This window comes from Flavobacterium sp. MDT1-60 (assembly GCF_014844035.1).
Classification (GTDB): Bacteria; Bacteroidota; Bacteroidia; order Flavobacteriales; family Flavobacteriaceae; genus Flavobacterium.
This window is the reverse complement of sequence record NZ_CP062159.1, coordinates 3,113,898-3,229,240: the sequence shown is the minus strand read 5'-3', so window position 1 is coordinate 3,229,240 and position 115,343 is coordinate 3,113,898. Positions and strand designations below refer to the sequence as shown.

The following is a 115,343-nucleotide window of genomic DNA, read 5'->3' as shown; positions in this document are numbered from 1 at the left end:
CACACCAAATTCGTTTAAAAATTGCAGGAGCTGAATTAAATGTTTCTGCAGAAGATATTGATTACTCAAACAAAGCAGAAGAAAGATTGACTTGTGATTATCAGGGAGATGATCTTCAAATTGGTTTCAACTCCCGTTTTTTAACTGAAATGTTGACTAACTTGCAATCAGACATGATTATGTTAGAGATGTCATTGCCTAACAGAGCCGGGATCCTTACACCAGTAGATGGTTTAGAAGAAGGAGAAACTGTTACAATGTTGGTAATGCCTGTAATGTTAAATAGTTAACATCAAAACTTCTTTTTGTTACAGGGATTTTTTTTAGTTTCGAATTAAAGACATATCATTGTAAAAAAAAATATCGCTATTAACCAACCATTTTTTATACCTAGGAACCGCAATTCTTTTTAAAAGATTTGCGGTTTTTTATTTGGAACTGTTTTGTTTCAGGTTTCAAGTTCACTTTGAAATTTAACTACAGAGCGCGCAAAGTTCTTTTTGGACATAGATTGAACTCAAAAACACAGAGTTCACAAAGCTTTGTGGACTCTGTGTTTTTAAAAATCCTGAGAATAGAAAAAACTTTGCGCGCTCTGTGGTTAAACTCTACACAAGCCATTCAACTTGAAACCTGAAACTTGAAACCTAAAACAAATTTTTCTTTAACTTTGTACTTATGAAAATAGAAATTTGGTCGGACATCATGTGTCCGTTTTGTTATATCGGAAAAAGGCAATTGGAATCGGCTTTGGCAGAATTTCCAAATGATAAATTTGAAATTGAATGGAAAAGCTTTCAGCTTGATCCAACTATTGAACCACAATCAGGAAAAGACGTTTATACGTTTTTAGCCGAACGAAAAGGCATTTCAGTTGAACAATCTATAGAAATGCATAAAGGTGTCACAGAACGCGCAAAAAACGTTGGTTTGGATTATTATTTTGAAAAAGCTATTATTTCGAATTCACTAACAGCACATCGTATAATTCATTTGGCGAAAACTAAAAAACTGGGTGATGAAATGGAAGAGATTTTCTTTAAAGCTTATTTTACTGAAGGAAAAGATTTAAACGATGCTGAAACTTTAATTGAATTGGCTGTTAAAGCTGGTTTAGATTCAAATGAAGTTAAGGAAATCGTAGAAAATGAAAACCTTTATCTAAGCGATGTAAAAGGCGATATTAAAGAAGCTCAGGAAATTGGCGTGCAAGGTGTTCCGTTTTTTGTTTTTGATCGAAAATATGCTGTTTCCGGTGCTCAGCCGGTCGAGGCTTTTGTGAATACGATTCGAGAGGTGCAGAAGTAATTTTAGAATATAGAGAATAGAAAATAGAATAAAGAGAATGGATTTTGTATTTGTGGATAATTTGCGGAAGTTCTTCATTTTTAGAAATGACAAACTAAACGCAGAAATTATAATTCTTAGACTTAGCGCAGAGTGAAAACTGTTCAAAAATCAAAATCTATATTCTATTTTCTATTCTCTATATTCTATTCTCTTTATTCTATTTTCTATTCTCTTTATTCTATATTCTAAAATCTAAAATCCTAGATAACTCCCATTTTCTGCATCAAAAATGTAGCGCTTTTATTTTTGCAAATCCCATTACGGAGTTTGTAATCAAAGTGGAGTTCGTTGTTTTTGATTTCGACTTCAAAACATTGATTCGTTAGGATATCAGGATAATCATTTGTTGTGAGACAAACTTCAATATCATGAGTTGCTATTGCCCCTATTGCATTTTTAGCAATGATTTTTTTAACCACCTCAATAGTACCGTTGCGTTTATCATCAGAATTGGTTCCTCTTAAAATTTCATCTAATAAAACAAAAGCCGGCTTTTCTTCTAAAGCATCCATGATTTGTTTTAAACGCTTAATTTCGGCAAAAAAGTAGGATTCACTATCCGCTAATGAATCAGATAAACGCATTGAAACTAAAACTGGAAGTGGATGAATGTTAGCTTTTGAAGCACAAACAACTGAACCGATTCCGCCAAGAACCATATTCACACCCAAACTTCTTAGAAAAGTACTTTTTCCGGACATATTAGAACCCGTTAAAATCACAAACGATTCCGGATAAAAATGGGTATCATTCCCTACTCTGGTTATCGGATTTAAAAGAGGATGCTCCAAATCTGAAAATCCAATTTTATATTCTGAATTAATTTCAGGAAAAACAAAATCAGGGTTATTATAAGCCAAATTTGCCAGACTGTTTAAAGTCTCAAATTCACCAATGATAGTAACCCATCTCTCTAGTTCTTCAGAATAGTTTTCCTTCCATTTTAAAAGTGCTCTTAAAACATGCAGATTGAACAAAAAGGTTCCGTTAAACACAATTGCAGTTACCAAGTTGCTTATAGTATCCATTCTTGAGAACAATTCTGATAATTGTTTCAAATGCACACTGGCAGTTGCATTTTTAAAAATTAGCTGTTGCTGCAAATCAATCAGTTTTTTTGATTGAAAAGATTCTTTTTCAATTTTTTCAACTAATAAGCTGTATTGTTTTATGATTTTATCAACGTTATCAGCTTTTGCAATTTCTGATTGAATTCGTTTGAATGACTTTCCTAAAACCATCAAATTAGCAATAAAAACATACGTCAAATAAGATAATAAAATGATTTTTGAAGTAATAAAATAAGCCGTTAAAACTCCAAAAAACAAAATTGGAAGCGCCAATGAGAATACAACTAAAGCTTTAGGTAAAGTATTATTTTTAAATGAATTCCAATATAATATAGAATCATACGACGCTTTTGAATCATTACTGATTGTAGCCAACGCTAAAAAATCGTGTCGCCAGTCAATTTTTGTTTTAAGTTCATTTACCGCTTCCTGATTTTTAAAAATTACTTCATTAGGAAGCTGAGTCAATAATTGGTTGGCTAATGTCTTTTTCCCAATATAAGTGGCAGTTCTATTCAGATTTTGAAACAGGGAATGTTCTCCAAAAATATCTAAATCGTATGCATAAGGATGATGAAAATCGTTGAATTCAATTCCGTTTTCAAAAGGAAGTTTTTCTCTTTTTAGAAAAGCAATTTCATTTTTATTGATTTGTAAAAGCGCTGTGGTTAATTGTTTTTGGAAAGACAATCTGGAATGCACCCGCATTAAAAAAATAAAACCAACAAAAGACAGAAAAGCAAGTCCTACATAAAGAGTTTCACTGGTTTTGATGTAATAAAACAACATAAACAAACAGAGAAAAGCACTTAATAAACGTAGTAAACTTATGCTATTATATCTTTTATTGATTTTACTAAAAAGTTCAGAATAATGCTCAACTTTATTTTGATATGCTTCCATTTTTTAAATTTAATGAAGGACAAATATAAGCTTTACACTTCCAAAATTATAATTTATAATAATAGATCGATTTTATTGATTTTCGTGCATTACCAAAACAGGAACAGAAACTTCTTTTGCAATTTTTTTTGTAAATCCGGAATCAAAAATACCTTCAAAAAAAGATCGTTTGTGTGTAATCGTTGTCAAAATATCAATGTCTTTGTAAAGAATAAAATCAAGAATAGTTTCTTTTACATCATCACTTGGTAGTACTAAAAACTCCACATTGTCATTTGCAAACTCTCTTTCCCATTCTTTAAAAATAGTATCTGGCACATCTGAATTCGAAGTTTTAACATATAAACTTTTAACTTTTGCATTGGTTTTTCTGGCAATCTCCAAAACTTTTCTAAGTTCTATTTTATCTTTTTCGCGATAACGAGTAGTAAAACCAATGATTTTTATTTTGTTAAATTTTGCGGTAACAGGAATACATAAAACAGGAACTTTAACCTCAGAAATAACCGAATTTGTATTGGATCCTGTAAAAAACTTGGTCCAGTCCGAAACACCGGTTGTTCCCATAATTACAAAATCTATTTTATCTTCTTCAACGGCATTTTTCAAATTATAGATTAGATCGCCATCCATCAATCGATGTTTGATTACAATAGCTTCTAAATTTCTTTCAATGGCTATTGTTCTCAATTTTGGAATTTCATCTTTGAACATTTCAAACTTCGCCAATTCTATTGAGCTGTAAATAGAAGCGTAATTTTCAGGGAAAAACTGGCTGTCATAAACCGGAATCTCGAAAGTATGTAACAAAATAAGTTCGGCATCGACAATCTTTGCAAATTCTAAAGCATGAACAAAGGCATTTGTAGCGGCTTCAGAAAAATCTGTGGGAAATAATATCTTTTTCATTTTATTTAGAATTAGAGTGTTGTTCTCTCAAATTTAATCATTCTAAAAACAAAACAACCTGATAATTATCAGTAATTTAACATTTAATATTTCTTTAAAATATTACTTTTAAAAAGACAGGAACGAGATATGCAACTCTACTTGGTCTACGAAACTTTATCCCTTTTTTTATACCTTTGCAGCATGATAAATCAAGATTCTATAGTTGCATTAGCCACTCCATCCGGAGCCGGAGCTATTGCTATCATTCGTATTTCAGGTTCCGAGGCTATCACTATCGGGAATTCGGTTTTTAAATCCATCAAAAATAAAGACTTAACCAAACAAAAAACACATACTTTGCATTTGGGTCATATTGTAGATGATTCAAAAACATTGGATGAAGTATTAGTTTCTGTTTTCAAAGGACCAAATTCATACACCGGTGAAGATACGATTGAAATTTCATGTCACGGGTCCACTTATATTCAGCAACAAATCATTCAATTATTATTGAGAAAAGGTTGTAGAATGGCTGATGCTGGAGAATTTACATTGAGAGCTTTCTTAAATGGAAAGCTTGATTTATCACAGGCAGAAGCAGTTGCAGATTTAATTTCATCTGATAACGAAGCTTCGCATCAAATTGCAATGCAACAAATGCGTGGTGGTTTTAGTAATGAAATTGCCAAATTACGCGAAGAACTTTTGAATTTCGCTTCACTAATTGAATTAGAACTAGACTTTGCAGAAGAAGATGTTGAATTTGCAGACCGAACTCAATTTCATGAATTATTAAACCGAATCGAATTTGTCCTGAAACGTTTAATTGATTCATTTGCTGTCGGAAACGTGATTAAAAATGGTATTCCAGTTGCGATTGTTGGAGAACCAAATGTGGGGAAATCGACCTTGTTAAATGCTCTTTTAAACGAAGAACGCGCCATTGTTTCTGACATTGCCGGAACAACCCGAGATACTATCGAAGATGAATTGGTAATTGGCGGAATTGGTTTTAGATTTATTGATACTGCGGGAATCCGCGAAACAAAAGATGTCGTAGAAAGCATTGGAATCAAAAAAACATTCGAAAAAATCGAACAAGCACAAGTGGTTATTTTTTTATTTGATAGTTCAGAGTTTAAAGTTTCAGGCTTGAAATTAAAAGTGGAGCTTGAAAAAATCAAAAATCAATTCCCTTTAAAACCATTAGTTGTTATAGGAAATAAATCTGATAAGCTATCAGAAATTGAAATTGTAAACTTAAAATCTGACATTCCTGAAATCTTAATGCTTTCTGCAAAAGAAAACATTGGTGTTGATGAATTAAAAAATCAATTACTTTCTTTTGTTAATACCGGAGCTCTACGAAATAATGAAACAATTGTAACGAATACAAGACATTATGATTCCTTATTGAAAGCTTTGGATGAGATACAAAAAGTAAAATTCGGTCTTGAAACGAATCTTTCCAGCGACTTGATTGCACTGGATATTCGTGAAGCATTGTACCAATTTGGGCTTATTACCGGTCAAGTTAGCAATGACGAATTGTTAGGGAATATTTTTGCTAATTTCTGTATCGGGAAGTAGATTTCACAAAACATCACAAAATAAAACAAAGAATCCCAGTTAAAATGTTATAAAACAGCATCTTAACTGGTATTCTTCTTTCTGTTTATATAGTTTTATTTGCAGATAGTTTGTTCCTTTTTGTACCATTATTGTACCACGAAAATATTTTTCCGCATATGGATTTTTTTTTGGCCAAATCATGACACAATGAGACACACATAGACACAATGGGACACTTAAAGCCACATTCTATGAGTACGAACATCAAGATTAAAAGAATTTGCGAATTCTGTCAAAACGAATTCATCGCAAAAACAACCAAGACCCAATACTGCTCGCTAAAATGCAGCAGCAGGGCCTACAAAGCAAGGACAAGGCAGTCCAAGATCGATCAGAGCAATAAACAGACTGAGATTGCCAAAAATCCAATCCTTGAAGCGGTAAGGGTAAAAGATTTCCTGAGCATTAAACAGGCAGGTCTTCTTTTTGGAATAAGCAGAAGCACAATTTACAGACTAGTTAGCAGAGGACATCTGGACATTGGAAAGTTTGGCAAACGGACAGTTATCCGAAGATGTGATCTTGATTCCTTTTTTGCACTACCTGCAGAGGATTTGCTTTTAAAACCAAAACAACAATTTCCAGGCTTTGAGAATTGCTATACAATAACGGAGATTCAACAGAAATTCAATATTTCTTCTGGTGCACTCTACTTCTTGATTCAGCGCCATGGCATTGTTAAGTATGCGATTGGAAAATTTACCTATGTCGCCAAACAGGATATTGATATAATTTTTAATGCAGTGTAAAGATGAAAAATATAAATGTAACGCTTAGAAAAAGAACGCTGCCAAGTGGAAAGATTACGTTATATCTTGATTTTTTCCTCGCAGTGTACAATCCTAAAACTCGCGAATTTTCTCGAAGAGAATATTTAGGCTTATATCTGGTTTCAAAACCAAAAAGTAATATAGACAAAGAAATGAATTTAGAGAATTTTTGCAAAGCGGAAATTATTTGTGCAAATAGGCTTAATGAACTCAATAAGCAGCAAATATATACCCCATTTGAGCAGGAGCGGCTTCGTTTGATTGAGATTGGTAAAATGTCATTTCTAAAGTATTTAAAACTAACAGCAGAAAGTAAAATTGGTATTAACAGTGAAATATGGAAATCGGCAATTACTCACTTTGAAATGTTTCTTAAGAATGAGGATATATTGATGCGGGAAATTGATGTCACAGTTATTGAAGATTTTAGGGAATATATCTTAAAGGCAAAAAGTTTAAGAAAAAATAAAAAGCTCTTGGCTCAAAACACTGCCCTGTCCTATTTCAACAAGATCAAAGCAACTCTTAAAAAAGCTTACAAGAAAGGATTCTTGCAAACTGATGTTAATGCTGCGGTTGAAAGCATAAAAGAACAGGAGTCTCAAAGAAATTTCTTAACTATGGAAGAAGCTTCAAGGTTGTTTAGGACACCTTGCAAAAACGAGATTGTCAAACGCGTCAGCATGTTTTCCATGTTGACCGGAATACGATACTCAGACATTTCTAAACTTACATGGGAAGAAGTGCAATACAGTAAAAATGAAGGATATTATATAAGGTTTAAGCAGCAGAAAACTGATCGGCCCTTGACCCTACCGATTTCTGAGGAAGCGGTAGAATTCTTAGGTCCGGAAAGAATGAAGCATGGGAAGATCTTTCATAATTTAAAAAAATGGGATTTTGACCGTTTGATACCTTTATGGGTCAGGGATGCATCAATTGAGAAACACATCACTTTTCACTGCTTTCGACATACGTATGCAACATTACAAATGGCCGCTGGTACAGATATCTTTACTGTCTCTAAGATGCTGGGGTGTTAACAGTTCTATTAATGTATTTTGATAAAATCAGTAATTGCCAGAAACTAAAAGCCAAAATAGCGCTAAAGACAGTTGCTATTAAAAATACTGATAATTCATAATCCGGACAAAACTGCTTCTGATGATTGCGGCAGTTTTCGCACTCCAGGCAGGAATCTACCATTACACCAACTCCCACAATTTCATGACCGGGAACCATCGGGAAAAGACCCGGAAACTAGTCATTTTTTATAGAGTGAAGATCCGAGTGGCATACCCCCGCAGTATAAAATATCGATCAGTACATCATTCTGAGTAAGATCTCTTCGTTGAAATTCCCATGGAGCCAAATTAGATGCAGCATTCTGGGCTGCATAACCTTTTGATTGTATCATATTTTTATATTTAATTATCTGATTACAAAGACCCTGATGAGCCGGAATTAAAAGGTATCCATTTTGAGCTTATTTGTGTCCAAAATGAATACCTATGCAGGATTGCTTATGCTAAACTTTAATGTTCCGGATTAGGCTGAATTTTGTGCACAGCCGTATCATTTAAAAAGGCAAAAACAAATCCGAAAAGAAGCGGAACGGCTAATTCCAGTAATGAAAGAGGTTCCAGTTTTGGGTGAATTCCGAAAAACACAATAAGTCCTAAAAACCAGGCAGGAATACTGCTCAAGCTTTTTATTTTAGAAAGATAGGCAAGCGAACCTATGAAAATAAAGATCGATACCGGCAGGCCAAATGCTCCTAAATATCCACCTAAAAACATTCCGGTAAACTGAATCATAGCTCCCATCAATAGTCCTAAGATGATTTGAATAAACGCAGAGGCCGAATTTTTGATGTTTCTTCCAAAAATGTAATAGCTTACCCAGGCAATAAACATTACCCATGTCGGCCACCCGGCCGCAAATGATATCGAAACAGCTGCTGCTCCGAATAGGCCGAAAAGAACGGCAGTTTGAAAAGTTTTCATAATATATGTTTTAAAGATTAAATTTTTAAAGCGGTCTGAAGCTTTGTCATTTGCAGACCGCTTTCGTTTATTAGTTTGTAGCTCCTCCGTTTACCAAAAGGTGCTGTCCGTTTACAAAAGAGGATAAATCGCTTGCGAAGAACTCAGCTGCATTGGCAACGTCATCAACATGAGCCAGTCTGCCCATTGGACAGCTGTCCAATAATTGCTTTCTAAGTTCCGGATAGCTGTCTGCTTCCGCGAAAATTCCGGAATGGTCTACCGCAAAAGGGATAATGGAGTTAACCGTAACCCCGCGGTGCCCAATTTCTTTAGATAAAATGTCAACAAGATATCTTGGTGTTGTTTTGCTTCCGCCGTAAACTGCCATTCCCGGTACAGGAAATGAAGTTGTGCTTGAAGCTATGTAAATGATACGCCCATTATCTGTAATATTTTTAGCTGCCTGCTGCATCGTGAAATAAGTACCTTTGGTGTTGATGGAGAAAACTTTGTCAAACTGCTCTTCCGTAAAATCCACTACCGGTGTTTCTACTAGTTCAATTCCGGCATTTGCCACTACAATGTCAATTTTTCCAAAAGCGGCTTTTGCCTCTGTAAACAGTCTCTCCAAATCAGCCACTTTGCTGATATCTGCCTGAACGGCTATTACTCTTGATCCTAATTTTTTAATGTTCTCCACTACTTCATCCGCCGATGCTTTGTCTCGTGAATAATTGATTATGATATCTGCTCCAAGTGCTGCATAACGCTCTGCAATTGCTTTTCCTAATCCTCTTGCTGATCCTGTGATCAATGCTACTTTATTGTGTAAATTGTTCATGATTATTATATTTTAAATGGTTGTTAAATGCTTTTATATTATTGTTATTTTAAGAATTAAGCCATCCCGCCATTTACTCCAATGTTTTGGGCTGTAATCCATTTTGCATCATCACTTGCCAAAAATGCAACAGTCTGAGCAATATCTTCCGGTTCTCCCAGACGGTTGAAAGCTGAAAGTGAGGCTAGTCTGTCAATAACTTCCTGAGGCTTGCCTGTTGTAAACAATGCTGTGTTTGTAGGCCCTGGAGAAATAGAATTGATATTGATGCCTCTGGCTCCAACTTCTTTTGCCATTACTCTGGTCAGCTGCTCCACTGCCGCTTTTGTAGCTACATAAGTACCGTAACTTGGAAGCATGATTCTGTTTACAGATGTAGAGAAATTAATAATACTTCCGTTGTCTGCCAACCGTGTTGCAGCTTCTCTAAGGGTGTTGAAAGTTCCTCTCACGTTGATATCAAATTGTCTTGTAAAATCCTCATCGGTTGTATCCTTGATCAGTTTGGTGATCATAATTCCTGCATTGTTTACCAAAACATCAATTTTGCCGTAGTGCGCTATCGCCTGATCGAACATCGCTTTTACTTCGTCTGATTTGCTCACATCTGCCTGAATGGCGATAGCATCTCCGCCTGCGTTTTTGATTGTCGCTACTGTCTCTTCTGCTGACTGAAGTCCGCCTGCATAATTAACGATTACTTTTGCGCCTCTTTCGGCTAAATTTTTAGCTACTGCTGCACCGATTCCTCTTGAAGCTCCTGTTACTAAAACTACTTTGTTGTTTAAATTTTTCATGATTTTAATTTTTAAATGTTATTATTTGTTGTTATTATTTGTTGTTATTATTTGTTGTTCTAATTTGTTGATACAAAGATTGTTGTTATTAATTTTTTAAAAATGCAAATTTTAAAGCATTACTTATACATTTTAAAGGCTGCCTTAAAAAGTACATTTTTGTGATTCATTTTTCTATTATTAATTGTTTTATACAAATGACAAAAAGACATTATTTTATGGTCATTTCTGGGCATGAAAATACTGATCGTAGTATTATACGATCTTGTTGGACACACATTATAAGTTTAAATTGAATTAAGCGGAGTATGTAAATACAGCGCTTGTCGAATTGGATATACTGTTCGCTATCTCATCAAATGATTTGCTGCGGCGTTCAATTGCTGACTGGTCAAAAGACAGGTATGAAAAACAGATACTTCCCAGTTCGTCATAAATCTGGCACAGTTCTTTTTTATTGTCCCAAGAAGGGGAGCTGCTTTTATTGGTTTTAAAAGCTGCTTGTGTATAAGCATCGGTTAGTAAAACATAACAAGGCTGCGCAATGTCATTTTTTAGTAATCGATGTGCTTCTATAACGGTGCTGCCATAAAGTTTATGAAATCCCATAAGGTCATATCCTGTGAGCTCCCCATAATGTACTACTAGTTTCAGTGATAGCATTTTGGCCTGCGGAAAATCTTTTGAGACATCTTCTACTGCTTGTTCAAAAGCGCGCAGCATCTTATCAAACTGGTTTAGTATTTTATTCACTGCAAATGGTTTCCCAAAGTGATAAAAAAGGATGGCGTCGCCCTCAATTTCTGCAATCTTAAACTGCATCTCATTGTGTTCAATAATGGAAGAAAGTAATTTTGATACTACTTTTTGACCCGCAAGCATATCGGTTTCTTTTACAAAACGTGTAAATCCGCTGATGTCCGGCATGAAAATAATGCCCTTGTTTGTGTTTTTCATAATCGTAGTATTAAAATCTTTCTTTATTAATTCGTCTCAGCCATTGCCGTTTTAGTAATCTGCCTGCCCAATATCCAGCCTTGTGATTTTCCCTTCTTTGTTAATCTGGAATTTGAAGTAGGTTTGAAAGTTTCCCCACAGGTCACTATGGAATTTCCCATAGATATCAAATGAATTATTTTCTACTTTGTCAATGGAGGTAAATCGTTCATGTCCTATTGCTTTTGTAAAAAAACTTATAAAATTCTTTTTATTCCCGTCATCATACAGTACTGCATTGTCGGCAAATAAGGAGAACCACGCGTTCTGGTCAGCATTTTGCAAAGCCTCGATTGCTTTTTTTGCAGTTTGGTTTGTTATTTTCTCAGTATTCACTTTTTCTGTTTTATTTACAGATTGTCCGCATGCAGCACAGGCGAAAAACAATCCAATTACTATTGTTTTCATGGTACTTTATTTATTAATTTGTAGCTCCCCCGTTTACCAAAAGATGCTGGCCATTTACAAAAGAAGAAAGATCACTTGCAAAAAATTCCGCCACATTTGCTACATCTTCAACCTCGGCCAATCGTCTCATCGGGCAGCTGTCTAATAATTGTTTTCTCAGTTCAGGATAGCTGTCTGCTTCCGCGAAAATTCCGGAATGGTCTACCGCAAAAGGGATAATGGAGTTTACCGTAACCCCGCGGTGCCCAATTTCTTTAGATAAAATGTCAACCAAATATCTTGGGGTAATTTTACTTCCTCCGTAAACAGCCATTCCAGGAACCGGGAAGGAAGTAGTACTCGAAGCGATGTAAATAATTCTACCATTGTCTTCGATGTGTTTGGCTGCCTGCTGCATCGTGAAATAGGTACCTTTTGTATTGATCGAAAATACTTTATCGAACTGCTCTTCTGTAAAATCGGTAACGGGCACCTCTACCATTTCGATTCCGGCATTGGCTACCACAATATCAATTTTTCCAAATGCCGCTTTTGCTTCTGCAAAAAGTCTTTCAAGGTCAGCTACTTTGCTCACGTCTGCCTGAACTGCAATGGCTTTTACGCCCATAGCTAAAATATTGCTTAACACTTCTTCTGCTGATGCTTTGTCTTTAGAATAATTAATTACGATGTTGGCGCCCATTGCTGCATATCGCTCTGCAATTGCTTTTCCTAATCCTCTAGCTGACCCTGTAATTACCGCTGTTTTGTTGTTTAATTTTTTCATGATTTTTTAAATTTTAAATGATTATAAATCGTTCTTTCAATTTGATAGGACAAAGATATAGCGGCACTGGGCCTTGCATGTTGCGAGTATTAAAGCATTACATGCAAATTTTAAATATTTAGAATCTGCATGTTTATTTTGAGGGAAAAAGTAGAGAAAAGCCATAAAAAAGCCTGCAAATCAGTATTTGCAGGCTTTGAATTTTAGTTCGAATGGGCAAGATGCTCCTTTCGGTAGAGTACGGGAGAAGTACTGGTATGTTTTTTAAAGTAATTACTGAAATGTGCAGCTTCTGAGAAACCCAGTAAATAGGCAATTTCTTTTATGGAATGCTGTGAGTTCTGCAGTAGTGACTTTGCTTCGGATATTGTTTTGTCCGCAATCCACGTTGCAATAGGCTTGCCTGTCTTGGTTTTGATAACGGTACTTAAATAATTGGGGTGCAGATTCTGCGCATCGGCATAATCCTGCACCCTGAAGACAGTCTGTACTTTTGAGCTGCTCAGGTCACGGTAATGCTGTTCCAGCATGCGTTTAAAATCTTTTACGATTTGTGAAGATCTGTTTCCTTCATAAATCGGATTATAGTCTTCCCAGAAATATTCCTTTATTTTGATCAGCAGCACAATAAACAGGTTTCCGATAATTCTGTATTTATAGGGCGATGTGCCTAAATACTCTTTGTGGATCATCAGATATAATTGTTCTATCTCATTATAAAAATCAACATTTAGTACCTTGGGCTGTACCGTTTCGGTTAATAGAAATGAAAACTCATTAAATACATCCTGATGTACGTTTTCCTTGAGGAATGTCTCATCAAAACAAATAAGGTAAATTTCTTCGATGGCATTCCATTCAAAGGTCCTGTAATTACTTGGATTGGTAAAATAAATAGAACCGGGCTGGGCGGCAAATGTTTGATCGTCAATAGTGTATTGTCCTGAACCTTCCTTGACAAATAGAAAAGAAAAATAGTTAGGCCGGTATGCAGGGGATTTATACGGCAGTTCAAAGCCTACATCTTTTAAATCAACAACAGCAATACCTGCCTTAGGATCAAGCATATCTACTGACAGGCCCAGTTTCAGATATAAGTCATATAATGACATGGAGATTGTATTTTTCTCACTCATCTATTGTTGTTTTGGTTTGTTACAAATCTACTAAAATAGGAATAGTGATGAGCATTTTATTTCTATAGATGTTAATACAGGCTATTTATTTTTTTAAAGAAATGGTGTCTCAATGCTTATAACTTCGTTGAAAGATCCGGATCCAATCCAGGAATTAGAAGAAGGGAACAGGGTATCGAGAGTAGTGTCTCACACACCGTTACGTTACTACAGCGGGTTTGGGACTAAATTAAGCCCATTATTCTGATTTGCCAAATCATCCCAAATACAAAACCATCTTTTCATTAAGCTAATTGCCCAAAACCCGATAGTGCGGATTTGTAATCCGTATCCGCACAGTTACTCAAAAATTATAAAGCATAAAAAAGAGGCTGTCCTTTTTCGGACAGCCTCTTTAAAATTTTATGGAGTCACCAGAATTATAGTTGAACACTTAATTCCTATTTTGATATTTATTGGTACTTAAAACAACCTTGAAAATAGAATTAACTATTTATATTTTTTTTGCGTTACGCCCTATTATCTCAAGATGGTCCCATTTGTTCTTTTTGTAGCTATTTGCTATAAATAGATTAATATTAAAGTTGAATTTTTAATTCATTTGTTAAAGAATTAATGCTTTCCCCTAGATTTTTTACGGATTTATCAAAACCAAATTGTACTCCTCTATTGAAAACATCGATTATACTATCCAGATCTTTTTCACTTGCGTTTTCATCAGAAATAATTTTATCATCTCTTAATGCGATAAATCCAGCTCCGATTGCAGTATGTAAAATAAAATCTAAATTTACCCAAGGCTGATAGTATTTGTCGTCTATTTCTCTAACTTTTTCCGGGTCATCAGGTTTCCATATATTTAATTTATAAGCCAGATTTGGATTTACTGGTTCAAGAGCTTCGATTAAAAAATCTCTGGCAAATGCCGGACTATATTTTTCAGATAGAATTTCTTCTGCCAAAGCTCCAATACTGTTTAAATCTGCAATTGAAATATTTTCTCTTTCTTCAATTGGATGATTCAAACTTGCTTCTATGAGTTGTGAATCTTTTAAGAGATAGTACCACACATATTTTCTCAAACAAAAAATTAGTTTCCTTCTGGTGATCCAAAGCGCAATATTCATGAAATATTGTCTAATAACATTAAAATCAGCTGTGGTTAAACCGGACTGTATACCGGGTCTGTCATCTCCGTTAAAAGTAGAACCAACCCCATTTAGATTAACATTTACAAAATGGTGCCAGGTTGAATCGACCACGATACGGCCAACATTTGCCAAGCGGCCATCCCATACAGCAATCGAAGAAAAGGAATGAGGAATAGTTAGCGCTTTTGCTCCGCCTCCGACAGTGCTGCCTCCTAAAACAAAAGATGTTGCAATATTTTGAGTAGAAACAGTGACCCCATTAGCCGTAAATGATGTTTCAGGTTTGCATTCACCTTCATGTGGGTGATCTGGCATAATATCAATCAATCCAGATGGTCTAACACTTTTTTTTATGGATAACAGAGGATGCGGAAGACCTGTACCAAATATTCTTACAGAAATATTTTGAGGGATATTGTCTGATTGGTTATCAAAATATAAAGAAGTTGCATCACCTGCTTTTGGTCGGTTTGTATCGTTTCTCCGTGGCTGGGTCATACCCACTTCATTTGCGCCAAAATCAGCCCAATGTCTCATATCTTTCACTCTTGGTATATTACTACACATACTTGAACCTAAAGTGCCATGATCACCTGTAGCAAACAATCCCCCTCCATTATTCATATAATCTTCAACCTTTGCTAATTCATCAGAGGGTAAGCCTGCTCCGGAATTGATACCAAATAACCACACCTGGTCAAAATTATTAAGCGTTACACTTGAAGCAAAATTAAAACCTGGAATAGTTGCTACAACCAATGTATTAGGATTTGAAAAAGGGGTAGAACTTCTGTGGCCAAGTGTTATCTGGTAATTATACCAGGTAGATCTTTGCAATTCATTAAAAGTGGTTAAAAATTCTGATAATCCAAATTCTCCCGTACCAAAATTCAACCCCCCATCTGTTACAATTAAAACTTTTACATTACAGCGTTTCCAAAGCCATCGTACAGGAAAAAAAGGCCTCAGGTCTCCCGGGCGAATTATATCTATTTTTCTGAGTAATTTCAAGCGCTCTTCCCGGTCAAGAAGATGCATGTTTTTGAATTGTTCTTCTAAAGTTTCCATTTTATTAAAAATAAAATTGTGTCTACTCTTTGTTGGATTTTCGACTTACTCCGAATTGAATTCTGGCCATGAATTGAAAAACTAAATTAAAAGTTTAGAGCCTTTGAAACAAGGGGGAATTCCCCCTAATTATTGGAGGTTTTTTACGGGATTTACTTAACGCAGGCTGCATTTAAACCCTTTTGTAAGTCGTGGATGTTTTAATGCTTCCGCTATTTGGTTATCTGGTGATCTACTTTTGTTAATTCAACATTTTGATTGATATCTGCTAAAGACCTGATACCGCGGATTTGCAATTCGTACCCAAAACGGCAAGTCAAAAATATAAGACATAAAAAAACTCCTTAATTTCTTAAGGAGTTTCTTAGTGGGCGATAAGGAATTCGAACCCTAATATTTTTTAAATTTTATTTAAAGTATATCAAGAAAACAATTGTGACTTGCAGCAAATTTTATAACAAAATTCTAGTTTTAAATTTTCTTTATACTTTTCTTTTTTGTTTTGATTTTCTAGTTTAATTACGTTAAATAAAACAATGCTTTTTGAAGTATATCTAGTTGCATTTTAGGTATGTTTGAATTTACATTTTTTTTACGTGATAATTTTGGAATTAAACTTGAAGATTTTTTAAAATACAATTTCAAGTCTTCAAAAAGTTCTGCCTTATTTTTTGAGGCATCTATTAAAATTAAGTCTTTAATTTCTTCTATCAATGATAGACTATTGTAAAGATGTTTACTAAATAAGCAAACCATAAAATTTGTACTTATCCTATCTAATTCAAAAAATTCTACCAGCTCTGAATAGTCATATACTACAAATACAGAATAATCGAAATTATCCGGTTTGTCTTCATTTTTTAGTAAAAAAGAGTCTTCAGAAAATTCAAATTCATCTTTAAACTTTCTTTTAAACATTTTTAAAAAATCCTTTTATTATCCCGAACTAAAACTCTTTTTTTAATCATCTTTAAGAATTAGTATTTGTCTTTCTTATAATAATTTATACCCTAATTATACATTGACAGGACATTTCCTTGGAAAGAAATACTTAAACCAAGGAAAGAATTAGTATCAAATTCAATTATAAATTTTGACAAACTTTTGGGTGCAAATAGGTAGTTTTGATATCAATCTTGGCAAAATCAAATAAAGTCAATACTATTTCACTTCACAAAAGGCATAACTTACTTAGGTTCGTTTTTGTGAAAGCATTCGGGGAAAAATTAAAATAAAAAAATGATTCTAACCAACATTAAGATTTGAAGTTCCTGTCGAACTCAAATGCTTAATTTTTTTAATTTTATCATTCAATTTCAACAGCCGATCCAATTGTTTTTGTTGAATTGTGTATTTCGTATAATATTTATACCATTCTTTTCCAATAAAAAAGGTTGTCACAGAAACTCCTGTAAGTAAACCAACAAAGTAATTAGTAATGTCCATAATTTCTATTTTTTAGTTAAAAAGCATTTTTATCTCCTTTCAAGGTTACAATAACTGTTAATAAGCAAATTTTAATATCAGTGATTAAACTCCAGCGCTGTACATATTCGATGTCTGTAGTAACGCGGCGTTTCATATCGGATATTCTTTTGGTTTCCCCTCTAAGTCCCGATACCTGAGCCAGACCGGTAATTCCAGGTTTGACAAAATGACGAACCATAAAATTATTAATATGTCCATTGTAGTCTGATGTATGTTTAATCATATGTGGACGTGGTCCCACAATACTCATTTTTCCCATCAGGACATTAAAAAATTGAGGCATCTCATCTAAACTCGTGCGCCGGAGAAATTTCCCAATTGATGTGATTCGGGAATCTTCTCTTTTCGCTTGTTCGCTTTCATCACCCACATTTACATACATGCTTCGAAATTTATAACACCAAAAATGTTCATTTTTTTTACCCGTTCGCATTTGTTTAAATAAAACAGGTCCTTTGCTTTGTCTCTTAATAAGAATGGCTAGCAAAGGATAAAGCCAAGACAAAATGAAAATAATGACCAGCATACTGAAAACAATATCAAATATTCTCTTAATTAATCGATTGTAGGCATTTTGTAACGGCTCAAAACGTGGTTTGATAACATGGAAATTATTTAAATGGCTGGAATTAAAATGTTTTTTTGAAATGGATGAAAAATCAGGAACAAATTTCAAACGCATACAATGTTTGTCTCCAAGCTCAAAGAAATAATTCAAATCTGAGATAAAATCAGGTTTGGACACAATGAATAATTCATTGATATTATCTTTAGATGCATTATCAATAGCTTCGGAAAGTGCTTCACTAAAATCTTCATTATTTGTATATTCCACAGAAGAATTTTCGTTGAGAATACCCACAAAATGAATAAAAAAAGAATTGCTCTCTAAATGAGATGCCAATTCGATACTTGTTTTATTAAACCCCCATATAGCAACTGTGTAACGCTTGAAAACCCATCCTTTAATTTGTCCTATAACTACAGTAAATAAAATTCTGGATAGCAAAAAATAGAACAGTAAAAAACTTATTTGAAATAAATTTGCCCTGCTGCTAAAAAAGTACAATACATTATCCTGAAAAATAAATATGTAACTATGCCACAGAATTCTTTGTGTAAAGAAAGCACGCCAGCTATTGCGAAAAAAGATTTCTAAACTGAAAAGAACATTTACTTTATATAATTGAAAATAAGTAACCGCGAATAACCAACTTAAAATTGTAATTGGAATCATCTTATCCAGAAATAAGGCATTCCACCCAATCTTCTCTTCACTTGCAAAATTCAAAAACAGTATGGTACCAAATACCATAGCGATCATGTCTGCAATAGCACAGCAAATTATAAACGTAAATTTATGTCTGTTTCGCATTTCTGATTTTTTTTAAATAAATTATAACCTACTGCCCCTATGATACTTCCTATAATTCCGTAAAAAACATCCATCAAATCCGGACTCCTTTTATGAATTACATATTGCCCGCCCTCAGCGATGCAAACAATTATTGCCCCAATACATATATTTTGTATGAAATTGGATTTTTTGCCAGTATTTAATTCATTTGAATTCTTGTAATTTGTATAGGCTTCCAGTAAAAAACCGACAGCTATAAAAGGAATAGCAGTACGCAAATTGTAATAATGATTACTCCAATTCAAAAGCCAGTTTGGTAAATAGGTTTCGCTTCTAAGGCTGGGATCAGGCAACCAGGAAAAATAAAAAACGACACCAATAATTAGAAACAGTATCAACAGAAGTATTTTATGAAACATTTTTTATCATTTAATATCAATAAATAGTTTTTTTGTTTGAGATCGATTTGTAGAGCCAGGCTATTATTAAGCTTCTTTTATAGTAAGACCTCTTTTATACCAGGGTCGCTTTACTTTTACTTCCTGATACTGATAACCATAGTTTAGTCCATAGCCATACGCGGTTTTCATATTTACTCCGTTTATAAGAATTCCAACATTTTTTAACTGCTCTTTCTTAATAAAATTATTTATGTGAACTAAATTACTTTTATCTGTAAAATCATATTTTACTACAAATACGGTAACATCAGCCAAATAACTAAAATTAAGTGTGTCGGATACTATTTGAACGGGTGCGGAATCAAGTATTATAAAATCATAAAGCTTTTTCGCCTCTTCAATTAAGGATTCAAAGTTAGAATTAGTTATTAATTGTGAAGGATTAGGAGGAGCCTCTCCTGTGAATAAAATATCAAGATTTTTAGAAAACATAATATCTTTTTGCAAGAATCCTTTCCAGTCATCACTTTTATTAGACAGGAAATTTGTAAGCCCTAATTTGTTTTTATCCACTTTAAAATAATCGTGCAATTGAGGATTTCTTAAATCAACACCAATTAGCAATACTTTTTTATTAAGATTACTAACTGTTATAGCATTATGAAATGCGCTAAAGGATTTTCCTTCTCCCTGAATAGAAGAAGTAAACAATATTACTCTTCCTTTCTCTTCCTCTTTTCTGGGTAGTAAATAAGATATATTTGAAACCACGGTACGCGTCGCTTCTGCTATCATAGAACGGGAAGTAGCTGTGTTGTCTAATTTTTCACTATTATCTACTTTAGGAATGTATCCTAAAATAGGAACATTTGCCATTATTTTCTGAATATCGTCTTCGTTATGTATTTTGGTATCCAGGATTAAACGAAGGTATATGAATCCAAAAGGAAAGAGTAAACCAAACATAAAAGCACCAAGCAAAAATGATTTTGGTTGCGGAAAAATTGCCGAATAATTCGTTTCCGGCGCATTTAAAGTATATAAATTTGATTCTAAAATCGCACCATTCAAAACAGCTTCTTCCTTCTTTTGTAATAATACCATATAGGTTTCTTCTTTCATACTAAGATCACTATTGATATTGCCCAATACTTTATCTTGCGTAGGAATATTTTTAACTTTTGATTCAGCAATGCTTTCTTCCGATTTATTAACTCTGTTGTTTTGATTCAAAAAGTTTAAATAACCTTCTAAAGTATTTAATATCTGCTGTTTTTGACTACTTAATTGGGTCATTAAAGTAATATAGGCGGGATTGTTTTTTTGTGCTCTTTCTAAGATTACTTCACTCTCAAGAAGTCTTGCATTATAATTTAAAAGCATTTGATTGACTGTCGGTGATTCTAAATTATAATCTGTACCTAAAGTTTGGGTAGTACCAGATCTTTTAATATCGTTAATAGCATAACTAGTAAGCATAATTTGCTTTTCATTAAGCATAGAGCTTTCTTTTTTTTGACTTCTATCGGTTGTTCTTTCGATAGTGTAATTGTCCATCACCCCTATATCATTATTTTGCAAATATTTTTCTTTTACACTTTCAATAGAATCTTTTTCTTTAGTGAAACTTTTTATTCTTTGATTTAAGTAAGAAACTGTATTTGTAAATAATTTTTGCTTGTTGATAACAATATTTTTATCCAGCAAAACGATAATTTCATTTAATATTTTTCTTGAAAGTATAGGGCTTGAACCAGTATGATTTAATTCTATTGTTCCTTTTGACTTTTCATCAGATAAAACGATAAGTGATGATTTTAAATTTTTTAAAGCAATAGCTGTAGGTTCAAGACTTACTTTATATTCATTCTCAAAATAATAATTTGGATTCTTCTTCGCTTTTGCAGATAATTGAATTTTAAATGGTAAACCTTTGATAACTTGGTCTCCATCATATCCCTTAATATCATATTTTTTTTCGGTATCAGGATCAGTAATAGTAAATCCTTCTCTATTTACTTTAATTTCATAAGAAATTTGTGGTAACGAATCATTAGAAACCGTAAGTTTTAAAATGAAAGGAACTTCATTTACATTATTATTTTGTATTGTATATACTTTTTCAAAATAACTGATATTTAAATTGACATTTTTTACTACATCCATCAAAAATTCATTGGAGGTAATTAGCCGGATTTCTTCCTCTAAATTATCTTCATCATTTTTTTGATTCGTAGTGATGGTAATTATTTTTGTTGTGTCTTCTTGCTTTTTATCTATAAAAATCGAAGCTGAAGTTTGGTATGTTGGTGGTACTATTTTGATAAAAATAAAAGCGGCGCCTACACATAAAATTAAGCTTAGCAAAAACCAAGGCCAATACTGTAAATACTTTAAAAATTCTTTTTTAAAATCCATAATTATTTAATTAATTAAAAATGGTCGTACTATTAATAAGCATAACATAAATTGAATGCTGAAGGATGTAAAAAATTCTCTTTTTAAATCAGTATTAATCTGTCAGCAAAAGAATAACTGTTAAAATAGAGGCAGATATAGCCAGCAATTGTATCGGGTCTTTGATTAATCCTCCACTATTTACTTTTAGTTTATTAGGTGTTACAACAATAACATCATTTTGTCTGATTCGAAAATTTGGATTAGACATCCATGCTGCAGTAGTCAAATCAATGTGATAAACCAAACGCTTTCCGTCTTGTTCTCTAATAAGATTAATGTCTTTTCGAATGGCTGAATAGGTTAGATCTTTTGCCATTCCTATTGCATCGAGTAAGCTAATCGATTCTTCGCTAAAAAATATTACACCCGGGGCATTTACTTCTCCCAAAATGGTAAATTTATTATTGAGTACACGAACCTGCACTGTAGGATTTACTAAATAGCCTTCATTTACAAGACGCTCTTTTATTTTCAACTCCGCACCGGCTGGTGTTAAACCACCCACTTTAATTTCATTCAAAATAGGCATAGTTATATTCCCTTGAGGAGTAACCAAATAGCCAGATAATTTCATCATTTCTACTGATGTTTGTGAAGTCGAAGTCGTATTTATATTAAAAGGTGCAGCAACCAGGGGATTAAGATCACCAACATCAACTTTTAAGATATCATTCGGTTGTATTTTACTCGATGTATAATTTAAACTCGAATTGGCATACCTATCTAAATCTTGTAAATACAACATTTTTTTTTTGGTCGTACAAGACTGAAGCATCAATAAAAGCAATATAATCGGAAGGGAAATTTTCTTCATTTTAATTGTAATATATATTAATATTTATGTTATTTCAGATTTTAATCAATCAAAATAAAAACTATATAGTGCTGAAAATATCCTTATTTAGGATGTTTACTCAAACTAAAAAAGTTTTTATTTTTTGATTGTAATTACTCGTTTTCTTTAATCTGACTGTTTGGTAAAGTCTTCTCTTGACTCACTTTCTCACTGATGATTTAGACTATCAAAAAACAAAGTGAATAGATTAATTTTATCTTTTATAAATGAAGCATGTATTGTCTTAGAGCAAGGGTTTTTTTAAGAAAGACAGCTAGAATTGCTGCTAAACCATGAAATTTATAAATCTTATAGTCTTCATATAAAACTTCAAACGCAGATTTAAAACTGGTACTCATACCTCCCATTCTCATTCTAACGATATACGAATCGATATAACTCATCTTAATTTTATATTTATACAAGTAGCGAAGTAAGAATTCAGTATCGGATGCTATTTTAAAATCAAGATTATAAGCACCATTATTATCTATTATTGTTTTCTTTAGGTAAACAGTAGGATGCAAAGGCAACCAACCCTCCTTAATTTTTTTGAGACTAAAAACACCTCCAATTCGATCGCGAATTAGGCGTTCATCTTTATCATTCGAAACATAAACACCATCACCATAAACGCCATCAATGCTTGGATCGGCATTAAAACGGGCTACAATTCTTCTAACAGCCTTTTTATCGTAAAATTCATCATCAGAATGCATCAAACCAATAACATCTCCTGTTGCCAATTTGAGCCCTTTGTTTATTGCATCATACATTCCTTTATCAGGTTCTGAGATAAATTTGCATATTTTGTCTCCATAAGATTCAATAATTTCTTTTGTACCATCTGTAGAATTGCCATCAATGATAATGTATTCAATATCATGATAATTTTGTTCCAATACACTTTTGATAGCTTTTTCGATAGTAGCTTTTCTATTGAAACACACGGTTATAATAGTTATTCTCATAATAATAAATTTTAAGATTAATACTAACTGAATTTTTAGCATAAAAAACTGATTACCCAATAAAAAACTGAGGAAAAAAAGTAGAAATAAATTGTATTACTTTGTAAAAAAGGTTGCTTATGGTTTTAGCAATAGCTTCTCAAAATAGCTGATGGTAGTAATCAGGCCTTCGCGCAATTGTATTTTAGGCTCCCATCCTTCAAGCTTGTTATTTGCTAAAGAAATGTCTGGCTGCCTCTGTTTGGGATCATCTTGCGGCAAATCGAGATGAATGATTTTCGATTTGGAACCTATTAATTCAATAATTGCCTGTGCAAGTTCGAGCATAGTAAATTCATTAGGATTTCCTAAATTTACCGGACCCAAAAATGAGGGTTCAGATCCCATCATACGGATCATGCCTTCTACTAAATCATCAACATATTGAAATGAACGGGTTTGCAAACCATCTCCAAAAATGGTAATATCTTTTCCCTGCAAAGCCTGTACGATAAAATTCGAAACCACTCTCCCATCTGCCGGATTCATATTAGGCCCATAAGTATTAAATATCCTGATGATTTTAATGGCAACTCTGTTTTGATTGTGATAATCCATAAATAAAGTTTCGGCACATCGCTTTCCTTCGTCATAACAGGAACGAATACCTATTGGGTTTACATGCCCCCAGTAGCTTTCGGTTTGAGGATGCACCAACGGATCGCCATATACTTCGCTGGTACTAGCTTGCAATACTTTAGCATTAACACGTTTTGCCAGCCCTAAAACATTAATGGCTCCCATTACAGACGTTTTAATTGTTTTTATCGGATTGTATTGGTAATGAACAGGAGATGCAGGACAAGCCAGATTGTAAATCTCGTCAACTTCAGCATAATAAGACTCTGTTATATCGTGTCTTACCATTTCAAAGTAAGGGTTATCCAACAGCTCAATTATATTAGATTTGGTTCCCGTAAAGTAATTGTCCAGACAAATCACTTCATTTCCTTCATTCAATAATCTTTTACACAAATGTGAACCTACAAATCCAGCTCCGCCAGTTATCAATATTCTTTTCATTTTAATTCGATGTTATTTTTGAATGAATTAATTTTAGTTTGAACCTGAAAAAAGTAATGTGACTTAAAACGTGCCAGATAAAATCCTTCCTTACCATCTAAAAAACCCAATTTTAAAAAATAGGCACCTAAAAAATAGACCGCGGGAAGTAATCCAGTATTAATAAGGCTATATTTAATTTTTTGATTGAAAGATAAAAGGGCATTTTTCGTTTGCTTTAACTGAAGATATCTTTGAGCTTCCCAAGTAGAATAAGCATTGTGTTTAGAAATATAATGTTCTAAATTTTTAAAATCTTTATGAACAACTTTCGATTTAATAACTCCAACCTTACCCTCGATAATAGGATGTTCATGTACTTCCATATCCAAATGGCTCCACAAATCTTCATCGATTTTTTCATAGGCGCCTTTTGATTTCTTAAAAAGAGCCGACTTTTGAAATCCATACCCATATTTAAGTTTCCTTCCCATAAAATAGTTTTCAAAACGTATTGTGAAACCATTATAGTAGGGATCGTGGATTTTGATGCCGACTTCAGTTATAAATTCATCAGAAACAAATTCATCAGCGTCCAAAAATAAAATCCATTCGTGGCGAAGGTCTGCATTTTGTAGTGCCCAATTGCGTTTTTTTGGAAATTTACCATTCCATTGAAATTGCAATACTTCAGCTCCCATTGCCTTTGCAATAATCGGAGTATCATCAGTACTGCAGGAATCCACTACAATTATTTGATCAAAACGCTTTAATTTATCCAAGCAAGAGGGTAAATTCAAAGCTTCGTTTTTTACAGAAACGATTACAGAAATTGGAATTTTATTCAAAGCTTCTAGGTTTTATAAGTTTGGCAGGATTTCCTCCTACTATAGTATTTTTCTCGACATTTTTAGTCACTAAACTTCCTGCGCCTATAATAGCATTTTCTCCTACTATTATACCAGGCATTATGATGGCTCTTACCCCAATAAAAACATTTTTATGTATTATTATTTTATTAGTAATCAAATTCATAGCAGATTCATTAAATGCATGAGTACCTGTACACAGATATACTTCCTGCCCTACTGTGGCGTGCTCAAATATTTCTATAACTCCCAACGTATATGCATTAGCCCGATCGCCGAGACACGCGTGATCGTGCAAGATCAGATTCCACGGAATTTGAATTCTTGCCCGTTGATGTACAAATGGTTTTCCATAAATTTTACAACCGAATAATTTGAGCCAAAATAACCTCCATGCATTAGCGGGTTTTGGAGTCCAAATACAAAACAATAACCAAACATATTCCCATACTATCATTTTAATACGCTGCGATACAGACCATGGCGAATCGTATGGTGAATTTTGAGAGTGCTGCTGTTTCATTCTTAATTTTATTTGATTTTCATAGACTCAAATTCATTTAAGAATTCTGTTGCTAATTTTTCATTAGAATGTGTCTCATTTACCATCAAGCCTGCTGTTGCTAAGTCATTGATTAGTTTTGGATTGTTTATTAAATCTTTAAGGTATTGATTCAAAATTTCGACTCTTCTTTCTACACGATGGTCGAAACACAAACCATTTTTATTATGGATTAAAAAATCTTTGAAACAGTCTAAATTTGAAACTATTGTAGCACATCCCCAACTCATTGCCTCTAATGGCGAAACGCCAAAAGTCTCACCTTGTTCTGCTATAGAGGGATAAACAAATACAGAGGCTTTTGAATATATTACATTTAATTTATCGATATCGAAAATAGGTTCCAAAAATCTCACATTGCTATTTTGGGCCAACTGTTTTAGTTCATTCAGATAAGATTCTCCCCCTCCTCCTGTTTCTGTAGAATAAGGACCTACAATAAGTAACTGCCAATCTTTTGCATCAAGAGAGACAAAAGATTTTATTAAAATATCTAAACCTTTTTCAGGGTGAATCCGACCTGTATATAAAATTATTTTTTGCTTTTTTGAAAAATCGATAGTGTTTGTATTTCGAAAAGGCAGCGTATTAGGTATCATAACGACCTTGTCAAAGTATTTGATCTTAATTTCATCTTTTATTGCTTTTGCTACAGGACTGGAATTAGCTCTTAAGCGTGCATTTTTTGTGTAAAATTTCATTTGGCCTTTTGGCATTCTTGCCACATCTATCATACACTTTTTCTTTTGTTCCAATGATAAAATAATAGGCAGCCAAAAGGTATTCGAAATAATAATATCTGTATTAGCTGCTATTTTTCGAACAGCTTTTAAAGTATAAAATAAATCTAAAATCTTTAAGACAATACCAGAAGATGGTACTTTATAACCTTTGACCCTGATATGATCAATCCCGCCTTCATTTTCAATATTTGAAAATCCTTCGTATGATTTTGATATATAATTTACTTCGTGTCCCCGATTAACAAATTCTTTTGCTAAACTATACCACATTTTTTCAACAGCTCCACCCATTAGTGGAGGTATAGGAAAAAAAGCGCCCTGAACTATTGTTATTTTCATCACTTAAATAGTCTTATATAATTCCAACATTTTCTTTCCCATTAACTTTATGTCGTATTTGTCTTTCACCAGTTCCCGGCCTTGTCTGCCCATAACTTCTAATAACATGGTTGGTGCGTTGAAAGCTTTATATAATGCATTTTCTAAATTCGTAACTGATAAATCAATCCACCAGCCACATTTATGCGTTTCTAAATCTTCCCAGGGTGTTCCTTGAGTTGTTATTACCGGAACTGCTACTGCCAGAGCTTCGGCAACTACAATTCCAAAATTCTCGCTATGCGTCGGCAGCACCATAACATCAGCAGACCGCAAAAAGTCCCACTTTTCTTCGCCATATTTTGCTCCTACAAAACGTACGTTTTCTAAATCCTCAACACTCTGAATTAAGCTTGCCATATAATTTTCCTCACCAGTACCTGCAATTTCAAGAGTCCAATCCTCTGTATAACTATTTCTCCAGGCGTCTAAGAGGATCTCAATACCTTTTTTAGGATGAATTCGGGACATAAATATCATTTTTTTTGTTCCGTAATATTCCTTAACCACTTTTATGTCATTTAAATAAATTCCGTTTGGAATAATATGTATTGGATTTTTATAACCTAAAGCTTTAATATTTGCTGCCTCCATTTGAGCAGTTGCATGAAGACATATTGATTGTTTTAGGGCTCTCTTTTGATATAAAAACAATGCTATTTTTTTTTTGAATGAATTATGAGCCAGGATCCAGGGTTCCAGCATGCCATGAGGTGAGACAACGACTTTAATTCCCTGTTTTTGAGCCACGTTTTGAAAACCCCAATTTTGAGGAGTCCAAATTCCATTAATATGTACAATATCCGGTTTTTCACTTTTAAGAAAAGAGTGAAACTCATTCATCAAGGAAAACCATCGCAATAAACTGTTGTTGAAAAACTTTATTGGAACATCTTCGATGTCTATAGGGTCCTTAGAAATACCTGTAGCAATGCTAAATGAGGCATCATTTTTTAATGCTGTGCTCAGCAACCGTATATATTCTGTAGTTCCACCGCCACTTTTATCAATACTAGCTATATAATGAATTATTTTCATGCTTAGATCATTTATGTTAGTAATGTTAGTAGTTTGAGTATTTAAAAGACAAAACCTTCTTCTCTATTAAAATATTTATAATCTTTTGACAGCTCTTTGATTTCTTTAGCTGGATTTCCACCATATAATCTGTAAGGAACTGTAAAAGCTTTATTTAATAATGCGTTTGCTCCAAGTACAGAACTGGCTGGTAAAGCCGCGCCGCCCAAAATAGTTGAGGCAGTTCCAACAAAACAATAATCTCCTATAGTTATGGGATGACTGTCCTGAATATTTAATTCGATATTAATGGAATGGGTAAGCAATTGACTTGAATAACCCGCAATTGTAACAAAATTGCCTATCTGAATTATGTTAGTACAATCGATATGATGTTTTTTTGTAATAGCTGAATGGTCTCCAATTATTAAATTTGATTTACGGTCTGGCTGATGTGAAAAATGTTTAGAATCAGTGTTAGTAGGAAATCCCGTGATCCAATTACCTCTGGCAATGCTGGAGTGTTTTCCTATTATTATTAAATGTAGATGTACTGCCACATTAAAATTTCCAATATTAGAATTCGAATCCATAATCAGTTTTTTAGGATAAATCCATGAAAATCCAATTCTGGCCGATGGATGAATTTCATATTTAAAAAACTGAACCAATACAAATCGTTTTAAAGGCCAAGGCAATAAAACGGTTATTATTTTTAGTAGCAACATGATTAGTTTTCTATTAATTCAACATATTGACGAATTGTATTGCTGAAATCAAATCGTTTTGCATTTTCATATCCAAGTTTTATAGTCTCATTTCTAAATTTTGTATCCTTAAATTTTAAAAACTGATTTGCAAAAGAACTTGCATCGTTCGGATCAGCATATAATGCGGCATTTCCGCCTACTTCATCCATCATAGGGGCTTTATTACTCGTAATAACAGGCGTTCCACAAGCCTGAGCTTCAATTATTGGCCATCCAAAACCTTCAGAATAAGATGGAAAAATCATGGCCTGACACCTGGAATAAAGTGCTATAATTTCTTTATCACCAGGATTCTGTATTTGCAAAATTCTATCCGAAACATTTAATTTTTGAATTAACTCAAGCAGTTCCGCATTTAGTCTTTCTCCTGCCAAAACCAATAACCCATCCCATTTTTTTTGCAGTTCATAAATCATATAGATTAATAATTTTCTGTTTTTGCGCTCTAAATCAGAACCTACATGCAAAATAATGGCCTTATCTTTTAATTGCTGAAACTTGTTCAATACTTCCTGGATCTGATCTTCTGGCAAAGGCGCAAATTTTTCGGATAAAGCATTATGAATAATTATCCAATTTTTGTTGCTATTGCTCTTTGTATCAATCTCTATTAATTGATTTAGTGTAAATTCAGATACTGCTGCCAGTTTTTTAGCTCCGGATAAGGCATTTAAAATTATCTTTTGCAATACTTTACCTGATTTTGTAGCATGACAATAAGTATCACCAAATCCAAGGCCCGCTCTTATTGCTAAAACATCATGGCATGTAATAATTGTTTTCTTTTTAGGTAAAAAATAAAGATAAAAAGCATTTGAATGATCGCAAATATGATAGCTAACCGATCTAAACAAGATAAAATTTATACTTCTCGTACCTAAAAGCTGAATAGGGAATAAAAAGAACTTGTCGATATATCCTAACCATTTCATTAAGCCTTGCTTATTTAAACTTAATTTTCTGAATATTTCGCGTGGACGAATCACTTTAACCTGAAGCTTAGATTTTGTGTATCCCTCTGCCATTAAAACTTCAAAAATTTGCATACTAAATTGCTTGTCAGGCGAATAATTACCAATTAAAACTATTTTTCTAATCATAAACTATTTTTTTGCGGCGAAGTTTCTGCCTTTTTTAAACTAGCCATAACTAAACCCGCCATAATAACTGCATAACCTAAAATACTGGGTTGAGCCCATTGTCCTTGAAATATTGCTATACAGGCAGCTCCGCAAAGGATAAATGGGAGGAGTTTTTCTTCTTTAGGTAATTTTAAAGATTGAACAGCAATATTAATTGCTAAAACGATACGCAAAGCAATAAGTCCACCTCCAAAAATAATCCCCTGTTCACCACCTATACGACTAAATTCTGTTTCTCCAACCAGAAAGGCAATTTTACCCGTTAACATTTGAGCACCAGCATTTGTACCCATACCTAAATTTCCTGCAAACAGTGGCTGATCAAATAATTCAAGGATAGGTCCGGTGAATTCATTTATAGCCCTTAAAAAAATTGAATCTGTCAGACCTCCGCCAGTTACTTTATTAACGGTATCAACACGATCCATAAATACTTCAGTACCTAAGCTGAATATTGTAGAATATTTTTGCAAAACGATTATTACTAAATAAAAAACAATACCGCTAATGATTAATTTAACTAACATTTTACCTGTAGTTACTGATGCGATTATAGCAAATAAACCTACAATAGCAACAGCTACTACTGCACCACGGCTTATAGTAAGAGGCAAAGCAATAACTAAGGCAATGGTGCTGGTGTAAAGTAAAATTTTGGAACAATAATCCTTAGACAGCCAAAAATAAAAAACGAAGACAGAGACCGCTGTATAGAAAATAGATAAACCTGAAATAAACGAAAATGTTCCTGGTGGCCTGCTGTAACCCATTGCACCAGAAAATCCTGCGCTTCCTTCTCCTCCAACACCAATATTTATAAATGCGGTCTGAGGACTTATAAATTGAAAATAAACAATGGCTGTCATCAAAATGTTCATTACTAAAAGAAATCGTCCCATTTTTAGCACATCTTCTTTTGTAAAAGCTTGTCCAATTATAAAAATAAGTGGAAAATGAAGCAGCATAATCCTTGCTCCATAAATACCTACGAAAAGATTTTCATGTCCAAAGGTTAGTGTAATTACTAACCCAAACAAGGTAAATATCGATCCAAAAACAATATACGGATTCATAAATTTCACATTCTGATATAAAGCCCTGCCTATAATAAAAATAGCAACAGGATCACGTACAATCAGTAAGGGTGTAGCCAGTCCGGGTAAAACCCATTTACGTAAAGCACCTTCAAAAATCCAAAGTAAAAAATACAACCAAATAGCTATTTTTAAAAAATTATATCTTGGTTCTACTACTTGTTCTATCGTAATATCCATTTATTTTATTTATTTTAAATCTTTAACGAAGAAAGTGCATCAGCCATTTCTTGTCCATAAACAGACCATGGCCTAGCTTTAGCTTTATTTTGAGCTGCAAGTCCGAATTGTTCCAATATTTGCGGTTTTTCAAGTATTTTAATAAGTACTTCTTTCAATGCCGATGAAGAACCGGCTGGAACAATCCATCCATCTTCGCCATCCCGAATCAAATCCGGTCCTGCTGTACGATCTGTTGTAATGACTGGTACGCCTTGCGACATTGCTTCTGTAATTACCAAACCAAAACCTTCAAAAAGAGAAGGAAAAACAAATACATCATGTTCCTCCATACAAGCTAATATTTCTTCATGAGGTAAAGATGGAATCCATGCGTGTTTTTCTAAAGCTTGATTCAATGCAGTGCAATTAGCTACTGATTTATGACCTACAATAGTCAACTCTACTTCATTTTGCATTCCTTCAACTGCTTCAAATAAATAAGAGAGTCCTTTTCGTTGTGACAGACCGCCTATAAATAAAATTTTAAGCTTTCGATTTTCAAGCGGCTGATATTTTTTTTTTTGTCTAACTTCCGGAAAACCATACGGAATTACTTTGATCTCCGGTAAGTCTCCAGAATACTCTTTTAATGTTTTTTTGGTAAAACTACTTGCTACAAAGAGAACATCTGCCAATGCTAATTCCTGATCTTTTTTATGGAGTTTATCTGCTGAGTCATTAAATCCTGTAAGTGTACTTGACCAATCGGGATTGATATCAAATTCTTTCTGCAGTAATAAACGAGCGCTTTTCCAATAACCAATAGGTAAGTCGTAAATGCAGCACAGTCCTAATTGTTTTGCTTTTTTAAAGGTAGATAATGCTCCATCTTCATAGGCATAGACTCCTGATAGTCCTCTCTTTTTTGCTTTAGCTAAATTATTAGAAACCCATTTGTCATGCTTTTCATATACTTTGTCAATGCAAAAAATACCATTTTCATGTGCTATTAAACTATCGAAATTTAATTTTGAAGTTAATAAACGTCCAAACTCAAAAAAAGAGTTTGATCTTGTGTAAGGCTGCCATGTTTTATCTAAACTTCTCCTTTTTAAATCTTTTAATTTTGGGTTACTGCTTAATTTGTATAATAATTGACCCGGAAATATTGCTATTGATGTAAATAATTTAAAAACTAGTTTATTTTGTAATAATCCAGTCATAAGATTTTTTGAATTCGCATTTAATGTTGGATGGGAAACCAGTAACTTCATAATACGAAAATTGAATTAATAAACTGGCTGGCCATATTTTGCGTATCAGAAACTTCAATATCTATCGGAATTATATTCAAATTATTTTTTTCATATCTAATAATTTGAGGGATAACATATTGTCCCTTTATTGGGGTCCATTCGCGGGAAACACAAATCGTATTAAGCTGATGCTCTCGATACGCCGCATAAACTCCACTTTTTTCGCTCTGATAATAGGGTGTTGTAGATATTCCAAAATCACTATCCCGAAGTACTTGTGATATTACATTTTCAGATTGTATGCCTAAAACCTCATAACTTATTTTATAATTATCCAATATAGAGATATAACTTGTAAGTTCCGGGCCGTTTTTACCAATAAAAACAAATTTTATTGGTTTGTCAAACTTGTTGGAAGTGCTCATTAAATCAACGATAAAATCTTCAAAAGGAGCTCCATTATGAATTGTTCCAAATAAAACAAACTGCGCAAATTCTATCGGTTTTTTTTTTACTGCTGTCAGAGGTATATTACCACAGATTGGCAAAATTTCTGCATTAATATTATGAGATTGAAGAAAGAATTGATATAATTTATTTTGAGTATTTACATAATGTGTTTTAGTATTATGAATTATCTTTTTAGCTATCAATTGTTGCAATCGACCAATACATTTGTGTTTAATAGAAGATTCCACATCAATCCCTAACCATAATTCATGAAACATAATATGCCATTTATGATTTCCCTTTATTTTTTTTAAGTAAGAAGGCAGCCAGAAAGGCAATCCTTTTGGGTTGAAACTATGAGGAACATATTGTAAGGAAATCCAATCGGGTTCAAAAGTTTTCAAAACACTTTGCAACCAAATTAAGCGTTGATTATTGGGAGTTGAAATGGGTATTCTATGTACCAGTACTTCTGTTCCTTCTGTCATTTGAGTTTCACTAATAAATGAAATGGACTGATGATCACATAAAGATAAAATTTGAGCTTCATGACCAGATCTTATAAGTTTTCCGCATAAGCGACGAGTGTAATCGCCAACACCATCATTACCAATTTCGGCTGAGCCGCAAATAAAGAGAATTTCCATATTATGTTTGTCTGATAAATTAAACTTTCTAAAAGCTGTCTAAGAACTTACTGGTATTACTAACTATTTTTTTTTCTCTTGAATATGCTGAAATTGGAGTAATACTATTTTGTCAATGCAAATAACTTGTGAATCAACCCTATTTAATGGCTTAATTGATTATCATTATTTTTTACAAGAAAAATATTATAGGTACAAAACAAAATTGTTTGCAACAATGAAACTATTCCTAATGCTATATTAAAAAACAAAACACCTTTTAAATTACTTAAATCCAGTAGTCTGGCAAAAAAAACAATCGAGAACAAATTAATCAAAATTGAGACTATTGGCGACATAGCCCAACCTCTTGAAGTATATAAGTTAAAGACTACTCCTCCTAATAATCCAATGCAGCTACTAATTATACTTAATAATAGTTCAAACTGTAAACTTTTATAAGTGTCTCCAAGTAACCATAGAATTGGAGTGGGAAATAAATAAACTATAAAAATAATAACACTTACTAAAACAAGTAAAAGTCCCATTATTTGCAGGAAACGGTTAAACAATAGATATTTATTTGAGACCAATTTAGCAAAGTGAGGAATAATTAATGTTGCAATTATTACATTAAAAATGGACAACATAACACTCACTTTACTTAAAGCTCCTAATTGGGCCAAAGAATGTGTATTACCAAAAATAGAAACTAACCAAATTGTAATTTGCCCTGAAAAACAATAATAAATAGAGGTTGGTAATATACGTTTAACTAAACTTAATATTTCCTTTCTAACTTCTTCATCAGGCTTTTGATCTTTGTCAGCCATGGTATAAACTATTTTCCTTAATCCAACATTTCCCCATATACGGGGGATACCTGCAGTTAGTACAGCTACAAAAGCCCAGGGAAAAATAAACATAGTCAGACCCGACAAAAATAATCTTGCAACTCCTACTTCTATTTGATTTCGTTGTAATGGTACAATGGTCTGATTCAATTTAGGAATAATCTCCAATAAAGAATCTGATAAAGTCGCGTAAAAGGCCGGAATTAATGCTGTTGCTATAAGTAATGCCATAATCCAACTAGCCCCATTATGCCGTAAAAGATAAAATAGAATAGGTACAGAGACTAACAAACTTGCAATTGCAAATTTTCTTCTTAAATCTAAGCCTGTTGCTAAAACGGCGCCCATTTTTTTTTTATTTTTCCATACTTTTCCCCCTTGAGTCATTACTCCCGGAACGATACCTCCGTCAGCAAGTACTGCCATCATCCCCAACATTGTGTTAGCCAGGGTGTAAAAAGCATATTCCTGAACAGTTAACAAACGGATTATTAAAATACCCGAAGCAAATCCTAAAGTCTGTATAATAATTTGAGCACTTCCGGTAATCGAAAGCAATTTTCCCCAGTTTATGACTGTATCATACTTAGGATGCTGTTTGAACTTTATCAAAATATTTTTCAAGGAACGGAAATAAAATGGTTATAAAACAGTTTTTTTATACAATGGACAAGCTTAGCCTTTTCCAATTCCCTTAATCTGAAAACCAATTGTTTTTAATTTTTCTACATCCAGAATATTACGGCCATCAAATACAAAAGCGGGCTTGTACATTCTGGTATAAATAGTTGCCCAATCGTAAGTTTTAAATTCATCCCATTCAGTCAACACTGCAACCGCATGAGCTTGATCGAGAGCATCCATTACCGTTTTGTAAACAAAAATTTGTTTTATTTTTGATTCAATTTTCTGTTCTGTGAGTCCCTTTAATTCCAATAAATAACGCATATCGGCTTTAATTTTTTCTTCAGAAACTTTGGGGTCATATATGTGAATTTCTGCGCCATCTTCAATGAGATGTTCTGCTACATAAATAGCAGCTGACTCTCTGGTATCATTGGTGTTTTTTTTAAATGCCCAACCTAAAAAAGTTATTTTCTTTCCACTCACTGTATTAAAAAGAGTGTTGATAATATTCTTTGCAAAACGATATTTCTGATAATCGTTCAGGATAATAATCTGCTCCCAATAATTAGCCACTTCAGGCAAATTAAAATAGCGGCATAAATAGACTAAGTTTAGAATATCTTTTTGAAAACAAGATCCCCCAAATCCTACTGAAGCTTTAAGAAACTTTGATCCAATTCGAGTATCAGTTCCTATGGCATTGGCAACTTCATCGACATCTGCTTCAGTTACTTCACATAAAGCAGATAATGCATTAATCGAGGAAATTCTTTGCGCTAAAAATGCATTGGCTGTTAATTTTGATAATTCTGAAGACCATACATTGGTGGTTAAAATTTGTTTTGGTGACAACCAGTGTGTGTAAATATCAACCAAAGACTGAATTGCCTTTAGACCACTCTCTGTTTGTTTTCCTCCAATTAAAACCCTGTCGGCATTAAGTAAATCATCAATAGCTGTTCCTTCCGCTAAAAACTCCGGATTTGAAAGCACTTCAAATTTGACACCGTTGCCTGTACGATCTAAAATAGTCTTCAATGTTTCAGCTGTCCGGACTGGAAGAGTTGATTTTTCGACTATTATTTTATCCGTTTTGGCTATTCGGGCTATTTGTCTGGCACAAAGCTCAACAAATTTTAAATCTGCCGCCATCCCTTTGCCTTCTCCATACGTTTTCGTGGGAGTATTTACTGCTATAAAAATTATATCTGCAGTTTCAATGGCACTGTCTACTTCGGTTGAAAAAAACAAGTTACGACCTCTTGCCTCACGAACTACTTCTGCAAGTCCAGGTTCATAAACAGGTAACTTATCCAAATCTTCGTCATTCCATGCCAGAATGCGAGCTTCGTTTAAGTCTACAACAGTTACTTTAATTTCCGGACATTTTAATGCGATAACAGACATTGTTGGACCACCAACATAACCGGCACCTAAACAGCAAATATTTTTGATTTTCATTTAATATCTTTTATGGGGCATAAAAAATTACGTTATACTACTTTTTCTATTGGCTACTCGAAATAATTTAAGATACTATAACCATATTCCTTTAAATGCTGTTCTTTAGCCATCAGTTTTAAATCAGATTCCATCATTTCTTTTACCAATGCAGCTAAGTCGTATTGGCATTCCCAACCTAGTTTAGTTTTGGCTTTTGTGGCATCTCCTATTAGTAAATCTACTTCTGTAGGTCTAAAATAATTTGGATCGACAGCCAATACTTCTGTACCAATTACAATCTGATAATCCGGGTTGCCGCAATATTTTACAAAGCCTTTTTCTTCTATACCTTCACCTTTAAATTCTAATTCAATACCCACTTCGGCAAAACTCATACGAACAAATTCACGAACTGTAGTAGTTATTCCTGTTGCAATTACCCAATCTTCAGGTTCTTCAGCTTGTAAAATCATCCACATCATTCGCACATAATCTTTAGCATGACCCCAATCGCGTTTGGCATCCAGATTTCCTAAGTATAATTTTTCCTGCAATCCCAAAACTATTCTTGAGGTCGCTCTTGTAATTTTACGCGTTACAAAAGTTTCTCCGCGAATAGGTGATTCATGATTAAACAAGATTCCGTTACAGGCATACATTCCGTAAGCTTCTCTATAATTTACTGTAATCCAATAGGCGTACATTTTTGCTACGGCATAAGGCGAACGCGGATAAAAAGATGTTTTTTCGGTTTGAGGTACTTCCTGCACTTTACCATACAACTCTGAAGTAGATGCCTGATAAATTCGTGTCTTTTTTTCCAACCCCAGCAAACGAATTGCATCTAAAAGGCGCAAGGTTCCTAATCCATCTGCATTTCCTGTATATTCCGGAGTTTCAAATGAAACTGCTACATGACTCATGGCTGCCAGATTATAAATCTCATCAGGCTGAATTTGTTGAATTAAACGAGTCAAATTTGTGCTATCAGTCATATCACCATAATGTAAAATGAAATTCCTGTTTTCTATATATGGATCTTGATATAAATGATCAATACGATCTGTATTAAATAAAGAAGTACGTCTTTTTAAACCGTGTACTATATAGCCTTTTTCTAGTAAAAACTCACTTAAATAGGCTCCGTCCTGTCCTGTAACACCCGTAATAAAAGCTATTTTTTTTAATGGATTCATAATGTTAAGTATAAAGCACAAAGGCATTGTGTTGCAAAGTCGCAAATTTTTAAAATCGTAACGATAAAGTTTTTTAGTGGAGATAAATTAAAAGAAACTATTAATAGATCTTTTCTTTGTAATTTTCAATGTTTTCCAAAAACCAATTGTAGGTCTTTTGTATTCCTTGTTCCAGATTGACCTGATGTTTCCAACCGATCTTATGCATTTTAGAAACATCCAGCAATTTTCTTGGTGTCCCATCCGGTTTTTTGTCGTCCCAAATAATCTGTCCGGTATAGCCTACAATTTTTTGTATTGTGGCAGCTAATTCTTTAATAGTAATATCTTCTCCGCTTCCCACATTATACAAATGCCCTGGAAGTTCATTTTCTAAAGCAAAAACTACTGCTTCTGCCATATCATCTACAAAAAGAAATTCCCGCATTGGTTTACCTGTTCCCCAAAGTATAACTGAAGCGTTATTATTTTCTTTACCTTCATGAAATTTACGAATCATCGCCGGCAAAACGTGAGAACTGTTCAAATCAAAATTGTCATGAGTGCCGTATAAATTTGTTGGCATTAAACTCACAAAATCTTTTTTGAATTGCTTGCGTATAGCCTGGCATAATTTTACACCAGTAATTTTTGCTAAAGCATACCACTCGTTTGTAGTTTCTAACGAACCTGTTAACAAATACTCTTCTTTTAAAGGCTGTAATGCTAATTTTGGATAAATACACGAACTACCTAAAAAGATAAACTTGTTTACACCCAACTTATGAGCTTCACCAATAAGGTTATTTTGAATTTGCATGTTTTCCATCAAAAATTGATACGGAAAATCATTATTCGCCATAATTCCTCCTACTTTTGCCGCAGCATCTATAATAACATCAGGTTTTATTTTTCGAAGAAAGTCCCGGACATCTTCTTGTTCTCTTAAATCCAATTCTATGCTTGAAGCTCCTATAAGATTATGGTAACCTTTTGCATGTAAGGTTCTCCAAATGGCACTTCCGACCATTCCGTGGTGTCCCGCAATATATATTGCAGCATTTTTGTTGATCATTTTAGGCTCGTTTATAAAAAAATTAAAATGAATTATAATAATGGCGAAGCAATAGATTCTAAATGTTGGTAAACTTGTTTTACCTCTTGAGAATTTTCTTTTTGCAGAACCATTAAGGCATCTGCGGTGTAAATTAAAATACAATTTTTAACACCAATAAAAGTAGTATGTAGGGAAGTTCCTATGGCAATATTCCTGTTTTCGTCAATTGGATGCCCTTTTTGCACTAGATAATCATAAACCGATTCGAACGAACCGAGATCAGACCATTCAAAATGAGCCGGAACTACTTTAATGTCTTTGCTTCGTTCCATAACTGCATAATCAATACTTATGGAAGGAATGTTTAGAGACAATTCATAATTCAGAAAGCCGTTTTGATTTACTTCCCAAACTGCTTTTGAGGCCCAATAAACTTCAGGTTCCTGCTTTTCAAGTTCTGTTAAAAACTTTTCTGCTTTAAAACAAAAAAGTCCGCTGTTCCAGAAATAATTTCCGTTTTCAAGATAAACTGCTGCCGTTTCGAAATCTGGTTTTTCATGAAATGCAATTACATTTTCATTCTCGAATTCAATATAACCATAACCCGTTTCCGGTTTAGTAGGTTTTATACCAAACGTAACCAGATAATCCTGATTAGCCAATACAATTGCTTTTTGCAAAGCAATGTCATATAACTCGCTACCTTCTATAATATGATCTGATGGTGTAATCAGTAAAATATCTTCCGGTTTTGATGCAAATGCAGCAAATGCAATTGCTGCGGCCGTATTGCGAGGTACAGCTTCCACAATATGAGTAAAAGACTTAATGAGTTTAGACATAATAGCATTACTCATTTTGTAATTTTCTATATTGCCAACCACTATCGTTTTATTGGAAGTAATTTGATTACGGTTCACTGTTTTTTCAAAAAGTGACTCTCCGTCAAAAAGCTCCAGATATTGCTTAGGAAGTGTTTTTCTGGATAGAGGCCATAATCTGCTGCCAATCCCGCCTGTTAGAATTACATGAGTAAAAGTGCTAATTGCCATTACTGTTTGTTAAAATTTCTTTTTGATACACTTCATGGCGCAAATTGGTACTTGAAAAACGATGATCTCTTATATTAAAGTACAACTCAATTCCTTTTTCTTCACAATAACTTCTGCCAGTAAAATCTCTCTCTTTATATTCATCTCCTAAAATGCGTACATTAATAGTAAAGGCCTTCAAAATATCTTCTAAATCCTGTTCGGTGGCATAAGGAACAATTTCGTCAACAAACTTACATGCTTTTAATTGTATGTAACGTTCGACAACAGTTTGGGTTGGTTTATTTTTTGTTGGGCGATCCAAGGTTGGATCAGTCTGTAAGCCAACAATTAAATAATCGCAATGTAGTTTTGCTTCTTCAAGCATTTTAACGTGCCCTGCATGTAACAAATCAAAAGCACTAAAAGTTATTCCAATTTTCATCTGCTTAATGTTTTTTAAGTTAAAAGTAAGTTTGCTAATATGGATATTATCTTCGAAATACATCATTAACCATTTTACTGGTTTTTAATGCTATTTTTTTAAGAATTGAAAAGGGGTTCCCCGTGAATAGCTACAATTTAACTATCCAAAAAAGAAAAAAAGATGGTGAAAAAAAATTAAAATTATTGTTCCTAATAAGTATAAAAAGATTTCAAATTCAGATTTATGAAAAAAGAAATTAAAATCAATTTTATTGGCATTACCAACAATGTTAATTTATGTTAAAATTATAATAATATCCTAGAGTAAAAACTACATTTTGGTTGCTAAATGTCCTAACTAAGGAAAAAATGATATCAAATATATAAACTCTTAACATTCTTGGAATTAAATTCACAATGTAATTAATACTAGAAACAGGTACCCTGATTCTTAATAAAAAAAGCTATAAACCCTCTTGTTTATTTAGATTTTGGAGGATATTTCTTTGTAGCGAAAAATTAAAGTAAAGCTATTATTCTTAAAAAAATTAGTGAAGTAAATATAAAAGAGTAAATCACAATTTAAATCATAATGTATTTTGAAACAATAAATAATTAGGACTATGAAATGGTATGTAGTATACACTAAACCCAAATGGGAAAAAAGAGCCGCAGAACAATTAACTAAGTTTAATATAAATTGTTATTGCCCATTGATAAAAAAAACCACACAAAGATCTGATAGAAAAATAAAGGTCGAATCCCCATTATTTGATCATTATATATTTGTACAATTGGCAGAAAAAGATAGAAACTTGGTTTTTAATTCACCTGGTGTAGTAAGGTATTTATTTTGGCTAGGCAAACATGCTGTTGTAAAAGATCAGGAAATTGAGACTATAAAAGAATGGCTTAAAAGTGGAGATACTGCGAAAGAAATATCGGTTATGCAGTATCAAATTGGAGATAAAATACATTTGAATTCCGGTCCATTTTGTGATCATAATGCTGTTGTCAAGGACATCACAAAAACGCATTATGTATTAATTCTGGAATCTTTGGGATATGTTTTAAAAGTAAAAAAGTAAAATGTAAATAATAACATTAAATAAAAAATAGAGTTCTTTTTAATACTGAACTCTTTTTTTTGTGAAAAACAAAAATGATTGTTGTCTAAAATTAAGTCTCTAATTTGAAAATTTCGCTTTTTTTGATTCCTAAAATCTTGACTAACTTATCCAGTTTTGATAATTTGAGATCGACCATTCCTTTCTCAATACTCTCATATTTTTTCAAACTCATTTCCATTTGAATAGCTATATATTCAGAAGTATGATTATTTTCTATCCGATACTTTTTGATTTTTAAATAGTAATTTTCCATAATTTTATTATTTAATTTATTCTATTTATATCTCGTTATAAAGCTTTTTACGCTACATTTTTCAGAATACTTTATTTTGCCATTTCGTTAAAAAAAATTGAAACATCAAATTTAAATATGAACTCAATTGAAACATCTAAAACTTTTGAAATTTCAATTAATTTAGAAACAGTTAAATCGACATCTCCTCTTTCAATTTTACCATAGCCACTAGGGCTCATTTTTAATTCAGCCGCGACAAACTCTCTGGTTAAGTTTTTTAATTCTCTTATTTTTCTGATATTTTCATACACACTATATTTCATAAAAACAAAAAATTTAAATAATTCTTATCTTGAATTACTATTGCACTTAAAAATAATCTGCCCTTCTTTTAACATTATTAAAAAATTATCTTTTTACCCATAATGTTAAATTATCAACAACATTTAAGACCAAACAATCACTTTTATTTCATCTATTTTGAATTTCGCTCAAAAATATACAAACTTTCGATTTTTTAATAATAAATCAGTCCAACGGATTTTAAAATCGATAAAATACAATTTGTTGCCTTTTATACTCTATTTGAGCGTATTAAAAGTTTAAATTTATACGATAAAAGCCACATATTCTGCATGTTATACAATCTAATCTATGTTATTAAGAGGGTAAAAAAAGGAAAAGTCCTGCAAAATGAACTTTATTTGAAGATGGTGCACGAATAGTTTGGAAATTAGATTTTATAAACTAAGAAAGTAATCAAAGTTTTTTCGAAATCATCAGTTTTTTTTTATCAATAATTATCCGAATATAGAAGAAACCAGATAAACGTCTAAAGACTATATACTTCTATATAGGCATTTAAAATAAAAAAAACTGATGATACTAAATAAGTAGATCAGTGATGATAGAGTGGATATATTTAAAATTACAATGTTTATCGCGTTACTAACAGCTGAGGATAAGGATTAGATGCTGTATTTATAATTACCGTTATTGTACCTTCTTTTACATTTACTAACAACTTGCTAAGTGTGGGGCTTGATACAAAATTACTATTCATAAATACTCCAGAATATTTGCTGTTCCAATCTCCATCTATTACTAAAGAAGCTACAGTACCCGATACAGTAGAGTTTACTATATAAGCATTTACAGGATTGTATATAACAGATGAAAATAAAGTTGTTCCATCTGAAAAATTACATCCTTCAATATATGAATTGATTGATTTAATAGTTGAAACTGTAGTACTATTACTGTAAAAATTAGAATTATATAAAGAGATATCTCCACTACTTATAACTTGCTTTCCTGTAAAGCCGGTAAAATCGCAATTGGCAGCTATTGGATAATTATTTCCACCTAAGCTAAGGGCGGTTTGTCCTCCACTAAATTTACAATCTACCCAGGCATTTAAATTGTCTGCCCTTGTTGCTAACATAGAAACCGCTGTATTACAATTTATAAACTGACTTCTGTAAAACATTGTTTTATCAACAAAGCTGGAATGATCAGAATCTCCGTTTACAAGAGGGTCCTGAAAAAATCCTTTATTACAATTTACAAAAGAAATATTATCAAAGAAATTATTATCAAAGCCCATCATTTTCTCTAACTGAAAGCCATAATTTTGATCTCTAAACACTACATATTTTAACCATACAAAACTCATGTGTTGTGTACCAAAGTTTTGTGATGAATAAACACCTGTATTACCGCCTTGCAGTGTTAAATGTGCCAATACAAAATTGTCATCCTGACCACCCGTAAGCGTTATTAAAGGAAAATCATCTTTCAAACCTACTATGGAGGTTTTTCCTGTACCTTTCCCCATAATTCCATGTGCTCTGTCAAGAGGAACTTTTAAAGTAGAACTAATATAAAAGACACCTTCTGGAAGTTCTGCAACTCCATTTGTATTTATTAAGTTCTGAATATAAGTTGTACTATCTGGTTTACCTACTCTGTCAGATCTCCAATTTGCACCTGTTGGATCCGGTAATGTCTCCCATGTTGGTCGGCTCCAGGGCGTATATTGATTTCCTAAAATAGAAGCGCTAAGATTTGAAACTATTGCTGTATTAGTTATAGCAGTGGTTTGTTCAACATTATTATATTTTAGAGAATTGGTATTATCTAAATTTCCCCAGAGATCATATCCGGTAACTGTTCCGCTTCCTCTTTTATATCCCCCTAAAGCAGCTATCATTATCATGTTAGTTCTGGGTGATATTACATCAAATTCTGTAAAAAGTTTTTTATTAAGTATAGATACATTAGCAGCATCGATGTCATAAGCTCCAGTTCGAACCGCAGAATATGAGTTACCACCTCCTAAATCTGTCATTTTAACATTGCCCATGTTACTAGCCTTAAACATAGCCTTGGTTCCATCTCCAGTAAGATTCCAGCCTTCTGCATCAATACCAACAAAAGTAGCCGATACTAAATTATCTAGTTCGCTCGTATCTCCGTGAGGTGTTAGAAAATTAGTATGCAAATTCACGTTACCATAACTAGGAGTTGCGGTATTTCCTTTCATAGTCAAAACCGTCGTTAAGCCTCCTGATTGGTGTTTTATAAATTTATTATTTCTAAAATAACCAGACTGACTACAATCAATTAAAATATTACCACCATAATTTATAAAGGTATTATTTGTAAACGTTGCATTTGTCGCCTTTAAGGTTGCCCACTTTATGGATTTAAAAGTACAATTAGAAATTACTCCTCCTGCCTGAAGCGTTATCGTTTTATCTTGAGGGAGTAAGTTTTCTAAAACCACTCCTGTACTTCCTGCTGTTATGGTAATATTAGATACTTTGGTTAATGATGGATATCCATATAGTCTCTGATTACTTTTCATAACAATATCTACTCCTGAATAATCTCCTTTTTCTAATCGTACAGAACCATGCAAATCTAAAGCAGCCTGAAGACTCGCTTTTTGCGCAATTGGTAGCAAATAAGCCTCAAAATATTTAATTTCTTCTAATTGATTATTGACTCCTACTGGTATTTCTGGAGCTTTTACCGGAGCATCTTCAATAGCATAATGATAGTTTTGTGAAAAAACTATAGTTGAAAAGAGTAAAAAAAATATTAAATGTTTCATTGTCCAGATATAATATAGGAATTTGCGCCTGTTTTTCTAAGAAAACCAAACCTTACGTTTCCAGCAACACTGGTAAATTTTGCACTACCATTTGCATTGTAGTTAATTGATACACCCGAAGGGGCTTGTATTGTCAGCACAGCACCGTTATGAGCTTCTAAATTAATAGTTTCACCCACTAGCATACTACTAAAATCAACGGTTAATGTTAATGTGGCCGATGCTGTACATTCTATTGTATTATTTACATCTGTAACAGCAATGTTTCTTGAAGAGGTAAACGAAATGACTGTAGCTTTAGTGATTGGAACAGTTATGCCTCCTATTAATCTGTCAGCTGTTTTTGCATGTAAAGCATAAGGCACACTCAAAAGCTGTGTAACTCCCGTAATGTTGTAATTAGCCCCACCATTTACATCAACTTGCGTTTCTATAAAATAAGGACCTTTATCCCAGGCTATCTGACTAAAATTACCTATCGAAGCCGTTCCAGTTCCAATTTCAAGAGAAACTAAACCATTGTTATTTGTAGTAGGAGAATGAGTTTCCAGATATACACTTGTTCCGTTAACAGTACCTTGATGTATAATAACTTTAAGGCTAATTCTCGAATTCATGATCAGATTATTATCTTGTGAGCGAATAATTGCCTGATAACTCATTTTTTCTGGTGATTGAGCAAATGCCGTAAACGTAAAGGTCACAAATAAAAGTATCGTAAGTACAATTTTCATTATCTTATTTTTTTAATATTTTAAAAGATTTATAAAGTTTGTTATCCACATATACCGTAAGTATATAAAGGGATGAACTAAAATTATTTAAGCTAACCTGGGTTTCAGTTTGAGTAATTATATTTTGTTTCAAAAGCCTGCCTTGTAAGTCATAAAGACGATAGGATCGATTTGCACTTTCCAGCTCATCTCCTTTCATACTTAGATTAACAAAATCTGCCGTTGGATTTGGGAAAACGAATATTTCTGTTGTAGGTTTTTCAATTTCTGGTGTACCCAGATTTTCATCTTTTTCCTGGTGTTGTATACCCTGTTCTACATTATAAACTGTCTGTAATCCAATATAAGTATAGAATACCTGACCAATTGAATATGTTACTGAACCAGAACTTCCTGTTGCATTGCTACCAGATGTAATTATGGTTTCCATAATATCTTGTGTATTTTGGCTATTCCCTTTAAAAGGAAAAAACAACAGCATAATTATGAGCAGATTAATAATTTTTAAATTTAGATACTTCAAAGTTTTATAGGCTTATTATTTTAATGCAAAAATATTTATTTACAAAATAAAATCGATATAACTAATTTTATTTCCGATAAACGGCATTAAATGTAGTATTTTAATGACTATTTACCTACATTGAAAAAATACTTTATGCAGTTCCTGCCTCTTTCCTAAAAAAAATTAATGAGCCAAAGCAGACTTATATAACAACGATTATCTATTCATGAAATTATATTTGTTACTACTTTTTTTTAATTATTAGCATGCCTGTTTTCTTTAAAATCTGTACAATTTTATTAAATATTAGCCTTCTATAAAGCATATAAGTAGCTAAATACGAATGACTTAACAGAAATAAAAATTAAATATTTTATTTCTGTTGGAATAAACATTGTCCTGTTAAAGGGTAAATTGGTCTCAGCAAGGAATTATTGCCTTTTAAAACAAAAACCAGAAAGATAAATAGGTAGGATATTTACATATAAAAATCTTGCAATTGCAAAAAAGGAAAATTGGCAAACAAAATTGATTTCGTAACTAACTTATCAGCTTTAGTGAAATTTGCCACATCTAATTTAAAATATGTCATTCATCGATAATAATAGCTTTATACAGAGAATACAGGTATTAGTAAAAAAAATACTTTTTTTTTATAAATCACTGATTTACAGTCATATATTATTTAGTTTGTTTCAAAATTATTAGATAAAAAAGAATATAATTCTCATATCTATTTATTAGGTAAACAAACAATACAATAAAAAAAACACTCAATTCTAAGTAATAAATTATAAATATCATGACATTAAACTCATCATATTATTTTGCTCAACTTTAATTTTAATAGCATTAAAATGAAAAGACCTAACAAAAATAATTTAGACAACAAGATAAGTTGGACTAAAATGACGTATCCCACAAGTACGCTCCATGACCTTTTTGCAGAGCAAGCTGCAATTTTCCCTAATTCAATAGCTCTTGAATTTGAATATGAAAAACTTACTTATGAAGAATTGTCAAAAAAGACAAATCAAATGGCTAATTATTTTCTGTCTCAAGGTTTATCTTCTGACCAAATAGTTGCTATTTCTATGGAGCGAAGTCCTAAATTAATTATTGCTCTTTTTGCCATTTTACAATGCGGTGCATCATATTTACCATTAGATCCAAAATTTCCAATTGCACGTTTAGAGTTTATGCTCGAAGATTCTGAGGCAAGTTTTTTGCTAACCACAAAATCACTTGTAGCTTCATTGCCAATTTATTCAAAAACAATATTGGTCGAAGACGCATTGTCTACACTTGACAAATATCCTATTTCACCTGTTTCAGTTACTGTTTCTCACGAAGCTGTTGCTTATATGATGTATACTTCCGGGTCTACCGGAAAGCCCAAAGGAGTTACTGTAACTCATAAAAATTTAGTAAACTTCTTAGTCAGTATGGCGATTGAGCCAGGTATAGATGTTGAGGACAAATTACTGTCAATTACGACAATTTCCTTTGATATTGCAGGTCTCGAATTATTTCTACCATTAATTAAGGGTGCTACGGTAGTTTTTGCTGATTACGAGACTACTCGTGATGGACAGCTTTTACTTCAGCTTTTGCAAAAAAAAGAAATTACTATACTGCAGGCTACACCAACTACCTGGCAATTGCTGCTTGATTCTGGTTGGGAAACCCCGCTGAGGTTAAAAGCCCTTTGTGGCGGTGAAGCTATGCCTTTAAATCTGGCACGTCAGCTAACTGCAAGATGTGATTCCCTTTGGAATATGTATGGCCCAACAGAAACTACAATATGGTCAGCTATAAAACAAATTCATGCCGAAGATGAATTAATTACAATTGGAAAACCTATTGCAAACACACAAATTTACTTATTAGATGAGCAAGGGCAAGCCGTTGCTCCCGGAACAATTGGAGAAATAGTTATTGGTGGAGATGGTGTTGCTCAAGGTTATTGGAAACGTCCAGAACTTACAGCTGAAAAATTTATTCCAGATTCATTTTCGACAGAACCGAATTCTATTCTTTATCGCACTGGAGACTTGGGAAAATTATTGCCAAATGGAGAATTTCAATGTTTGGGACGTATAGATCATCAAGTAAAAATTAGAGGTCATCGTATTGAATTAGGTGAAATTGAAACCGCCTTAAATAGTTTTCCGGGAATAAAACAGTCAGCAGTCATAGTGAGCAATTATTATGGAAATGAAGATAAACTTGTGGCTTATTTTAAATCTGGTGAACCACTACAAGATGAAAAAATAATTCATGAGGCACTTTCAAAAATTTTACCCGAAATATTATTACCATCAAAATATATTTGGGTAGAGGATTTTCCAATAACGCCAAATGGAAAAATTGATAAAAAGAATTTACCAATTCCTGAATATACCAGACCTGACTCTGCTCCTCTATTCAATAAACCCAATACACAATTAGAAAAAGATATTGCAAAGATCTGGAGTGAGGAATTAAAAATACCAAGCATAGGTATAGATGATGATTTTTTTGATATTGGGGGAAGTTCAGTATTGGCACAAAAAATTACTTCGGTATTGAGACAACGTTTATCGATCGAAATACCTGTTTCAAAAGTCTATATCTTCCCTACAATTAGAGAGCTTTCTACATTTTTAGGAGAGGATAAGAATGAAGAAAAAAATAAGGGAGATTTGTTTGCATTTAAAGAGACTAAAAACAAAAACGTTTCTGCAGATATTGCCGTAATTGGTATGGCTGCAAGATTCCCTGGTTCTGACTCAATGGAGGAATTATGGGAGAACTTAAAAAATGGAAAAGAAACAATATCTTATTTTACAAAAGACGAATTAGATATTAGTTTACCTGAAAGTCTTCGTAAAGACCCTCTTTATATAGGTGCACGAGGAATTTTGCCTTCTGCCAAAACATTTGATGCCAATTTCTTTGGATTAAACCCACAACTTGCGGCCGCTATGGATCCGCAAATAAGAGTGTTTTTAGAAATTTCATTTGAAGCATTAGAGCAATCAGGACATCTCCCTAAACATTACAAAGGAAGTATTGGAGTATATTCCGGCAGTGAAATTAATACTTACTACGAAAACAATATATTTTTAAACAAAGAGCTAAAAAGTTCAATAGGCGAACTTCAGATCTATACTGTAAATGGAAAAGATTTTATTGCACCCCGAACTTCGTATCATTTAAATTTAAAAGGCCCTTCTGTTAGTGTACATTCAGCCTGCTCTACTTCGTTATTAGCAGTTGCTGAGGCGGTAAAAGCAATAAGAACCGGAATGTGTGACATCGCTCTCGCGGGAGGTTCAAGCGTAACTTCACCCATCAATAGCGGTCACCTTTATGATGATGGATTTATTAAAAGCCCAGATGGTTCTACCAGATCTTTTGACGCTTCTGGAAAAGGCACCGTTTTTAGTGATGGTGCCGGAGTCGTTTTACTTAAAAGATTGGACGAAGCTGAAAAAGACGGAGATATTATTTACGGAGTAATTAAAGGCGTTGGTGTAAATAACGACGGAGGAGACAAAGGCAGTTTTATGGCGCCTAGCCCTAAAGGTCAGGCTGGAGCAATAATAAATGCATTTAATGACGCTCAAATATCGCCTTCAACCATTACTTATATGGAAGCACATGGTACTGCGACTCCCATTGGTGATCCAATAGAAATAGAAGGACTTAAAATTGCTTATGGCAAACAAGAAAAAAATGGTTATTGTGCTTTGGGATCCATAAAAAGTAATATGGGGCATACCACTGCAGCCGCAGGCGCCGCAGGTCTAATAAAAACATTATTAGCAATGCGTCACAAGCAAATACCTCCAATGGTTAATTTCAATAAACCAAATCCAAATATAGAATTAGATAATAGCCCTTTTTACATCAATAACAAATTGATTGACTGGAAAGCAGATGGCAAAAGAAGAGCCGGTGTAAGCTCATTTGGTATAGGAAGCACCAATGTACATGTTATTGTCGAAGAATATGAGATGAAACCTTTACCACCTTCAACTACACGACCACTTCAAATACTCATGTGGTCTGCTAAAAGTCAAAACAGTTTGTTGAGTTATGAAAATGAATTGGGCAACTTTATTGACAAATCAAAAAACAAAGATTTAGCAGATATAGCTTATTCATTGAACGTAACTCGGGAAGACTTTAACCACAGAAGCTTTTTAATAGCTAATACTGCAAGTGATGCTGCTGAAAAATTAATTTCTCTCAAAACAAAAAGTATTAAATCTGCACTACTAAAAAGTGTACCTGGCGAAATGGGATTCTTATTCCCTGGACAAGGAGCACAGTTTTTGCAAATGGGTAAAACATTTTACGATAACGAAGAAGTATATCGCAATGCGATAGATAAATGCGCTGAACTATTGATGGAAGATTTAAATTTAGATATTCGTCATATAATCTATCCTGAAATTAACTCAGGTGAAGCAGAAGAACTTTTGAAAGATACTCGCTTAACGCAACCTGCTTTATTCGTTACCGAATATGCATTGTCTCAATTATGGATGAGTTGGGGAATAAAACCAACTTTTCTTTGTGGTCATAGCATTGGTGAATTTGCTGCAGCCCATTTGGCCGGAATCATGAATTTAAAAGACGCATTGCACATCGTTGCTGTGAGAGGGAAATTAATAAGCGAACTGCCTGGCGGATCTATGCTGGCTGTGCGCGTACCTATTGAGAAATTAAACGAACTGCTTCCAGATACTCTTTCGGTTGCAGCAATAAATTCAAATCAGTTTTGTGTGGTTTCAGGCACAAAAGAAGATATTGCAAATTTTAATAATAAACTTGATTCACAAGATATTCCCAACAAAATACTCCTTACCAGCCATGCCTTTCACTCTTTTATGATGGATCCAATTTTAGAATCTTTTAAAAATGAAGTAGAAAAAATAAAATTAAACATCCCTCGCTTACCTATTATTTCAACAGTAACAGGAACCTGGCTTACAGATACAGAAGCCACAAGTCCGATGTATTGGGTCAGCCATTTAAAAAATACGGTAAGATTTGCAGATGCAATGGATACCGCATTTGATTTAGATGATTATATATTATTAGAAGTTGGCCCGGGACAAACCCTAATTACTTTAGCGCGTCAACAAGCTAATGGTAAAGTAATACCAGCTTTTCCTAGTCTAACTTTTCCTAAGGATGAACAAGAAAATGAATATTCTACTTTGTTAAACGCTTTAGGCGACTTATGGATTAGAGGTATAAACCCTGACTGGCATGCTTTTTACGATCGACAACAAAGACAAAAAATCAAATTACCAAGTTATGTTTTTGATCGCAAGCCTTGTTGGATTGAACCTTTAAATACAATTGAAACAGCAGTAGTTCAAAAAACCATAGTTGCTGATATACCGGCAGTTTTGAATACAAATATAGCTTCAATAGAAACCAATAGTGCTACCAAAACAAACAATTCAAGAAAAGATTCAATACTTATTAAGATTTCAGAAATTATTAAAAACGCATCTGGAATAAGTTATGAATTTGATGCAGCATCAAATACTTTCTTAGAACTTGGACTTGATTCATTATCTCTTACCCAATTGTCAGGGAAATTGAAAAAAGAGTTTGACTTGCCAATTACTTTTAGACAACTCAACGAAGCTTTTTCAACACCATCTCTTTTAGCTGATTATATAGACCTTAACCTTCCTGAAGAGAATCTTAATGATCTTAAAAAAGAAATTCAAATAACTCCTAATGAAACCATTGAATCTAATATTTTAATAAATGAACCTCAGGTATCTTCCAATCACAATCAAATTTCATTAGAACAAATTGTTCAGCAAATTCAGCTTTTGAGCCAAAAGATAGATCAATTACAAAATCATCAAAATACTCCATTAAATGGAAAATCTTCTGTTGGAAGTCTGAAAACAGAACATTTAGATGCCGTTACTTTTAATCCTGAAAAGCGCATTGAAACAAATGAAACCCTGCAACCAGAAAAGCCTTTTGATATTTTAAAGATTAATGATCAGCAATTTTTGGAGAATAAAATCGTAGATAAAAAGTATATCATAATGGCTAATGACCCTCCTCTAAAAGGCTACAAATTGGGACGCGATGAAAACGGAAATCCAGCGTGGTTTACTGAAGATTCTAATAAAAAAGGAGAATTCAAAAAGATGAAGCTATTAGAATGCGGTAACCATGATTAATAATTAATTATTTTAAATTGTCAATTTAAGAACTGTACAATTTCATTTAAAAATAGAATTATGATAGTAATGAGAAACAAACCTCAACCCCAAAATCAAAATCAAACTGAAAATGAAATTCAATTTTATCCGTTTTTACCTGAAATTGAAAGAGTAATCTATTCAACAAATTCACAACAGGAAATATGGTCAGATTGTATTTTTGGAAGCAGTGATGCAAATAAGGCATATAACTTATCTGTTTCGATTAATTTTAAGGGTAATTTAGTTATAGATACGTTTGAACAAGCACTAAAAACTTTAGTACAACGTCATGAAGGACTGAGAGCTTCGTTTAGTCCAGACGGGCACTTTATGTGTATTTATACTGAAGGTGATATCAAAATTTCTTATAATAATTTTTCTAACCTGGCAGCTACTGAAAAAGAAAAATCTATAGATAGTTTAGTTAAGGAAGAAGTTAATGCTCTGTTTGACCTTGTCAACGGTCCTCTGTTCAGGGTTAGCTTAGTTAAAATCGATGATTTTGAATACTTAGCCACTTTGACAATTCATCATATTATAGGTGACGGACTCAGTATTGACATAATATTAGAAGAACTTGGCACAATTTATTCAGCGTATGTTGAAAATGCAGTACCAGAACTTCCAGCTCCGGAACGTTTCAGTGAATTTGCCGAAAAAATAAATTCTTTTATGGAAAGTACTGAATATCAAGATTTAGAATGTTTTTGGCTAAATATCTATAAAGAATCAGTTCCAACAATTGAATTGCCACTAGATTACGTAAGGCCTGTATTGCGAACATATAATAGTGATCGCCTGGATTTTCCTTTAGATGATAAAATTATAACCTCACTAAAAAATATAGGAATAAATGCCGGTTGTAGTTTGGTAACTACAATACTAGCAGCATTTGAAGTCTTTTTATGTAAACTTACCGGTCAATATGATTTGGTAGTTGGATTTCCTTCATCAGGAAATACATTGTACGATATGAGACAACTGATAGGAGATTGTGTTAACTTACTTCCTCTACGCAGTAAAATTAGTCCTGAAATTAGTTTTTTAGACTATGTTAAGCAAAGAAATTCTCAGTTGTTTGATGCATATGAACATCAGCAAGTTAGTTTTGGTCATCTTCTTAAGAGTTTTGCAATTGCCAGAGACCCTTCAAGAATTCCTTTAGTTCCGGTTATACTAACAGTTGATTTAAATCGGACTATCGAAAATGAATTTTCATTTACGGGTCTTTCTCACAAATTAAACATGAATCCGAGAGAATACGGAACCTTCGAAATTCAACTTCATATTTTTAAATCTAAAAATGGACCTATATTTCAATGGTCCTATAATACTACACTATTCAAGCCGGAAACAATAAATCAAATGATGGTTTCATTTGAAGAAATAATGGATAAACTAATATCTGGTTCAGACAATCCATTATCAGATTTACTAGGAGGTAACTATTTGGCAGATTACGACATTTTAAATAGTACTGAAATGCCATATCCAAATGTGACTTTGACAGAGTTACTTAGAAAACAAGCAGAAATTACACCTCAAAATATAGCTTTAGAATTTCACGATTCAAACACTACTTACGTCGGGTTACATGAAAAAGTGAACCAATTAGCACATTATTTAAAAGCACAAGGAGTACAATCTGGTGATTTTATTGCTGTTTCTTTTTCACGAAGCCCGGAACTGCTTTACACTTTATTAGCCATTTTGCAATGTGGTGCAGCCTACATACCATTAGATCCCGAATATCCAAAAGAACGTTTAGATTTTATGCTTAATGATTCTGATGCAAAAATGCTAATAACCAGTAAAACTTTATTTGCATCCTTACCATCATGGTCACATACTATTTTTATAGAAGATGCAATCGATTTATTAAACCAATATTCTACCTTACCGCTTGCTTTTACCGTTAGTTCAGAGAATGTTGCTTATATATTGTATACATCCGGATCAACTGGCAATCCAAAAGGAGTTCCTATCACCCATAAAAATTTGGTTAACTTTCTTTTGAGTATGGCTTTAGAACCTGGAATTAACGAAAATGACAGGGTATTATCTATAACGACGATCTCCTTTGATATTGCTGGTTTAGAATTGTATTTACCACTTATTAAAGGCGCAACATTAATAATAGCAGACCATGAAACAGCTAGAGATGGAAGACTTTTACTTGAGTTAATAAAAAAGGAAAATATTAATTTTCTGCAAGCGACTCCTACAACATGGTCAATGCTTTTAGACTCCGGTTGGTCTGAATCATTACCACTTAAAGCTTTATGTGGTGGCGAAGCTATGCCCGAAGATCTTGCCAAAGAACTTGTAAGTAAGTGTAATACGCTGTGGAATGTCTATGGTCCAACAGAAACCACCATTTGGTCATCCATAAAACAAATAAATTCTGATGATACAGTAATAACTATTGGGAAACCTATTGCAAATACACAATTTTACATCATTGATGAGCAAGGACAACTTGCCGCACCAGGAAAGATTGGTGAAATTGTAATTGGTGGCGACGGTGTTGCAAAAGGCTACTGGAAGAGACCAGAACTTACATCTGAAAAATTTATTAAAAATAGATTTTCTGCAAATAAAAAAGATATAATTTATCGTACAGGTGATTTAGGAAAAATACTTCCAAACAACGAAATAGAATGTTTAGGACGGGTTGATCAACAAGTTAAAATTAGAGGACATCGTATCGAACCAGGTGAAGTAGAGCAAGCACTACTATTACTTGATGGTATAAAATATGCCGTTGTACTAGCTGATGAAAATTTTCTTATAGCTCATATTGTACCTCATTCCAGCGTAGAAAGTAATGAAAATCAAATACCTATATGGCGCGAAGCTTTGGCTTCAAAATTACCGCCACAATTAATTCCACATAACTTTAATTTATTAGAGAAAATGCCAACAACGCTTAACGGCAAGATAGACCGTAAAGCATTATCAAATTATAAAGTAAATAAAAAAGTTAAATATACTGCTCCCCGAACGGAAGAAGAAAATATAGTTGCGACTATTTGGAAAGAAAGCTTAAATATACAAAATATAGATATTTTTAGTGATTTCTTCGAGATGGGCGGGCATTCAATCAAGGGAGTAAAAGTTATGATTGAAATAGAGAAACATACTGGTAAACGAATTCCGTTGTCTGCTTTATTTAAATATTCAACAGTAGAAAAATTTGCTAAGCTATTAAACACGGGAACCGAAATTTATGCGGAGTGCTTAGTTCCAATAAAACCTGATGGAAACAAAGTACCGCTTTTTATCGTGCACGGAGCAGGGCTTAATGTTTTAAACTTTATTAATTTAAGTAAACACTTTGATGAGGATCAACCTATTTATGGTATTCAAGGCACAAAACCAAAAGGCTTTGACGGATGGTATGAATCAATTGAAGCTATGGCAGCACATTACATAAATGCCATCGTAAAAGTAAACCCAAAGGGACCTTACGCCTTAGCAGGTTTTTCTTTTGGTGGTATTGTTGTCTTCGAAATGACACGTCAATTAAAAAAACAAGGGAAAAAAGTAACCTTGACCGCACTACTTGACTCTTATGTTGATTCTTCTTATTATTATGGAAGTTATAGACGAAAACAATTAGTCAGATACTTTGATATTACGCACAGAAGATTAGATTTTTTAAAAGAAATGTTATTGAGCTGGAAGGCTTTTAAAATGCGCATTAATGGAAAAAAAGATTATATACTAAAAAGACATTTTGGGAAGAACGACACGATGAGTGAACAAGAAGCTTTGGCCCTTGAACAATTCATAGAAGCTGATAGTTTGGTTAAAAAAATTGTTGACCGCTATCACCTTAAACCACAAAACTTTGAAGTAGATTTATTTCGATCAAAAGATGATATTAACTATAAATTGGACCCTACGCATTTAGGATGGAAAAAAGCAGCATTAGAGGGTGTGGCAATTCATAATATCCCCGGTAATCATTTAGATATTGTGTCGCCACCAAATGATAGAGTATTAGCACGACTAATTCAGGATATTTTAGATAAAAAACATGAAGACATCTAGACTCTATATTTCTTTTTCAAATATCAAGAGCGTTCAGCTATTCTCCGGTAAGGAATACTCTTTAAATACTAATGATATAATCATTTACAATATTTATTTGCCTGACTTTATTGATTTAAAATCTGATTTGTATAAGTTTCTTAATTCTATAGAAATAAAAAAAGCACAGCGCTTTTACAAAGAAATAGACAGAAACCGATTCATTATATACAGGTCGATTTTAAAACTTGTTTTAGGAGCGTATACTAAATTAGCTGTAAAAAATATTTACCTTGATTATGATTTTAATAAAAAACCATATTTAGCTTCTCATCCTTGGCTACATTTCAATATTTCACATTCTGAAAACTTTGCAACAATTGCAATTTCACGTAAAAAGGTAGGAATAGATATTGAATACCTATCTGAAGATTTTAAATTCACAAACCTTCTTCCTGATATTTTTGATGAAAACGAAAGGTTAACGATTCAAAATGCTGCTGACAAAAAAAAAACTTTTTACAGTTTATGGACGCGCAAAGAATCTTTTGTAAAAGCATTAGGAAAAGGAATTGATGAAGATTTTAAATATATTCCATGTTTAGATGGACTCCATAGCGTAGACTTCACTCTAATAAAAAATACTCTAAACTGGCAGGTGTATAGTTTTGACCTTTCGGATTACTATTTGGGTGCAATAACTTTTGAAGGTTTGTCATCATTATCTAATAATCTGGAAATGTATGACATACCAAATACTATGACCGATTTATTGAAGATGATTCCAATTAAATAATTAATTTGCTAACTTTAATTGAGACAATGATACAAATACATACTTTCTAACTTACTCCGTTTTTTTGTATTATATCCAGGGAACTGAATATTGTTTAAGAATGGAAAGCATTGAGCACCTAAACAAGATTTTTTTTGAAATTCACTCCGAAATCATCAGACATCGGAGATCAATAATAAATAAGAATTTTGTTTTAAGAACGTGGTTTAGATAAGTTTCTGTCATACATAATAATAGTTCCTGCCACGGCCACATTTAAGCTTTTTACAGATTTAAATTTTACTAAATGATGGCATTTATCCATTACTTTTTTGGATAAGCCATGATCTTCTGCGCCCAGTAAATAAACACAACGTCTTGGATGCTGAAAGGTTTCTAAATCGGAAGCTTTTTCATCTAATTCAACGCCGACCAATCGTGCTCCTTTAGGTAAGTTTTCAAAAAAAGCTTCAAAAGTATCATAATGAAAATAAGGAATTGCTTTTACTGCATCATGAGTATCAGAGGCTTGTTTGGCATATCGATTACCTATGGTAAATATAAAAGTAGCACCCAGGTTTTGAGCTGATCGCCACAAAACACCCAAGTTTTCTGGTGTCTTACCATTTTGTATTCCTATCCCAAAATATTCATTTATAAAATTATCATTCATAAGGGCAAAAATACAAACTGTAAGTACATAAGTCAATTTTTTATTGTGATGAAGCGAAGATCCAGTATGATGAATAAAAGTCTGCTTATATTGTGTAATCTGGATTTGATTATTGCCTTAATTAATTTAGTCAACTGACGGATTTATAATTTGATAATTCCCGCTTAGATGCATTAAACTAAAAAGATACATTAAGCCATCATAATACGGATCAAAATAACCGTCAGCATACGGTTCAAGCTTCGCCTTCCAAATCGCGTGAACAAAGTCCATACTTGCTTTATCTGGATTGACTAATGATGCAGTAGCTGAAGTTGCTACTAATCCTATGGAGTGTCTGAGTTTTTTGACCGGACCGGCCTGCAGAATAAATTCTGGTTTAGAGCCATCCAGATTAAACTGATCATCATAGGTATCTAATCCTTTTGATCTAAGAAAATTTTGGAATTTTCCGGCATACTCTTCCTGCCACTTTTTATCTTTTCCATACCAGGTATAATCCATTGCGATGTTCATAGGAACACGCCACGAATCGTAACGAAATCCAGGAGGCATCCACGGTGTAGGATGTGGTTCTCCTGTAAATTCGGTGTAATCGGAATTTAAACCCGTTACAGGATGACAAGCTTTATGCAGAAAATTACGGGAAACATCCGCACATTCTTTATAAAATTGTTCGTGACCATCTTTGGCATATAAAGCCCATATTTCATAAAACGCCGGAACATGATAAGAAGGGTCTGTCCAGTTATATCCTCCCCCTTCCGGTACGAAAGATATTTGCTTATGCTCCGTATTTATAATATTATGAATATTCCCGGTGCCATCTTTTTTCCACATGGCATCCAATATTCTTCTGGCTTCTTTGTAATAATCTATTCCTGTATCATTCCCCCATTTATTAGAAGCAAAAAGCAAGCTCGTGATATAGTACAATTCTCCATCTGAAGCAGAACCTGCCGAATTTTGTTTTTTAGTTTCAGGATTTACACTCCATGCAAAATAACCTTCTCTTGGTCCATCCTGATGTTGCATATATTTAACAGACCACCTCCAGATACGGTCAAAAACCTCTTTTTTATTGAGTTGAACAGCGACCATCATTCCATACGACATCCCTTCGGTACGGGCATCTTTATTTTTGACATCCGAAACATATCCCAAAGAATCACCTTCTTCAAAATACACTTTGTTGGGTCCTTCAAAAATATCATAATAGGCTTTAGCTAATTTCTTATCTATATCTATTTGACTGTAACCTGCTTCTTTAAAAAGATTGCGATATTGAGGTGTTTTCGATTCTGATTTTTCTTTCTTTTTACTTTGACTAACGGCCAAAATGGGTAAAATCAACCCGAGAAACAATATCAAAACCCTAATTCTAATCAGCGATTCGTTTGTAATTTTTTTATCTGTTATCATAATTTATCTTTTTAATATTTAATTCTAAACCAATCAAAATCTACATATCCACCAGTGTTTTTTGTCGCGTAATTGAACAAGCCAAAACGATAGCCCATAAAATGCGGAAGGGTATACTTCATTTTTAAAGTTTCGCCTATCCGATTCCAAACTTTTCCATCTAAACTGTAGAAGAAATTAGCTTCATCTTTTTTATTGGTAAAATCACAATCAATTTTAAAATAAATCTGGTTTTGATGTAAAGAAATCTGCTGTATTTCAACAACTTTATCTTTATCAGCACTTACCATTACTATTGATTTTTTGTCCTCTTCAACTTTCACCCCTACCAATCCGTATTCTTTTTGCAAGGCTGATAATCCGGCAAAATCACCTTCTTTCATTTTAGAAATATCCAACGAAACAGAAGCTGAGCTTGTTGGACCAATTGTGCGTTGTGTAAGTGTGTTTCTTGCTAAGAGAAAATCAGTATCAATTCTTCCGGTCTTAAAACGAAGGAATCCTTTTCTTTCTTTTAAAGACCAAAGTGTATTATCCGGATTATGGTTCCACTGCCATACTAATGGCAATGTTTCCTGGTCGTTCTTGCGATTGAATTCATCAGAAGCAACCAAATTCGGAATCAAACCTGTACTGGATGGCAGATTTAATGTTTCCGGAACTTTCCCATTTTTACCTAATATGGGCCAACCGTCTCCCCACTTTACAGGAACCAGATACGAAATTCTGCCAACTGCTCCAAAATCGCGAAAAAGATAAGAGAACCAGCGACCGTCAGGAGTATCTATAAGTCCACCCTGAGCAACACCCAAATCCTGCAAACCAACTTTTCCTTCCCATGGCCCATTAATAGTATCTGCTCTATGAATGATTACAGTACGCATTCCGCCCTGCGGCCAGCAAATATTAAAAAGGTAATATTTCCCTTTTATTTTAAACAATTGAGAACCTTCAGCACCTAACATGATGTTATTTCCGGCAGGTTCACTGGCGTTTTCTATGATAACTTTTTCAGGAACACCTTGTTTAATTCCGGTTAAATCCTCATTTAGTTCTACCAATTTGATTTTGCCTCCTCCGTAGATTAAATAGGCCTTGCCATCATCATCAAAAAACAAGGAATGGTCGTGATAATCCGGCTTAAAAGAAACTCTTTGCCAATTTCCTTTTTCTATATCTTTCGTTTTAAAAATATAGGTTTCACCCGTAGTTTGTGCAAAAGTGGTCACATAATACATCCCGTTATGAAAACGCAGACTACTGGCCCAGGAACCTCTGCCATACGTACTTTTTCCTTCTGTTAAATTTAATTCCGGCATATCTGCCAATGTATTATAGGCATAGTTGATGATTTTCCAATTGACAAGATCTGTAGATTTCATAATAGGTAAACCCGGACTCATGTGCATCGTAGTACTGCTCATATAATATTTTTTACCCACCCTGATTATAGATAAATCAGGCACATCAGCAAAAATTAATGGATTTTGGGCTTGCGCCAAAGCAACAGTCTGAACAAGCAAAACAAAAAAGACAAAAATGAACTTAATTCTTTTTTTCATGGGACAAAGATTAAATTGAGAAAAGACCTTTACTTGATTTTGCTGACACCTTCAGTAGTTTGTATTATTTTTTGAATGGTTCCATCCTCATTATAATACATATAATCTACACAAACAGAACGTCTGTAACTTCCGCCTGTGGGCAAACTTCCGTTGTGATAAAAAAAGTATGATTTGCCTTTGTAATCAATAATTCCTGGATGAGTTGTAAAACTGTTAGGCACATTCTCCTGAATAATTCCCTGATACGTCCATGGACCTTCTGGATTTTTAGCAGTGCAATATTCTATCATTTCAGGTTTTGTTCCTGCACTGGCATATACTAGATAATAAATTCCTTTTCGTTTATATACCCACGGGCCTTCGATATAATTTTTAGGTTTGAAAGTAGTAATGGGGCTATCCAGTTCAATCATGTTCTTTTTCAGTTTTACCCATTTACAGCTTCCGTTGCCCCAAAACATATACGCTTGTCCATCATCATCAACAAATACAGTAGGGTCTATATCGTCCCAGGCATACGTCATGTCGGTAGTCATTTCGTTAATGATTAGCGCTTTACCAATTGCATCCTTAAAAGGACCAGTCGGACTGTCAGAAACTGCTACCCCTATTGCTGCACCTCCGCCGCTAACATCGTCTTTTTTGTGAAATGTCGAAACAAACCAGTAAAACTTTCCTTTTCTCTCAATACATTGTGCCGCATAAGCATCACCTGTTGCCCATGAAAATGTACTTGGTGAGAGTGGTGCTCCATGATCTTTCCATGTTGCCATATCTGTTGTGGAATACACACGCCAATCGGCCATTTTGTAGTTGGTATCCTGCTCGGTTGCCACATCATGTCCTGTATATAAGTACAAAGTACCTTTATGCACAATAGGTGCCGGATCAGCAGTAAAAATATTTTTGATAATAGGGTTCTGTGCTGTAGTTTTAAGTATTGACAGACAACAGAATACTATCAATAAAATTTTAGTTTGGTTTTTCATCTTACTATTTTTTTGGTTTGGTTTTATAGTTATTTTGTAGTTCTAATTATTAATTGTAATTCTCAATTTCGTATAATGATTCTTAGGAAGTCATAAATCATATAATTCTAACGTAATGAAAAAGCCGAAAGTGATTAAGCTTCCGGCTTTTAATTTAAAAACTAATACTTACACTTAGTTACAAACCAATTTTGTAGAATAACACTTATAACCAACATTAATTTTTAAATCTAAACTCAAAGTCTTTATTGTTTAATGTACTAGCAATTACATTTCTAAATTTCAATAAATTAGGTATTTATAACAAATGTAAACAAAAACAATCAACACACAACCGGTTGCTTTAATATTTTATTTAATAATTGATAATAAAAGGTATTATAAAAAACATTGTGATCGTTTAAAATGCTAAAAAAGAAAAATATATTTATTATTCAGATTATTTTTAAAGAAAATTTTGACATTTTAATGTACTTAACTCAAATTTTCTAAATAACCTGTAAAAGTTTAAAAATTAACTAACCAAGCATAAATATCTGTAAATCAATACCACTTACTTGTAAAACTTTGAATACAAAATGCATTTAAACAACTGGTTGTGTATAATATAAAAATCAAAAAATAGCTATATAAGTACAGATTATACTTTATAAACTATTTTTTATTTTATTCACAGCTACATCCACCTCTTTTTCCGGCATTTTACAAGCTTTGTTCACGCAGACATAAATATAAGTTTGATCATCTGCATAGCGATTTTCTAAAATAGGCAGCTTACTTTCTTTAGTAGCTCCTGCAATTAAAATATTAGGCAAATAATAGCTTTGAAGCTGACTGGTTTTAGTCATAGCGGCTTTTCCGGAAATGGCAACCTCAAAATAATTGTCGGTATAATTCAGCATTAAATTCAGCCAATTGTAATATTCCGTTGGTGACTGTAAGGCATTTTCTTTCACATTATTCAACATCTGTTGTGCAGTTTTCGAATAAACATCATTTGAATAATAATGTCCTAATAAAAATAAATTTTGAGCAAGAACCGAATTGGAACCAGGAATTACATTGTCTGCAATTTCCATTTTTCTGGTAATTAAACCTGTTGCAGTATTAGAGGTAAAATAAAACAGATTCGTTTTTTTATCCCAAAAATGAGTCATGGTATAATCTGTTAACTGTTTCGCCTTTTTGAGCCATTTTTCATCAAGTGTAATCTGATACACCGCAATAAACGCATCTGTAACAGTAGCGTAATCTTCTGAAAAACCAACGATACTACTCTTTCCTTCTTTATAACTGTGATATAAACTTCCGTCTTTTTGAAGCTGATTCTTAACAATAAAGTTAGCGTTCTTTAAAGCGATTTCTTTATAATGTGGATTCTTAAATGCGCGATAAGCACTAACATAGCCCTTTATCATTAAAGCGTTCCATGAAGTCAGGGTTTTATCATCTAAATGAGGCCGTGGTCTTTTGTTTCTTGCCGTTAAAAGTATTTGTTTCCAATTCTTTACTTTCAAATCTACTTCTGATAATGTCAATTTATTTTGGAGTGCAAACTCTTTATCTGATTGGTTTCTAAATAAAACATAGTTTCCGTTTTCCCATAAACCATTTTCATTAATATTAAAATACTTCTGAAAAAGAGGAAAATCAGATTGTAAAAGGGCTTGCAATTCTTCTTTCTTCCAGACATAATACGCTCCTTCTTCCAGTTTTTTTGCTTTGTTTTTACTGTCGGCATCCAAAGACGAATAAAAAGCACCATCGGAAGCCATAAGTTCTTTTTCTACAAAATTCAGAGTTTCAATCACTGTCTTTTTATATAATTCATTTTTAGTGGCCAAATACGCATCAGAATACAAGCTCACTAATTGTGCATTGTCATAGAGCATTTTTTCAAAATGTGGAACATGCCATTTTGCATCTGTAGAATATCTGGAAAAACCTCCACCAATCGGATCGTAAATTCCACCATTGGCCATTTTTGTGAGTGTTGTTTCTGCATACTTCTGAAGCGATTTGTCATTATTCTGAATGCTGTAACGAAGCAGAAAACCCAATGAGTTTGGCATTGGAAATTTAGTATCACCAATTAAGCCGCCTTCCTTATAATCTAACTGCTCTTGCCATAATTTTACGGCTCCAGAAAGTTCTGATTTTTTAAAATTAGCCTGACTATTATTAAACTCAATTAATTGTGATTTCTGAATTCCAGCTACTAATTTATCTGCATATTCACTCGCTTTTTTGGGATTGTTTTTATACAAACCAGAAAGTTCCGTTAGGGCTTTTGTCCATTCCTCTTTGGTAAAATAAGTGCCTCCAAAAATAGGACGTCCATCAGGAAGTGCAATACAGTTTAAGGGCCAGCCGCCTTTGCCAGTCATTAATTGCACGGCATTCATATATATTTGATCAATATCCGGACGCTCTTCCCTATCTACTTTTATACTGATAAAGTTATCGTTCATTAATTTAGCTACAGCTTCATTTTCAAAACTTTCTTCTTCCATAACATGGCACCAATGACAGGCAGAATAGCCTACAGAAATAATAATAAGTTTATTTTCTGCTTTTGCCTGGTCCAGCGTTTCCTGATTCCACGCTTTCCATTTAACAGGATTGTGCGCATGCTGCAAAAGATACGGGCTTGTCTCATTAATTAAATCGTTGGTATATTTGTGATGCTCCTCAGTATGCTGGTTTTTATTACAACCAATAAAAAAACAAGAAACGATTAATAAAAGATAGAGAATACGCATATAAATAAAATGAAAAAAATGTGAGTAATGGTGTTGATTTTCAGTTGTTTTTTTAATCATAAGCTAAAATAGCAATTTAAATTTAATAGATTTGCCATAACTAAAGAATGCTTCAAATGTGCTAGTAAAGGCTTCAAAATTGACAATCTTATTTCAACTTTCAAGCTATTTTTACGTTTAACATTTTATTAAAATGAAATGAAAACGAAACGTTATTTTTATAATTAATATCGCTCTAAAAAATTTCAATCAACACGATGGGGATAAGCAGAAAAAAAGCAACCAGTACATTGATGGGCAATACTTCTCAAAAGCTTTCTGTACTGGAAAAAATTGGTTACGGTTTAGGAGATTTCGCGGCGAATTTGATTTTTCAGACCCTGTTGACTTTTTTGGCTTTCTTTTATACAGATGTTTATAAAATTCCTGCCGGAACAGCAAGTATTATCATTTTTATTGGAGGTTTTATCGGTGCTTTTTTTAATATCATTATGGGGGTTATTGCTGACCGTACCCAAACCCGCTGGGGAAAATTCAGGCCCTGGATATTATGGACAGCTTTACCTTTTGGAATTGGTGCTGTTCTCTCTTTCTTAACCCCGGATTTTGGAGAAAACGGAAAGATAATTTACACCTTGTTGACTTACTTTTTTCTGGTTATCATCTATTCAGCTAATAATTTACCCTATGTTGCTTTAAGTGGTGTTTTAACCGGCGACATGAAAGAAAGAAATAGTCTTTCCTCCTATCGTTTTGTAGCCGTGATGATTGCTCAATTTATAATTCAGTCCCTTTTATTGCCTTTGGTTTTAATTTTAGGACATGGTGATAAAGCAGTTGGCTTTAAAAATACGATGATTCTATTCGCTGTTACCGGAATAATTTGTTTACTAATCACTTTTTTTACTACCAAAGAACGAATTATACCTGCAAAAAATCAGAGATCTTCAATTAAACAAGATTTCACCGATTTGTCTAAAAATGGACCCTGGCTGGTTTTGTTACTGGTTACCATCTTGGTATTTATAACCTTATCTTTAAAAGGCGGAATGTATGTTTTCTATTTTAAATACTATTTAGATCCTGTAGCACAAACTGTATTTTTGAATGATATTGGTTTTACGGCATTTATTCATAATCTGAATAATTCATTAATAGCAATGGGTTTAGTCGATTTTCAATGGCCAAAAGATGCTCCCACTTCTGCATTTAGTCTTTTTAATGCCGGGGGAATTCTTTTTATGATTTTTGGCATTTTGTTTTCGAAATCACTCGCAGATTCTTTTGGAAAAAGAAATATTTACATCAGTTTTATTTTTTTATCAGCCATAAGCTTATTGCTTTTCAATTTCTACAGCAGAACCGCTATTACAATGGTTTTTCTAACTCAATTAGCACATGGATTTATATATGGAGTAACAATTCCTCTATTGTGGGCCATGATTGCTGATGTGGCCGATTATAGCGAATGGAAAAACAATCGAAGAGCGACTGCTACCGTTTTTTCGGCTATGATTTTCGGGTTAAAAATAGGGATCAGTATTGGCGGTGCCCTGGGTGCGGCTTTTTTATCTAAATATGGTTATGTAGCCGAAGAGGTCAATCAGGTACCGGCAGCAGTAGAAGGAATTAAATTGTGCGTAAGCATCTATCCTGGCTTTATATTCATTATAAGCGCCATTCTGTTGTGCTTTTATGTAATCGACAGAAATATGGAAATTGGGATTGAAAAAGACCTAAGGGAAAGAAGAGAAATTAGCCCTTTTTGATATATAGCTTTGCGTACCTTGCGATTAAATTTAACGCAAAGCATTTTTTTTCAGTATGTTTTTAATTAGCTTTATTAAGTTCGCAAAGCTTTGTGAATAAAACTTTGCGTACCTCCTTTGTGACCTTTTTGATAAAGCTATTTAAATGAATACCACAGAGATACACAAAGGTTTCGCAGAGATCCACAAAGGTTTTATTTAATCTCGCAAAGTCACAAAAGCGCAAATTTTAATTTTCTCCGTGCAGCTCTGCGTAAAATCTCTGTGTATCTCTGTGTTAAAAAAAAATTACCACAAAGCAGGTAAAAAATAATTAGTGAATATATTCTTAATGTTTTCCGATAACATTCAAAAAAAACAGCAATACAGTTCACAGGGGAACTATATTACTGTAAAAAAACTATAAATCCCCCTTTATTGTATAGTAACATTAAGTGTACTCACAATATTCTCGGCTGATGTCGCTGTATAAAGTACAAACTGACCCGGTTCAATTTTCCAGTCAGAAGTCTTCTCGTCGTAAAAAGCCAAATCTTTTACTTTCACTTTTAAATCAACTGTTTTTTGTTCTCCCGGTTTCAGGAATATTTTATCAAATGCTTTTAATTCTTTTTTAGGTCTTAAAACTGATGAAGTCGTTTGACCAGCGTACAATTGAACTACTTCTGCTCCATCTGTTTTTCCTGTATTTTTGATATTGAATTTAACTGTGATTTCATCATTAACACCGTAGGCTTTTTTGTTAGAACTAACATTAGAGATTTCAAAAGAAGTATAAGACAAACCGTAACCAAATGGATATTGTGGTTCAATTCCTTTGGTGTCAAACCAGCGATAGCCTACCAAAATATCTTCCTCATAATTTACTTTCAAATCATGCCCCGGATAGGCTCCTAAAGCATGTGCCGGAGACTGGCTTAAAGTAACAGGTATCGTAAATGGTAGCTTTCCGGAAGGAAATTCTTTACCGCTTAATATATCAACCACAGCATTACCCGCTTCCATTCCGCCATACCAACCCCAAACTACAGCAGGCACACGCGATTCAATACCCGCCAGTTCAAGCGGAGAGCCTGCAATAATTACCACAATGGTTTTCGGATTTGCTTTGGCTACTTCCTGAATTAAAGTTTCCTGTCCGTACGGTAAACGCATGTGTAATCTGTCAAATGATTCTGAATCGAAATCATGGTTTAAACCTGCAAAAACAATTGCCACATCTGATTTTTTAGCCTGAGCCACTGCTTCTTCGATTAATTTCCAATCTACTTTATCCGTATTTAATTGTCCGTCGCTGCTTCTTTCCACAACATGAGATTGCTTTTCATAACCTTGTGCAAAATTTATCCGCATCGACTTTTCGTATTTAGTGGTCATGGCCTGAAGCGGTGTTACCTCATACAAAGCTTTGATTTCTGAACTAAATCCACCACCACAATGTGTACGGGTTGCATTATCACCAATAATGGCTACTGATTTTATCGTACTCATATTCAACGGCAAAATTTGCTTTTCGTTTTTCAGCAAAACAACTGCTTCTACAGCAGAACGATAAGCTGCTTGTTGGTGTTCTTTTGTATTTATAGAACCTTTTATACGTGTTTTAGGATCTAAAACTTTCGTTTTAATCATGACTCTTAATATGTTAGCCACTTTTTCATCGACAACACTTTCTTTGATACGACCTTCTTTTACTGCTTTAATTAAAGGATCTGCGAAATACCAGTCGTTATAATTTTCTTTTTCAGTTCCCATTTCTAAGTCCAAACCAGCCAAAGCGGCTTTTTCAGTACTATGAACAGCATCCCAATCAGACATATAAACGCCTTTAAATTTAAATTCATCTCGCAAAAGTGTACGTCCCAAATAATCATTTTCAGTACAATAGGAACCTCTGAATTTATTATAAGCACCCATAACACCCAATGCTCCGGCATCAACAATTGAAGCTTTAAAACCCGGTAAATAAATTTCTCGCAAAGCGCGTTCGCTCATCGTTACATCTACAACAAAACGATTTTCTTCCTGATTATTGGCTACAAAATGTTTCACACAAGCCGCAACATCCTGGGTTTGTAAAGCCTTAATATAATTGATAGAAAGCTGTGAAATAAGAAACGGATCTTCACTCAAATATTCGAAGTTTCGCCCGCAAAGCGGAGAACGAATAATGTTGATTCCCGGTCCAAGTAAAACATCTTTTTTACGAAAACGGGCTTCTTCGCCCAAAACAATACCGCGCTGTTTCGCGAGTTCCAGATTCCAACTTGCAGCCATGGCAGTTCCGGGAGGAAAACAGGTCGAAGAATCATCTGTTTGTCCTGTATATTTCCAGTTATGACGATTCATTTCTGCCCTGACTCCGTGCGGACCATCTGACAAAGCCCATTCCGGAATTCCGAGATGCTTTATTTCTTCCGTATAAAATTTAGAGTTTCCATGCAGCATGCCGACTTTTTCCTTCAAGGTCATTTTTTTAATTAACTCCTGAATTCTTTTTTCAGTAGCATTATTAGTTTGCGAAAAAGAACTTTGAAAAAATACTGAAAACAAAGCCGCAGCTATAAATCGTAATCTCATTTTATATGTTTTAGAAAACCTTTTTGGTTAAATTAAATAATTCGATTTTGAATGTTAAATGAAAAATAATTTCCATTAAAAAGCTTTCAAAAATAGAGTAATACGAAATATAGAAATCCTACAAATCGAGCAATTTCTATCATAAATGAAGCAAACTTGCATGAAAAATTACATCAGGATCTAATCTTTATAAAAATTACATTAAACATAAAGTAATACCTGAAAATTTCATGCAATTTCAAATGATCAATAAATATAAAAACCTGGCAGATTTTGAGATATGCCAGGTTAAAACATCAATAAAACTATTTATTAGCTATTGTTCACCACCGTCAGTTGTTGCCCTGTTAACAGCAAAAGCAGCTACTTTTTTACCTAATTCTAATCCTTTTTCACAATCACTTCTGTAATGGATAGCGCCATACATTCTTGAGTTTGATGCTTCCAGCGCCATTGCTTCATATTCTGTTTTTTTAGCTGGAATAAAATGTGACAAAACAACGCAGGCCGCGGCACTGAAGGTAGAATGACCAGAAACATAGGCTGGAAAATTAGGAACTCCTGTAGTGGTTTTAATAGAGGGATCCATTTGACACGGACGTGGATTGAAATAAGTGTATTTGGCATCCCAGCAACTAATTGCAGCATCCATCATCGCGATATTTAATAAGGCCAAATTTCTTGCCCAGCGAATTTCGCTGTACGATTGTTCCACAAAAGCTTCACAGGCAATGGCGTTCCAATGCCCGGGAGGCGTATATGTATCTACACCATCAGCCCAAAAACTGACAATCTCCAGGTGTTCACGAGAATTATCCTGACTGTATTTTTTAATCTCGGCTAATTCTTTTGCAAAAGCATCAGATTTTGTTGAAGGAGGTGCAGGCGGGCGATTTGCTACAACATCTGCTTCTGTCATCAAAAATGACTTTACTTTTCCGAATAATGGCAACATTGGAGGTCTGGCTGGTATTTCTAATGACTTCCAGGGAACTTCGCCTGTTGCTGCAGTTTGAGATTCTAATGCTGCCCAGATTGCCGGTGTGCCACCAGCAACTCCCGCCCCATCAGTCGAAGCGCGAGTTATAAATTTTGCGGCAACTTTTCTACCCAAACTGATTCCGGCATCAACATCTGAGCGAACATTAGCACCGCTGATAATACGGTATAATTTTTCTTCTTCAGCTTTTGCATTTATGTAAGCGATTTCCGTTGGAAATAATAATTTTAAAAGCTCAACAGTAACTCCCGCCAAGACAGCATCTTCTGAAGGATAGGATGGCAAAGTACTTTTAGGGATTAATACTTGCAGACTTGGATCAACAATGTAGGGTGCTGACCTGTTGTACAGCTTTTTATAATGCCAGGCAGCAATCAGTGCATCGTATTGAGCAGCACTCACATATGCATAAGCTCTGGCCGCATAAGGGGGATTGGAGAATGGAAATTGAGGATATGCAAATGGATTTGCAGCCGAAGGAGCCGGATAAGTTCCATCGTCATTTTGGTACGGTGGGCGATTATGCCTTGCTACCAAGGTTCTCATAATTTCATTCCAGCGGAGTACGCTGCCAGCGCTCCAATATTTTATTATGCTTTTTTGTTCAGCAGTAATACTAACCTGAAAACTCTTTATTTCGTTAATTTCTCTTGTATAAGCAGGTGTACTTGTTGCAACTGGTACATCTATTGAAAATTCATCCGGTGCAGTTAAAAGATAAGGTTTCCAGGTACCAGCTTCAGCATCTGTATTTTTAGGGTTCAATTGTGGAAACTGCTCATTTCGCTGTGAAATATCATCATCACAGGAATACACTAGTCCAGCTAACAGAAGTAAAAGACTTTTAAAGACAATTTTTTGAATATTATTTTTCATCTTACTTGTTTTTATTTTTAAAATTAATCAGGTAAAACACGCCTCCATATACGGAAGTTGCTTCTCCTACATTTCTACCTTCCGTTACTACATTATAACCACCCACAATGGCTAATTCAGGAAGTTTTTTTAGAGTATATTTTCCATTCAGGCCCAATTTAAAAGCATTCATCGTATTGCTTGGGAAAGGCATGTTGTTTTTTGTAATATCAAAACCTCCGGATTGTGTAACAGAATTGTCAATCACAGCTTCTGCAATTAATCTAGAGGAACGGTACCCTACTCTTAAATTAATATTTATAACATCTGGCATATTTACTTCATTGGTATAATGAATTTCATTATCCAGATAGGTATTTCGATCAATTGTGATATTCCCTCTTTTCATATAAGCAGCAGACAAAGTAGTAAAGAAAGTGCGATACTGCACATCTCCCATTAGTCGCAACGTTGCAGTCTTACTGCGCAGACCGAGGCTTAATGGCAAATAGTCAGCGACATAGTCTGAGGTAGGCAGTGAATAACTTCCTAAAGCAAATAAGGAATAAGTAACTGTACCAACGGTTTTTTTAATTGGCATATATTTCAATGTTAATGCTAAATCCTGCATGCCTTTTTGGCCTTTCATAGTTCCTGCACTAGCTTTGGTTTCAATATATGGAACACTGAAAATAAAATTCAGTTTGTTGGTGATACCATAATTACACATAAGCGCAGCGCCTTGTGCAGATACTGTTCCCAGATTAAGATTTTCTCTATTAAAAGTTCCTTCCCAATACTTATTCCAGCTACTATATTGATATACCACTCCGAAGCAGAAATTATTTTTACTCATCATAAGCGCATCGATATCGGTTTGTGCATTCATCCAAACTGGAATTATGAAGAGAAAGCACAAGTATAATTTTTTCATTTTTAATATTTTTGATTAATTGTTATTTGAGTATGTCTTAGCCTATTAGGCAAAGACATACTGCAAAGACTTCAAACAAAGAGTTTAATTAATTCTCACGCTTTGTAAAAACGAATTATTTTTTGTGACCAACAGATAGGTTTTCCCTTTTACCTGAATTTTTTCCATGTTTTTTACATCGCCCGGAGTAAAAAAATCCGCTATCAATTGCTGCGATTGATTTGAACTTTCCTTTTCCATCTCCTTTTAATAGCAATCCGTGACCGGCATCGTTTCGAGGGGTTTCTACTTCAGAATTGTACATATTACCGGTTACTAAAACATCAAGTTTACCATCTTTATCATAATCATCTACCATTATTTGATTGATGCAGCTAAGCTGTGCTTCAACTGGCAGTTCATGAATGATAAACTTGCCATTTTTATTTTCTAAATAAATACTGGCGAATGATTTTACCTTATAATGTAAAGCTTCTTTAAGGGATTTCTCCGTATAAACATCAACAAGGGTAGCTTCTGAAAAACTTTCATAGTCTTTGAATTTTTTCTTGATGTTTGGAATTTGCTGAGACGAACAACCACGGCCACGTACCGGATATTGCTTACCATCATTGTAGTAGCTTAAGACAATGTCTTTGTGTTTATTATTGTCAAAATCTTTTACATAAATATCAAAGGTTTCATTGGGAGTCGCTTTGTATTTGTAATTCAAACCATTGTTTCCTACGATATAATCCATATCGCCATCATGGTCAAAATCGCCTTGCTGAATGCTCCACCACCAACCGGTAGTATCATCATTAAGTCCCATATTTTTGGTAACTTCTTTGAAACCAGATGTGGTATTTTGAAAAATACGGATCGGCATCCATTCGCCAACAACAATAATATCGGCTAATTTATCATTATTAAAGTCGGTAATTACGGCGCTTGTTGCCATTCCTAAATTGGTAAATTCTTTAGGCGATTTTTTAGAGACTTCAAATTTCGGCTGTGTTGGCGAACTTATATTATGCAACAAATAAGTTGTTGCCGGTGATGGATATTGTCCCGGAACTTGTCTTCCTAAAACCAAAAGATCTTTTTTTCCATCTTTATCATAATCAATAGGATATACTTTTGAACCACTAGTCAGCATTGTTGGCAACACTCCTTTTGGAGCTTTGGTAAACTCGCCTTTTCCGTTATTGATGTACAATCTGTCTTGTAATTTTGGGTCATTAACCAAAAATTCGTAACCGCCGCTCACTACATATAAGTCATTATCACCGTCATTATCGGCATCAAAAATTAATGCTCCTGTGTCTTCACTGGCTTTATCATCTTCAAGCGCCTGACTATTTTTCTCTGCAAAACCATTTTTAGTCTGCAGAAATATTTTTCCTGAAAAGGTGGCAGAACCTCCAATGAAATAATCATCCAAACCATCTTTATTTAGATCTCCTACCGCAATGGCAGGGCCAAAAGTCGACATTTTATGAGGTAGTAAAACCTGATCTTTAAAATCATCGTATTTATTTTCTTCGTGTTTGAAAACCGGAAAAACTGCGTTTTCAGTTGCAAACAAATGAGTTTTAGGAGTTGTTTTTATTGCTACTTCTTCTTTGGCATCCTGTTCTTTAAAGCTTAAAGTCTGGTTCACTTTTACATTAGCTAATTTTTGCACCTTGCCATTTGTCCAGACTACTTTAACCTCGTCAATGGTTTTGTCTTTCCCCACACCAAAATGCAATTCAGGAGCTACTGATGACTGAAATCCTCTTGTTAAAGTAAGCTCTTGCATTTGAGTTCCTTTTTTTGTTTTTATATAAACACGATTTCCTAGTCCAAAAGTATTTTTTGTATTTCCTTTAAAATTTACTTTGATGTAATTATTAAGTTTCGAACTTGAATTCTCAAAAACAGAAGCATAATCGTCGATATTATTTACGACCAAATCTAAATCGCCATCATTATCTAAATCGGAATACGCGACACCATTTGAAAAACCTTTAAATTCAATTCCCCATTTTTTATTGGCTTGTTCAAAATTTAAATTTCCTTTGTTTTGAAACATAAAATTGTCAATTTTCTCCGAAGGAATTTCCTGTGATTTCTTAAACAAATCTTTTGGCTGTAAGTTGAGTGCTTCTAAACTATGAAAGAAATCATTGTTATTAATTTCTCTACGGGTTCCATTCGTTACAAACAAATCTTTATTCCCGTCATTATCAAAATCAGCGAATAAAGGTCCCCAGCTCCAATCCGTAGACGAAGTTCCGGTAATACGGGATACATTACCAAAATGTGGAATACCGTTTTCATTAACTCCTGTGTTTAACTGCATGCAATTGTGCATGTATTGGTAGTTAAAGCCTGCGTCGACAACATCCCAAAAAAGTTTAGGATTCATACTGGACATGTTTGCTTTTTTACGACGATTGTCTTTTGCATCCATATCTACCTGAAAAACATCTAAATTTCCATCGTTGTTAAAATCAGAAATATCCACACCCATTCCGTAAAAAGAATTATGAGCCATCGCCTCTTTTACCGCTTCCTTAAAAGTACCATCCTGATTGTTGATGTACATAAAATCAGGTGAGTTGAAGTCATTAGAAACATAAATATCAGGCCAGCTGTCATTGTTTAAATCACCAACTGTGGCACTTAATGATAATCCGTAATTTTTTACGCCGGCTTGTTCCGTTACATTCGCAAAGTGATTGCCGTCATTTCGATATAAATGTCCTGATTCATTGTCTTTGACATGGCGCATCATTTGTACATAATCACCCGTTGCCGAATTGAATTTCGTAGGCGGATAATTGGCAACAAATAAATCTAAATCACCATCTTTATCGTAATCAAAAAAAGTTCCCTGAACACTGTTTCCTATATCATCAATACCATATTCTTTGGCTTTTTCTGTAAAAGTTCCGTTATGATTATTGATATACAATTCGTTGTTTTTGGGTCCGAATTTCCCTCCTACACTACAATAAATATCCAGAAAACCATCACCGTTTACATCTGCCATCGTGACTCCGGTATACCAGCGCGAATCACCGCCAACACCGGCTTTTTTTGTAATATCTTCAAATTTTAGATTTCCTTTGTTCAGGTACAATTTATTCGATACCTGGTTTCCTGTAAAATAGATATCTACAAGACCATCATTATTAATATCTCCTGTAGCAACTCCTCCACCCAAATAAATATAATTGTAAGTAAAGTAATTCAGTGAATCATTTTCTTTCAGATTATTGCTAAAATCAATTCCTGTGTCGGAACGGTCTAAAGTAGAAAAGATCTTCTCATCTGATTCTTTAGTCGAACAGCTGGCAAGCAATAATAAACCCAGAAGGTTAAAAAAAGCTGCTTTTATTTTTATATTTTTCATATTTATGCTTCTAATAAATTTATTTTTTTCAAATACAAAGAGGAGAATGTGCTCCGGCAGTTGAAAAAAGGATTCTTTTAATGTCTATTTTCGAAAAGTTATTTTCCCCTTCAATAATTTTAATGTATTGATTTGGTTTTATGTTTTTGAACACTTTTTTCTTTTGTTTTTTGGGCCAGGTAATTTCGATCTGATCAATGACTTTTGCTTGTCCAATTCCGATTTCCATTCTTAAAGCCGACGCTCCAAAACTACCACCTGAATTTAAGACCCTGTAAACCGATCTGGAAACACCATTTTCTTTAAAAGTGACTTTTACTTTGGTTCCAATAGCTGAACGATTGCTCTCTGTACCTTCTAATTGCAATTTTATCCAGCGGTTGTTGTTTTGTCCGGGATTCAGGTATAAAGAATTACTGAACGAATCTCCTAAATAAGCACCACCAACTTCTATAAAAATGTCGTTGTCACCATCATTATCCAGATCATTAATAGCCACACCATGACCTTTTTGCAAATTGCCTACACGACCGGAAACAGTGACATCAGCAAATTTGCCATTGCCCATATTTCTAAATAATCTATTAGGTGATAGTGATTTATAATCCGGATTTCCTGTTCCGAGGTACATATCGGGAAAACCATCATTATCGATATCCCCAAAATTGGAACCCATTGCAAATACGGTTTTACTTAGTCCTGCTGCTTTAGAAACATCAGAAAAAAGTACCGTCATGATTGTTATGGTACAAATACATTTTACTGCTTTCATTTGGAATGTTCAGGGCTTCCATTGCAATTTCGCCGGCAATTGAGCCATTAAATTGATAGCCACAAACAAAAATATCCTGCCAGCCATCATTATCATAATCCCAAAACCAGGTTGGAAAAGTCATTACATTAATGCCCGCTAAACCTGCCTGGTCTGTAACATCAATAAATTGTGGAATACCATTTTTGAGCCCGGTATTTTTTAATAATGTTTTTCTTTTATTCATTCCGGAGAGAAACAAATCAACATCGCCATCATTATCATAATCAGCTGATGTTACCCCTTTTATATAAGCAACAACATCACATTTCGCAGCTTGCGCCACATTAGTAAATGTTCCGTCCTGATTATTCATATACAATTCTGACGGGTACGATTCATTATCGGATGACTCGTTGCCAATAAATAAATCTAAATAGCCGTCATTATTAAAATCATTCCAGGTACCAGCCTGAGTTGGAAATTCAGAATATAAACCGCTTTTAATCGTTACATCAGTAAAAGTACCATCACCATTGTTGCGTAACAATGAGTTGGGTTGACGCCCGTATTTACGCATCCAGGCCCCTCTTAAAACAAAAATATCAATATCGCCATCATTGTCATAATCCGCTTGTATCATACTTAGTCCTCCTTTGAAACGTCCTAGTTCTGAAATTTTGGAATAATCCAGGTATTTTCCTTTTTTGTCGTTTTGATAATAGTGCATAACACCATCCAGACTCCAGTCAGAAGTCACAATATCCAGATAGTTATCGTTATTGAAATCGTCAACAATAACGCCTCCCGACATATTTCGGCCCTTTATACCTGCGTTTATGGCAACATCCAAAAAAGGTTTTATACTGTATCCTGAATCTTTATTCAGGTTGGGTATCAGCCATTGTTTTGGAACTTCTGACGGATAACTACCCAGCGTCATATAAGCAATATTGAGCAGCCATCTTGATTCATAATCATTAGGGTTTATCGCTAATAATTTTTTATAAACGGCAATTGCTTTCTGAGAACCCTGTCGTATCGTATGAATCCCATTTTTTTGGATAGGCATAATACATGATTCTGGATTATGGTAATTCACACAATTCTGTTTTTCCCCAAGTCTCATGTACGCAATGCCTAAAGATTGCAATGATTTTGGATCGTCTTTTCCATCCAGCTTCTTCATTCTTTTGATGGCACTTTCCAAAATTGTTACAGACTCGGCTTCTTTTCCAAGTTTTAATAATGCATTTCCCTTATTTATTTCGTTAAATAATTTGAAAAAACCCTCATCGGAACTTTTAATTATGGAGTCATAATAAGCCACTTCTGCTTTTGCTGCAAAAGGATTGTCTTTCACTTTATACATCCTGTTTCTTGCCTCCAAAATCTTAATCATCTTGTCATTTGGATTAGAAAAATAGTCGCAGGACTGTGTTAAAATAAATACTATAAATAGAAATAATAGTGACTTAGTTTTCATATTTAAAACATTTTTAGAATAGATTAATCCCTTATTTATATGGGGAAACATATTCAATTCGCTGTGATTTTATCCACAGTTTTATTTCCAATATGAATATTATAAAACTTCCAAACCTCATGAGCCACATTTCTGCCCAATTTAAGTCCTTCAATATTATCTGCCTGAATATGATAGCCTCCCATTACTCTGGAAATTCCTGCCATATTTGCTGTTTCTGTAAAAGTTGGAAATTTTAGAACAACAGGTTTTCCTATATTGTTTGGTTCTGTCATTGCCCCTGGTTCAGTCACTGTTGCAGATTCTCCAAAAGTGTCACTTCCTGTCCATAATTTTAATGCTTCACCGCAGCCTCCACTAATTGTACTATGTCCGGAAACATAACCCGGAAAAGCAGGGCATAAAAAAAACATCTGGAGAATAAGGTCTCCAGTCTTGTCCTTTCATATCTATATTTCCAAAACCAGGCCCGCCCCAGGCATTTATAGTTTTGTCTTTATAATAATAATGCACTAAAGCATAAGGACGGGCAAAATCGTAAAACATCTTTGTATCCCAACATGCTATAAAGCAATCCATAGCGGTCACCTGATTATAAAAAAACATTTTTACATCCTGATCCAGAGTGTGCTTATCACGTCTGGAAACATCCTGAGCAAATTTTAACCAATGTCCGGCTTGTTGTACTGACTTTGGTCCATCACGCATAAATTCTACTAATGCTTTTTGTTCGTTAGTAAGATTATATTGCAAATCAATCAGTTCCTTAACTTCATTTTTGAGTTGGTCCGAATCCAAAGAAGGAGGCGGTATTGGACGAAACTGATCTCCGGATTTTAACCCGACAGGCTTTACTTTATTCCAAAACGGAGTCATACAACCTGGCGCAAACTTACCACCTTTCCCATCTGAAAAATATTTTGGCTGCCAGTGATTTACATCAATCATTTCATCTGCAGTATTTACCGGCTTATAATTTACATAGTTAAAATAGGGAGTTCCATTTGATCCATTTTCTTCTCCATATTGATTTGCCCCGTCATGTTTTCTCGCTTCAATTACTGCTTTAGCAGCTAAATTTCCTATTCCCACAGGCGTTTTGGGATCAAGTGATTTATCATTAGGATCCAGTCCTAATTCGACCATATAAGCTATAAACAACTCTTTGTCTGAAAAATAATATTCACTTAATGCATTATAGGCAGCATAACTAATAGCAATCTCTTTATTTTTGAGTGTCTGTTCTTTATGAGGTCTTCTTTCTGTATCTTTTAAGTATACAGGAATAGCCTTTTGATCATAACGGCTCCAGGCATCAAAAACAGCAACAAATGTCAATCCTAAAAAACGAGAAGTCACTGTTGGTCTTGGCTTAAATCTGTCCGTATCATTTGCTGTTGCACGTATGGCTATTTCGCTCCATTTATAGGCCATATTGTTTATTCCGGTTGGTTCAGTAATTTGATTTTTGCTCTCTTTAGTTTGAGCAAACACATTTACGCTTAAAGTACTAAACAGTAATACTTTAAACAAAAATTTATAAATTTTCATTTTTGGTTGGTTTATATGGTTGTTAAATAGCTTTTTCTTTCAATTAGGATTAATTGAAGTTGTATGTTAAATTGTAAATAAGCAATTAACCCTTAGCTAAAAACTAAAAATTTAGTGCCCGAGCAGCGTAATCAAGTGCTATTTACATTTTGACATCAAAGGAAATGCTATACCATATCAGGAGGAGGATAATTGGTAGTAAAATATCCCGAAAGAAGATTTTTTTGTGGAGGGTATGAATTTAAAGTAACAGGAGAAACTAATTTTACAGAAGTAATTATAAAACTTATTGTGTTACCCGGAATGTAATCCTGAATAAAGGATTTCATTAATTTTTTGCCTGGATTTTCTTTATTTGAATTATCATCAAATAACTGACTATCTACAATTTTTTTTAAATCTTTATTTAAAGCTTCATTATGAGAACTTTTTAAGCAATATAATTTTAAAACATTGTTTTGAATTCTTTTCTTAAAGACATGATAGGTTTTATTGTTGATCACGAAATCTTCATTAACCTCTTCAATACCAGAATCAACTACATAAGCATAAGGGGTAATTTTAACTTCAATTATTTCAAAATTTGAATTGTCAGTTTTCTCCATAGCATTCACCCACACCTGCTCTTGTTGTTCAGCAAACATGATATAAAATCCTAAAACATTGTAAAATAATGTTACGATTAAAAAAAGTGAAGCAATTCTTTTCATTTGAATAAAATTGAGCCTGCCTTAAAACTTATTTAAATAGTGGAAATCTTAAGCCTTTTAGAAATAATCTGGTGTTTAACAAAACACAACGTATTGATAAACAGCGCGTACTAAAACACGCTGTTTGTCAAATACTAACTTAACTAACTCAAACTAACAAACTTCAATCACCTGCCTAGTAGCCAGGATTGTTATCACTAGGTTTTATATTTGGATTTGAAGATGTTTCTCTATTCGGTATTGGCCATAATTCACTTCTACCAGCTTTAAAACCAGTTCCCGCCAATTCAGTACTGGCAATACCCCATCTAATTATATCGTCAAAACGAACTTGCTCACCAGCTAATTCTACTTTACGTTCATGAACAAGAGCAGTAAAAACCTGTGCTTTTGTAAGTGTTAATGGCAATAAAGGTACATTTGCTCTAAAACGAACCTGATTAATGTAACCAATAGCAGTTGCCTGTACACCACCGGCTCTCATGCTTTCACATTCTGCCATCATAAGCAATACATCTGAATAACGCATCACTTTGAAGTTGATACTTGAATCCAGATTTTCATCAGTACGCTTATAGTAGTTTTGATATTTTTTCCAGCCTGCTCTTCTAAGTCCTTCTGAAGAAGAGAAATTAGCAGCTGTCATAGTATTAGCTCCATTATTATATTTAGATCCCGGTACGTAAAAAGTTTCCCCAAAACGTTTATCACCTGGCTCATACTCATCTAATATATTATCTGACGGATATACATTATACCAACCCAAATTACCGTATTCCTGACCTCTAAGCGTTGATTCAGCAACACCATCTCCGGCAGTATCGCTCCCCCATTTATCAGCTACTCCTAATTTTTCATCATATTCAATCTCAAAAATAGATTCAGGACCATGCTCCGTTTCATCCATAAAATTGTTATAAAAATTAGCCTCCAGACTAAATCCTGTAACTTTATTAAAAGCAGCTAAAGCTTCATCATATTTCTTTTGATACAATAATGCTTTTCCTAAATAGGCAAAAGCAGCTTCTTTGGTTGCTCTTCCTTTATCTTCTACGTTTTTACTTAAAAGATTTTTAGATGCAAAGTCAAAATCAGCTTCAATTAATTTATAGATTTCCGCTTTAGGACTTCTTGGTGCACCTACAATAGTCTGTTTTGTATAAAGAGGCAAATCACCAAAACGAGGCACTAATAGGAAATAATAGTATGCTCTTAAAAAATGGGCTTCTGCTAAAAATTTATTCTTTTTCTCTTGTGTTAAAACTGAAGTTGATAAAGCCTGAATCTTATCTTCATTATCTAATACAAAATTTGCTTTGGATATTCCTAAAAAGCAGGTTTCCCAATAAAACTGAATAATATCACTACTGGCATCAAAAGAAAAATTCAGGAAAGGTTTTTTGTTCCCTTCTAATTGTGGATTTCCTTTATTCTCCTGAGCCATATTGTCTAAAGCAAAGAAAATATGTCTGGCATAGAGCCCTCTTGTCTGCAGGTTTGCATAGGCTGCGTTTACTGCAGATTGCACCTGCGCTTCTGATTTAAAGAAAGTTTCAGGGGATAATTGATTTGGATTTGTTAATTCTAAATCATTATCGTTACATGAATTTATTGTTAAAATTCCTAACAATACTACAACTATATATTTTATTTTTCTCATCATCTTTTATAAATTAAAATGTAACATCAAGTCCAAAAATTACTGATTTTGGTTGTGGATATCTTCCTATATCAATTCCGGCAGAATTTGCGTTAGCATCTACACGTGCAACTTCAGGATCTAAACCAGAATAATCTGTAATTGTAACAAGATTTTGCGCACTTACATAGAATCTTATGTGTGAAAAATAGTTACTGAACGTATCTCCTGAAAAGGTGTATCCTATAGTAACATTTTTTAATCTCGTGTAAGAACCATCTTCAACATATCGCTGACTTGCTGAAGACCAGTTTTGACTTGCACCAAGCGCTCTTGGCAATGTAGCAGATGGATTAGTAACCACTCCGTTTACAACAATTGATCTGTCCTGAACTTCTGTACTGGCGTTAAACAAACGTGACATAGCTTGTAAATCAAACTTATTCGCGTTAAAAACATCATTGCCCTGAACTCCGGTTATAAAGCAGTTAAAATCGAATTTCTTATACGCTGCCGTAAGGTTTAAACCATAGGTGAAATCAGGATACGGATTTCCGATATTTGTTTTATCATCTGAGTTGATTACCTGATCACCATTACGATCAACAAATCTAATATCACCAGGCTGTACAGTAGTCTGACCTGCCCCTAAAGCTGCAGTTACTTCTGCCTGATTTTGATAAATTCCGTTGGTTTGATACCCATAAAAATAGAATAATGGCTGACCTACTTCCAGTCGTGAGAAGTTCTCTAAACCTGCTCTTACTGCCGGACCACCTAACACACTAGTTACACCAGGAGCCAAAGCGGTTACTTCGTTTTTGCTTGTACCTAAATTAGCTACAGCTGACCATGTAAAATCTCCTTTTCTGTCATTGTATCCAAGTGATACTTCAAATCCGTGTACTTTCACATCGGCAATGTTCTGAATTTGAGTTCCTCCACCAGCTGAACCTACAGAAGCAGGAAGCGGCACTGCGAAAAGAATATCGCTACTTTTATTATTAAAATATTCGAAAGATCCTGTGAACTGTTCATCAAATAAACCAAAATCCAAACCAATGTTTCTGTCATTTTTAGACTCCCATTTCAAATCCGGATTTGCAGCTCTACCAGCAGTAACACCTGCTCCTGCAGCTCCATTAAACGGATAGGTATAATTTGCCGCTAAAGATGAACTGTATTGATAATCGTCTATTCTGTCATTACCTGTTGTTCCTGTACTCGCTCTAAGTTTCAAAGTGCTAAAAACAGAATCTGCCATAAAACTTTCTTTTGCAATATTCCAACCTACAGCAATCGAGTAGAAATTACCATAACGGTTATTAGACCCAAAGCGAGAAGAAGCATCTCTACGTCCTGAAACAGCCAGTAAGTATTTCTCATCATAATCATAGTTAATACGACCTATATAACCTAAGTTGTTGGCTTCAATGTTACTAGAACTTAAATTCGCATCCTGTAATCGCAACTGATCTATATCATTTGAAATATAGTAACGGCTGCTTGCTATTAAATTCTTGCTCTTATTCTCAATTTTAGTTATAACCCCTAATACTTCTAAATTATGTTTATCAGCAATAGTAGTTTTGTATGTTAAACTATTATCAAAAACGATGGTTTGTCCTTTAGAGTTTGTTTCAGCTGTTGAAGAATAGGCTTGTTTGTGAGCTGAACCATCTTCGTAACCAGGAATAAAAGTATGATCATCGCTTGTATAATAGTCTAGAGAAACTTGTGATCTGAATTTTAAGCCTTTATAAATTTGCAATTCACCGTAAATGTTTCCAATTATAGATAATCCATTAATTTTTTGATATCCTAAATTGGCAACACGAACCGGGTTTTCTGCATCTTGCCCATCAGCTGTAGAAGGCCCTTGGTAACCACCTACGTTATTTGCATTATAAACCGGTAAATAAGGTGCCATTTTAATAGCATGTTCCAATAATGTTCTTCCTCCTGAGGCGCGCTCCGGATTAGTTTCACTAAAAGACAATCCAATATTACTTCCTACGGTTAATTTACCTATGTTTTGAGTATTATTCGCTCTAAAAGAGTAACGTTCGAAACCGGTACTAATAACAGCTCCTTCTTGTTTTAAATATTCAGCAGAATAGCGGCTTGTAGAATTATCTGTACCGCTTGAAAAACTTAGATTGTAATCCTGCATTATGCCATCCTGAAAGATTTGGTCTTGCCAATTTGTATTTGTATTACCAAATTGAGCTGCTCTTGCCGTTAAATCACTTCCTAAAGCTTTAGCATACTGCAGATATTGTTGTGTATCTAAAACGTCGTATCTTTTAGTAATAGTTTGAAAACCCGCGTAAGTACTAAAGTTTAATTGACCAGGGCCTTTTTTTCCTTTTTTAGTAGTTACCATAATTACCCCGTTAAAAGCTTTCGAACCATATAAAGCCGTTGTTGAGGCATCTTTTAAAACTGACATTGATTCAATATCATTCGGACTTAATCCAGATAAATTACCTGTCAAAACTCCGTCGATAACATATAAAGGTGCACTATTTCCCATTGTAGCTAAACCACGAATACTAACAGTAGGACTTGAACCAGGTGCGCCATTTACAACAGTAACACCCGCTGCTCTACCTTGTAAGGCCGATTCTGCGTTAGTAATAGGAACTGCCGTAATATCTTTTGAACTTACTGTTGAAATTGCTCCGGTTACCTTAGATCTCTTTTGAGCACCGTAGGCCACAACAACTTCCTGTAAATTTTGTGCAGATTCTACTAATGTTACGTCAATTGTAGTACGAGTACCTACGGTAATAGTTTGTGTAACTAAGCCAACATAAGAATATATTATTTTATCTGTTGGATTAACTCCTTTTAAAGAGTATTTACCATCAAAATCTGTTGATGCACTATTTTTTGAACCTTCTACATTAACACTGGCACCAGGCAAAGGAAATCCTGCAGGATCAGTCACCACACCCTGTATGGTCTTTGATTGTGCCATCACATTCTGATAGCTTATCATTAGCAATGCGATTATTGCAAATTTTAATTTTAACATCATATTAATTGGTTTTTTGTTTAGTTTAAATAATTGTTTGGTTGTAAAGTTTTTTGCTATTTATGTATTGGAATAATTTAGTTTTTACACTATTTTTCTATCCTTTCAAATTTTAGAAAATCACGAATGCAGTATTTTCTAATTTTCTGTTTTCTCTAATCCTAAATTTTTTGGTGTTAATTTTTGATGATAAAAACATAGCTTTTCAATACACAAATGTGGTTTCATTTCATGTTCTAAATTGGTTTAAAATCGTTAATAAAGGTTTCGTGGTTATTTAAATATTACTATACCCAAAAATAGAATGTTAACATAAATTTCACATACTACATATGATGCAAAAACTATCAATTTTGTAGCACGATAGTTACAAAAACGAGTAAAACCAGTATTTTACACTTATTTACTATAAAAAATGAAATTTTGATATTGATAATAATGAAGCATAATTTTTCCGCTATTAAGAAATTAAAAGTCAATTAATATTTATTTAATAATTGCCAAAAAAAAGGATATCGTATATCTTATAATATTTTTAAAATTTAAAAGCAATTCTCTCTGTTTAGATATCCAGAATATCTCTCACTGATCTGATCTACTATTAAAACAAAAAAAAGACGGCATAAAGCCGTCTTAAAATAAATTTGTAAAAAATACTATCGTTTGTTGTGTGTTGGCAGATAGCCGTATTTATCTTTATAACATTTTGTAAAATACGAAGGAGAGCTAAAACCAACTTTATAACTAATTTCGGTTATATTATCATTACCTAATTCTATCAATTCTTTAGCTTTTTCTAAACGAACATTGCGAATAAATTCATTTACTGATACACCGGTTAGTGTTTTAATTTTTCGGTACAATTGGCTTCTGCTTAAAAATACTCTGGAGGCCAAATCTTCGACACTTAACTCAGGTTCGCTAATATTTTCATTAATGTAATGCAATACATTTTTTATAAAATCATTATCTAAAGTCGTTGTTTTCTCTTTCGCTTTTGGTGTAATTCCGTTATAGAATTTATTAAACATAATTTGTCTGCTATTGATCAATTGCACCAGACTGGATCTTAAAATATCCATATCAAAAGGTTTACTTAAGTACATATCTGCACCCGAATCAATTCCTTCTAATCTATCTTTAACTAATGCCTTTGCAGACAACATCATTAACGGAATATGACTGGTTTTTAAATCGGCTTTAATGCTTTTACACAATTCTAAACCACTCATAACAGGCATAATTACATCTGTTAAAATCAAATCAGGTAATTTCTGTAATGCTAATTCTAAACCAACCTGCCCATTCTCTGCAACCAGAACCTTATATTCTTTTTTGAGCTCGTTTTTCAAATAATTCCGCAGTTCTACATTGTCTTCCACAATCAGGATGGTATAAATTCGATCTTGTTTTTCCTGGTCATGCTCTAATTGAATTTCCTCTTTTTCTACAATTGGCGTAAAACTCATTTTTTTCTCCTTTTTGAATTCTTCAAGCAGAATTTCGCTTTCATTAAAGAATTCTTTTCCAACAGGAAATAGCAATTTAAAAGTGGTACCAACTCCTAATTCACTTTCTACTTCAATTATTCCTTTATGTAATTCTACAAATCCGCGAACCACTTCCAATCCAATTCCTGTACTTCCATAATAGGCTTTGTTTAAATTATTCACCTGATAGAAACGGTCAAAAATTTTCTTTATATCTTTTTTGTCTAATCCGGAACCGGTGTCTTCAACAATAACCTCAAATGAAGGATATGCAGTAGTTGAATCTATCAAAGGGAAATGAATCAATTCGTTGTAAACTACTATTTTTACTGTTATTTTGCCATTATCCGGAGTAACCTTGAAAGCATTTGAAACTACATTAAAAATAATTTTTTCGAACATTTTTGGATCTATCCAATCTTTTAATACTGTTTTATTAGTTTCAAACTGCAACTTAATTCCACGACTAAACGCTTCTTCATCAAAATAACTGACAATTTCTCTTGTAAAACTGACCACCTCGATTAGTTGTAATTGTAGTGTCATTTTATTAAACTGCAATTGGTTAAAATCCATTAACTCATTGATTAATCTAGAAAGTCTGTCAGAACTTTTTTGAATTGTCTGCAATTTATTCAATACACCCTCTGGTAAATTCGCGCTATAATTCTTAATTATATCTCCTAATGGATTTAAAATTAAAGTCAGCGGTGTTCTAAACTCGTGAGAGATATTGGTAAAGAATTGTAATTTTTTATTATTTAATTTTTCAATCTGAATCGCCTTTGTCTTTTCAAATTCTATCATTTGTTTTTGTTTAAAACGATTTTGATAATATTGATTGGCAAAATAAATGGCTGCTAATAGCAATAGCGTATAAAATAAATAAGCAAAAGATGTTTTCCACCAGGGCGGTAAAATTTCAATTTTTAATTCTAATGGTCTTTGGCTCCAAACTCCATTCTTTTCTGCTGCTTTAACCTTAAAAATATAGTTACCCGGCGCTAAGTTTGTATAAGTTGCCGAGCGCTTATTACCAACATAATTCCATGAATCCTCAAAGCCTTCTAAATAATAGGCAAATTCATTTCTCGCAGGAAAAGAATAATTAATTGCAATAAAATCAATGGTAAAAACAGACTGATCATGTCTCAGGATTATTTTTTTTGTTTGAGATATTACTTTTATTAAAGGCGAGTTTTTTTCAAGAGGTCCAACTGATTTATTAAAAAGTTTTAGATCTGTAAAATAAATGGGAAGCTGTTTTTTACTTTTAACCAAATTCGTAGGATTAAAATAGTTTAGGCCTTCGTAACTTCCAAAATATAGTACTCCATTTTCATCTTTCAGAACTGAATTGTTATTAAAATCATTTCCTAACAAACCGTCATATATAGAGTAATTAAAGGTCGTTTTGTTTTTTAAATCCAGTCGGGTAATTCCTTTCTTCCCACTTAGCCAAATACCCCCATCATTAGATTCGACAATAGATGAAAGTGACTTTTCATGAAGCCCTTTGAAATTTATATACCATTTTAGATTATCTGTTTTTTTATTGTAGCTGAATAGACCTGCGCCATCGGTACCAATCCAAATTTCTTTGTTCTTAGCCTCATATAAAGTATTGATAGTATGCGTACTTTTATGATTTTTGAGCTTTTCAGACATTTTATCACGAAAAGAAACCACCGAAAAAGTAACGAAATCTTTTGTAGTAACCTTGTACAAACCCGTTGTTGAACCTACCCAAACGGCATCATCTGAATCTACCATCACATTTCTGATGTCTAAATTCATCACATTATAGAATGGTTTGGAATTACAATGGTGAAATTGCCCATCTGAAGGAGTATAATAATGTAAACCTTTTGAAAAAGTTCCTATCCAAATTACACCTCTGGAATCTTCCGTAATACTCATAATATTATCTGAGGTTAGATTCGTGTTTTTTGTATTGTAATTAATAAAGCTTCTGCTTCCTTTCTTTAAAAGAAAAATCCCTTCATTCCAGCTGGATAACCAAATATTCTGTTTTTTATCAATAAATACTTTTGTGATATTGTCGTTTGTTAATCCGGAATAAAAACTATTATCGGATTTGGTAATATGTTTAAACTTTTTAGTTTTAAGATTATATACATCAACTCCTCCACCTTCCATAGAAATCCATAATTGCCCTTCATTGTCTTTTGCAATACCGGTAACACAATTGGTTTGTAAGGATTGGGAATTTCCAGGTAAACTTTCGATTATATTTACCTTGCTGTTTATTTTATCAAAAACACCTAAACCTTTGTTATAATAACCCAGCCAGATTCTACGCTCTTTATCCAGAAATAAAGACCAAACAGAATTTGAACTTAAGCTACGAATATCGAATTTGCTGTTTATATATTTTTTTTGAACAATACCCTGGTCGTTTACAATGATTAAGCCATCATTTTCTGTTGCACAAAGAATTGTTTTAGGATCTGTTGCCAATATTGACATAATCCTTTTTTTAGTAATCGGATAAGAAACAGCCTGTTTAGAATTTAGATTTACCTTAACCAGCCCTTTATATCCATTGCCAATCCACAAGTTTTGCTGGCTGTCCATAAACATAGAGACTATATTACCCGATAAAATTTGGTTATCGTTGCTGGCATTTACTTTTTTAACCTCGTTCTTTACCAGGTCTACTACTTTTAAACCAAAATTGGTACCCAGATAAATTGTTCCATTTTTATCCTTTACCAGGCTATTAATAAGGTAATTTGCCGGATTAGGAACATCTAGTTTTACCGAAGTTATTTCCCTTGTCTTAATATCTAGTTTTAGTAAACCTCCATTAAAAGTTCCTAGAAAAAGATTTCCATTATTGTCTTCAATAATACTCTTAACAGAAATTACGGCTTCTTTTTTTGCTTTTTTTTGAATGTCGATATTTTCAAATGTATTTAAATCTCGATTATAAAGACATAATCCCTCATCAGTTCCAATCCACAACCGGTTGTGTACATCTACATAAGTTGCATAAATTAGATTGCTATTGATAGAATTACTAACGTTGGAGTTTTGTTCGTAAGCGACATAATTTACTCCATCAAATTTATATAAGCCCGCACCATTTGTTCCAATCCACATGATCCCAAATTGATCCTGTGCAATGGTATAAATACCACTTTTTGAAGTCTCTTTATTTACTAAACGAAACTGATAGTTTTCAAATATATTTTGAGAAAACAAGTTATTTACTATAAAAAATAAAATGACAATAACTCTAAAACAATTTTTTGGGGACATATAAAATGATTAGTAAATTAAAATTAAATATATAATATTTAATTGAAAATCAAATAATTGTTTTTCAATTAAATACAACTTCAACTGTTTTTAAGCTCAAAAAACGTATCTTAATTTTTCAGAATTAACAAGCAGAAATTATAAAATTCTTGGGCATGTTCTATTTCATGGACTGTTCCAAATGGTTGTAAAACCATAAAATTAGTATTTTTCTAATGTTCCGGTTAGCACTAAAAAATTTCACTTAATTCAACAACAGCACTCCTCCATTGCAAGGGATTGTTATTTCAACTTCATTGTTATTTTTAAGCGTTATTGTTTTTATTTTTCCGTTTAAATCTTCATCATCAAAATAGTATCTTAATGCTGTACCGGAAGCTAACATAGGTAGTTTTAGTTTAACTTTTAAGGTTTCTTTTTGGGCATTAATCCCTGCTATATACCATTTGGTTCCCTTTCGACGTGCAAACACTACATATTTACCCGGATATCCTTCTAAAAAACGAACTTCATCCCAGGTTGTCGGCACTTCTTTCATGAAATCTATAGCCCAGGCAGGTGCATCCGTTAAGTTGTTGGGTGCCAATGCAAAATGCTGAACTCCACTCTGAAAAAGTACTGCAGTAGCCAAAGCAAAAACATCAGAAGTTCTTCGTTTCGAACCTTTATTGGGAATATTATCACTATTATAAAACTTATTTAAGGCGCTTCCGCCAAAATCCATGCTTCCGACCGTATTGCGAATAAAAGTATGTATCGAGGCATTCGTGGCTTCATTATCACAACTGGCTTGTCCGAAATGTAGATTTTCGCTGGCTAAAACGGCCTCACTGGCGGCATAATTTGGATACATTCGCTCCCAGCCTCTTGGTAATGTACAACCGTGAAAAATTACCAATATGCCAAAATCATTCGCATCTGTCAGGATATCTTCATATAATTTCATGGTTACTTGTTTGTCTCCTCCAAAAAAATCTACTTTGATCCCTTTTACACCAATACTTTTCATCCAGGCCATTTCCTTACGACGGATTATTGAATTGTCCATAATCCCTCTTGGTCCTTGAGGTGCATCATTCCAATACCCATTCGAATTATACCATAAATACAAACCAACACCTTTTCCCGCACCATATTGTGCCAGTTCCGCAATTTTATCTTTTCCTATCTGAGTATCCCAAAGTGCATCAATTAAGATCGTTTCATATCCCATTGCAGCACTAAAGTCTATGTATTGTTTTTGAACCGGAAAAGTAGTATTACCATCCATTTTCATGATCCAGCTCCAGGAACCTTTTGTATATTGGTAGGTTTGCGAGGCTTCGTATTTTGGTTTAACCAAATCAAAAGGAATAGTGGTTTCTACAATTGGGGCAAGGGTTTCTCCAAGAGTAATGGTTCGCCATGGCGTTTCACCAATAAGTGATAGTCCTGGCGTTGTAGTTCCGTTTCCATTATTTTCTCCCGGCATCGGAAATCCGATAGTATATAATCCTTTATCACCTCCAATTAATCTGCTGCCGCAATAACCACTGCCAACACCTGTTTCAGAAATTAAAACCCAGCCATTATTTTTTACTTTAAAAAGGCAAGGAAATGTATAACCTTCACCCATGCCATTTTTGCCCATTGGAGCATCTAATGTATACGAGGTTTCATAACTAGGAGCACTTCTGGCATACCCGGTCATGGGTTTACTTTGCGGACAAAGAAATGTTGTAGTTCCTTCAGGCAGTATAAAACCAGAAGCTTCTTCCTGCACAACACAGGACAGCACCTCCTTTTGCGGGTAGATTTTATATTTAAAAGCTACATTGTTATTGCTCACTCTAAATATCACATCAATGGCGGGTTTATTTTCTTTACTAAAAGAAAATACGGCTTCATTGGCCTCATAATGTACATTTCGCTGCTTGATATTAGGCAGCTCATAGGTTTCATCAATTTTATTTTGATTTACATCTGCTTTTAAAACTAATCCTGTTGTAAAATCACCAACACTCGTTTTCAAACCAAGCGGAGAATTTTCTAAGAATGTTTTTTCATTGTATGTAATACTATACAAAGGCATTCCATTAGAGACAGAAAGAGAAACTTTAAGTTTACCATCAGGGCTCTTTACGACTGATTGCGCACTTAATTTTAAAAAACCTAACAGACATAAACATAAAACATATTTAAAACTCATAACACACTTAGATTAATTACTTTTTTGTTTGTAACAGAATAGCTAATTTATTGAATTAAAACTTTAATAACTTTTAAAACTTTAGTGTCTGGATAATATTAATTAAATAACAACGGAGCGAACATAAATAAATCGTGTCTCCATACCGGCCAGTTATGACCTCCCGGATATTCGCTGTATTGATATTTAATGCCCATTTCGTCAAATTTGCTCATCATTATTTTACAATTTTCAAAAGCAATATCTTCCTTCCCTCCCATTGAAATCCAAAAAATTTTAATATTTGAATTAATAGTTGTGGCATTATTTTTCATAAACTCATATTGAGGTGCTGACAAAGCTGCATTGTTTGCCCACCAGCCGGAACTAAAAACACCTATGCTGGAAAACATATCTGAATTTTTAACACCTGCATACAAGGTCTGCAAGCCACCCATCGATAATCCGGCCAAAGCTCTGTTTTTAGCGTCTGTTGCTACTTTAAAATTACTTTCTACAAAAGGGATTGCGCCCATTTTTAATTCATTTTCAAAAGCTTTCAGTGCATTTTCATTAAACCCTGCAACTCCTCCGGTATTACCCATATTACCATCAAGCATGACGATCACCATAGATTTTGCTTTCTTTTCGGCTATTAAATTGTCTAAAATTAAACTGACCTTGCCCTGTGTAGCCCATCCGGTTTGATCTTCACCTCCTCCATGTAATAAATATAAAACAGGATATTTTTCGTTTGAATTTTCATAACCCGGTGGTGTGTAAACATACATTTCACGCCAGGAATTAGTGGCTTTTGAAAAGTATTTCTTAATTCTGATATCGCCATGAGGCACCGCTTTTAAGGCGTAAAAATCGCCTTCTTTATTCGGAATTTCAATACCGCTTGCCATCCGTCCCATACCATAAAACGTTTCGCTTGACGGATCTGCTACAGCCACACCGTCTATAAGTAAAGAGTAATAATTAAATCCTTTATTGATCACATCAGTAGTAACCGTCCATAATCCATCGGAATCTCTGACCATATCATACTTTCTGCCCAAATCAATTTGTACTTTAGAAGCTTCAGGAGCCCTAACTTTAAAAACGACGCGATTGTCAGGCAATATTTGCGGATACTTTGCATTACGGATATTCGTTTGAGCCGGATCTCCTAAAATGGTATATAATGGAAAACCTGACTGATCGACAGGCTTAAACAAAAACTGCGAAAACATATACAATCCATTTTTCCATACTTTAAAATCATGAACTCCTGGCTCGATGTAATAAATATGCGGTACATCATTTTTATACAAATAATCGTGAGTTCTTCTGCTATTTTCGATAAGCCAGTCGTTATCGCCACAGGAAATCCACAGCAGTTTTAATTTCTTTTTTGCTTCTTCAGGATTAGGAAGTAATTCTTCCGGCATTTTAGTATTTGGAGCCGCGGAGAAGGCGCCTACCCAGGCAAACTTATCCAGATTCCCTAATCCGAAATTCAGCGATTGTCCTCCTCCCATAGACAAACCCGCAATCGCACGATGTTCTCTGTCTTTATAAGTCGGATATTTTTTTTCAATAAAAGGAATTAAGTCATTCGGCAAATCTTTTTCAAATACAGCAAATGCCTGTACTTTATCCGGAGCCATTATATTTCCTGTAGCACTATCGTCTTTCATTGCTCTGCCGTTTGGCATCACAACAATCATCGGTTCAATTTTTCCTTCTGCATACAAATTATCTAAAATAACCTGCGGGTTTCCTCCATTGAGCCATTCTTTTTCATCGCCGCCTATTCCATGTAAAAGATACAGAACAGGATATTTTTTCTTTTTATTGAATCCGGGAGGTATATAAACAGTAGCTTTTCGGGTAGAACCTACAGTCTTAGATTCATAACTGATACTTTCTATTTTTCCCGATGGTATATTGGAATTTAACTGATCAAAACCAACGGGAGCCTGCACTCTTAAAGCCGATTTACCTTCTGAGAATTTATAGCCCAATAGGTAAAGCATTTTATCGGCATAACGTCTTCCCAATTCTCTGTAACCAACCGCATTGAAATGTAAAAAGTCAGGCTCAGCGGTGCATCCTTTGGATGAAATTACATAAGAATTAGGTATTGTCTTTGGCAGTGTCGCGATAATTTTATTCATGCTTGCGCATTTGCCATTTTGATCTTCATTTACGGTTTCTCCGGAAAGTAAGGGTACTTTTTTTGGATCCAGATTTAAATCTTTCATTAAATTATCGTACACAATTTTTACCTTTTGAGACCAAAGCGTATCATTGGTATTAGATTCTCCCTGATGCAGTAAAATACCTTTAATGACACCTTTTTTCTGTGCGATTTTTGCCATCTCTAAAAGTCGTGCATAAGGGTTATCATTGTATTCCTTAAGTATTCCTTTCATCCATTCAGGTGCTGTTGCAATATATTCTGCTGTCTTATCTTTATCAAAAAGTTCAATTCTACAACCACCAACGGCTACATTTATGATACCTACTTTTATATTTTTAGGCAAATTGGCCACCATATTTCTTCCAAAATAATCGACTGGTGTTAATCCCGTATTACAACGGCATAATGGTGGTATGGCGGTATACCAGTTTCCCATTGTACGTTTAATTTCAGGACAATTTACAGCCTCTAAAACCTGAAAACGCTCATCAATACCTACAATATCCTGAGGTTCTATTTTAGCATATCCTTCCATATTGGATTGTCCAAAACTCAAATAAACGTGAAAATCCTGATCTTGGGAATATCCTTTTTGCACTACTAAGAAAAGAATAGCAAATGCAAATGATCTAATTATTGATTTCATTATATACGTATTTTAAAGTCATTATTTTCTATGCTCTATTTTCTATCCTCTATTTTACCTGAGCATCATTTGAAGCCGTAGCATATAATCCTACTAATGCTCCTGTAAAACCTCCGGCCACATTTGTCGAAAGAATATCTCCTGAAACGCTTCCTCCTAAATTTTCAAAATCGGTACTATTCAGCGCATAACTAAATTCGTAGCTGTCTCCTGTTGCTTTTACCTGTAAACGGATATTTTTTTTGATTTCTATTTTAGCACTTGCAATAATTTTTGACACTCCTTTTTCGGTTCTTTCCAATACTATATAAGTGTCTTTTCCTTTTTTTGTTATACCAAAAACATAATTAAAACGCTCGTTCTGAAGGCAAACAATTCCGGCAAGATCTTTTTCAGATACAGGTTTATAATCGATTGTTGCTGCAAAAGAAAAAGTATTGTGCTGTTGTCTGTAAAATAGTGTAGACGTTGGTTTAAGCTCTTTGATATTTACTTCAAAAGGTTTAATCTGAAGTCCTTTTTTGGTTATTGAAATAAAATTTTCACGAGGTCCTCTCAATCCTATCCATCTGTAATCTAATTTTTCAGAAGTGAAATTTTCGGTAAATGTGAAATTTCCATTAGGAAAAAATCCATCTTTACCCGTTTTGTTTTCAGTAACACCCTTCGGCATTTTAATTTTTGGTTCTAACGGCACTAATCCATTTTCAAAAACAGGAAAAACGCCTGACCAGTCTACTGGCAGCATAAAAGTTTCACGTCCCGTATTTACCCTGTCTTTATCATTTGGGCGAACACCCAGAAATACACCATAATATTTGTTATCAGGTCCTAAAACTAAATCGGCATGACCTGCCCAGTCTACTTTATCAGTTCTGTCTTTTGGGAAATATCTTTGTGTAAGGATTGGGTTATTTGATGCTGGTTTAAAAGGCCCTTTTGGACTGTCACTGATAAAAACCACTTCACTATGGTTTCCGCCGGTTCCACCTTCAGCACACATTAAATAATAATGTCCGTCTTTTTTATACAGATGAGGCGCTTCAATCCATATTGGTTTTTTAGAGAGATCTACACCGCCGTCTACTATAATTTTATCTGTGCCGGGAATTACCTTATCGTTTGCAACATCGTACTCCCAAACTTTAATCACACGATGACCTTCATACAATTCTTTTTCTTTATCCGGAGCATCGTTATGAACGATATACCCTTTTCCGTTATCGTCAAAAAAGATACACGGGGCAATTCCGTTAAAATCCAGTTTTATCGGACTCCCCCAACCTTTCATAGGATCTTTTGTCTTTACTATAATATTCCCCATATTGCCTGTAAAGGCTGTTACAATCATATAAAAAGTATCATTGTGAGGATTATACGTGATCCCTGGAGCATATACGCCTTGGCTAATACCAGTATCATGCGGATTAAATTCGGAGACCTTATTTAATACGCCTCCCAGATCGGTCCAATTCACTAAATCTTTAGAATGGAAAATCGGCACTCCCGGAAACATCGCAAATGAAGAACAAACCATATAATAATCATCTCCTTTTCTAGTAATGGCAGGATCCGGATAACATCCCTGTAAAATGGGTGAATAAAACTCATCTGATTTGAGGGGATTATTTTTATAGATATTGTCATTTCCTTGATACATAACATTAGAGAAAATAGGTCCTTTTTCAATTTGTCTTTTTGTTAGGGTATCTTTTACGGTCACTCCATTGAAAGAGAAAAGAAATAGTACTGAAAATGATAATAAGGAAAAGATGTGTCGCTGTTTCATTTGAATTGTTCGATTATTATTTAACATCTTAGAAATGTCAGGTTATACTAAAATATTCAACTTAAAATATACTTACATGATAAGTGTATTTATTACAAATATAAAAAAACAATCAAAAAAACACAACCGGTTGCTTTAAAATACTTTCATAAATCAACAACAAAAACAATTATAAAAAACATTGTATGAAATAAAATCGATAAAAATTAATATTTTTATCAATCCTGATTAGCAGAAAATTTAATGATTTGGAGGTATTCTTTAATTTTCTATTAAAAATTACTAAAGAAAAAATACATTTTCATGGATAGATTTAAGGAGTTAACTTTTATAACCATCCTTAAGAATAATAAAGATTTCAAAATTCAATATGGCTAAAAAAAAGTGCCTAACAATCGGGCACTTTCTGTTTTTTTTGGATCTACGTTAATTTATTAATGATAAACTATTTCGTTTCTGATTGAAAATTACAACCTGGAATCATTTATATATTGTTATTGTATCTGCCAGGTTTTCTCTATTAATAAATGCTGTAATATATTCCTGTACTTCATTAGTAGTTTCAACTGGTGTTTCAAATGAATTAATATGAAACTCATCATCCTGATCGAGAATATGTATTATTTCTGTATAGCCTTTAGAAATTAAACTTCCTTTTAATTTAATTATATTAAACTGCTGTTGACCATTCAATTCCTTACGCACTTTCAATAGTATAGCTTTTTCCATAATAAATATTTTAAATTAATAAGCCGTTAACTAATTTCAAATATAAAAATTAATTATTTGAAACTATTCATTAGAATAAACTTTAAATCATTATTTATCAACATGTTAATAACATATTTTATTAAAAGAATAATTGACAGCCAATATTCCTATTGCAAAATTGCATCAATCAAAGAATTTTCCTTTTCTTTTGTTAGCAACTTCGGTAAGAACATATTACTTTCTTCTGTCCATTTCTTTTCTATTTCGAAATAATTTGAAGGGTTTACCGCTTGATTACTTAAAAGAGTAAGTTGTTCTTTTTCAAACAATTTCCATCGGTCTAAATACAAAGAGCCTAATAATCCTCCCCATTCTTTAAAGGCATAATCGTGTAAATTGGTATTAGGATCATAAGGACCCCAAATCGTAATTTGCTCTTTTGCATTTCGTACTGATAACTCTTTATCTTTTGGTGTTGTACCAAAATCAGTTGCTTGTTTTAGCCAGGTATGTAGTGTGAAATGTGGATTACAATTTAACAACTCATCTTGCTGTAGAATCATCATTTGAAACTTTTTTGAAGCTGTTTCAAAAGCAACAGCATCCTTTTTATTAATGGCATCAATCATACTTTGATATACAACATCTCCTTTATTTGCATTAACCTGTCTGACTAAATCAATTTTATCAATCTGATAGGTTTCACTTTGCTCAAATTCTTTTGAAACGGATACAAAAAGTTTAACAGCTTTAGCAAACTTTGCTACATCGTAATTCCTTTTTCTGGTTCCCCATGAAGAAATACTTTCTACATTTGTGGAAGGTCTGGCGCAAAAAATAGATTCTGAGCCACCTTCCTGATAAATCTCGGGACTGCTGTAAATGGTTTCAAGAAATCCTTGCCAAGCTTCAAGAATTGTTTCATTAGGTTTACCATAACGATATTTAACGTAATTTTTTATCCATTCTTTAGTATCAACCTTATCTGTATGCCAACCCAGTTCTAACATAAAATCAATAGGAGCAGAATTATTATGAATTCCTTCAGGAATAATACCGATTCCGCTTAAAAAAGTATTATAAGAGCCTGTTTTAGCACGATAAACCTCATCTGCAAATCTTTGAATTTTACCATATAAGCTGACTTTATCTCCAAAATTACTTACATTACACCATATAAACGGAGTTCCATCATATGCTTTGCGAGTTTCCCAATTTGCTGTATTCTCACCAAACAATTCAATTATCAAAGTCTTTGATTTATCTAAACCGGCTAGTAATTTAGTTGATGGATTTTCCTGCCATCCCTGAAGTATCCATGTACTGGAAGGAAAAGAATGTTGCATTTGTTTTTGAATTTCTTTAGCACAAACTCCAAGATCAGCACCATTTGAATTTCCTCCCTCATGGAAGGGATCACCTCCAAAAAAACGAAGATCATTACCATATAATTTTTTCATTTCAGAATAATAAATGCCGGAAATTTTCTCAAAATAAGGATCTGTAGGCAATAAAAAATCAGGTCTGGTAAAACCACCTGCCCATTTTCCCTGATCTATGATTTTTACTTTTTCTTTATTTTTTAATGTTGTCGGAACCATTCCATAAAAGCCCTGCATTACCGGCTCAATTCCGAGTCCTTTCATTCTTTTTAAAATCTTTTGTTGCAACAAAACTTGTTGATCAATCATGTTTTGAGAAACCGGTCCTCCCCAACCTTCCAGATTTCCCATTAGCCACCATGCGCTAAAAGCCGGGCCTGGTATAAAATCAATAATCTCTTTTTGGGTGAATCCTAAACGTAGCATTGTATTTTGCCATACGGCTTCTACACCAACGGGAGCCAACATTAGGTTTACACCATTTAGTGCCATCCAGTCTAATTCGCGTTCCCAGTCTTTCCATGTATAAAAACTCATCGTATAATTGATCGTACAATAATTTAATGCATAACGGAACCTATAAGGAGAAACAATTCTGATTTTTTTATCAATTACTGGTATCTTTTCAAGGGGCTTCATGTTATCTCCCATATGCGACATATTGCGATAACAGTAATATTTCAAATACCAGTTTAAAGCAGATGATGCAGAATTGGCATCTGTTGCTCCAATATATATATTGCCTTTCTTAGAAGATAATTCAAACACATCTTTGCCATCTTCTTTTACTATTGGAGAAAAAACCAACTTGCCAGCCAGCCAGGGAACACGCCTGTTTGCTAATTCCTTTACTGCCTCGAACGATTGTGCATTTGAAGAAAAAACAAATCCGACAATCATCAGTATTACTGCGACATTTTTAACTTTCATATATACTTTTGTATTTTAATTGTAATCTAAAATATCATACTATTTTACAAAATAACAATACTTTACTATTCTTTGAAACTATCGTAGAATAAATCTTCTTATTCCCCTGGTATTATTCTTTAAAACTTTCATTACTTCATGTACTCCTTTTCCCGGTAACCTAAAGAATTTTATTCTCAGTTTCATTTTATTTTTTTGGTCTCTTTCTTAATTTTTAAGTATTCATAAAAAGCTATGAAATAAGGTTTTGTAAGACTAGAAATCAGGGTTAATAATAAAATCAGGTATAAATACCTGCTATTAAGATACTTATATAAATTAATTTAGCATTGTATTAAAAAACTGTCATAATATGTTTTGTAATAAAAATATAGCAGATAGTGAAATAAACAATAACTAATTAACTAACCAATTAAACAAAAAAATTATGGAACCATTTTTAGGAACAATTTTGGCTTTTGGATTTAATTTCGCCCCACGAGGCTGGCTACTCTGCTATGGACAACTTTTGTCAATAGCGCAAAATAGTGCCCTTTTTTCCTTACTTGGAACAACATATGGGGGTGATGGCGTAACTACATTTGCTTTACCGGATTTAAGAGGAAGATCTCTTGTTGGTCAGGGCCAGGGACCGGGATTAACTAATATTTATATGGGTCAAATATCCGGTACTGAAAACACTTCACTATTAATAACCAATATGCCTTCTCATGCACATCCGCTTGTAGCGGGTCAGGCTAATGTTTCTACAGTTGCTAATGCATTAAGCGGAGGTACAATAACCAATGAGACTGACAGTGGAAATAATTTTTTTGCTGCAGGTGGTGCTGTTCCTAATATTTATAGTGAACCGGGAGGTACAAATAATCCGATTGGTGGTATAGCTTCAACTATCAGCGGTATTACTGGTGTTGCTGGAGGCAATCAGCCCTTTAGTATCCGAAATCCTTATCTGGGTATAAACTATTGTATTGCTACAGAAGGAATTTTTCCTTCCAGAAATTAATACTATAAAAATGAAACAGAGGCAATTATGCCTCTGTTTTTTTAATCTCATTTTATGGACGATACTATTAAAATAGGAATTCTAATTCCAAAATCACAACAATACCCAACGTTAGACAGAGATTTTATGAGAGGTTTAAAACTTAATAATCTCAATGTCAAATTTTATGTGGAAAGTATTGGTATTGGTGCAGACGAGAAAATGATAATTGAGAAAATACAAAAATTAAATTTTCAGGAGGATATCTCTATTATGATTGGTCTTTTTGGACATTATAATATAACTGAAGTTTACAACTATACTTCTAAAAATGACATTCTGTTGCTTGTCGCAGATACCGGGGCAACATTGCCATATGAGAAGTCTGTATACAAAGGTGTTTACATTAATTCTTTTGGGCTAACGGAATCGTGTTATCATTTAGGAACTTATCTAACAGCCAAAAACTATCAAAAAATTGTAACCTCGACTTCATTTTATGATTCAGGTTATGGTATGCTGGCAGCAATTGAATATGCTTTTAAAGAAAAATCTATATTTTCAGGCCATTACATCACTCCTTTTGTGCCAAGAGAAAATGAGTCTGCATGCATGGATCACTTTATTAATTCGCATGAGCCTGATGCTGTTTTTGCTTTCTATAGTGGTTTATATGCAGAAGAAAATGCAGATTTTATAGTCCAAAATAAAATTACTAAAAAGTACCCTTTTTATGTTACTCCGTTTTTTATCACTGATAAAATTTTAGAAGAATATAAAAATGAGCCTCATGAACTTTATGTCGTAAGCTCATGGATGCAAAATGATACTGATGATATAGATTTTACTAATGAGTATAAAAACAAATACTCAGAGAACCCTTCAGTTTTTTCTGTTTTGGGTTATGAAAACGGGCTAATATTAAATAATATACTTCTTAATGCAGAGAATAATCTTAGTATAAGTTCCTTAATTGAAGAAATGGACAAATTAAATATAGCCGGTCCCAGAGGAAATATTGAATTTGATAAGGATACAAATAGAACAATGTTTAATCATTATATGTATAAATTAAATTTTGATTCTAATAACAATATAAGCTTTAACAGAATAAAAACATTCGTAAATGACGGACATTTTATTAAGGCTTTTACTTCGTCCACAAAACCTGAAAAGGTAAGTGGCTGGCAGAATGCTTATTTATGTCATTAAACAAAATTATATGTTATGAAAAGAAAATTACACTTAATTATTATGCTTTTGTGTGCATTTTTTGTGCAGCAAAATGTAAAATCACAAACTACCCTGGCAGCAGGTGATATAGCTTTTATTGGCTATCAAACCGCAGGTTCTGATGGCTTTTCTTTTATTACTCTTAAAGCCATGAATACAGGAACGCTCGTGTATTTAACCGAAAAAGGATGGGGTAACGGAACCTGGATTTCAGGTAGTACTGAACCCCATTTATTATGGACAGTACCGGCACTTACACCGGCAGGTACTATAATATCAATTGTCGAAACAGCAACAGCTGATACTTTCACAGTAACAGGAACAACTCAGGGTTCGATAACATTAGCTTTAGGGACAAGTTTTAATTTATCTGGTGGTGATCAAATGTTGGCCTATCAATCTTCGACAGGTCCGCAGCCTGCATCACCTACATTTATTGCAGGTGTCCATGCAGATTATAATCTTAGTGATTACGATACCACAACCAAATGGAATACCACTGCAGCAACTGGAGGAAATTCAAGCTCTTTGCCTCCCGGTTTAACTAATGGAGTAAATTGTGTTTCGTTATTTCCGGGAATGGCAGAAGTTGCTAACAGTAAATATTCCGGCACATTAACAGGTACTGTCGCTGCTTTATTAGCCAGCATAAATAATTATGCAAACTGGTCTCATCATGCAACTAATGATTTGGGTATAGTTCCTTCAAGTTACCCTGCACCTTCAGTATCAACTGTTGTAGCTGCAACCGTAACAACTACTACAGCTACAAACATCAAAGCCGTTTCTGCAACAATCGGTGGTAACGTATCATCTGATGGTGGTGATGCAACTGTACAAAGAGGAATCGTTTGGGCTACAACAGCAGCTCCAACTATTGCTAACAATAAAGTTCAAAATGGAACCGGAACAGGAACATTTAGTGCTACTATTACAGGGTTTCCATCTGCAACGACTATTCATTACAGAGCTTATACAACTAATAGCGCTGGTACAAGTTATGGGACAGAACTAACATTACTTACGGGTGCAGCCTTAAGTACTTCATCAACCTCACAAACTAACATCGCCTGTAATGGAGCATCCACTGGTGCTGCCAGTGTAACAGCAACAGGTGGTACTTTACCTTATAGCTATTCGTGGTCACCATCCGGAGGTAGCGCTGCAACGGCATCTTCACTTGCTGCCGGAACCTATACGGTAACAATTACTGATGGTGAATCAACTCAAATTACAAGAAACTTTACCATAACACAACCTCCGGTACTTAACGGAACTCCTTCTACAACTTCGGTTTCATGCTTTGGCGGAACTAATGGTACAGCTACTATTACAGCGTCCGGAGGAACTCCCGGATATACTTATCTTTGGTCGCCTTCTGGTGGTACAGGAGCTACTGCTTCAGGACTTACAGCAGGAACTTATAGCGTTACTATTACAGATGCCAATGCATGTACGAAAACTGTAACGGGTATTATAGTCGGAGGACCAACAGCTGTCCTTGACGGAACTCCAAGTGCAACAAATGTTTCCTGTTTTGGCGGCTCAAACGGAATCGCTACAATTGCTCCAACAGGTGGTACTCCCGGATATACTTATTTATGGTCACCATCTGGTGGTACAGGAGCAACAGCAACAGGACTTACTGCAGGAACTTATAGTGTAACTATTACGGATGCCAATTCTTGCACAAAAACAATAAGTGGTATTATAGTTGGAGAACCTGCAACAAATATAACAGCAACACCTTCTACAACTGCAGTCTCCTGTTTTGGAGGAACTAACGGAACAGCTTCAGTAGTTGCATCGGGAGGCACTCCCGGATATACCTATTCATGGGCACCATCTGGTGGTACAGGAGCTACAGCAACAGGACTTACTGCAGGAACTTATAGTGTAACAGTTACAGATGCTAATTTGTGTACGATTACTATAAATAACATCGTAGTAGGCCAACCTGCCAGTGTTCTTACCGGAACTCCAAGCACTACTTCTGTTTCTTGTAATGGAGGAACTAACGGGACTGCGACCGTAATTGCATCGGGAGGAACACCAGGATATACTTATTTATGGTCTAACGGAGCTACGACAGCTACTGCTACTGGACTTTCAACAGGTACTTATAGTGTAACTATTACAGATGCTAATTCATGTACTGCAACTGTAAATAATATTCTAATAGGGCAGCCTACAGTTATCACTGCCAATCCATCACAAACAAATGTAAGTTGCAATGGCGGTAGTAACGGTTCAGCAACGGTTACTCCTACTGGCGGAACCGGATCCTATATTTATCTTTGGTCTAATGGTGCAACCACTGCCACTGCATCTGGTCTTACGCAAGGAAATTATACAGTAACGATAAGTGATGGTAACCTTTGTTCTATCATACAAAACTTCGCCATTACAGAACCAACTCTGCTGGTTGCATCGCAAGGAACGATAAACAATGTAAGTTGTAATGGTGGTGCTAACGGTACAGCTACTGTTGTGACTACCGGAGGTACTGCATCATACAGTTATTCATGGGCACCATCTGGTGGTACAGGAGCTACTGCAACGGGACTTTCAGCAGGAACTTATACTGTAACAGTAACAGATAACAATCTGTGCCAAACAACGCAAAGCTTTATTGTTACTGAACCTGCTGTGCTTTCTGTTACAAGTTCGCAAACTAATATATTGTGTAACGGAGCTGCAACAGGATCTGCAACAGTAAACGTAACAGGCGGAACTGGTGCTTATACCTATTCCTGGTCTCCATCTGGAGGTATAGCTGCTACAGCAACTGGACTTACCGCAGGAACGTATACAGTTACTATTAAAGATGCTAATTTATGTCAGACAACAAAAACTTTTACTATAACCCAACCTGGTGCATTAATAGCAACACCAGCAGCACAAACTAATATAGGATGTCGTGGAGAAGCTACTGGATCTGCAACAGTAAATGTAACTGGCGGAACTGGTTCTTACAGTTATTCATGGGCACCATCCGGAGGTACTGCTGCAACAGCTTCCGGATTATTAGCGGGAACTTATACCGTGACAGTAACAGATGCTAATACGTGCTCAACAACACAAAGTTTTACCATCACACAGCCGGCAGCTGTTTTATCTGCCACTACAGCATCCACTGGAGTTAGTTGTTTTGGAGGTTCTAATGGATCTGCCTCCGTAACAGTATCTGGAGGAACACCCGGATATACATATTTATGGGCTCCTTTAGGAGGAACTAGTGCATCAATCTCGGGCAGACCGGCAGGAAATTATACCTGTACTATTACAGACGCTAATGGATGTACATTGGTTAAAAATATTACTATAAATACACCGGCAGTACTTTCAGCTACAACTTTAAAAACAAATGTTTCATGTAATGGAGGTACTAATGGCTCAGCTACTGTAAACGTATCGGGAGGAACATTAGGATATACTTATTCATGGGCTCCATCTGGCGGAACTGCAGCTACTGCAACGGGACTTGCAGCAGGAACTTATACAGTTACTGTTTCAGATGCTAACTCTTGCCAAACTACAGCAACGGTTACCATAAACCAACCTGCAGCTTTAACAGCAATGGCATTTAAAACCGATTTACTTTGTAATGGACAAGCCAATGGAACAGCAACAGTAAGCGTTTCAGGCGGAACACCCGGATATACTTATTTATGGTCACCTTCCGGAGGAACAGCCGCTACAGCAACTGGACTAGCAATAGGAAACTACAGCTGTTTAATTACAGATGCAAATGGATGCACACTTACTAAAAACTTAACAATTAATCAACCTGCAGTATTATCAGCTACAACAGCTCAGGCAAATGCAACTTGTGTGGCTGGAGGTCAGGCAAGTGTTACACCATCAGGAGGAACATCTCCTTATAATTATTCATGGGCACCTTCCGGAGGAACAGCTGCTACAGCAACAGGGTTATTGGCAGGAAATTATAGTTGCTTTATCACTGATTCTAATGGTTGTACAATCACTAGAAACTTTACAATTACTACAACAAATACATTAACAGCTACTACATCTCAAACAAATGTTTTATGTAATGGATCAAATACAGGAACAGCAACCGTAGTACCTGCCGGAGCTCCGGGTCCTTTTACTTATGTATGGGCACCTACTGGTGGAACAGCAGCAACAGCAACCGGACTTACTGCCGGCAATTATAATGTAACCATAACTTCTTCGAACGGCTGTTCAATCGTAAAAAACTTTACAATTACACAACCTACTGCAATAGTGGTTACACCTTCACAAACTAATGTAAATTGTAATGGAGGAACTAATGGATCAGCTTCTGTTTCAGTAACGGGCGGAGCGGGAGCCTATACTTATTCATGGTCTCCATCAGGTGGTACTGCTGCAACCGCGACCGGACTGAGCGCAGGGACATACACGGTAATTATTACAGACGCTAACCTATGCCAAAAAACACAGAGTTTTACAATCACGGAACCGCCTGCACTTACAGCTTCAACAACATCAACAAATGTTACTTGTAACGGTCTAAATAATGGTTCAGCAACAGTAAACGTAGCTGGTGGAACTGGTACTTATACTTATCTATGGTCACCATCAGGTGGAAACGCTGCTACAGCCAGCGGATTAGCTCCGGGTAACTATAGCGTTTTAATTACTGATGCAAACACTTGTAGTATAACCAAAAACTTTACAATTACTGAACCTGCTACATTAATTGCTTCTGTAGGTACTCAGACTAATATTTCGTGCAACGGAGGAAATAATGGATCAGCAACGGTAAATGTTACAGGTGGAACCGGAGCATATACTTATGCATGGTCACCTTCTGGAGGAACTGCAACAACAGCTTCCGGACTTTCAGCAGGAACTTATTCAGTAACTGTAACAGATGCTAACAGTTGTACTGCAACACAAAGCTTCCTTATAACACAACCAATTCAATTAACTGCTTCTGTTGGAGCGCAAACCAACGTTTCTTGTAACGGGGGAAGTAACGGATCTGCAACTGTTGCTGTAAGTGGCGGAACCAGTGCATATACTTACGCATGGTCTCCATCAGGTGGAAGTGCAGCTACAGCTTCTGGTCTTTCAGCAGGAACTTACACCGTAACGGTAACGGACGCCAATAGTTGTACTGCAACTCAAAGTTTTGTAATAACAGAACCAATTCAATTAACTGCCTCTGGTGGAGCTCAAACGAATGTTTCATGTAACGGAGGAAGCAATGGATCTGCAACGGTAAATGTTACAGGCGGAAGCGGAGCATATACTTATGCATGGTCACCTTCAGGAGGAACGGCCGCTACAACTTCTGGTCTTTCAGTAGGAACTTACACAGTAACGGTAACAGATGCTAACAACTGTACTGCTACACAAAGCTTCACTATTACTGAACCTATTGCATTGACTGCTAGTATAGCAACTCAAACTAATATTTCTTGTAATGGATTAAGCGATGGAGCTGTAAGTATCAATGTAGCAGGCGGTGTTACTCCTTACGCCTATTTATGGTCGAATGGAAGCACAACAAAAGACATCAGTGGCTTGATTGCAGGTAATTATACATTAACAATTACTGACGCTAATAATTGTTCTGTTACACAATCTGTAACCTTAATTACAACTCCAGATGTAACGGCACCAATTCCTAATGTAGTCAGCCTTCCGGAAATCACAAACTATTGTTCGATTTTATCATCTCAAATTCCTGTGCCAACAGCAACAGATAATTGTGCCGGAATTATAAATGGTACAACATCAAATCCTTTAAATTATACAACTGAAGGCAGTTATACTATTACATGGAGTTTTAATGATGGAAATGGCAATATTTCAACTCAAAATCAAACACTTAAGGTTGTAGCTTCTCCTGTAAATCAGGTTACTTTAAGTAGTGCTGAATATACTTTTGATAGTAATCTTCATACGCTGCAAGTGGCTAACCTTCCTGCAGGAGCTACTGTAGCCTACACTACTGTTCCTGCAACTGGAACAGCTAACGGTGCTACTAATGCAGGCGTTTATGCAATTACAGCAACGGTAACTCCATCTGTGACTACACCCAATTGTTCACCGGTAATTCTGACTGCAAACCTTACCATTAAAAAAGCGGCACAACAAATTATATTTGGAGCTTTGGCCCCAAGAATTCTTGGAAGTAACAACAACTTTAATTTACAGGCAACTACTAATTCAGGTTTACCAGTACGTTTCACTTTTACCTACACTTCTACCCTTCCACCAGCTAATGTTTCGACAACTGGTTTGGTTAATATGTTAAGGTCTGGAGAATTGTTAATTACGGCTCATCAGGATGGCAATCAAAATTATCTTCCGGCAGCAGATGTTTCGCAACTTTTGATAATTAAAAACAATGATATAACGGTTCAAAATATTACTATTGGCAGCAAAGTTTATAATAATCCTGCGAAAGATATTACCTATGTAATGTCATGCGGTGAAAACAATCCTAATGTCGCTATTGTAAATCAGACAAATGCTACTATTACACCGTCTGCCAGTTTTACAATTGCCACTCCTAAGGCAGGGATTTACACCCAAAACGTGACTATCACTTCGCAAGATGGAACTGCTACAGCCAATTATACTATTAAAGTAGAAAAGCCATTTTCATTCTATGATATTGTGAAGCAGAAGTTTAACAATGTCTTACTTGTAAACAACAACCCTCAAACAAATGGCGGTTATGAATTTGTTTCTTACCAATGGTTTAAAAATGGTCAATTAGTTGGGACTGGTCAATATTATTCTGCCGGAAATGAATCAAATTCTGTATTAGATACTTCAGCACTGTATAGTGTAAAAATGACGACTAAAGACGGAAAAGTACTTCAAACATGCGACGCTACTATTGTATTGCAAAATTCTTTACAGGCGAAACTTTATCCTAACCCAATTGAAGCAGGAAAGGTCATAACAATAGAAGCTGATTTTCCTGAAGAAGAATTACAAAACATGCAGATAACACTTTTCTCTGTTTCTGGTAAATTGATTAAAACAGTTCAGTCATCTACTGCCAAAACTGAAATACAATTACCTGAAATAACAGAGAGCAATATGTATCTTGTTGTTCTTGAATATGGTAACATCAAAAAATCATTCAAAGTAATTGTAAAATAAATAATCTGCCAGTACTATGATGACAATAGTACTGGTATAATTTAACTTTAAGATGAAAAAAAATATAAGCAACTCTATAAAATCATTGACTATAGTGGCACTTTTAATTATGTACCTGAATAGTTATGGTCAGGATAAGAAACAGGAACTATCCATATCCTTAGGTGGTCCGTTTTCCTATCTGGATTATTTGTCTGTAGGGGAAGTAGTTCACGGAAATGGATTTAGTGCAGGAATTCGTTATTCTTATTATTTAAGCGAAACTGTAAGTTTGGGAATTGGTGTAGAATATCAAACCTATAGCGCTGATTCTAAATCGCAATATATTTATGGGCAATATATGACCACAGATGCTGAAAGCGAATCTTTTCAGTTTCGATACAGAGCTACCAATTTGAGAGAAGAACAAAACTTAGGATATATTAATATCCCCATTGGTATTCAGTATGAAACGCCTGGAACTTCACAATTATATCTTGCTGCCGGAGCTAAGATTGGGTTTGCGGTAAACGGGACATACGAAACAAAAATCCAAAATCTGATTACAAGTGGCTATTATCCACAATATAATATTGAATTGTTTGCGCCCGCATTTGCCGGGTTTGCAAGTACAGACAATATCAGAACAAATAAACAGGATCTTGATACTGATGTATCTTATTCAGCTACTTTTGAAACTGGTCTAAAACAAAAAATAGGGACACGAAGTTCATTATACGTTGGTGTTTATTTAGATTATGGATTAAATAATATTTATGATAAACCTGAAAATAAAAATCTGATTCAATACAATCCTGAGCTGCCAGTACAGTTGGGATACAATTCTATATTTGATTCCTCACTTGCTTCTGATTTAACATTGGTTTCTTACGGAATCAAATTAAGATATGCTTTGCGTTAAAAAAATAAGCATCACAGCATCTAAATTACTTTTTGGATAATTAAAAAACGAGGAACTTTAGGTTCCTCGTTTTTCTTTTTAAAGATTTTCTTTCTTAATAATAACTTATTACTCTTTGAAATAGTTTGCTCCCCAAATAGTATATCGTTTTTTCATGGTTTCAATTTTCGTTTGAAATCCAGACCAGTTTTTGTTTTCTTTTGAAGACCATAATACTTCACTCAAAGCACTCAAACGAGGAAATATCATATACTCCACTTTGGCAGGATTTGCCATATATTCTGTCCAGACATTTCCCTGAGCCCCTAAAACGTATTTTGCCTGTTGTTCATTTAATTCTTTAGGAACTGGTTCATAACTATATACTGTTTCTATTGGTAAATAGCCACCAATAGTAACTTCTTTTTCATTTTTGGTTTGAGAATGATCTAAATAAACATGGCTGCCTGGTGTCATAATAACCTGATGGTTTTCTTTTGCAGCTGCAATTCCGCCTTCCTCGCCTCTCCAGCTCATTACTACGGCATTTGGAGCAAGTCCTCCTTCTAATATTTCATCCCAGCCAATTAGGGTTCTTCCTTTTCCATTAATATATTTTTCCATGCGCTGAATAAAATAACTTTGAAGACCATGCTCGTCCTTCAAACCTTTTTCTTTTATTAATTGCTGACAAAACTCGCTTCTTTTCCAGGCATCTTTAGGAGATTCATCACCTCCAACATGAATGTATTTTGAAGGAAATAAAACCACTATTTCATCAATAACATCCTGCAAAAATTTAAACGTATATTCACTTGGAACATAAACATCTGAGTGAACTCCCCAGGTTTCCTGAACAATTTTAATTCTTCCGTTTGCCATTTCCTGCTTACTCTTAGCTGAAATCATATTGTCAGGAAGTTGCGTTTTCTCATTCGGAAAACAGCTCAACTCCGGATAAGCAGCAATAGCAGCACTACTATGTCCCGGCATTTCAATTTCCGGAATTACGGTAATAAATCGGTCTGAAGCATATTTAACAATATCTTTTACTTCTTCCTGAGTATAAAAACCACCCTCTGGTGTATTATCGCTTCCTTTACCCGGATAGCTGCCAATAATGCTCCCATTTCTCTTAGAACCTATTTCAGTAAGCTTAGGATATTTTTTGATTTCGATTCTCCATCCCTGATCTTCCGTTAGATGCCAATGAAAATAATTCATTTTGTGCAAAGCCAGATAATCAATATATTTTTTTACAAATGCAACAGGAAAATAATGGCGTCCCACATCCAACATCGCTCCTCTGTAAGCAAAACGAGGCTCATCTTTCACTTCTACTGCTGCAATTGCGAGATTTTTACTTTTTTCAACGGGCAATAATTGAATAAGGGTTTGCATTCCGTAGAAAGTACCAATAGCAGCATTTCCAGTAATTTCAACACCGTTTTTACCTGATTTAAAAGTATAGCCTTCACTTTTAAGGCCTTCAATATTCTTTTGACTGCTTAATTTGATGTAATTTTTATTTGCCTTTTTAGCAATTGGCAATACAAAACCATAATAATTAGATAAATAACCATTCAGAAAAGCAGCCGTAGCATTATCTTCTTTATTGGTAACAACCAAACTTGTTTGTGAAGTAATCACAAAATTTCCTGCATTTCTCACAACTTTTACAGGCTGCGGAATGATATTTACTTCTTGTGCAAACGATAATGTAGTGCACAAAAGAAGTGAATAGAAAAATGACTTAACCATGTTTATTATTTATTAATTACTACTGTATTTCATTACTTACTGTACGCTACTGCAGTTTGTTTGCTGGTTCCTAAACCTTCAATTCCCAATTCTACAATATCACCTGCTTTAAGATAAATTGGATCTGGTTTTATTCCCAAACCAACTCCCGGAGGCGTTCCTGTACTGATGATATCGCCAGGAAGCAACGTCATAAACTGACTTAAATAATGTAGTAAAAATGGAATTTTGAAAACCAAATTCAATGTATTACTGTCTTGGTATTTTTTACCATTTACAGTCAGCCACATCGACAAATTACCAACATCTTTTACTTCATCTTTAGTCGCCAAAAAGGGCCCAAGTGGTGCGAATGTATCGCTTCCTTTTCCTTTTGCCCATTGTCCACCGCGCTCTAACTGATAAGCTCTTTCACTGTAATCATTAAGCAGAGCATAACCTGCAACATAATCCAAAGCTTCCGCTTCTTCTACATAACTTGCTTTTTTACCCACCACAAATGCCAGTTCTACTTCCCAGTCTGTTTTTTTACTATTTTTTGGGATGATCAAATTGTCATTTGGCCCACATAAAGAAGTAGTCGATTTAAAAAAGATGATTGGCTCCGTCGGAATTGGCGCACCGGTTTCTTTGCAGTGATCTACGTAATTTAGTCCAATACAGATTATTTTTGAAGGTCTCGCCACAGGAGAACCTAAACGTACACTAGCATCAACTTCAGGTAAAGCTGGATTACTATCTAATGCTTTTTGCAATTTCTCCAAGCCATTTTCTTCAAAAAAATTTTCGTTAAAGTCTGTTACAATTGACGAAACATCATATCTCTTTTCACCAATTAAAACTCCTGGTTTTTCTTTTCCTATTGCTCCAAAACGTATTAATTTCATTTTTTCTTTTTTAAGGTTCTCAGGTACTAAGGTTCTGAGGTACTAAGTTTTAAAGAGCCTTAGCATCTTAGTACCTCAGAATCTCAGTACCTTTTTTAAATTATTTATTTTAAAGTTGCTGCGTTGTATTTTTGATAGCTATTACAACTGAGAATCTAAGTCTAAAAAAACCTTAGAATCTTAGCTTCTCAGAACCTTAGCCCCTTTTTTCAGTTATTTAATTTGATAAATCCTCCGTCGATTGGGTAATCACAGCCTGTGATGAATCCGGCTTCGTCGCTGCATAGGTATAAGGCCAATGCTGCGATTTCATCTGGTTTTCCCATTCTTCCTATTGGTTGTGACTGTGATAATTTTTCGAACATTTCTGCTTCTTTACCCGCGTAATTTTTCGAGATAAAACCATCAACAAAAGGGGTGTGAACCCTTGCAGGTGAAATAGAATTACAACGAATGTTTTCTTTTATATAATCTTTTGCAACAGATAATGTCATGGCCATAACAGCTCCTTTGGCAGTTGAATAAGCAAACCGGTCCGGAATACCAACCCACGCTGCGATTGATGCCATATTGATAATGACACCGCCATTTGAAAGCCTAAATTGTGGAATCGCTGCAAACAAACAATTATAAACTCCTTTTACATTTACCTCCATTACGCGATCAAAATCTACTGCCGGCGTAGTGTCTACTTTTCCAACATGTGCGATTCCTGCGTTGTTGATTAGAATATTGATGTTGCCGATTTTTTCGAATGTTGCTAAAACTTCTTCCTGGTTGGCTACATTACAGGCATGCGAAACTACTTTTCCGCCATTTGCTTTTATTTCTTCAACAGCTGTTTTAGCACTTTCCTCTGTTAGTTCAATAATATGAACTTCAGCTCCCTGTTTTGCAAATAAAACCGAAATAGCTTTCCCAATTCCGCTGCCACCACCGGTAACAACCGCTTTTTTATTTTGTAATGAAAACATGTATTTTTTGTTTAAAATTTTAAAATTATAGTGAAACTCCTCGTTTCCACGGAATAAAATCATCCTGGTTTAATAAAACTGCCTTTGGAATAATTTCACCACTAGCCGCTTTAATACAATACTCCAAAATATCTTCACCCATTTCTTCAATCGACTTTTCACCACTAATGATCGGACCACAATCGATATCAATAATATCGCTCATTTTTTTTTGCCAAAACAGAATTTGTAGCCACTTTAATAACAGGGCAAACCGGATTCCCTGTTGGAGTTCCCAATCCTGTTGTAAACAATATTAAGGTTGCTCCAGCTGCTGCTTTACCGGTTGTAGCTTCCACATCATTTCCTGGTGTGCAAACCAAACTCAAGCCAGCTTTTGTAACCTGCTCTGTATAATCTAAGACATCAACTACTGGCGCTGTTCCTCCTTTTTTAGCTGCTCCGGCACTTTTTATCGCATCTGTTATTAACCCGTCTTTGATATTCCCGGGTGATGGATTCATATGAAATCCTGAACCTACTTTATGCGCCAAAGCATCATAAGACTGCATTAAATCAATAAATTTCTTAGCAACCGTTTCTGATATACAACGATCAATTAAGTTCTGTTCTACTCCACATAATTCAGGGAATTCAGCTAATAATACTTTACCACCCAAAGCCACCAATAAATCTGAAGTATAACCTACAGCCGGATTAGCAGAAACTCCACTAAAACCATCGCTTCCTCCACATTTAACTCCTAAACATAATTCGCTTAGTGGTGCGGCAACTCTTTCTTGTTTGTTTATTTCAATTAATCCTTCAAATGTCTTTTTAATGGCATCAGCAATCAATTGTTCTTCGCTTTTTGATTGTTGTTGCTCAAAAATAAAGATCGGTTTATCAAAAGAAGGATTTTGTTTTTTGACATCATTTGTAAAATCCTGCACTTGCAAATGTTGGCATCCCAAACTCAGCACTGTTATTCCTGCCACATTTGGATGATTCGCATACGAAGCCAATAAGGCACTCAAAGTAGCCGAATCCTGACGCGTGCCTCCGCAACCACCCTGATGATTTAGAAATTTAATTCCGTCTACGTTTTTAAACACCTTATTCGCATTATGATCCGGCGTCAATTGTACATCAATTGCCTCCAGACTTTCTCCTTTTTTATAGGCTTCAAGTAAATGATGTGTATATTGAGTGTATTTATCACTTACTGAATATCCTAACTCATTATGCAAGGCTTCACGTATGACATCGAGATTTCGGTTTTCGCAAAATACCGTTGGCACAAATAGCCAATAATTGGCTGTTCCAAAACGACCATCACTTCTTTTATATCCTTTAAAAGTTCTATCCTTGTATTTTGAAACATCTGGTGCCTGCCATGTAAAATCAACATCGCGATACTGATACGGTTCTGCTGCATGTTTAAGATTGTCAGTTGTCATTAAACTCCCTTTGGCAACATCATTTTGCACTTTTCCAACCAGGACTCCGTACATAATTATCTCAGCTCCCTCTTTCAAATCACTGGTATAAAATTTATGTTTTGCCTTAATAGTATCTTGCAGGATATATGTCTCTTTCTCAAAAGTTACACTTTCTCCTTTTGCCAAATCCGTTAAGGCCACCAGTACATTGTCTTCCGGGTGCATTTTTATCACCAGTCTTTTAACTCCGTTATCTAACATATTATATAAAATAGAATTTATGCTTTATTTGTTTTATGCCCGTTAAATGCGAACAATAGTATTACTGAAAAACAGATCAGCGGAACTACATAACCATTCTGAATACTTCCTGTAGCATCTGAAATGAATCCTAAAACCGGAGGAAGTAACGCTCCCCCAACTATTGACATTACTATTAATGAAGATCCGATTTTGGTATTATGTCCAAGTCCGTCAATTCCCATTGAAAAAATCGTAGGAAACATAATGCTCATAAAAAATGCAATTGCAATTAAAGTATAGACCACTAACATTCCCGTTCCGATTATAGCTACTACTGATAATAGCATAGTGACGATCGAATAAATGATCAATAACTTTCTTGGTTGTATATATTGCATAAAGAATGTTCCTGCGAAACGACCTAACATAAATGCCAGACCATAAAAACCTAAAAATTTAGCTGCGATATCTTCATCTAAAGCTGCCGAAGTTGTCGCCATTTTGATAAAAAAACTTCCTACACAAACCTGTGCTCCCACATAAAAGAATTGTGCTAAAATTCCCCATCGTAAACGCATTGATTTCAAGGCTCCGGCAAAACTGGCACCCTCTGCTCCTTCTTTATCTTCATCTTTCACATCGGGCATGTTGGTAAAATAAAAGACTACTGCTACTGCCAGAATAATCAATCCTAAAATCAGATAAGGCATCTTTACACTTGCCGCTTCTTCTAAAATATGAGCGTGTAGTGCTGCAGGAGCCATAGCATCTAATTCAGTCTGAGTTAAGTTTTTCCCTGATAAAATCATTGGTCCAATGTATGCGGGAGCAATAAAAGCTGCCAATCCGTTAAACGATTGTGAAAAATTCAATCTTTTGGTTGCCGTTTCAGATGGTCCCAAAATTGTTACATATGGATTAGCCGCTGTTTCCAAAAATGTAAGTCCACACGCAATGACAAATAATGCCCCCAAAAAATAGATATATTGCAATGAATTAGCAGCAGGCACAAACAATATTGAACCAATACCAAACAAAACCAATCCGATCATGATACCTGATTTATAACCGTATTTTCTCATGATGTAACCTGCTGGCAAAGCCATGACAAAATAGGCTATGAAAACAGAAGAATCGATTAAAGAAGATTCTAAGTCGGTAAGATTAAATGCTTTTCTTAAATGTGGAATAAGTATCGGATCTAAATTGTGTACAAATCCCCAGAAAAAAAACAAACTGGTTACCAATATAAAAGGAAACAGCCACTTTTTATTCTCTTTGGAGCCAAAATCCTTTTCAATATCTATCTGAGTTATTAATGCCATATCTTTTTTATTAAATTCATACATTTTTAGGAAT

General features: G+C 34.3%; 79 protein-coding genes and 1 pseudogene (1 of these 80 only partly in view). 14 read left to right on the top strand and 66 right to left on the bottom strand.

The window, feature by feature from the left end; all coding sequences use genetic code 11:
- Positions 1 to 290 carry the final stretch of a DNA polymerase III subunit beta gene (gene dnaN, locus IHE43_RS13360; RefSeq protein WP_192184343.1) on the top strand. 829 nt of this gene lie to the left of the window's left edge, so 290 of the gene's 1,119 nt are visible here — the last part of the coding sequence; the start codon falls outside the window, past its left edge; the stop codon is at positions 288 to 290.
- Positions 291 to 678: 388 nt separating this feature from the next.
- Entirely contained in the window at positions 679 to 1,308 is a 630-nt protein-coding gene (locus IHE43_RS13355) for a DsbA family protein (RefSeq protein WP_192184342.1), read from the top strand.
- A 242-nt stretch (positions 1,309 to 1,550) separates the two neighbouring features.
- On the opposite strand, the gene IHE43_RS13350 is transcribed toward IHE43_RS13355, so the two are convergent.
- Positions 1,551 to 3,323, bottom strand: coding sequence for a DNA mismatch repair protein (locus tag IHE43_RS13350; protein WP_192184341.1), 1,773 nt, complete (start codon positions 3,321 to 3,323; stop codon positions 1,551 to 1,553).
- A gap of 72 nt (positions 3,324 to 3,395) precedes the next feature.
- Positions 3,396 to 4,232 (bottom strand): universal stress protein, encoded by an 837-nt coding sequence (locus IHE43_RS13345; RefSeq protein WP_192184340.1) that lies wholly within the window; start codon positions 4,230 to 4,232, stop codon positions 3,396 to 3,398.
- A gap of 183 nt (positions 4,233 to 4,415) precedes the next feature.
- Here IHE43_RS13345 and mnmE point away from each other — a divergent pair, with 183 nt between their 5' ends.
- The 3 genes from mnmE to IHE43_RS13330 all read left to right on the top strand — a co-directional run bounded on the left by mnmE (position 4,416) and on the right by IHE43_RS13330 (position 7,659).
- Positions 4,416 to 5,804 (top strand): tRNA uridine-5-carboxymethylaminomethyl(34) synthesis GTPase MnmE, encoded by a 1,389-nt coding sequence (gene mnmE / locus IHE43_RS13340; RefSeq protein WP_192184339.1) that lies wholly within the window; start codon positions 4,416 to 4,418, stop codon positions 5,802 to 5,804.
- A gap of 233 nt (positions 5,805 to 6,037) precedes the next feature.
- The gene (locus IHE43_RS13335; protein WP_192184338.1) at positions 6,038 to 6,595 is read left to right on the top strand and encodes a helix-turn-helix domain-containing protein; all 558 of its coding nucleotides are present in this window, start codon (positions 6,038 to 6,040) and stop codon (positions 6,593 to 6,595) included.
- A 2-nt stretch (positions 6,596 to 6,597) separates the two neighbouring features.
- Positions 6,598 to 7,659, top strand: a complete 1,062-nt coding sequence (locus IHE43_RS13330; protein WP_192184337.1) for a site-specific integrase — start codon at positions 6,598 to 6,600, stop codon at positions 7,657 to 7,659.
- 221 nt (positions 7,660 to 7,880) lie between these two features.
- On the opposite strand, the gene IHE43_RS23975 is transcribed toward IHE43_RS13330, so the two are convergent.
- The 32 genes from IHE43_RS23975 to IHE43_RS13170 form a co-directional block, all read right to left on the bottom strand.
- Positions 7,881 to 8,033 (bottom strand): hypothetical protein, encoded by a 153-nt coding sequence (locus IHE43_RS23975; RefSeq protein ID WP_192184336.1) that lies wholly within the window; start codon positions 8,031 to 8,033, stop codon positions 7,881 to 7,883.
- A gap of 118 nt (positions 8,034 to 8,151) precedes the next feature.
- Positions 8,152 to 8,622: a DUF1097 domain-containing protein gene (locus IHE43_RS13320; protein ID WP_192184335.1), complete on the bottom strand. Its 471-nt coding sequence runs from the start codon at positions 8,620 to 8,622 to the stop codon at positions 8,152 to 8,154.
- A gap of 70 nt (positions 8,623 to 8,692) precedes the next feature.
- Complete coding sequence (locus tag IHE43_RS13315; protein ID WP_192184334.1) at positions 8,693 to 9,445, bottom strand: SDR family oxidoreductase; 753 nt, start codon at positions 9,443 to 9,445, stop codon at positions 8,693 to 8,695.
- A gap of 56 nt (positions 9,446 to 9,501) precedes the next feature.
- Positions 9,502 to 10,242, bottom strand: coding sequence for an SDR family oxidoreductase (locus IHE43_RS13310; RefSeq protein WP_192184333.1), 741 nt, complete (start codon positions 10,240 to 10,242; stop codon positions 9,502 to 9,504).
- 297 nt (positions 10,243 to 10,539) lie between these two features.
- The gene (locus tag IHE43_RS13305) at positions 10,540 to 11,199 is read right to left on the bottom strand and encodes a DUF2652 domain-containing protein (RefSeq protein WP_192184332.1); all 660 of its coding nucleotides are present in this window, start codon (positions 11,197 to 11,199) and stop codon (positions 10,540 to 10,542) included.
- A gap of 51 nt (positions 11,200 to 11,250) precedes the next feature.
- A complete protein-coding gene (locus tag IHE43_RS13300; protein ID WP_192184331.1) occupies positions 11,251 to 11,646 on the bottom strand; it encodes a hypothetical protein in 396 nt (131 codons plus the stop codon).
- A 13-nt stretch (positions 11,647 to 11,659) separates the two neighbouring features.
- Positions 11,660 to 12,412, bottom strand: coding sequence for an SDR family oxidoreductase (locus IHE43_RS13295; RefSeq protein WP_192184330.1), 753 nt, complete (start codon positions 12,410 to 12,412; stop codon positions 11,660 to 11,662).
- Positions 12,413 to 12,615: 203 nt separating this feature from the next.
- The gene (locus IHE43_RS13290) at positions 12,616 to 13,548 is read right to left on the bottom strand and encodes an AraC family transcriptional regulator (protein ID WP_192184329.1); all 933 of its coding nucleotides are present in this window, start codon (positions 13,546 to 13,548) and stop codon (positions 12,616 to 12,618) included.
- A gap of 578 nt (positions 13,549 to 14,126) precedes the next feature.
- Positions 14,127 to 15,767 (bottom strand): hypothetical protein, encoded by a 1,641-nt coding sequence (locus IHE43_RS13285; RefSeq protein WP_192184328.1) that lies wholly within the window; start codon positions 15,765 to 15,767, stop codon positions 14,127 to 14,129.
- Between the two features lie 519 nt (positions 15,768 to 16,286).
- Positions 16,287 to 16,685, bottom strand: coding sequence for a hypothetical protein (locus IHE43_RS13280; RefSeq protein ID WP_192184327.1), 399 nt, complete (start codon positions 16,683 to 16,685; stop codon positions 16,287 to 16,289).
- Between the two features lie 327 nt (positions 16,686 to 17,012).
- Positions 17,013 to 17,213 carry a hypothetical protein gene (locus IHE43_RS13275; RefSeq protein WP_192184326.1) on the bottom strand — a complete coding sequence of 67 codons (201 nt, stop codon included), beginning with the start codon at positions 17,211 to 17,213 and terminating at the stop codon, positions 17,013 to 17,015.
- A 16-nt stretch (positions 17,214 to 17,229) separates the two neighbouring features.
- Entirely contained in the window at positions 17,230 to 18,630 is a 1,401-nt protein-coding gene (locus IHE43_RS13270) for an exopolysaccharide biosynthesis polyprenyl glycosylphosphotransferase (RefSeq protein ID WP_192184325.1), read from the bottom strand.
- A complete protein-coding gene (locus tag IHE43_RS13265; protein ID WP_192184324.1) occupies positions 18,600 to 19,031 on the bottom strand; it encodes a VanZ family protein in 432 nt (143 codons plus the stop codon). Before IHE43_RS13265 ends, IHE43_RS13270 begins: the two co-directional genes overlap by 31 nt.
- A gap of 66 nt (positions 19,032 to 19,097) precedes the next feature.
- A complete protein-coding gene (locus tag IHE43_RS13260; protein ID WP_192184323.1) occupies positions 19,098 to 21,431 on the bottom strand; it encodes a tyrosine-protein kinase family protein in 2,334 nt (777 codons plus the stop codon).
- A 94-nt stretch (positions 21,432 to 21,525) separates the two neighbouring features.
- Positions 21,526 to 22,287, bottom strand: a complete 762-nt coding sequence (locus IHE43_RS13255; RefSeq protein WP_192184322.1) for a polysaccharide biosynthesis/export family protein — start codon at positions 22,285 to 22,287, stop codon at positions 21,526 to 21,528.
- Between the two features lie 242 nt (positions 22,288 to 22,529).
- The gene (locus IHE43_RS13250; RefSeq protein WP_192184321.1) at positions 22,530 to 23,279 is read right to left on the bottom strand and encodes a glycosyltransferase family 2 protein; all 750 of its coding nucleotides are present in this window, start codon (positions 23,277 to 23,279) and stop codon (positions 22,530 to 22,532) included.
- A gap of 117 nt (positions 23,280 to 23,396) precedes the next feature.
- A complete protein-coding gene (locus tag IHE43_RS13245) occupies positions 23,397 to 24,341 on the bottom strand; it encodes a UDP-glucuronic acid decarboxylase family protein (RefSeq protein ID WP_192184320.1) in 945 nt (314 codons plus the stop codon).
- Positions 24,338 to 25,168: a glycosyltransferase family 2 protein gene (locus tag IHE43_RS13240; protein WP_192184319.1), complete on the bottom strand. Its 831-nt coding sequence runs from the start codon at positions 25,166 to 25,168 to the stop codon at positions 24,338 to 24,340. The genes IHE43_RS13245 and IHE43_RS13240 overlap by 4 nt, the downstream gene beginning before the upstream one ends.
- Positions 25,161 to 25,355: a DapH/DapD/GlmU-related protein gene (locus IHE43_RS24055; RefSeq protein ID WP_370526745.1), complete on the bottom strand. Its 195-nt coding sequence runs from the start codon at positions 25,353 to 25,355 to the stop codon at positions 25,161 to 25,163. Before IHE43_RS24055 ends, IHE43_RS13240 begins: the two co-directional genes overlap by 8 nt.
- A gap of 365 nt (positions 25,356 to 25,720) precedes the next feature.
- Positions 25,721 to 26,833 (bottom strand): glycosyltransferase family 4 protein, encoded by a 1,113-nt coding sequence (locus IHE43_RS13230; protein ID WP_192184317.1) that lies wholly within the window; start codon positions 26,831 to 26,833, stop codon positions 25,721 to 25,723.
- Between the two features lie 3 nt (positions 26,834 to 26,836).
- The gene (locus tag IHE43_RS13225) at positions 26,837 to 27,910 is read right to left on the bottom strand and encodes a glycosyltransferase (protein WP_192184316.1); all 1,074 of its coding nucleotides are present in this window, start codon (positions 27,908 to 27,910) and stop codon (positions 26,837 to 26,839) included.
- A 41-nt stretch (positions 27,911 to 27,951) separates the two neighbouring features.
- Complete coding sequence (locus IHE43_RS13220) at positions 27,952 to 28,617, bottom strand: acyltransferase (RefSeq protein WP_192184315.1); 666 nt, start codon at positions 28,615 to 28,617, stop codon at positions 27,952 to 27,954.
- 2 nt (positions 28,618 to 28,619) lie between these two features.
- Complete coding sequence (locus IHE43_RS13215; RefSeq protein WP_192184314.1) at positions 28,620 to 29,759, bottom strand: glycosyltransferase family 1 protein; 1,140 nt, start codon at positions 29,757 to 29,759, stop codon at positions 28,620 to 28,622.
- On the bottom strand, positions 29,756 to 31,075 hold the full coding sequence (locus IHE43_RS13210) for a hypothetical protein (RefSeq protein WP_192184313.1): 1,320 nt from the start codon (positions 31,073 to 31,075) through the stop codon (positions 29,756 to 29,758). Before IHE43_RS13210 ends, IHE43_RS13215 begins: the two co-directional genes overlap by 4 nt.
- Before the next feature lie 14 nt (positions 31,076 to 31,089).
- Entirely contained in the window at positions 31,090 to 32,280 is a 1,191-nt protein-coding gene (locus IHE43_RS13205; RefSeq protein ID WP_225585109.1) for a glycosyltransferase family 4 protein, read from the bottom strand.
- A 47-nt stretch (positions 32,281 to 32,327) separates the two neighbouring features.
- Positions 32,328 to 33,410, bottom strand: coding sequence for a glycosyltransferase (locus IHE43_RS13200; RefSeq protein WP_192184311.1), 1,083 nt, complete (start codon positions 33,408 to 33,410; stop codon positions 32,328 to 32,330).
- Positions 33,411 to 33,553: 143 nt separating this feature from the next.
- Positions 33,554 to 34,867 carry a lipopolysaccharide biosynthesis protein gene (locus tag IHE43_RS13195; RefSeq protein ID WP_192184310.1) on the bottom strand — a complete coding sequence of 438 codons (1,314 nt, stop codon included), beginning with the start codon at positions 34,865 to 34,867 and terminating at the stop codon, positions 33,554 to 33,556.
- A gap of 51 nt (positions 34,868 to 34,918) precedes the next feature.
- Complete coding sequence (locus IHE43_RS13190) at positions 34,919 to 36,331, bottom strand: nucleotide sugar dehydrogenase (protein ID WP_192184309.1); 1,413 nt, start codon at positions 36,329 to 36,331, stop codon at positions 34,919 to 34,921.
- A 53-nt stretch (positions 36,332 to 36,384) separates the two neighbouring features.
- Positions 36,385 to 37,509: a GDP-mannose 4,6-dehydratase gene (gmd, locus tag IHE43_RS13185; protein WP_192184308.1), complete on the bottom strand. Its 1,125-nt coding sequence runs from the start codon at positions 37,507 to 37,509 to the stop codon at positions 36,385 to 36,387.
- 100 nt (positions 37,510 to 37,609) lie between these two features.
- Positions 37,610 to 38,563 carry a GDP-L-fucose synthase gene (locus IHE43_RS13180; protein ID WP_192184307.1) on the bottom strand — a complete coding sequence of 318 codons (954 nt, stop codon included), beginning with the start codon at positions 38,561 to 38,563 and terminating at the stop codon, positions 37,610 to 37,612.
- A 32-nt stretch (positions 38,564 to 38,595) separates the two neighbouring features.
- Positions 38,596 to 39,597 carry a mannose-1-phosphate guanylyltransferase gene (locus IHE43_RS13175; RefSeq protein WP_192184306.1) on the bottom strand — a complete coding sequence of 334 codons (1,002 nt, stop codon included), beginning with the start codon at positions 39,595 to 39,597 and terminating at the stop codon, positions 38,596 to 38,598.
- Complete coding sequence (locus IHE43_RS13170) at positions 39,587 to 40,021, bottom strand: adenylyltransferase/cytidyltransferase family protein (protein ID WP_192184305.1); 435 nt, start codon at positions 40,019 to 40,021, stop codon at positions 39,587 to 39,589. Before IHE43_RS13170 ends, IHE43_RS13175 begins: the two co-directional genes overlap by 11 nt.
- A gap of 604 nt (positions 40,022 to 40,625) precedes the next feature.
- On the opposite strand from IHE43_RS13170, the gene IHE43_RS13165 reads away from it, so the two are divergent.
- Positions 40,626 to 41,090, top strand: coding sequence for a UpxY family transcription antiterminator (locus tag IHE43_RS13165; protein ID WP_192184304.1), 465 nt, complete (start codon positions 40,626 to 40,628; stop codon positions 41,088 to 41,090).
- A 91-nt stretch (positions 41,091 to 41,181) separates the two neighbouring features.
- On the opposite strand, the gene IHE43_RS13160 is transcribed toward IHE43_RS13165, so the two are convergent.
- The 5 genes from IHE43_RS13160 to IHE43_RS13140 all read right to left on the bottom strand — a co-directional run bounded on the left by IHE43_RS13160 (position 41,182) and on the right by IHE43_RS13140 (position 45,649).
- Positions 41,182 to 41,385: a helix-turn-helix transcriptional regulator gene (locus tag IHE43_RS13160; protein ID WP_192184303.1), complete on the bottom strand. Its 204-nt coding sequence runs from the start codon at positions 41,383 to 41,385 to the stop codon at positions 41,182 to 41,184.
- 71 nt (positions 41,386 to 41,456) lie between these two features.
- Positions 41,457 to 41,690 carry a helix-turn-helix domain-containing protein gene (locus tag IHE43_RS13155; RefSeq protein WP_192184302.1) on the bottom strand — a complete coding sequence of 78 codons (234 nt, stop codon included), beginning with the start codon at positions 41,688 to 41,690 and terminating at the stop codon, positions 41,457 to 41,459.
- A 614-nt stretch (positions 41,691 to 42,304) separates the two neighbouring features.
- The gene (locus IHE43_RS13150; RefSeq protein ID WP_192184301.1) at positions 42,305 to 44,485 is read right to left on the bottom strand and encodes a hypothetical protein; all 2,181 of its coding nucleotides are present in this window, start codon (positions 44,483 to 44,485) and stop codon (positions 42,305 to 42,307) included.
- Positions 44,482 to 45,219 (bottom strand): hypothetical protein, encoded by a 738-nt coding sequence (locus tag IHE43_RS13145; protein WP_192184300.1) that lies wholly within the window; start codon positions 45,217 to 45,219, stop codon positions 44,482 to 44,484. The genes IHE43_RS13150 and IHE43_RS13145 overlap by 4 nt, the downstream gene beginning before the upstream one ends.
- Before the next feature lie 4 nt (positions 45,220 to 45,223).
- The gene (locus tag IHE43_RS13140; protein ID WP_192184299.1) at positions 45,224 to 45,649 is read right to left on the bottom strand and encodes a T9SS type A sorting domain-containing protein; all 426 of its coding nucleotides are present in this window, start codon (positions 45,647 to 45,649) and stop codon (positions 45,224 to 45,226) included.
- Between the two features lie 932 nt (positions 45,650 to 46,581).
- Here IHE43_RS13140 and IHE43_RS13135 point away from each other — a divergent pair.
- Genes IHE43_RS13135 through IHE43_RS13125 form a run of 3 tightly spaced genes read left to right on the top strand, consistent with a single transcriptional unit; the run spans position 46,582 to position 56,788 of the window.
- The gene (locus IHE43_RS13135) at positions 46,582 to 51,933 is read left to right on the top strand and encodes a polyketide synthase (RefSeq protein ID WP_192184298.1); all 5,352 of its coding nucleotides are present in this window, start codon (positions 46,582 to 46,584) and stop codon (positions 51,931 to 51,933) included.
- A gap of 60 nt (positions 51,934 to 51,993) precedes the next feature.
- A complete protein-coding gene (locus tag IHE43_RS13130) occupies positions 51,994 to 56,013 on the top strand; it encodes a non-ribosomal peptide synthetase (protein ID WP_192184297.1) in 4,020 nt (1,339 codons plus the stop codon).
- Entirely contained in the window at positions 56,000 to 56,788 is a 789-nt protein-coding gene (locus IHE43_RS13125) for a 4'-phosphopantetheinyl transferase superfamily protein (protein ID WP_192184296.1), read from the top strand. Before IHE43_RS13130 ends, IHE43_RS13125 begins: the two co-directional genes overlap by 14 nt.
- Before the next feature lie 193 nt (positions 56,789 to 56,981).
- Here the strand turns inward: IHE43_RS13125 and IHE43_RS13120 are convergent, their stop codons facing one another.
- The 5 genes from IHE43_RS13120 to IHE43_RS13100 form a co-directional block, all read right to left on the bottom strand.
- Entirely contained in the window at positions 56,982 to 57,440 is a 459-nt protein-coding gene (locus tag IHE43_RS13120; protein ID WP_192188224.1) for an RNA methyltransferase, read from the bottom strand.
- Positions 57,441 to 57,566: 126 nt separating this feature from the next.
- Positions 57,567 to 58,862: a glycosyl hydrolase family 8 gene (locus IHE43_RS13115; protein WP_192184295.1), complete on the bottom strand. Its 1,296-nt coding sequence runs from the start codon at positions 58,860 to 58,862 to the stop codon at positions 57,567 to 57,569.
- A gap of 11 nt (positions 58,863 to 58,873) precedes the next feature.
- A complete protein-coding gene (locus IHE43_RS13110) occupies positions 58,874 to 60,424 on the bottom strand; it encodes a glycoside hydrolase 43 family protein (protein ID WP_192184294.1) in 1,551 nt (516 codons plus the stop codon).
- Positions 60,425 to 60,453: 29 nt separating this feature from the next.
- A complete protein-coding gene (locus IHE43_RS13105) occupies positions 60,454 to 61,416 on the bottom strand; it encodes a glycoside hydrolase family 43 protein (RefSeq protein WP_192184293.1) in 963 nt (320 codons plus the stop codon).
- Positions 61,417 to 62,063: 647 nt separating this feature from the next.
- Entirely contained in the window at positions 62,064 to 64,238 is a 2,175-nt protein-coding gene (locus IHE43_RS13100) for a thioredoxin domain-containing protein (RefSeq protein ID WP_225585107.1), read from the bottom strand.
- 197 nt (positions 64,239 to 64,435) lie between these two features.
- Here IHE43_RS13100 and IHE43_RS13095 point away from each other — a divergent pair, with 197 nt between their 5' ends.
- Complete coding sequence (locus tag IHE43_RS13095; RefSeq protein ID WP_370526661.1) at positions 64,436 to 65,947, top strand: MFS transporter; 1,512 nt, start codon at positions 64,436 to 64,438, stop codon at positions 65,945 to 65,947.
- Between the two features lie 414 nt (positions 65,948 to 66,361).
- Here IHE43_RS13095 and IHE43_RS13090 read toward each other — a convergent pair whose 3' ends face one another.
- The 17 genes from IHE43_RS13090 to IHE43_RS13015 form a co-directional block, all read right to left on the bottom strand.
- Entirely contained in the window at positions 66,362 to 68,527 is a 2,166-nt protein-coding gene (locus IHE43_RS13090; RefSeq protein WP_192184292.1) for a glycoside hydrolase family 3 protein, read from the bottom strand.
- Between the two features lie 316 nt (positions 68,528 to 68,843).
- Positions 68,844 to 70,403 carry a phosphatase PAP2 family protein gene (locus IHE43_RS13085; protein WP_192184291.1) on the bottom strand — a complete coding sequence of 520 codons (1,560 nt, stop codon included), beginning with the start codon at positions 70,401 to 70,403 and terminating at the stop codon, positions 68,844 to 68,846.
- A gap of 1 nt (position 70,404) precedes the next feature.
- Positions 70,405 to 71,316 (bottom strand): hypothetical protein, encoded by a 912-nt coding sequence (locus IHE43_RS13080; protein WP_192184290.1) that lies wholly within the window; start codon positions 71,314 to 71,316, stop codon positions 70,405 to 70,407.
- Positions 71,317 to 71,431: 115 nt separating this feature from the next.
- Positions 71,432 to 74,698: a VCBS repeat-containing protein gene (locus tag IHE43_RS13075; RefSeq protein ID WP_225585105.1), complete on the bottom strand. Its 3,267-nt coding sequence runs from the start codon at positions 74,696 to 74,698 to the stop codon at positions 71,432 to 71,434.
- Between the two features lie 28 nt (positions 74,699 to 74,726).
- Positions 74,727 to 75,470: an ASPIC/UnbV domain-containing protein gene (locus IHE43_RS13070; RefSeq protein ID WP_192184289.1), complete on the bottom strand. Its 744-nt coding sequence runs from the start codon at positions 75,468 to 75,470 to the stop codon at positions 74,727 to 74,729.
- Positions 75,415 to 76,935, bottom strand: coding sequence for a VCBS repeat-containing protein (locus tag IHE43_RS13065; RefSeq protein ID WP_192184288.1), 1,521 nt, complete (start codon positions 76,933 to 76,935; stop codon positions 75,415 to 75,417). Before IHE43_RS13065 ends, IHE43_RS13070 begins: the two co-directional genes overlap by 56 nt.
- A 53-nt stretch (positions 76,936 to 76,988) precedes the next feature.
- Positions 76,989 to 77,348, bottom strand: a complete 360-nt coding sequence (locus IHE43_RS23650) for a hypothetical protein (RefSeq protein ID WP_225585103.1) — start codon at positions 77,346 to 77,348, stop codon at positions 76,989 to 76,991.
- On the bottom strand, positions 77,302 to 78,486 hold the full coding sequence (locus IHE43_RS13060; protein ID WP_225585102.1) for a DUF6851 domain-containing protein: 1,185 nt from the start codon (positions 78,484 to 78,486) through the stop codon (positions 77,302 to 77,304). Before IHE43_RS13060 ends, IHE43_RS23650 begins: the two co-directional genes overlap by 47 nt.
- 167 nt (positions 78,487 to 78,653) lie before the next feature.
- Positions 78,654 to 79,196, bottom strand: a complete 543-nt coding sequence (locus IHE43_RS13055) for a hypothetical protein (RefSeq protein ID WP_192184287.1) — start codon at positions 79,194 to 79,196, stop codon at positions 78,654 to 78,656.
- A gap of 175 nt (positions 79,197 to 79,371) precedes the next feature.
- The gene (locus IHE43_RS13050) at positions 79,372 to 80,859 is read right to left on the bottom strand and encodes a RagB/SusD family nutrient uptake outer membrane protein (RefSeq protein WP_225585100.1); all 1,488 of its coding nucleotides are present in this window, start codon (positions 80,857 to 80,859) and stop codon (positions 79,372 to 79,374) included.
- Between the two features lie 10 nt (positions 80,860 to 80,869).
- Positions 80,870 to 83,878, bottom strand: a complete 3,009-nt coding sequence (locus tag IHE43_RS13045; RefSeq protein ID WP_192184286.1) for a TonB-dependent receptor — start codon at positions 83,876 to 83,878, stop codon at positions 80,870 to 80,872.
- A 653-nt stretch (positions 83,879 to 84,531) separates the two neighbouring features.
- Positions 84,532 to 88,650, bottom strand: a complete 4,119-nt coding sequence (locus IHE43_RS13040) for a hybrid sensor histidine kinase/response regulator transcription factor (RefSeq protein WP_192184285.1) — start codon at positions 88,648 to 88,650, stop codon at positions 84,532 to 84,534.
- A gap of 244 nt (positions 88,651 to 88,894) precedes the next feature.
- On the bottom strand, positions 88,895 to 90,838 hold the full coding sequence (locus IHE43_RS13035) for a glycoside hydrolase family 97 protein (protein WP_192184284.1): 1,944 nt from the start codon (positions 90,836 to 90,838) through the stop codon (positions 88,895 to 88,897).
- A 98-nt stretch (positions 90,839 to 90,936) separates the two neighbouring features.
- Entirely contained in the window at positions 90,937 to 93,654 is a 2,718-nt protein-coding gene (locus IHE43_RS13030) for an alpha/beta hydrolase-fold protein (protein WP_192184283.1), read from the bottom strand.
- Between the two features lie 49 nt (positions 93,655 to 93,703).
- Positions 93,704 to 95,443 carry a glycoside hydrolase family 43 protein gene (locus IHE43_RS13025; protein WP_192184282.1) on the bottom strand — a complete coding sequence of 580 codons (1,740 nt, stop codon included), beginning with the start codon at positions 95,441 to 95,443 and terminating at the stop codon, positions 93,704 to 93,706.
- A 480-nt stretch (positions 95,444 to 95,923) separates the two neighbouring features.
- A complete protein-coding gene (locus tag IHE43_RS13020) occupies positions 95,924 to 96,172 on the bottom strand; it encodes a hypothetical protein (protein ID WP_192184281.1) in 249 nt (82 codons plus the stop codon).
- A 149-nt stretch (positions 96,173 to 96,321) separates the two neighbouring features.
- Positions 96,322 to 98,466, bottom strand: a complete 2,145-nt coding sequence (locus tag IHE43_RS13015; protein ID WP_192184280.1) for an alpha-N-acetylglucosaminidase — start codon at positions 98,464 to 98,466, stop codon at positions 96,322 to 96,324.
- Positions 98,467 to 98,893: 427 nt separating this feature from the next.
- Here IHE43_RS13015 and IHE43_RS13010 point away from each other — a divergent pair, with 427 nt between their 5' ends.
- The 4 genes from IHE43_RS13010 to IHE43_RS12995 are packed head-to-tail and all read left to right on the top strand — an operon-like array spanning position 98,894 to position 108,719.
- The gene (locus tag IHE43_RS13010; RefSeq protein ID WP_192184279.1) at positions 98,894 to 99,472 is read left to right on the top strand and encodes a phage tail protein; all 579 of its coding nucleotides are present in this window, start codon (positions 98,894 to 98,896) and stop codon (positions 99,470 to 99,472) included.
- 54 nt (positions 99,473 to 99,526) lie between these two features.
- The gene (locus IHE43_RS13005) at positions 99,527 to 100,663 is read left to right on the top strand and encodes an ABC transporter substrate-binding protein (RefSeq protein ID WP_192184278.1); all 1,137 of its coding nucleotides are present in this window, start codon (positions 99,527 to 99,529) and stop codon (positions 100,661 to 100,663) included.
- A 15-nt stretch (positions 100,664 to 100,678) separates the two neighbouring features.
- Positions 100,679 to 107,818: a T9SS type A sorting domain-containing protein gene (locus IHE43_RS13000; protein ID WP_192184277.1), complete on the top strand. Its 7,140-nt coding sequence runs from the start codon at positions 100,679 to 100,681 to the stop codon at positions 107,816 to 107,818.
- 52 nt (positions 107,819 to 107,870) lie between these two features.
- A complete protein-coding gene (locus tag IHE43_RS12995; RefSeq protein WP_192184276.1) occupies positions 107,871 to 108,719 on the top strand; it encodes a hypothetical protein in 849 nt (282 codons plus the stop codon).
- A 108-nt stretch (positions 108,720 to 108,827) separates the two neighbouring features.
- Here the strand turns inward: IHE43_RS12995 and IHE43_RS12990 are convergent, their stop codons facing one another.
- From IHE43_RS12990 to fucP, 5 genes and pseudogenes are all read right to left on the bottom strand, one after another.
- The gene (locus tag IHE43_RS12990) at positions 108,828 to 110,459 is read right to left on the bottom strand and encodes a beta-N-acetylhexosaminidase (RefSeq protein WP_192184275.1); all 1,632 of its coding nucleotides are present in this window, start codon (positions 110,457 to 110,459) and stop codon (positions 108,828 to 108,830) included.
- Between the two features lie 32 nt (positions 110,460 to 110,491).
- Positions 110,492 to 111,346 carry a fumarylacetoacetate hydrolase family protein gene (locus IHE43_RS12985; RefSeq protein ID WP_192184274.1) on the bottom strand — a complete coding sequence of 285 codons (855 nt, stop codon included), beginning with the start codon at positions 111,344 to 111,346 and terminating at the stop codon, positions 110,492 to 110,494.
- A 209-nt stretch (positions 111,347 to 111,555) separates the two neighbouring features.
- The gene (locus IHE43_RS12980; RefSeq protein ID WP_192184273.1) at positions 111,556 to 112,320 is read right to left on the bottom strand and encodes an SDR family NAD(P)-dependent oxidoreductase; all 765 of its coding nucleotides are present in this window, start codon (positions 112,318 to 112,320) and stop codon (positions 111,556 to 111,558) included.
- Positions 112,321 to 112,345: 25 nt separating this feature from the next.
- A pseudogene (locus IHE43_RS12975) lies at positions 112,346 to 114,002 on the bottom strand (UxaA family hydrolase).
- Between the two features lie 17 nt (positions 114,003 to 114,019).
- Positions 114,020 to 115,309, bottom strand: a complete 1,290-nt coding sequence (gene fucP, locus IHE43_RS12970; protein ID WP_192184272.1) for an L-fucose:H+ symporter permease — start codon at positions 115,307 to 115,309, stop codon at positions 114,020 to 114,022.
- Between the last annotated feature and the right edge of the window lie 34 nt (positions 115,310 to 115,343).

Bases quoted from the DNA above. Each gene is read 5' to 3' on its own strand.
- IHE43_RS13355 (WP_192184342.1), top strand. From the start codon at position 679: ATGAAAATAGAAATTTGGTCGGACATCATGTGTCCGTTTTGTTATATC.
- IHE43_RS13350 (WP_192184341.1), bottom strand. From the start codon at position 3,323: ATGGAAGCATATCAAAATAAAGTTGAGCATTATTCTGAACTTTTTAGT.
- IHE43_RS13345 (WP_192184340.1), bottom strand. From the start codon at position 4,232: ATGAAAAAGATATTATTTCCCACAGATTTTTCTGAAGCCGCTACAAAT.
- mnmE (WP_192184339.1), top strand. From the start codon at position 4,416: ATGATAAATCAAGATTCTATAGTTGCATTAGCCACTCCATCCGGAGCC.
- IHE43_RS13335 (WP_192184338.1), top strand. From the start codon at position 6,038: ATGAGTACGAACATCAAGATTAAAAGAATTTGCGAATTCTGTCAAAAC.
- IHE43_RS13330 (WP_192184337.1), top strand. From the start codon at position 6,598: ATGAAAAATATAAATGTAACGCTTAGAAAAAGAACGCTGCCAAGTGGA.
- IHE43_RS23975 (WP_192184336.1), bottom strand. From the start codon at position 8,033: ATGATACAATCAAAAGGTTATGCAGCCCAGAATGCTGCATCTAATTTG.
- IHE43_RS13320 (WP_192184335.1), bottom strand. From the start codon at position 8,622: ATGAAAACTTTTCAAACTGCCGTTCTTTTCGGCCTATTCGGAGCAGCA.
- IHE43_RS13315 (WP_192184334.1), bottom strand. From the start codon at position 9,445: ATGAACAATTTACACAATAAAGTAGCATTGATCACAGGATCAGCAAGA.
- IHE43_RS13310 (WP_192184333.1), bottom strand. From the start codon at position 10,242: ATGAAAAATTTAAACAACAAAGTAGTTTTAGTAACAGGAGCTTCAAGA.
- IHE43_RS13305 (WP_192184332.1), bottom strand. From the start codon at position 11,199: ATGAAAAACACAAACAAGGGCATTATTTTCATGCCGGACATCAGCGGA.
- IHE43_RS13300 (WP_192184331.1), bottom strand. From the start codon at position 11,646: ATGAAAACAATAGTAATTGGATTGTTTTTCGCCTGTGCTGCATGCGGA.
- IHE43_RS13295 (WP_192184330.1), bottom strand. From the start codon at position 12,412: ATGAAAAAATTAAACAACAAAACAGCGGTAATTACAGGGTCAGCTAGA.
- IHE43_RS13290 (WP_192184329.1), bottom strand. From the start codon at position 13,548: ATGAGTGAGAAAAATACAATCTCCATGTCATTATATGACTTATATCTG.
- IHE43_RS13285 (WP_192184328.1), bottom strand. From the start codon at position 15,767: ATGGAAACTTTAGAAGAACAATTCAAAAACATGCATCTTCTTGACCGG.
- IHE43_RS13280 (WP_192184327.1), bottom strand. From the start codon at position 16,685: ATGTTTAAAAGAAAGTTTAAAGATGAATTTGAATTTTCTGAAGACTCT.
- IHE43_RS13275 (WP_192184326.1), bottom strand. From the start codon at position 17,213: ATGGACATTACTAATTACTTTGTTGGTTTACTTACAGGAGTTTCTGTG.
- IHE43_RS13270 (WP_192184325.1), bottom strand. From the start codon at position 18,630: ATGCGAAACAGACATAAATTTACGTTTATAATTTGCTGTGCTATTGCA.
- IHE43_RS13265 (WP_192184324.1), bottom strand. From the start codon at position 19,031: ATGTTTCATAAAATACTTCTGTTGATACTGTTTCTAATTATTGGTGTC.
- IHE43_RS13260 (WP_192184323.1), bottom strand. From the start codon at position 21,431: ATGGATTTTAAAAAAGAATTTTTAAAGTATTTACAGTATTGGCCTTGG.
- IHE43_RS13255 (WP_192184322.1), bottom strand. From the start codon at position 22,287: ATGAAGAAAATTTCCCTTCCGATTATATTGCTTTTATTGATGCTTCAG.
- IHE43_RS13250 (WP_192184321.1), bottom strand. From the start codon at position 23,279: ATGAGAATAACTATTATAACCGTGTGTTTCAATAGAAAAGCTACTATC.
- IHE43_RS13245 (WP_192184320.1), bottom strand. From the start codon at position 24,341: ATGAAAAGAATATTGATAACTGGCGGAGCTGGATTTGTAGGTTCACAT.
- IHE43_RS24055 (WP_370526745.1), bottom strand. From the start codon at position 25,355: ATGAATTTGATTACTAATAAAATAATAATACATAAAAATGTTTTTATT.
- IHE43_RS13230 (WP_192184317.1), bottom strand. From the start codon at position 26,833: ATGAAAATAACAATAGTTCAGGGCGCTTTTTTTCCTATACCTCCACTA.
- IHE43_RS13225 (WP_192184316.1), bottom strand. From the start codon at position 27,910: ATGAAAATAATTCATTATATAGCTAGTATTGATAAAAGTGGCGGTGGA.
- IHE43_RS13220 (WP_192184315.1), bottom strand. From the start codon at position 28,617: ATGTTGCTACTAAAAATAATAACCGTTTTATTGCCTTGGCCTTTAAAA.
- IHE43_RS13215 (WP_192184314.1), bottom strand. From the start codon at position 29,759: ATGATTAGAAAAATAGTTTTAATTGGTAATTATTCGCCTGACAAGCAA.
- IHE43_RS13210 (WP_192184313.1), bottom strand. From the start codon at position 31,075: ATGGATATTACGATAGAACAAGTAGTAGAACCAAGATATAATTTTTTA.
- IHE43_RS13205 (WP_225585109.1), bottom strand. From the start codon at position 32,280: ATGACTGGATTATTACAAAATAAACTAGTTTTTAAATTATTTACATCA.
- IHE43_RS13200 (WP_192184311.1), bottom strand. From the start codon at position 33,410: ATGGAAATTCTCTTTATTTGCGGCTCAGCCGAAATTGGTAATGATGGT.
- IHE43_RS13190 (WP_192184309.1), bottom strand. From the start codon at position 36,331: ATGAAAATCAAAAATATTTGCTGTTTAGGTGCCGGTTATGTTGGTGGT.
- gmd (WP_192184308.1), bottom strand. From the start codon at position 37,509: ATGAATCCATTAAAAAAAATAGCTTTTATTACGGGTGTTACAGGACAG.
- IHE43_RS13180 (WP_192184307.1), bottom strand. From the start codon at position 38,563: ATGATCAACAAAAATGCTGCAATATATATTGCGGGACACCACGGAATG.
- IHE43_RS13175 (WP_192184306.1), bottom strand. From the start codon at position 39,597: ATGGCAATTAGCACTTTTACTCATGTAATTCTAACAGGCGGGATTGGC.
- IHE43_RS13170 (WP_192184305.1), bottom strand. From the start codon at position 40,021: ATGAAAATTGGAATAACTTTTAGTGCTTTTGATTTGTTACATGCAGGG.
- IHE43_RS13165 (WP_192184304.1), top strand. From the start codon at position 40,626: ATGAAATGGTATGTAGTATACACTAAACCCAAATGGGAAAAAAGAGCC.
- IHE43_RS13160 (WP_192184303.1), bottom strand. From the start codon at position 41,385: ATGGAAAATTACTATTTAAAAATCAAAAAGTATCGGATAGAAAATAAT.
- IHE43_RS13155 (WP_192184302.1), bottom strand. From the start codon at position 41,690: ATGAAATATAGTGTGTATGAAAATATCAGAAAAATAAGAGAATTAAAA.
- IHE43_RS13150 (WP_192184301.1), bottom strand. From the start codon at position 44,485: ATGAAACATTTAATATTTTTTTTACTCTTTTCAACTATAGTTTTTTCA.
- IHE43_RS13145 (WP_192184300.1), bottom strand. From the start codon at position 45,219: ATGAAAATTGTACTTACGATACTTTTATTTGTGACCTTTACGTTTACG.
- IHE43_RS13140 (WP_192184299.1), bottom strand. From the start codon at position 45,649: ATGGAAACCATAATTACATCTGGTAGCAATGCAACAGGAAGTTCTGGT.
- IHE43_RS13135 (WP_192184298.1), top strand. From the start codon at position 46,582: ATGAAAAGACCTAACAAAAATAATTTAGACAACAAGATAAGTTGGACT.
- IHE43_RS13130 (WP_192184297.1), top strand. From the start codon at position 51,994: ATGATAGTAATGAGAAACAAACCTCAACCCCAAAATCAAAATCAAACT.
- IHE43_RS13125 (WP_192184296.1), top strand. From the start codon at position 56,000: ATGAAGACATCTAGACTCTATATTTCTTTTTCAAATATCAAGAGCGTT.
- IHE43_RS13120 (WP_192188224.1), bottom strand. From the start codon at position 57,440: ATGAATGATAATTTTATAAATGAATATTTTGGGATAGGAATACAAAAT.
- IHE43_RS13115 (WP_192184295.1), bottom strand. From the start codon at position 58,862: ATGATAACAGATAAAAAAATTACAAACGAATCGCTGATTAGAATTAGG.
- IHE43_RS13110 (WP_192184294.1), bottom strand. From the start codon at position 60,424: ATGAAAAAAAGAATTAAGTTCATTTTTGTCTTTTTTGTTTTGCTTGTT.
- IHE43_RS13105 (WP_192184293.1), bottom strand. From the start codon at position 61,416: ATGAAAAACCAAACTAAAATTTTATTGATAGTATTCTGTTGTCTGTCA.
- IHE43_RS13100 (WP_225585107.1), bottom strand. From the start codon at position 64,238: ATGATTAAAAAAACAACTGAAAATCAACACCATTACTCACATTTTTTT.
- IHE43_RS13095 (WP_370526661.1), top strand. From the start codon at position 64,436: ATGGGGATAAGCAGAAAAAAAGCAACCAGTACATTGATGGGCAATACT.
- IHE43_RS13090 (WP_192184292.1), bottom strand. From the start codon at position 68,527: ATGAGATTACGATTTATAGCTGCGGCTTTGTTTTCAGTATTTTTTCAA.
- IHE43_RS13085 (WP_192184291.1), bottom strand. From the start codon at position 70,403: ATGAAAAATAATATTCAAAAAATTGTCTTTAAAAGTCTTTTACTTCTG.
- IHE43_RS13080 (WP_192184290.1), bottom strand. From the start codon at position 71,316: ATGAAAAAATTATACTTGTGCTTTCTCTTCATAATTCCAGTTTGGATG.
- IHE43_RS13075 (WP_225585105.1), bottom strand. From the start codon at position 74,698: ATGAAAAATATAAAAATAAAAGCAGCTTTTTTTAACCTTCTGGGTTTA.
- IHE43_RS13070 (WP_192184289.1), bottom strand. From the start codon at position 75,470: ATGAAAGCAGTAAAATGTATTTGTACCATAACAATCATGACGGTACTT.
- IHE43_RS13065 (WP_192184288.1), bottom strand. From the start codon at position 76,935: ATGAAAACTAAGTCACTATTATTTCTATTTATAGTATTTATTTTAACA.
- IHE43_RS23650 (WP_225585103.1), bottom strand. From the start codon at position 77,348: ATGTTTTTTTTATGCCCTGCTTTTCCGGGTTATGTTTCCGGACATAGT.
- IHE43_RS13060 (WP_225585102.1), bottom strand. From the start codon at position 78,486: ATGAAAATTTATAAATTTTTGTTTAAAGTATTACTGTTTAGTACTTTA.
- IHE43_RS13055 (WP_192184287.1), bottom strand. From the start codon at position 79,196: ATGAAAAGAATTGCTTCACTTTTTTTAATCGTAACATTATTTTACAAT.
- IHE43_RS13050 (WP_225585100.1), bottom strand. From the start codon at position 80,859: ATGATGAGAAAAATAAAATATATAGTTGTAGTATTGTTAGGAATTTTA.
- IHE43_RS13045 (WP_192184286.1), bottom strand. From the start codon at position 83,878: ATGATGTTAAAATTAAAATTTGCAATAATCGCATTGCTAATGATAAGC.
- IHE43_RS13040 (WP_192184285.1), bottom strand. From the start codon at position 88,650: ATGTCCCCAAAAAATTGTTTTAGAGTTATTGTCATTTTATTTTTTATA.
- IHE43_RS13035 (WP_192184284.1), bottom strand. From the start codon at position 90,838: ATGAGTTTTAAATATGTTTTATGTTTATGTCTGTTAGGTTTTTTAAAA.
- IHE43_RS13030 (WP_192184283.1), bottom strand. From the start codon at position 93,654: ATGAAATCAATAATTAGATCATTTGCATTTGCTATTCTTTTCTTAGTA.
- IHE43_RS13025 (WP_192184282.1), bottom strand. From the start codon at position 95,443: ATGAAACAGCGACACATCTTTTCCTTATTATCATTTTCAGTACTATTT.
- IHE43_RS13020 (WP_192184281.1), bottom strand. From the start codon at position 96,172: ATGGAAAAAGCTATACTATTGAAAGTGCGTAAGGAATTGAATGGTCAA.
- IHE43_RS13015 (WP_192184280.1), bottom strand. From the start codon at position 98,466: ATGAAAGTTAAAAATGTCGCAGTAATACTGATGATTGTCGGATTTGTT.
- IHE43_RS13010 (WP_192184279.1), top strand. From the start codon at position 98,894: ATGGAACCATTTTTAGGAACAATTTTGGCTTTTGGATTTAATTTCGCC.
- IHE43_RS13005 (WP_192184278.1), top strand. From the start codon at position 99,527: ATGGACGATACTATTAAAATAGGAATTCTAATTCCAAAATCACAACAA.
- IHE43_RS13000 (WP_192184277.1), top strand. From the start codon at position 100,679: ATGAAAAGAAAATTACACTTAATTATTATGCTTTTGTGTGCATTTTTT.
- IHE43_RS12995 (WP_192184276.1), top strand. From the start codon at position 107,871: ATGAAAAAAAATATAAGCAACTCTATAAAATCATTGACTATAGTGGCA.
- IHE43_RS12990 (WP_192184275.1), bottom strand. From the start codon at position 110,459: ATGGTTAAGTCATTTTTCTATTCACTTCTTTTGTGCACTACATTATCG.
- IHE43_RS12985 (WP_192184274.1), bottom strand. From the start codon at position 111,346: ATGAAATTAATACGTTTTGGAGCAATAGGAAAAGAAAAACCAGGAGTT.
- IHE43_RS12980 (WP_192184273.1), bottom strand. From the start codon at position 112,320: ATGTTTTCATTACAAAATAAAAAAGCGGTTGTTACCGGTGGTGGCAGC.
- fucP (WP_192184272.1), bottom strand. From the start codon at position 115,309: ATGGCATTAATAACTCAGATAGATATTGAAAAGGATTTTGGCTCCAAA.